The sequence below is a fragment of the Variovorax sp. genome, from assembly GCF_965279555.1.
GTDB lineage: Bacteria > Pseudomonadota > Gammaproteobacteria > Burkholderiales > Burkholderiaceae_C > Variovorax.
On record NZ_OZ257247.1, the window covers coordinates 3,975,138 to 4,089,904 of the forward strand.

The window sequence follows — 114,767 nt, forward strand, 5'->3', positions numbered from 1 at the left end:
GCGATGAGGTCGAAGTCACGCGCCAGCGTCGTCTTGAGCTCGAACTCCACGCCCTTGTTCTTCGTCGCATCGACCTGCCGGCCGTAGTTCGGGTTGGTGCTGTCGGAGACGAGGCGGTTCTTTTCCTTCAGCGAGAAGACCGACGCGGTGAAGCTCGTCGCCGAGCCGGCGGGCTGGTACTTGACGCCGGCCTCGACCTGCTCGCCGCGCAACGGCTTGAACAGGTTGCCCTCGGCGTTCGTGCCGCCCTGGGGCGTGAAGGATTCGGTGTAGCTCAGGTACGGCGACCAGCCCGAGGGCAGCGTGTACATCACGCCCAGCCGGCGCGAGGTTGCGCTGGTCGTTTCCGAGGCGCTGCCCGCGGTGCCGGCAGTGCTGCGGTCGTAGCGCAGGCCGGCCACGAAGATCCAGTTGTCCAGCTTCATCTGGTCCTGCACGTAGACACCGGCATTGCGCTGGGTGGTGCGCGGCTTGCGCGTCAGCTCGGTGACCGGCACGTAGCCGACGCCATAGACCGGCGCGTAGGCGTCGATGGTGCTGTAGACGGAGCCCTCGGTCTTGTCCTGGCGCTGGCGCGAATACTCCGCGCCCACTAGCAGCGTGTGGCGCAGCGCACCGGTATCGAAATGGCCTTCGACATGGTTGTCGATGCCGCTCATGCTGGTCCATGCCAGCGACTTGTCGTTGTAGCGGCCGAGCAGGCGCTGGCCGGCCGGGTCGAGCGACCAGCCGCCGGGCACGGAGAAAGAATCGGCGTAGTGGTAGTGCGAGTCGTTGAAGGTGCGCGATGCGCGGAAGTTCTGCCTGAAGGCCCAGCGCTCGTTGAACTTGTGCTCGAACTGCCAGCCGAAAGTCTTGCGCTCGGTGTCGTAGCCATCGCCCGGCTCGCCGATGAAGCGGCTGGACGGCAGCGGGCCGTTGACGTTCGGCAGGATGGTGCCCTGCCAGGGGAAGAACTGCGACGTGCTGCCGGTCTTGTCCTTCTGCCAGAGGGCCTGCAGCGTCAGCGAGGTCGCGGCACTGGGGCGCCAGGTGAGCGACGGCATGATGAGCGAGCGGTCGTCCGGCACGTAGTCGACCTGCGTGTCGGACTTGCGTTGCAATGCCACAAGGCGGTACGACCACTCGCCGTCGGCGGTCAGCGGACCGGTGAAATCGGCCTGGAGCTGCTTGCGTCCGAAGGAGCCGAGCTGCACGCCCACCTCGCGGTACGCCTGCTGCTGCGGCAGCTTGCTCACCATGTTGACCACGCCGCCCGCGGTACCCGCGCCGAACAGCATGCCGGCCGGCCCGCGCAGCACTTCGAGGCGCTCCAGCGTGTAGGGGTCGGGCCGCGCCGTGGCGGTGTACCAGCCGGAAGAATAGGTCTGCAGGCCGTCGAGGTAGATGGAGGGATCGCTGCCGCGTACCGAGAAGCTGTCAGAGCGCGAATCGATGCCGTAGGCGTCGGAACGCACGCCGGCGGCGTAGCCGAGCGCGTCCTGCAGATTGGTGGCGCCCTGGTCGACCATCTGGTCGCGCGTGACCACGGTCACGGACTGGGGTGTCTCGGCCAGCGGCGTGTCGGTCTTGGTGGCCGTGACCGCATTCTTTGCGCGGTAGCCGATCACGGACATCTTCGCGGTCTCGGCTTCGGCATTTGCATCCACCCTCACTTCCGGCAGGGAACCCGTATTCGCCGTCTGGGCCAGCACCTGATGCTGCGTGTAAATAGCCAGGCACCCCACCAGCACCGATGCGGCCTTGCGCCGCGCTACCAATCTCGACATTCCTTCTCCGCTCCAAGACACAATTAAGAATCATTCTTATTCTAATTGTCAAAAAGTTCCGGGGCGCCCAATTTCCAACAGGCTCGAAGGGCGTTGCGTTGCGAAATTGCGTCTTCGAAAAAGGGGCCGAAAGGCTACGATGCCGCCCGCACGCTTCCTCTCACGCGTCGGCAGGCCCCATGCTCATCAAGCTCATTGCCTTTCTGTTTCCCGCGCTGCGCGGTCCGGCTCTGTGGCTGATTGCCCTTGCACTGACCGGCTGCGCCGGCCTGCCGCCGCGCGCGCCCGAGCCGCCGGTGAAATCCATCGCGGCCTCGCCGGCCACGGAGCTCGGCCGCGCGGCCATTGCCCTGAACACGCCGCCGGACGGCCTGACGAGCATGCGCCCGCTGATCGAGGCGTCGTTCGCGCTCGATGCGCGGCTCGAGCTGATGCGGCGCGCCCAGTCCTCGCTCGACGTGCAGACCTACCAGCTCGGCAACGACAAGACCGGCCGCCTGCTGCTGCGCGAGCTGCGCAATGCCGCGCGGCGCGGCGTGCGCGTGCGGCTGCTGCTCGACGACTTCTACACCGCCGGCATGGACCGCCTGCTGCTCGGACTGGCCGCCGAACCCAATGCCGAAGTGCGCCTGTTCAATCCCTTCGTCAATGCGCGCGACCATTCTTCGGGCCGCTGGCTGGAGTTCTTCACCGACTTCCGCCGGCTCAACCACCGCATGCACAACAAGCTGTTCGTGGCCGACGGCGCGATGGCCATTGCGGGCGGGCGCAACCTCGCCGACGAATATTTCCTGCGCAGCGAGAGCGCGAACTTCATCGACTTCGAACTGCTGCTGGCCGGCCCGGTCGTGCCCGAGGCCGCGGCCATCTTCGACACCTACTGGAACAGCGACGTGGTCTACCCGCTGCAGCGCGTCGCCAGCACCAGCCGCTCGACCGAGACACTGAAAGCCGACTTCGAGGCCGCCACCTCCCCCGCCAACGCCCCGCCGCCCGGCCCGCTGCCCATCACCGACCTGCTCGGCGACCTGCCCCTGGGCGCCCAGCTCGCCAACATCGACGAAGCGAAATGGATGCGCGCCGAGGCCAGCGCCTCGGCCGACAGCCCCAACAAGGCGCTGGGCGTCATGGCGCACCCCACCGAATCGCTGGCGCAGCGCTTCCACGAGATGCTGGCCACGGCGCAGTCGAACGTGGTGGTGATCTCGCCCTACTTCATTCCGGGCGACGAGGGCATGGAGCGCATCCGAATGGGCCGCGAGCACGGCGTGAACATCACCGTCATCACCAACTCGCTGGCCGACAGCGACGAGCCGCTGGTCAACATCAACTACAACCGCTACCGCGTAGACATGCTCAAGCTGGGCGTGAACCTGTACGAGGTCAGCACCCAGCAGCTGCGGCGCAGCGGCCAGTTCCGCGACCTGCTCAAGAAGGCCCGCGGCCGCCTGCACGCCAAGCTGGCGCTGGTGGACCGCCAGTGGGTGCTGCTCGGCTCGATGAACCTCGACCCGCGCTCGGCCCGGCTGAACACCGAGTTCGGCGTGCGCGTGCGCAGCTTCGACCTCACGCAGGCCCTGCTCTTCGCCTACCAGCTCGACGACATCGAAGGCGTCTATCGCGTCACGCTCAAGCCCGACGGCCAGAACGTGCAATGGGTCGGCACCGGCGACGTCGACAACGAAGTGCTCGACAGCGAACCGGACTCCAGCATGCTGACCCGGCTGCAGCTGCTGCTGTTCTCCTGGTTCGTGCCGACCGACCAGCTTTAGGCGGGCTCAGCGCCGGTCCAGCGCCCTGAGCGTCTCGGCCAGCACCAGCGTGCCGGCCGCCACCTGCTCCTTGCTCGCCCACTCTTCCGGGCAGTGGCTGCGGCCATCGAGGCAGGGAATGAAGACCATGCCCATCGGCCCGGTGGACGCCACGTGCATCGCGTCGTGGCCGGCGCCGCTGGGCAGTCGCCGGTGCGCCAGGCCCAGGCGATCGGCGGCTTCGGCCACGGCCTGCATGACCAGGTCGGAGCACTGAACGGGCGGCGTGCGGGTCAGCGGCTCCATCGCGCAAGAGACGCGCAGCGCCTTCAGTTCGTCGCCGCACAGGGCCAGCAGCCGCTCTGGGAACTCGTCGAGCACCGACTGCGCGTTGCTGCGCACCTCGAGCACCATGTCGACGCGGCCGGGCACGGCGTTGGGCACGTTGGGGCTCATCGAGATCCGGCCGATCGTCGCCACCACGTAGTGCGGTTGCCCGTCCATGGCGCTGGCCTCGCGGTGCGCCGTGTCGATCAGCCGCGCGGCGCCGACCAGCGCGTCGCGGCGGATGTCCATCGGGGTGGTGCCGGCATGGTCGGGCTGGCCCCTGACCGTGAGCGCCACGCGGCGGATGCCCACGATGTCGGTGACCACGCCGATCGGCAGCCCCTCGCGCTCCAGCACCGGGCCCTGCTCGATGTGCAGCTCCACGAAAGCCGCGACGCCGCCGGCACCGCGGGCCGCGCCGGCCAGCGCATCGGGTTGCGCGCCGATGCGGCGCATGGCCTGCGACAGGCTCTCGCCGGCTTCGTTGCAAGAGGCCAGCATGGCCGCGTCCAGCGTGCCCGCGAAGGCCCGGCTGCCCACGCAGGAGATGCCGTAGTCGCTCGGCTCTTCGGACAGGAAGTCGATCACCTCCAGCGGATGGCGCAGCACGACGCCGCTTTCGTGCAGCGACTGCGCCACCTCGAGCCCCGCGAGCACGCCGAGGATGCCGTCGAAGCGGCCGCCGCCGACCACGGTGTCGCAATGCGAGCCAGTGACCAGCGGCGCAAGCCCGGCTTCGGAGCCTTCGCGCCGGCCGATCAGGTTGCCCGCCGCATCGGTATGGACCGCGAGCCCGGCCTGCTGGAACTGCTCGCGCAGCCACTCCCTGGCCTTGTCGAATTCAGGCGAGAAGGCGCGGCGGGTCCAGGGAACGTCGGGACGGGTGAAGGAAGAAAGAGTTTCGAGGCGATGCCAGAGGCGATCGGCCTGGATGGAAATGGATGGGGACATCCCCCGATGTTCGCCGAACGCGGCCGTGCGGCCGGCTAGTACACGTCCCGCCGATAGCGCCCCTGCGCGATGAGGTCTTCCAGCGCGGAGCGCCCCAGCACGTCCTCGAGCACGGCATCCACGCCGGCCGCCATGCCGTGCAGGCTGCCGCACACGAAGACCACGGCGCCGTCGCCGATCCAGCGCTGCAGTTCGGGCGCGGCCTCGCGCAGGCGGTCCTGCACGTAGATGCGCTCGGGCTGGTCGCGCGAGAACGCCAGGTCGATGCGTGCAAGAACACCCTGCTCGCGCCACCGCGTGACTTCGTCCATGAAGAAGGCATCGCAGGCGCTCTGGCGTTCGCCGAACAGCAGCCAGTTGCGATGGAACCCCTGTGCCACGCGCTCGCACAGGTGCCCGCGCAATCCCGCATAGCCCGAACCGTTGCCGATGAAGATGCAAGGCCGTTCATCCGCCACAGGCTCGAAACCGGGATTCGCCAGCAGGCGCAATTCCACTTGCGCCGACGGCGGCGCATGCACCGTGAGCCAGCCCGAAGCGAGCCCCAGGCCCGAATCATGGCGCGCCTGCCGAACCAGCAGCCGGATGCGCCCCTCGGCAGGCACCGAGGCAATCGAATAGCGCCGCGGCGCCAGCGGCACGAGTGCGTCGGCCAGCGCCTGGGCATCCGGCACCTGCGACAGCTCTTCCGGCGCCGGCATCGCGCTGCATGCCAGGGCCTCTAGCAGCATGACGGCACGGCCTTCGAACCGCACCTCCGCATCGCCGTCCAGCAATGCGGAGCGCAGCAGGGCGGTCACCGTTTCCGGCGCATGCCGCGGCCGCAGTTCGGCCAGCGCACCCGGCCGCCATGAAGGCAGGCCGCCCTGCACCGGAGGCAACAGTTCGATCTCGCAAAGCGGATGCCCCAGGCTGCGCGGGTTGAGCAAGCGGCGCGCCGACAGCGTCCATGCGCCGAAAGGCTGCTCCTCTGGAACGGCGGTCAACGCATCAGGCACCGAGTCGCCCCGAGCCCCGGGCATCGCCCCCAGGTGCCGCCGCCAGACGGCCAGCGCACCCGCATCGCCGTTGTCCACCTCGACCATCGGAAACAGCGACTGCGCACCGGCCGCGACCAGCGCATGGTCCAGCGTGTGCCCGAAGCCGCAGAAGCGCGTGTAGTGCCGGTCGCCCAGCGCCAGCAGGCCATAGCGCAGGTGCGACAGCGCCTCGCCTCCGATCTGCGCCAGCCGTTGCGCGAAGCGGCGCGCGGCGTCGGGCGGTCCGCCTTCGCCGAAGCTGCTGGCGACGATCAGCACATGCTGGTGATGCCGCAACTGCTCGGGATCCAGACGCGCCAGCGACGCCACGGTCACCGGCAGCCCCGCCCCTTCGAGCGCGGCGGCGCTGCGCATCGCGATGCCCTCGGCCGTGCCCGACTGGCTCGCGAAGGCCACCAGCACGCGTGCGGACGCAGGCTCCGTGCCGCCGGACGGCCGGACCGCCGCTTCCAGCGCCGCGCGCTCGGCCCGCACCGCGCGCTTCTTGCGGCGCCGGTCGAGGTACAGCAGCCAGCCGGTGATGGAAAACACCGGCAGCATCAGCGCCGCCAGCAGCATCGCGATGCGCCCCGGCATGCCGAAGTAGGTGCCCATATGAAGCGGATAGATCGCCGCCAGGAAGCGCCCGCCCGCCGTCTTGTCGGCATGGCGCTCGTCCTGCGTCACCTCGCCGCCCGGCAGCCGCACCGTCATGCGGTTGCGCGCGCGTTCGTGGGCGGGCGCCGCGTCGAGCCAGGTGAACAGCACCGACGGCGCGGCGCCCGAGGGCAAGCGCAGGATGACTTCGCTCCAGCCGCCGGTCTCGCGGGCCTTCCGCTCGAAGGTGGCCCAGGCGGGCGCGACGTCCACCGCGGCGGCATCGTCGCGCGCCATGTTGCGCATGCGCGGCGCGGTGCGTGCCTGCTGCGCGGCCACGCGAGGATGGCCGGCCATTGCATCGACACGGTCGCGCACCGCGTCGAAGGCCCAGTACAGCCCGCTGGTGGTGAACACGATGTACATCAGCAGCGCGCAGGTGCCCATCACCGAATGCAGGCCCCAGAGAAACGAGCGCCCCTTAAGCGCCGGATCGAAAGTAAGCCACGCGCGCCAGTCGAGCGGACGGCGCGGCCATCGCAGATAGAGGCCCGAGAGCGACAGCAGCAGCAGGCCCATCGCCAGCACGCCGGCCACCACGCGCCCCGGCTCGCGCGGCAGCAGCAGCCAGCGATGCAGCGACTCGACCCATTCGAAGAAGCCGGCGCCCGCCAGGGGTGGCAGTGCGGTGCCCGCGTAGGGGTCGAGGTAGACGGTCTCGCCGCGCCGCTCGCCCGGCGGCGGCGCGAAGATCACCCGCGCGGCCGCGCCCGGCTCGGAGAACAGCGCGAGCGTGCCGACCTGCCGCCCGGGCCAGGCTTGCCGCGCCGCCGCGAGCAGTTGCGGTGGCGTGAGCGCGGGCACGGCCTGCACCGGCACGTGGCGCCCGTGCGGGTTGAGTGCATCGATGATTTCCTCGCGGAACGACAGCACCGCGCCGCTCAGGCCGATGACGATCAGCACCGTGCCGGCCGTGATGCCGATCAGCCAGTGCAACTGGAACCAGAGCTGGCGCAGCGAGGGGAATTTCATCGATTCTTTGTTTTCAGCGGATTCCGGCGGTCCAGTCGATGGCCGCGTCGAACAGCATCCGGCCCGCGGGCGAAAGGTTGGTGAAGGTCTCGTTGCCGAGGAAGAACATCACGCGGCGCGCGGGCGCGAGCGACTCGTAGTCCATGGTGGCGCCCTTCTCGTAGCCGAAGATCGCCGCCTTCTCGGGCTGGCCGTACAGCGTGGCGATGGTGGTGGCACCCAGGCCCGGCTTGCCCCAGCTCATGCCGGCCTGCCTGGCGTAAACATTGGCCACGCCGGCCGGCAGGCCCGCCGACATGGGATGCGGCGCATTGACCAGCCACAGGTGGCGCTCCTTGGCGGCTTCGCCGAAGTCCGTGTCGTGCCGCTTGCCGGTCATGGCCAGGTCGTCGAGCAGGTCGTTCTCCCAGGTGAGCAGCGGCACCGGCAGTTGGCGCCACGCGCCGCTCACGTCCTTGGCGGCGACGGTGGACGAGATCACGACGAGGTCCGCGCCGGCCGCCACCGAGGGCGCGGCCGACTGGTCCTGCAGCGTCACGGCGAAGCCACGCGACTCGAGGTGCGCCTTGACCTTCTCGTCGACCGGAAGGCTGGGGCCGTCGCGCTGCACCAGCAGCACGACCTTGCGGCCCTGCCCCGGCAGTTCGGCGGACTGCGCACCTGCCGTTGCGATGCCGCACGCCATCAGAAGGAAGACAGCCGCGCGGCGGATGATTTGGCGCAGGGTCTTCATGCCGATTGCTCCACCACGCTTCGCACTGCCGGCGACGCATGCAACTGAAGCAATCTGCTCGCGAGACACCGCGGAGCCGGCTTTGCCGGGCCGCCGGAGTCGCCCCCCGCGAGGGGGAAGGAGAAGCGACACGAAGTGCGCGAAGCCTGGGGGAGTTTCATTTCAGAACTCGAAGGTCGTCAGGAACGAGACCTGACGCGCATCGCCCATCGAAATGAAATAGGTGTTCGCTGCCGACGGGTAGTAAGTCTTGTCGAACAGGTTCTTCACGTTCAACTGGAACTTGACCTTCTTGCCGTACAGGCGCGTGTCGTAGGTGGCGAAGGCATCGACCGTGGTGTAGCCCGGCAGCACGAAGCTGTTGGCCGAGTCGCCCGCGCGCTTGCCGACGTAGTGCGCGCCGGCACCCATGCGCAGCCTTCCTTCGCCGCCGAAGACCTGGCCGAAGTCGTACACGGCCGAGAGCGACGCGGTCTGCCGCGCCACGTTCCAGAGCCGGTTGCCGGCGTACAGCGGGTCTTCCGTGGTCTTGGCGTCGATGTAGGCGTAGCTCGCGATCGCGCTCCAGTTCTTGCTCAGCTGGCCCGCAACGTCCACTTCGAGGCCGCGCGAACGGGCCGCGCCCGAGGTGCGCCAGTCGGTGAGCTTGGTCACGTCGTTGAACTGCGAGACCAGCACGTTGCGCTTGTGGATGTCGAACAGCGCCACGGTGCCGGTCACGCCGCCGGGCATGTCGAACTTGGCGCCGAGCTCCCAAGACTTGGCTTCCTCGGGCTTCACCGAAGCATCGAGCACGTAGCCGCTCGACAGCGGCGCGATGGTCGAAGCCGGCTTGAGCGACTGGGTGTAGCTGCCGTAGAACGACACGGTGTCGGTCCACTTGTAGATCAGCCCCAGGCGCGGCAGCAGCTTGGAGCCGTAGGTGTCGGTGTTGACCTTGAAGGGCCGCCCGCGCCCCGCAAGCTGCGACCACGCCTGGTAACGCAGCGCGGCCACCGCGATCCAGCGGTCGCTCAGGTGAATGGAATCCTGGAAGAACAGGGACTGGTTGTGCAGCCTGTCCGTCTGGTCGCTGTCGCTCGCCGACACGGTGCTCGACGGCGCCTCGAGGCCGTACACCGGGAACAGGTAGCTGAAGGTGCTCTTGGTGGCCTGGCGCAGCAGGTCGGCGCGGTAGATCCTGCGGTATTCGGCGTCCCAGCCGAACTGCAGGTCGTGGCGCATGCCGCCCAGCTCGACGGTGCCGTCGACATATGCGGTGGCGTAGCTGTCGGTGCTCAGCGCGCCGTGGGTGGCGTCGTTGCTGCGCGCGAGCGTGCCGCGCGTGGTGTTGATGCCGTTCACCCGCAGCTGGTTGGCGTCGTAGGTTTCCTGGTTGTAGCTGAGGTTCAGGTGTCCGGCCCAGCCGCCGCCGAACTGGTGGTCGACAGAGAGCTGGCCCAGGTGCGTCTCGCCGCGCATCTCGTTGGAGGGCTCGTCGAGGCGGCGCGTCCTGGGCAAGGCCAGCGGGCGCTGGGTGCGCGGGTCGAGCGCGGTGCCGCGGTCGAACGGCGTGACGTACTTGCGGTACTCGTACCAGAGCACGGCCTGGGTGTCGTCGCCGTACCAGGCCAGCGAAGGCGCCACCAGCGTTTCGCGGTGCTTGCCGAAGTTGCGCCAGTAGTCCTCGTCCACGTGGTCGACGATCAGCCGGTAGGCCAGCCCGTTCTCGCCGATGGGGCCGGTGGTGTCCAGCGTGGCGCCGCTGCCGTCGCGCCCGCCCGCATAGCCCGAGCCCAGCAGCGACAGGCTCGTGCGCTGGCGCAGTTGCGGCTTCTTGCTCACCACGTTGATCACGCCGCCCGGGTCCATCAGGCCGTAGAGCTGCGACGACGGGCCCTTGAGTACTTCCACGCTCTCGGCCGCCGCGTTCATGCCGCGGCCCTGCACCAGCGGCATGCCGTTGTGCATGATCGAGCCGTCGCGGTTGCCGCCGAAGCCGCGCTTCATGATGGTGTCCTGCGTGCCGGCCAGGGTGTTGCCCTGGTTGATGCCGCTGACGTTGGTGAGCGCGTCGTCGATGTTGCGCGGGCGCTGGTCGCGGATGACCTGCGCGGGCACCACGTTCACCACCTGCGGAATCTCGAGCACCGGCGCGGTGGTGCGCAGAGTGGATGCATCGGGCGTGGGCTGGTAGCGATCGTCGGCGTCGGCAGGTGCCGGTGCGGCGCGGGCCACGACTCGCACCGCCGGCAGCGTGCCGTCGGCATCGCTCGAATCGCCCGCCAGTGCTTCGGGCGCCACGGCGCTCTTGCGCAGCGTGAATTCGCCCGCGCCGCCTTCCACCGCCTCGAGCCCGGTGCCCGACAGCAGCGCGGCAAAGCCCGCGCGCACGGTGTAGCTGCCTTGCAGGCCGGCGGAGTTCAGCGCCCGCGTGCCCGCGGGGTCGAAGGACAGTGCCACGCCCGACGCCGCGGCAAAGCGCCCGAGCACCGAGGCCAGCGGGCCGGCGTCGATGCGGTAGCTGCGCACCCCCTGGTTCTGCGCGCGTGCGCCCTCGGCGGGGTCCGCGGCGACGGCGGCGATCGGCAGGGCCATCGTCGCTGCGAACAGGCACAGCAGCGCCTTGCGAACAGGATGGGGTGATGAGGGGTGCGCGTGCATTCTTCGGAACTCCTTCGGCATTGATTGCGGATTCATGGCTCTCAATGGGTAGGCCGAACGAAATCGAAAAAGATGAAAGGCGGCGGCCGGAAAAATGCGCCGCGGCGCATGGCCGCATGCGGAATCAGGCGGGCACGAGCGACACCCAATAGCGCGTCAGGCCGCTCACGCGCACCGGAAACGCCCGCACGATGACAGCCAGCGCCTTGTCGGTGTCCATGACCGGGAAGGCACCCGACACCCGGATGTCCGCGACGGCAGGGTCGCAGGCCAGCCGGCCTCGGTGGTAGCGCCCAAGCTCGGCGACCACGTCGCCCAGCCGCCAGTCATTGACGACCAGGCTGCCGTGCTCCCATTCGACGAACGCCGGGTCGGCCGGCTGCGGCGCATCGATGCCCTCGCCGGTGAAAGCCACCTGCTGCCCCGCCTCCAGCCGCACCACGTTGCCGGGTGCGTGCGAGGCGCGAACTTCGACGGCGTCTTCGAGCACGCTCACGACCGTGCGCGCGCCGTCGCTGCGCACCGTGAAGCGCGTGCCCAGCGCGAGGATTCGGCCATGCGGCGTTGCGACCAGGAAGGGGCGGCTATCGGTGCGCGCCGCGCCCGGCAGGCGGCGGTGCTTTGCCGTCTCGGCCAGGATCTCGCCTTCGCGCAGGGTGATAAGCCTGTGCGTGGCATCGATGGACACGTCCACCGACGTGCGGGTATTGAGCTTCAGCAGCGAGCCGTCGGCCAGCGTGACGGATCGCTGCTCGCCGGTGCCGGTGCGGTAGTCGGCCAGCCATGCGCGCCAGCCGCCGTCGGTGCCGGTCGCCTGCCACGACAGGCAGGCCAGCGAGCCCCCGCCCGCCAAAACGGTAATGCCGCGCAGCACCCGGCGCCGGTCGGCGTGCGCAGCGCGCAGCGTGGATGCCGCCAGGTGCGCCGGCACGCGCTTCAGCGTGGCCTGCATGGCTTCGAAGCGCTGCCACGCGCGCTGGTGGTCGGGGTGGGCGCGATGCCAACGGCGCCAGTTCTCGCGGTCGGCCTCGGTGGCATCGCCGGAGCACAGCCGGGCGTACCAGGCGATGGCCTCCTTGCGGACCTCGGCTTCGCTGCGCGGGGGCGTGCCGATGTCGGCGGGCGTCAGCTCGATGCCGGACTTCATCATCACGGCGCGAGCATGTAGCAATGCTCGAGCGCCTTGAGCATGTAGTTGTTGACCGTGCGCACCGTCACGCCCAGGCGGGCGGCTATTTCCGAATAGGTCAGGCCGTCGAGCTGCGACAGCATGAAGGCCTGCCGCACCGGCGGCTTCATGCCGTCGAGCATGGCGTCGATGGCCACCAGCGCCTCGAGCACGATGGCCCGCGCCTCGAGCGACGGCAACTGGGGTTCGGGCAGCGCGGCGAGGGTGTCGAGGTAGGCACGCTCCAGTGCCCGGCGCCGGTGGAAGTCGACGACCAGCCCATGCGCGATGGTGGCCAGATAGGCGCGCGGCTCAGCCGCGGCAACGGGCTCTCTCTTGCTCAGCAGGCGCACGAAGGTGTCGTGCGCCAGGTCGGCGGCATTGTGCGAGCAGCCCAGTTTCTTGCGCAGCCAGGCGTGCAGCCATCCGTGATGGTTGCTGTAGAGCGTTTGCACCTCGTGCTGAACTAACGCGAACTCGCCGGCCGGCATGGGTGGAATCTCCGCGCAGCCACCATGACTGCGCTCGGTTATTAATACGAATAGTTCTCAATTGTACGCTTTTGCCGGATGCCTTCAAACCGACCGCGCCCACGCTGCCCTTGAAACGTCATCGATTGCCCTTATGATTAGCACTCGCTGCTGACGAGTGCTAACAAGCCTCGCTTCCAGTCGATGGGCTGCCGGCCTCCGGTCCGGCGCCCGACCACAAACCCGTTTCTTATCCATACATCCAGGAGATGCAATGAAACTTCGTCCTTTGGCCGATCGCGTGATCGTCAAGCGTGTTGACAGCGAAACCAAGACTGCCTCCGGCATCGTCATCCCCGACGCAGCCGCCGAGAAGCCCGATCAGGGCGAAGTCCTGGCCGTGGGCCCGGGCAAGCGCAACGACAAGGGCGAGCTGGCCGCACTGACCGTCAAGGTCGGCGACCGCGTCCTGTTCGGCAAGTACAGCGGCCAGACCGTCAAGGTCGGCGGCGACGAACTGCTGGTCATGAAGGAAGACGACCTGTTCGCGGTCGTCGAAGCGAAGTGATTTTGCGGGACAGACCAAGCCGACGCGAAGCGCGGATTGCTCTGTCCCCAAGTGATTAGATCTAATTTCTGGAGTAAACAAACATGGCAGCAAAAGACGTAGTCTTCGGCGGTGAAGCCCGCGCACGCATGGTCGAGGGTGTGAACATCCTGGCCAACGCAGTCAAGGTCACCCTGGGCCCCAAGGGCCGCAACGTGGTGCTCGAGCGCTCGTTCGGCGCCCCCACCGTCACCAAGGACGGTGTGTCGGTCGCCAAGGAAATCGAACTCAAGGACAAGCTGCAGAACATGGGTGCCCAGCTCGTGAAGGAAGTGGCCTCCAAGACCAGCGACAACGCTGGTGACGGCACCACGACCGCTACCGTGCTGGCTCAAGCCATCGTTCGCGAAGGCTTCAAGTACGTGGCCGCAGGCATCAACCCGATGGACCTGAAGCGCGGCATCGACAAGGCCGTGACGGCCCTGGTCGAAGAGCTGAAGAAGGCTTCGAAGCCCACCACCACGTCGAAGGAAATCGCTCAAGTCGGCTCCATCTCGGCCAACAGCGACGAAACCATCGGCAAGCTCATCGCCGACGCGATGGACAAGGTCGGCAAGGAAGGCGTGATCACTGTCGAAGACGGCAAGTCGCTCGAAAGCGAACTGGACGTCGTCGAAGGCATGCAATTCGACCGCGGCTACCTGTCGCCCTACTTCATCAACAACCCCGAGAAGCAATCGGCGCTGTTGGACAACCCCTTCGTGCTGCTGTTCGACAAGAAGATCAGCAACATCCGTGACCTGCTCCCCACGCTGGAACAAGTCGCCAAGGCTGGCCGTCCCCTGCTGATCATTGCCGAAGAAGTCGAAGGCGAAGCCCTGGCTACGCTGGTCGTGAACACGATCCGCGGCATCCTGAAGGTCGTGGCCGTCAAGGCTCCTGGCTTCGGCGACCGCCGCAAGGCCATGCTGGAAGACATCGCCATCCTGACGGGCGGCAAGGTCATCGCTGAAGAAGTGGGCCTGACGCTCGAAAAGGTGACGCTGGCCGACCTGGGCCAGGCCAAGCGCATCGAAGTGGGCAAGGAAAACACGATCATCATCGACGGCGCCGGCGCTGCTGCCGACATCGAAGCCCGCGTGAAGCAAGTGCGCGTGCAGATCGAAGAAGCCACGAGCGACTACGACCGTGAAAAGCTGCAGGAGCGCGTGGCCAAGCTGGCCGGCGGTGTTGCCGTGATCAAGGTTGGCGCCGCCACCGAAGTCGAAATGAAGGAAAAGAAGGCTCGCGTCGAAGACGCCCTGCACGCTACCCGCGCTGCAGTGGAAGAAGGCGTGGTTGCTGGCGGCGGCGTGGCTCTGCTGCGTGCCAAGCAAGCCGTGGGCGACCGCGTCAAGGGCGACAACGCCGACCAGGACGCCGGCATCAAGCTGGTGCTGAAGGCCATCGAAGCCCCCCTGCGCGAAATCGTGAACAACGCCGGCGGCGAAGCCTCGGTGGTGGTGAACGCGGTTCTGGCCGGCAAGGGCAACTACGGCTTCAATGCCGCCAACGACACGTACGGCGACATGCTCGAGCTGGGCATCCTGGACCCGACGAAGGTCACCCGCACCGCACTGCAGAACGCCGCTTCGGTGTCCTCGCTGCTGCTGACGACCGAAGCCATGGTTGCCGACGCACCCAAGGACGAAGCCGCAGCCGGCGGCGGCATGCCCGACATGGGCGGCATGGGCGGCATGGGCGGCATGGGCATGTAATTGCTCGCCCCCAGGCTGCGCGGCACTTCGTGTCCGCTGCGCCTGCCCCCTACCGGGGGCGACACCTGCGGACCGGCAGAGCCGGATCCGCGGTGTCTCGCGAAATGAAAGAAGCCCGGCTTGCGCCGGGCTTTTTTCATGGGCGGTCGTGATCGCTCTGCTACTGGAATTGCGCCTGCACCGCCTTGTAGAGCGCCTGGAAGCGCGCATGCCTCGCCCTGTGGACATCGGCTCCTTCGGTCGAGGCAACCAACTGCTGCTTCACCGGCGGCAGCGCGCAAACCTTCCCGACCTCGCCCCCGTCGGCCAGCCACGCCAGCCGGGCCGCTCCCAGCGCCCCGCCCGTCTCGCTGCCCGCATAGAGCGTGAGCGGAACCTGGAAGATGTCGGCCAGCAACTGCCCCCACCAAACGCTGCGTGCACCGCCGCCCACCAGCGCCACTTCGCGCAGCGGCATATCGGCCGGCAGCCGCAGGGTGTCGAAGCCGTCGCGCAGGCCGAAGCTCACGCCCTCGACCACGGCGTAGGCGATTTCCGCCGGTCCGTGTGCATGCGTGAGCCCGAAGAGAACGCCTTGGGCATTGGGGTCGTTGTGCGGCGAGCGTTCGCCCGACAGGTACGGCAGGAACAGCGGGCAGCGCTCGCGCTGCAGCATCGGCACCGATGCCGCCGCTTCGAGCAGCGCGGCCTCGTCGGCAAACTTGAAGGTCTTCGCGGCCCAGCTCACCGCGCTCGCGGCGGAGAGCATCACCGACATCTGGTGCCAGCGCTTCGGCAACGCATGGCAGAAGGCGTGCATCGCCTGCGCGGGGTTCGGCAAGAAGCGGTCGGTCGACACGAACACCACGCCCGAAGTACCCAGCGAGACAAAGCCCTGCCCAGGTTCGACCAGCCCCATGCCGACCGCGCTGGCGGCGTTGTCGCCCGCGCCGCCCGCGATCTTCACGCTGCCCTGCAGGCCCCAGCGTGACGCAAGTTCGGGCTTGAGCAGCGCCGAAACCTCGCTGCCTTCGACCAGCCGCGGCATGTGCGCGCGCGTCAGCCCGGTGGCGGCGAGCAGTTCGTCGGACCAGTCGCGCGCACCCACGTCGAGCCACAGCGTGCCCGCCGCGTCCGACATCTCGCTGACCGCCTCGCCGCTGAGCATGAAGCGCAGCCAGTCCTTCGGCAGCAGCACCCGCGCCACGCGTGCAAAGACTTCGGGCTCATGCTCGCGCACCCACAGCAGCTTGGGCGCGGTGAAGCCCGGCATCGCGAGGTTGCCTGCGATGTCGCCGAGCCGCGGCACCGCCCGCGCGAGCGCCTCGCACTGCGCACCGCTGCGCCCGTCGTTCCACAGGATCGCGGGCCGCAGCACCTCGCCGGCTGCGTCGAGCAGCGTGGCGCCGTGCATCTGCCCCGACAGGCCGATGGCGCGCACCGCCGACAACGCCTCGCCATGCGCCCCGCGCAGTTGCGCCATGACCTGTTCGAGCGCCTGCCACCACTGGGCCGGCGCCTGCTCCGACCACAGCGGATGCGGCCTTTGGACAGTGAGCGACGCGCGCGCCACGCCGACGATGCGGTGATCGTCGGCGAGCAGCAGCGCCTTGAGCTCGGACGTGCCGAGGTCGAGTCCCAGATACAAGATGAGCCCCTGGTTTCGTGCTTGGGAAGCTTAGGAAGAAATGCCGCCGCCGAAGCGCGTGTCGGCCTGGCGGCGGAATTCGCTGGGCGTCATGCCCTTGATCTCGAGAAAGCGCCGGTTGAAGTTGGCCACGTTGTTGAAGCCCACCTGGTAGCAGATGTCGGTCACGTAGTGGTCGGTCTGCATCAGCAGGTGGCAGGCGCTGTTGATGCGCACGCGGTTGACGAAGTCGGTGAAGCTGTTGCCAGTGGAGCGCCTGAAGAAGCGGCTGAAGCGGCTCTCGCTCATGCCCAGCTCGGCCGCCACGTCGGACATCGAGATCGGGTCGGCCATGTTGTTGGTGATGCGGTTGACGATGCCGTTGATCTGGTCGACCTGCGCGTCGCCGTCCGCGCCCTGTGCGCCCTGCATCTGCACGCTCGACAGCAGCCGGTAGTCGGTGCATTGCGAGAGATCGGCCATGAAGTCGAGGAACAGGCCCAGGCGCCGCACGCCGCGCGCGGCCTTGATGCGGTCCCAGTGCGCCTGCGCCTGCTGCGACATGCCGAAGAACTCGATGCCGTGGCGCGCGCGCTCCAGCAGCTGCATCACTTCGCGCAGCTCCGGAATGCCGGCGGCCGCGCTCTCGATGGGTTCGTGGCGGAACTGGATCACCCGGTCGCGCCCCGCCGCGCCGCCTTCGGGCACGTCCAGCGAGATCCAGTTGTGCGGCAGGCGCGGCCCGCACAGCACCAGGTGCCCCGGCTGGAACGGCCCGATCCAGTCGCCGATGAAGGCCTTGCCCGAGGTCTCGGTGATCAGGTGCAGCTCATAGTCTTCATGGAAGTGCCATCGCACCAGCGGGCTGGGGAAGCCGTGCGCCAGGCAGCGCACCAGGCCGGTTTCTTCGGGCGCCTCGTAGCCCAGCGAGGGGGAGCGCGCAAAGTCGCGCTCCAGTTCGGGCTGGCGCTGGCGGGGGACCGAGCGTTTGCGTGTGGACGTCGTCATGGCGGCACGGTTCAGGACCGGGAAGCAACAGCCGTATTTTCTTTCTTCGCCAGCGCGGCGTGAACCGCCTCCAGCGTGGGTGGATCGGCACCCTCGCGGGTGCAGTTGAGGGCGGCGGCGGTGGCGGCGAAGGCCATCACCTCGCGCCATGAGTCGTCGCCCAGTTCGCCGAGCTGCTCCGGCTTTTCGACGCCGTGCGCCAGCAGCGACACCGACAGCCCTGCCGTGAAGGTGTCACCCGCGCCGATGGTGTCGACCACCTCGACGCGCGGCGCGGCCACGGTGATCGGCGCGTGCCCGGCGCGCCAGAGCGTGGCGCCGTCGCCGCCGCGCGTGACGATCACGGCGCGCGCGCCGGCCGCCAGGCAGTCGGTGGCCAGCGCGTCGACCGGCTGGCCAGGTGCGAGCAACCCCGCATCCTCGTCGCTCAGCTTGACCAGGTCGGCCATGCCGAACCAGCCGGTCACCCGCTTGCGATAGGCGGCCATGTCGGTGATCAGGCTGGGCCGCACGTTCGGGTCGAACACGACCACGCGCTGCCCCCGGTTCGCGGCGACGAGGTCGGCGATGCGCGTGGCGGCCGGGTCTTGCAGCAATGAGATAGAGCCGAAGTGCAGGAAGCGGCACTCCGCCGGCAGCTGGGGCAGCGGCTCGGGCGCCCAGGTGGCGTCGGCGCTGCCCTGCGTGTAGAAGGCGTAGCGGTTGGTCTGGGGCGTGCGCTCGACGAAGGCCAGCGTCGACGGCGCGCCGCTGCGCAGGATGAAGCTGGTGTCCACGCCGTTGCGTTGCAGAAAGCCCATCAGCCGTTCGCCGAACAGGTCGGTCGACAGCTGCGTGAGAAAGCCGGTCGGCTGCCCGAGCCGCGCGCAGGCCACGGCGGTGTTCAGCGGCGAGCCCCCTTCATGGCCCAGGAATGCCAGGGTGCCCGCCTCTCCGGCGGTGAAATCGATCAGGGCTTCGCCCGTGAGTGCAATGCGCATGGTGTGTGGGTCGGGATTCTTGTGTCGTCGGTCAGGGCAAGGTGCGCGCATCGGCCAGGAAGCCGCGCTCGGCGGACAGTGTGGCGGAATGGTCGAGCAGTTCGGCAAACAGCCGCGGCGGAATGGTGATGGCGCCCACGCCGAGCCCCAGCAGCGAAAGATACGCCTCGCGCGACCGGATGCTGGCCACCAGCAGCCGCGTACCCGAGGCCGGCCGCCGCGCCACCAGCGACTGCATCTGCGCGATCAGCGCCAGCCCGTCGATGCCCGCGTCTTCCAGCCGCCCTAGGTACGGCGCCGCATAGGCCGCGCCCAGTTGCGCCGCGAAGTGGGCCTGCTCGGGCGCGTACACGGCGGTCCAGGTGACGGGCACGCCCTGCGCGATGAGCCGCGCGCCGGCGTCCAGGCCCTGCCGCGTGGCGGGGATCTTGATGACGAGTTGGCCGAGGTCGAAGTGCTGCAACAACGCTCGGGCGTCTTCGAGCATGCCGTCGAGGTGTTCCGAACAGACCTGCGCCTGCACCTGACGTGCGCCCAGTTCGATGCAACGCGCGAGCAGCCCCGGCACGGCGGCGCGGCCGACGCCCGCACGCTTGAGCAACGTCGGGTTGGTCGTCACGCCGTGCACCACCGGGTGGGGCAGGCAGGTCTCTATCTCCGCCAGGTCGGCGCTGTCGAGGTACAGGTGGAAGTCTTCGTTCATGGGTTGCTTCCTACTGGCGAGCCGGGCTGTTTCGGGGTGCGTGCACAGGGCACCGGGTACTCCCTCCGCGAATTTCCCCCGGCCGGCGGAGAACATTCGCGGAGCAAGGTACCCCGCCGGCGTGAGCGCCCCCCGAACAAGGCCACGGAAAAACAAGAACCGATCTCATCGACAACCCAGCTCAAGACATGACATTACCGCCATCGACATTCAAGGTCTGCGCCGTGATGTAGCGCGCCTCGTCGCTGGCGAGGAACACCGCCGCCCCCGCGATATCGTCCGGCACGCCCATGCGGCCGAGCGGCACCGCCAGCCCGACCTGCCGCTTCTTCTCTCCGGGCGGCAGGCCCTCGGCCTTGGCGAACAGGCTGTCGACATGGTCCCACATCGGCGTATCGACCACACCGGGCGCAATGCCATTGACACGTATGCCGTGCGGCGCCATCGCCAGCGCGGCGCTCTGCGTGTAGCTGATGACCGCCGCCTTGGTCGCGCAGTAGTGCGACACCAGCGCCTCGCCCCGGCGTCCGGCCTGCGAGGCCATGTTGATGACCGACGCGCCCTGCGTGCCCGCCTCCACCATGTGCCGCAGCACCGCCTGCATCACGAAGAACATGCCTTTCACATTGACCGCGAACAGCCTGTCGAAGGATGCCTCGTCGCTGTCCAGCAGCGGCGCGAGGTCGAACACCGCGGCGTTGTTGAACAGCGTGTGCACCGGCCCGAAGGCCACCTGCGCCTGCGCCAGCATGTGGACGATGGCGGCGGTGTCGGTCACGTCGGCAGCGATGTAGGCGAGCTTGCCCGGCTGGTCCTGCTGCAGCGCACGCACCGCGTCGGGCGCGGCGGTGGCGCGGTCGACGACTGTGCAGCGCGCTCCCTCGGCGATACAGGCCTGCGCCACGGCCAGGCCGATGCCGCCGCCCGCGCCGGTAAGAAGCACATGCCGGTCTTGAAGGCGGGCGCTCATGGCTTGCTCCCTGCTTCTGCTACGAAGCGCGCAACGCGCTCGCCGGCGCGGCGCACCGCTTCGACCAGCCGGGCGTCGCCCGCGATGTTGCCCCACAGCCCCGCATCGGCGCACAGCGCAGCAACCGGGTCGGCCGCATCGCAGATCGCATGCGCCACCGCTTCGTCCATGCCCTGGTCCTGGTAGGCGTAGGGCAGCGCACCCTTGTGCCAGCGCTGCAGGAAGGCCAGGAACAGCGCGGGCAGCATCGCCACGCTGTCGATGCCCTTTACGGCCGCCAGGCGCTCGCGCACCGTCGGCGCGATGAAGCCGGGGATCTTCGAGAACCCGTCCGCCGCCACGCGCTGATTGGTGTCGCGTATGGCGGGGTTGCCGAAGCGGTCGAGCACCACGTCGCGGTAGGCCGCAAGGTCGATCGGGCTCGGGCTCAGGCAGGGAATGACGTCGTCGCTCACGTAGTCGAAAGCCATCTTGCGGATGGCCGCGTCGTGCGTGCCTTCGTGGATGAAGTCCAGCCCGACCAGCGTGCCCGCCCAGGCAATGCAGCTGTGCGTGGCGTTGAGGATGCGTATCTTGGCCTCTTCATACGGCTGCACCGACTCCACCAGTTCCACGCCCACGCGGCCCCAGTCGGGGCGGCCGGCCGCGAAGTTGTCCTCGACGACCCACTGGATGAAGCTCTCGCCGGTGATGGCCGCCGTGTCGTCGCGCCCAGTGGCGGCTTTGACTCGCGCTCGCAGCTCGGGCGGCGGACGCGGCGTGATGCGGTCGACCATCGCGTTCGGGCAGCGCGTGTTCGCGTTCACCCAGGCCAACAGGCCGGCATCGCCCGCGAGTTCGATGAACTCCAGCAGCCCGGCGCGAAAGCGCTCGCCGTTGTGGCGCAGGTTGTCGCAGTTCAACAGCGTCACGGCGCCGGAATCGGCCGCCTTGCGCGCGCGCAGGATGGCGCACACCGCGCCGTAGATGGTCACGTTGTCGCCGCCGGCCTCGCCCTTGCGGGCACGCTCCACATCGGCAGCGAGGTCGCTGAACGACAGGTCCAGCTTGCCCTTGTTGTCGAGGTAGTAGCCGGCCTCGGTCACGGTGAAGGACACGATGCGGGTCGACGGCGCCGCGCCGCGCGCGACCACGTTCGCCAGCGAGCGCTCCCACGGCAGAACCTCGCGGATGGCGTCGATTTGCTCGTAGCGGTATTCGCCGGCGGGCGACACGGTCTCGAGCGTGTAGCGCCCGCCCTGCGCCTGCAGCGCCGCGACGATGTCGGCCATGTCCGGCCGGATGTTGGCGCCCGACAGCGACCAGCGGGTGTCGCCCGCCTCGATCAGCCGCTGCAGGTACACCGCCTGGTGAGCCCGATGGAACGAGCCCAGGCCGAGATGAAGCACCGTGAACTCCGTGGGAGCCGGTGGAATTTGCGCGATGGTCACGGGAATGTCCGTTGAAAAGGCGTTGAAAAAATCTGGATCGATCACGCGGCGACCGAGCGGCCTTCGCGGTTGAACAGGTGCAGCACCGACGGATCGAGCTCCACGGCCACGTCGTCGCCGGCCTGCAGCGGCGTGCGGTCGTTCTGCCGCGCGATCAGCGGCACGCCGCCCACGTCGACGTGGATGAGCGTGTCGGCGCCCAGCGCCTCGATGAGTTCGACACGGCCCTGCACATCGCTCACCGGCGCGCCCTGCTTCGGATGCACGCGCAGGCCTTCCGGCCGCACGCCCAGGAAGCCGTCGCTCGGCAGCCTGCCTCCGGTGGCGGCCGAGAAGCTGGGAATGGCATTGGCGGCCACCATGTTCATCGACGGCATGCCGATGAACTGCGCGACGAACTGGTTGGCCGGGTGGTCGTACAGCTCCAGCGGCGTGCCGACCTGCTCGATCAGCCCGTCCTTGAGCACCACCACGCGGTCGGCCAGCGTCATGGCTTCCACCTGGTCGTGCGTGACGTAGATGGTGGTCGCGCCGAGCGCGCGGTGCAGCTTGTGGATCTCGACCCGCGTGTTGCCGCGCAGCGCCGCGTCGAGGTTCGACAGCGGCTCGTCGAACAGGAACACCTTGGGCGCGCGCACGATGGCGCGGCCGATGGCCACGCGCTGGCGCTGGCCGCCCGACAGGTCCTTGGGCGTGCGGTCCAGGTACTGCGTGAGGTTGAGCGTCTTGGCCGCGTACTCGACCTTGGTCTTGATCTCTGCCTTGGACACGCCCGCCAGCTTCAGCGCGAACGACATGTTGTCGTACACGCTCATGTGCGGATAGAGCGCGTAGCTCTGGAACACCATCGCCAGGTCGCGCTTGCCCGAAGGCGTCCAGGTGATGTCCTTGCCGTCGAGCAGCAGGTTGCCGCTGGTGATGGGCTCCAGCCCGGCAATCAGCCGCAGCAGCGTCGACTTGCCGCAGCCCGAGGGCCCGACGAAGACGATGAACTCGCCCTTCTTTATCTGCAGGTCGACGCCCTTGATGATGTGGATGTCACCAAAGCTCTTCTTGATGTTCTTGAGTTCGAGGTAGGCCATGAGATGTCTCCCTTTCTTTACTTGACGGCACCGAAGGTCAGGCCTTGGACGAGCTGCTTCTGGCTGAACCAGCCGAACACGACGATGGGCGCGATGGCCATCAGCGAGGCCGCCGACAACTTGGCCCAGAACAGGCCCTCGGGGCTGGAGTACGAAGCGATCAGCGTGGCCAGCGTGCCGGCCTTGGCGGAGGTGAGGTTGAGCGCCCAGAAGGCTTCGTTCCAGCTCAGCACCAGGCACAGCAGCCCGGTGGATGCGAGCCCGCCCACCGACAGCGGCAGCACCACGTGGCGGAACTCGGTCCACAGGCTGGCGCCGTCCATGCGCGCGGCCTCCAGGATCTCGTTGGGGATGTCCTTGTAGGCGCTGTAGAGCATCCACACCATGATCGGCAGGTTCGACAGCGTGAACACGATGGTCAGCGCAGGCAGCGAGTCGAGCATGCCGGCGGTCTGCGCCAGCACGTAGATCGGCACCAGCGCGCCCACGGCCGGCATCATCTTGGTGGAGAGCATCCACATCAGGATGTCGCGCGTTCTCTTCGTGCGAAAGAAAGCCATCGAATACGCCGCCGGCGCCGCTATCAGCAGCCCGATGATGGTCGAGCCCAGGCTGGTGATGAGCGAGTTGCGCGCATACAGCAGGTAGTCGCTGCGGCGCTGCACCTCGCCGAAGTTGTCGAGCGTGGGCTCGAAGATGAAGAGCGGCGGCACGTGGATGGCCTGCAATTCCGTCTTGAAGGCCGTGAGGAACAGCCAGCCGAGCGGAAAGAACAGCACGAGCGTGACGGCCCACGCACCCACGGTGCGAATGGCCTGCGGCAGGAAGTTGCTGGGGGCTTGTTGTTGTTGCATGGCTTGCGTGCCTCAGTCGAGGTTCTTGCCGATGATCCGGATGAGGAACACGGCCACGATGTTCGCCAGTACCACCGCGAACAGCGCGCCGGCCGAGGCCACGCCCACGTCGAAGTTCATGAGCGACTGCTTGAAGATCATGTAGGTCATGTTGGTGCTCGCGTTGCCCGGGCCGCCGTTGGTGGTGATGGCAATCTCGGCGAACACGCTGAGCAGGAAGATCATCTCGATCATGATCACCACCGCCATCGGGCGGCCGAGGTGCGGAATGGTGAGATAGAAGAAGCGCTGCACCGAGCTCGCGCCGTCCATGCGCGCGGCCTCCATCTGCTCGCGGTCGAGCGACTGCAGCGAGGTGATGAAGATCAGGCAGGCGAATGGCAGCCACTGCCAGGCCACCATGATGATCACCGACAGCAGCGGGAAGTCGGTGAGCCAGTCCACCGGCTGCGCGCCGAAGAAGCGCCACAGGTCGGCAAGCACGCCGTAGATGGGGTTCATCATCATGTGCTTCCACAGCAGCGCGTTGACCGCGGGCATGACGAAGAACGGCGAGATCAGCAGCACCCGCACGATGCCGCGCCCGGGGAAGGGCTCGTTCACCAGCAGCGCCAGCAGCACGCCCAGAACCACGGTGATGATGATCACGCTGCCGATCAGCAGCAGCGTGTTCCATGTGGCCGGCCAGAAGTCGGGGTCGGTGACGAAATAGTGAAAGTTCTCGATGCCCGCGAACGTGTGTTCGCCGGGCTGCATGAGGTTGTAGTTGACGAACGAGAAGTACAACGTCATCAGCAGCGGCACGATCATCCAGAGGAAGAGCGTGAGCACCGCGGGCGCCATGAGGGCGCGGGGCAGGAGTCGTTTCATGAGGTATCCCTTCTTGTGGTCCCTGGCTCCTTCCCCCGCTGGGGGAAGGCTGGGATGGGGGCTGCCGATCAGGCGCGGCACCGAACGATGCACCGCGAGCCCCCACCCCTACCCTCCCCAGCGGGGGAGGGAGCAAGCCCGAGGACTTACTTGTAGTACCCGCCCTTTTTCATCTCGCGCTCGGCAGCCGTCTGCGAAGTCTTCAGCGCCTGGTCCACCGTGACCTTGCCCGCCAGCGCCGCGCTCATCTGCTGCCCCACCGCCACGCCGATGGCCTGGAACTCGGGAATGGCCGCGTACTGCACGCCGACGTACGGCGACTTGGGCAGCGTGCTGTCTGTCAGGTTGGCGCTGTCGATGGCCTTCTTCTCGGCCTCGGCGAACTTCGCGACCTTCTGGAACTCGGGGTTCGCGTAGATCGACTTGCGCGTGCCGGTCGGCACCGAGGCCCAGCCGGTTTCCTTGGCCACCAGGTTGATGTAGTCCTTGGAGGTGGCCCACTTGATGAACTTCTGCGCCGCGTCGTCCTTGGTCGAACTGGCGGGAATCGCGAGGTTCCACGACCACAGCCAGTTGGCGCCCTTGGGCGTGACGGCGGTCGGCGCCTGCGCGAAGGCCACCTTGTCGGCCACCTTCGACTGCTTCGGGTCGCTGATGAACGAAGCCGCAATGGTCGCGTCGACCCAGGCCGCGCACTTGCCCTCGTTGAACAGCGCCAGGTTCTCGTTGAAGCTGTTGGCCGATGCGCCCGGAGGGCCGTCCTTCTTCATCATGTCGACGTAGAAGGTGATGGCGTCCTTCCAGGGCTTGGTGTCGATCTGCGGCTTCCACTGCATGTCGAACCACTGGCCGCCGTTGGTGTTGACCAGCGTGGTCAGGAAGGCCATGTTGTCGCCCCAGCCCGGCTTGCCGCGCAGGCACATGCCGTACACGCCGTTCTTAGGGTCGTTGGCCTTGTCGGCGAACTCCTTCACCTGCGCCCAGGTCGGCTGGTCGGAGAACTTCACGCCCACCTTGTCGGCCAGGTCCTTGCGGTACATGAGCATCGAGCTTTCGCCGTAGAACGGAGCCGCGTAGAGCTTGCCCTCGTAAGACAGGCCGTTGCGGATGGCCGGCAGCAGGTCGTCGATGTCGTAGGCGGCATCGGTGGCAATGGGCTTGAGCCAGCCCTTCTTCGACCAGATCGGCGCTTCGTACAGGCCGATGGTCATCACGTCGAACTGGCCGCCCTTGGTGGCGATGTCGGTGGTCACGCGCTGTCGCAGCGTGCCTTCTTCCAGCGTGACCCACTTGAGCTTGATGTCGGGGTTGGCTTTCTCGAAGAAGGGTGTGAGCTTCTGCATCTCGATCATGTGGCCGTTGTTGACGGTCGCGATCACGAGTTCGGTGGCGGCCTGGGAAACGACGCCCGTGCCGATGAGTGCGAGGACGAAGCCCGCTTTCAGAAAACGCTTCATGTTGTCTCCTAGAGGTGAGCGACGCCCTGTTGTGCCTGTCGGGTCGCCGTGGCCGAATTCTGGAGAAACGCGCTTGCGGTTTTGGTACTTCGAATGTCGGTGCTGGTACTTTCATGCACCGGTTGACTGGGAGATTCCCTAGTCAGCGCAATACAGCATGCATGAGGGGCGGTCCAAAGGCCTCAATTACCGCCTCAGGCGCCGCCCAGCAACTGGCGCCGGAACTGCACCGCGGCCGGCGACAGCGGCCGGCCCTCGCGGGTGATGAGGCAGATGGGCGGCACGCGCACCGGCAGCTCGATCGGCACGGTGCGCAGCACGCCCAGCCGGGCGTAGTGGCTGGCCTGCGAGGCGGGCATCACGGCCGCCATGTCGGAGTTCTCCAGCAGCGCCGTGATCGCAATCGGCGATGCCGTTTCGATGATGTCCAGCCGCGCCCGGATGCCGGCCTCGCGCATGGCCGCCTCGAAGCGCCCGCGCTGCGGCGAGCCCGGCGGCTGCAGCACCCACGACCAGTGCGCCATGTCCGCCAGCGCGAGGTTGGCGCGCTCGAACACCGGATGCCCGGCGCGCACCACCACCACCTGCGACTCGCCCAGCAGCGGCACGCTCGCGTACTTCGCCTCGTCGTGCCCGTCGGTGAGCCGGCCCAGCACGAGGTCGACGTCGCCCTGCTCCAGCTGCGCCTGTATCACGTCGCTGGTCTCCACCACCACCGACACGGCCACCTGAGGATGGCGACGGTGGTATTCCACCAGCGCCGGCGCCAGCAGTTCGGGCACCGCGCCCGGCACACTGCCCACGCGCAGCGCGCCGCTCAGGCCCGAGCGCAGCGCCAGCATCTCCTCGCGGGCGGTGCCGAAGTCGCTGAGCACGCGGTGGGCATAGCGGATCAGGATCTTGCCGTAAGGAGTGGGCTCCATGCCACGCGCAAGGCGCTCGAAGAGCCGTTCGCCGAGCGAGTCTTCCAGCTGCTGCAGCAGCTTGGTGGCCGCCGGCTGGCTGATGTTCATGGCCTCCGCCGCGCGGCCGAGGTGCCGGTGGGTGTCGAGCCGGGCCAGCAGAAGCAGCTGGCGCGGGCGCACGTGGAGCATCAGCGAAGCGTCGGTCAGGCCGGAAGTCATGCACAAAAGTATATGGACTCCCGGGCTTTTTCGATTGGATCGCGAACGCGAAGCTCCGTACGCTCAACGCCATAACAAGCTGGAGACAACCCGATGAAGCTTTCTTTCCTGGCCCGCGCGGCGGGGCTGGCGGCGGCCATGCTGCTCGCGACGGCCCCGCTCACGGCCGATGCGCAGGCGCCCTACCCCGACAAGCCGATGCGCATCCTGGTCGGCGCCTCGCCCGGCGGCGGCACCGACATCCTGGCGCGCGTGCTGGCCGACAAGTTCTCGCAGGCCCTCAAGCAGACGGTGGTGGTCGAGAACCGCCCCGGCGCATCGAATACCATCGCGGGCGAACTCACGGCCCGCGCGCCGGCCGACGGCGCCACCCTGCTGCTGGCCACCAACACGGCACAGGCGGTGGCGCCCCACATCCTCAAGCTCAAGTACGACCCGCTCAAAGACCTGCAACCGATCGGGCTGGTGGCGGTGATGCCCAACGTGCTGGTGGTGTCTGCCAGCTCGCCCTACAAATCGGTGAAGGACCTCGTGGCGGCCATGGCCGCCAGGCCGGGCGGCTTCAAGTACGCGTCCTCGGGCATCGGCAGCACGCAGCACGTGGGCGGCGAGGCCTTCAACCTGGCCACCGGCATGAAGTCGATCCACGTGCCGTACAAGGGCAGCTCGCAGGCGCACGTCGACATCATGGCGGGCGAGGTGGACATGATGTTCGACAGCACCTCCTCGGCCATGGGCCAGATCAAGGCCGGCAAGTTCCGCGCGCTGGCCGTGAGCGCGCCCCAGCGCTCGCCCGAGCTGCCCGACGTGCCCACGCTGGCCGAGCAGGGCGTCAAGGGCGCCGACGTGTCCACCTGGTACGGCCTTTACGTGACTGCCGGCACGCCGCGCCCCGCGGTCGAGCGGCTGAGCGCCGAACTCGGCCACACGCTGAAGCTGGCCGACGTGCAGGCGCGCATCAAGGCGCTGGGCGGCGAACCCGGCGCCCTGACGGGCGAGCCCTTCGCGGCCATGAACCGGCAGGAGTTCGAGCACTACGGCCAGCTCGTGCGCGACGCCGACATCAAGGCCGAGTGAGCCGGCCGCTACCTTTTTTTCACAACGCATCCGACAACATGCCCACCTCATCCCCAACCCCCGGCGTGACCCTCGCCAAACCCCGCATCGTCGTGCTGCTCGGCGACCCGAGCGGCATTGGCCCCGAGATGGCCGTGAAGCTGCTGGCGCGCCAGCGAAACCTGGACGCGGCCCGTGTGCTGCTGATCGCAGACCCGGTCGTGCTCGCGGCCGGCGAGCGGGTGGCGGGCGCGAAGCTCGACGTGCTGCGGGCCGACAGCCTCGACACGCTGCGCTTCGAGGACGGCCGCCCCACCCTGCTCGCGCAGGACTGGATGCAAGGGCATGAACCTGTGCTCGGCGAATCCAACGAGCAATCGGGCCGGGCGTCGTTCGAGGCGCTGGAGCTGGCCACGCTGGCAGTGCGGCGCGGCCAGGCCGAGGCGATCCTGTTCGCGCCGCTCAACAAGCACTCGCTGCGCCTGGGCGGCCTCGTGCACGAGGACGAACTGCGCTACATGCAGGAGCGCTTTGCCGTCACCGGCTTCGTCTGCGAGTTCAACCTCACGGGCTCGCTCTGGACTTCGCGCGTGACCTCGCACATTCCGCTGAAGGACGTGGCGAGCCACATCACGGTGCAGGGCGTGAGCGACGCGGTGAAGATCATCGCCGCCGCGTTGCGCCGCTCGGGCGTGGCGCATCCGCGCATCGCGGTGACGGGGCTCAACCCGCACGCGGGCGACGGCGGCTCGATCGGCATGGAAGAGATAGAAATCATCGCGCCGGCCATCGAGCAGCTGCGCGCCGAAGGCTTCGACGCGCGCGGGCCGTTCTCGCCCGACACGGTGTTCATCGGTGCCCGGCGCGGCGATGTCGACGCGGTGGTGTCGATGTACCACGACCAGGGCCAGATCGCGATGAAGCTCATGGGCTTCGAGCAGGGCGTGACCTTGCACGGCGGCCTGCCGGTGCCGGTGGCCACGTCGGCCAGCGGCAGCGCCTTCGACATCGCGGGCCGGGGCATCGCGCAGATCGAGGGGCTGCAGCAGGCCTTCGACCTGTGCGTGCGCATGGCCAGCGGCGCGCCTGTGCGCAAGCCGGTGGGGTGAGCCAAACAAAAAGGGCCGCTTGCGCGGCCCTTTCATTTGAAAACTCAGGCGGTCGGCGGTTCGCCGTAGCTGTTGGGCTCGGGCTGGGTCGGCTGCACGTAGAAGTAGATCAGCACGAGGTTGACGAGCGGGATGAGCGCCAGCAACAGGAACCAGCCGCTCTTGCCGATGTCGTGCAGGCGGCGCGCTCCCACGGCCAGCGCGGGCAGCAGCAGGGCCAGGGCCGCGATGCCGTACAGGAACCGATGAATCAGGCTTGCCACGATGAGAACCACCAGCTGCGCAAGCACGAACCACCAGAACTCGGAGCGCGATGCGCGCCCGGTGAAGTCCACGTACTTGTTGAGACAGGTCTTGACCGCTGTTTGAAAATCCATTTACCGGCTCCTCTTGATTGACCCCAGGGGAATTTCCCTGGGCCGATCATATCGGCGCATCTTTCAACCACAAATACAGCCAAAAACAGCCATCCGTTCGCAAACAAACGGCTTATCCAGTGCATTTTTCAGCGGTTGATTCAGCTACCGAGGCGCTTGAGGAGGCCGGCCGTGGAAGCGTCGAGCCCGGTGATGTCACCCGACGCAAGGCGCGGTTCGATGTCCCTGGCGAGCACCTTGCCCAGCTCCACGCCCCACTGGTCGAAGCTGTTGATGCCCCACAGCGCGCCGCTGGTGAACACGCGGTGCTCGTACATCGCGAGGAAGGCGCCCAGCGATTCGGGCGTGAGCTTCTCGAACACGAAGAAGGTGCTCGGCCGATTGCCCGGGAAGTTCTTGTGGCCGCCCTCGTCGAGCTTGCCGACCATCAGCGCCTGTGCCTGCGCGAGCGCGTTGGCCAGCAGCTTCGGGTGATGGCCTTCGAGGTCATGCGAGGCGTCGCGCACCGCCACGAATTCGAGCGGGATCACGTCCGTGCCCTGGTGCAGCATCTGGAAGTAGGCATGCTGGCCGTTGGTGCCCGGCTCGCCCCACAGCACCGGCGAAGTGCCGAAGGCCACGGGCTTGCCGTCTGCATCGACCTGCTTGCCGTTGCTTTCCATCTCGAGCTGCTGCAGGTAGGCCGGCACGCGCTTCAGCGCGCTGTGATACGGCGCGATGCTGCGGCTCGTGAACTTGTGGAAGTTGCGATACCAGACGTCGAGCAGGCCCAGGCGCGCCGGCAGATTGCGCTCGAGCGGCGCGGTGCGGAAGTGCTCGTCCATCGCATGCGCGCCCGCCAGCAGCCGGCGGAAACCGTCGGCACCGATGGCCAGCGCAATCGGCAGGCCGATGGCCGACCACAGCGAATAGCGCCCGCCCACCCAGTCCCAGAAGCCGAAGGTGGTGTCTATGCCGAACTTCTTTGCCGCTTCCACGTTGGTGGTGAGCGCCGCGAAGTGGCCAGCGATGTCGGTGCCGCCCGATTGCTCGTACCAGCGCTTGGCCGACTGCGCGTTGGTCATCGTCTCGGCCGTGGTGAAGGTCTTCGAGGCAATGAGGAACAGCGTGTGCTCGGGCGCCAGGCCCTTCAGCACGCCCGCCAGTTCATGGCCGTCGACGTTCGACACGAAGTGGAAGCGCTTGACCGGCGCGGCGAACTCGGCCAGCGCCAGTACCGCCATCTGCGGGCCGAGGTCGGAGCCGCCGATGCCGATGTTGACCACGTCGGTGATCGTATGGTCGGCACGCACCTTCTCGGCATAGGCCAGCATCGCGTCGAGCGTGGCGTGCACTTCGCGCAGCTCGTTCGCGGTCTTCGGGCCTGTAGGCGCATCGGCCGGTGCGCGCAGCAGCGTGTGCAGCACCGCGCGGTCTTCGGTGTTGTTGATGTGCTCGCCGGCGAACATGGCGTCGCGGTGCGCCTCGAGGCCGCATTCGCGGGCCAGCGCGAGCAGAAGCTCTTCGGTGCGCGCGTCGATCAGGTTCTTCGACAGGTCGGCGAAGACGTAGGGCGCCTCCTGGCTGAAGCGATCGAATCGGCCCGCGTCGTCGACGAAGGCGTGGCGCACGTCGAACTGGCGGCCAGCGATTTCGAAGGCGGACTGCAGCTGCGCCCAGGCCGGCGCACGGTCGCAGCGAAGTTGCATGGCCATGTTTACTTGCCGCTTTCCTGCATGAGCTTTTCGAGCTTCACGGCGTCGGCCGCGAAGGCGCGGATGCCTTCGGCGAGCTTCTCGGTGGCCATGGCATCTTCATTGAGCGCGAAGCGGAAACCGGCTTCGTCGTAGCTCACCTTCGGCGCGTCACCCTTGGCCGCGGCCTTGGCGTCGAGCGCGTGTTCGAGCGGCTCGTTGCTGGCGGCCAACTCGGCCAGCAGCTCGGGGCTGATGGTCAGCAGGTCGCAGCCGGCCAGCGCCTTGATCTGCCCGACGTTGCGGAAGCTCGCGCCCATCACTTCGGTCTTGATGCCGTGCTGCTTGTAGTAGTTGAAGATTTCGCGCACCGACTTCACGCCGGGGTCGTTCGCGCCGGCGCTGGCGGCCTCGTCCCACTTGGCGCCGGCCGACTTCTTGTACCAGTCGTAGATGCGGCCCACGAAGGGCGAGATGAGCTGCACGCCGGCGGCGCCGCAGGCCACGGCCTGCGCGAACGAGAACAGCAGCGTCAGGTTGGTGCGGATGCCCTTCTGCTCGAGCGCGCGCGCGGCCTCGATGCCTTCCCACGTGGAAGCCACCTTGATGAGCAGGCGCTTCTCGGTGTCGATGCCTTCGGCCTTGTAGAGCGCCACGATGCGCTCGCCACGGGCAATGGTCGCGGCGGTGTCGAAGGACAGGCGGGCGTCGACTTCGGTCGACACGCGGCCCGGAATGATGGAGAGGATTTCGGTGCCGAAGCGCACCAGCAGGCGGTCGATGACCTCGTCGAGCGGCTTGCCAGCGTGCTTCTTCACGGTCTCGTCGAGCAGCGGGCGGTATTCGGGCTTCTGCACGGCCTTGAGGATCAGCGACGGATTGGTGGTCGCGTCCTGCGGCTTGGAAACGCTGAGTTGCTTGAAGTCACCGGTGTCGGCGACAACGGTGGTCCACTGGCGGAGGGCATCGAGTTGGTTCATGAAATCATTATCCTGTGCGGGTTATGACAAGTCCTGCACGCAGTTGCGCGTTGGCCGATGTTTTCATGCGCACCGTAGCACGGGTTCCCGCGCGGCTCCATCAGCCTGATGCCCGTGGGGTTGTCCGATTCCTCGTGCGGCGCGTCCGGCCTCCTCGCCCTACAGCGGCTGTGGTCCGCGACTGACGGCCGGGCGCCCGCTCCCCACTTACCCTGAAGCGGATGCTGAACTTTTCCATCCTTTCCAGGAGTGCCCCATGACCCAACGCCCGCGCCCCACGGCGCCCGCCGTCCGACCCTTCGACGACCGCCGCACCAGCCATGCGATCGGCGCCATGGCCACGGCCTTCGTGGTGGGCGGCGTCGCGACCTGGCTGGCGCTGGGCGCGGCGCGCACCGCCCGCGCCCAGCCCGCCGGCCCGGCCGATGGCGCTCCGTTGATGCGCGCGCCGCTGCAGGTGGTGGCGCCGGTCGATTTGCAGCGCTATGCGGGCATGTGGCATGAGCAGGCCCGCCTGCCCAACCGCTTCCAGAAACAATGCGCGGGCCCCGTCACCGCCGAATACACGCCGCAGCCCGACGGCACCGTGCAGGTGCTCAACCGCTGCGTGCGGGAGGACGGCAATTTCGACGAAGCCATCGGCACCGCGCGCGTGGTGCCCGTTGCGGGCCAGCCCGGCGCGGGCCGCCTCGAAGTGCGCTTTGCCCCGGCATGGCTCAGCTGGCTGCCGCTGGTGTGGGGCGACTACTGGATCCTGAAGCTCGACCGCGAATACCAGGTGTCGCTGGTCGGCACGCCGGACCGGCAGTACCTGTGGGTGCTGTCGCGCGCGCCACGGCTCGATGCCGCGGTGCTGGAGGCCGAGCTCGACTACGCCCGCAGCCTGGGGTTCGACACCGACAAGGTCGTGTTGACCGGCAGGTAACGCTGCAGCTGCGACGGCAGCATGGCCGGCGAGGTGCAATGGATGGCGTGCCATCCGAAGGCACGCGCCATTTCCACGTTGGCGGCGGAGTCGTCGATGAACACCGTCTGCTCGGGGTCGAGGCCGTAGCGCATGGCCAGCACCTCGTAGATCTCGCGCTCAGGCTTGAGGAATTTCACGTCGCCCGAGAACACCCCGCCGTCGAAGCGCCGCATGAAAGCATGCCGGCGCTCGATGGCCCGGGCGTAGGGCGCGGGCATGTTCGACAGGTAGTACAGGCGCAGCGGCTGGCCGGCTTCGCGGTGTTCTATGAGCTGCTCGAGCATCCCGACCGTGACGCCGATGGGCTCCAGCCGCTCGCCCAGCCCCTGCAGCATGGCGTGCAGCGGCTCCGGCGGCAGTGCCAGCCGGGCCGACATGCGGGCGATGGCGTCATCCAGCGTGCGGGTGCCGCAATCGAAGCCGGTCCAGTCGTCGTGATGGAAAAGCGCCCGCCCCATCGCGGCCGCGGCGGCCTCGGTGGGTGCATGGGACGCCAGGTGAGTCTGTACCAGGCGGGTGGGCTCCCATGCGAACAGCACGGCGCCAAGATCGAAAACCACGTTCATGGCGCCATTGTTTCATGCGCCGGGCACCACGCTCACGCCATGGGCTCGGAGGGACAGCGTCGCCTGCGCGCCGGCGGCCAGCGGCCGGGACAAGTCGCTCGACACCACGAAGACCGGCCCCAGCGTCGTGTCGAAGCCATATTCGTAGAAGCTGCCCAGGTAGGCCGACTTGCGCAGCGTGGCCGGCAGGCCGTCTGCCGCGCCACTGGCGCCGATCTGCCAGGCCTCGGGCCGCACCGCCACCTTCACCGTGCCGGGCGCCACCGCGTAGCGCGGCTGCAGGCGCAGCGGGCCCAGCGCCACGCTGCCGTCGGCCTGCGCCGTGGCGGGAAACACCATCGCCTCGCCCATGAAGGCGGCGACGAACTCGCTTTCGGGGCGGCCGTAGAGCTGCTCGGGCGTGCCGCGCTGGGCGATCACGCCGTGGTCCATGACGATGATCTGGTCGCTCACGGCCAGCGCCTCGCTCTGGTCATGCGTGACGTAGGCCACCGTGAGCTTCAGCCGCTGCTGCAGGGTGCGGATTTCCTCGCGCATCTCGCGCCGCAAGCGGGCGTCGAGGTTGGACAACGGCTCGTCGAACAGCAGCACCGCCGGCTCCAGCACCAGCGCGCGCGCCAGCGCCACGCGCTGCTGCTGGCCGCCCGAAAGCTCGCTGGGCAGGCGCTCGTCGAAACCGACCAGGCCCACGCCGCGCAGCGCCTCGCGCGCCCGCGACGTGGCCTCGTCCTTCTTCACGCCGCTCATGCGCAGGCCGTAGCCCACGTTCTCGATCACGTTCATGTGCGGGAACAGCGCATAGCTCTGGAACATCATGCTGACGTTGCGCTCTGCCGGGCCCAGCGTGGTCACGTCGCGCCCGCCCATGAAGATCGAGCCCGAGGTGGGCGATTCGAGCCCCGCGATCATGCGCAGCGTGGTCGTCTTGCCGCAGCCCGAGGGGCCGAGGATGGTGGTGAGCGTGCCCACGGGCACCTCGAAGCTGATGCCCTTGACGGCCAGCGGCGCGTTCTTGTCGGTGCCGTAGCGCTTGGTGACGTTGCGGAATTCGATGCCGTTCATGGTGCCAAGCTTTCCATTTTGTGATGCCCCTGGTGTCCGGGCGTCGCCCCGCGTCTGCCCAGCTTGCGCTCCCCCACCACCCACTGCACCAGCGCAATCGCCAGCGACATCAGGATCATGAGCACCGTGCAGTAAGCCAGCGCAATGCCGTAGTCGCCGTTGCCGACGCGGCCGATGATGTAGGTGGTGGCCAGTTCGTTCTCGGCCGTGACCAGGAAGATCACCGCGCTCACCGTGGTCATGGCGCGCACGAAGCTGTAGACCAGCGCGGCCACCAGGGCAGGCTTGAGCAGCGGCAGCACTACCTTGAAGAGCGTCTGCGAGGTCGATGCGCGCAGCATCAGCGAGGCTTCGTCGAGCGAGCGGTCGAGCTGCTTGAATGCCGCCGTGCCGGCGCGCACGCCCACCGGCAAATTGCGGAACATGAAGCACAGCACGATGATCAGCCCCGTGCCCGTGAGCTCGAAGGGCGGCACGTTGAAGGCCAGGATGTAGCTCACGCCCAGCACCGTGCCCGGAATCGCGAAGGCCAGCAGCGCGCCAAACTCGAAGAGCCCCTGCCCCTTGAACTCGTTGCGCGCCAGCAGCCAGGCGATGAGCAGGCCCAGCGCGGCGGTGATCGGCGCCGAGATGCCCGCGAGCTTGAGCGTGGTGATCAGCGAGTTCCACGCCGTGCCCGCCCACACCAGCCCGAACTGCCCCCACTCCAGCGCGAAGGCGCTCTTGAAGTGGTTCAGCGTGAAGCTGTAGTCGCGCCCCCAGGTCTGCACGAAGCCGCCCGCGAAGGCGAACAGGTAGACCACCGCGGTGAACGCGATCCACGGCATGGCGATGCAGTAGATGGTGCGGCGCACGCCGTCGGGCAGCGCCATCGCGATGCCGGCGTCGCCCTTGCCGCTCACGGTGGTGTAGTTCTGCTTGCCCAGCAGGCCGCGCTGCAGCGCGAACACGCCGAGCGCGAACAGCGTGAGCACCCAGGCCAGCGACGCGGCGCGGCCTTGGTCGTACTGCGCGCCGACGATGGCAAAGAAGATGTCGGTCGACAGCACCGAGAACTGCCCGCCCACCACCACCGGGTTGCCGAAGTCGGCAATGCTCTCGATGAAACCCACGAGGAATGCATTGGCCAGCCCGGGCTTCAGCAGCGGCAGCGTGATGGTGAAGAAGGTGCGGCGGCGGTCGGCGCGCAGCATCTGCGCCGCCTCTTCCAGGCTGGGCGCGATGCCCTGCACCACGCCGCGCATGATCATGAAGGCGATGGGCGTGAAGGCGAACAGCTGCGCCACCAGCACGCCCGGCATGCCGTAGAACCAGCGCGTGGGCTCGATGCCGAACACGCTCTCCAGCACCTGGTTGACGATGCCGGCGCGGCCGAACAGCAGGATGAGCCCGAGCCCCACCACGAACGGCGGCGTGATGATCGGCAGCAGCGCCAGCACCCGCAGCGCGCCCTGCCCGCGCTTGCTGCCGCGCTCGGCCATCAGCGCCATCAGCGTGCCCAGGAAGGTGGTGCCGGCGGCCGTGAGCAGCGCCAGCACCAGCGTGTTCCAGGCCACGCCGCAGCGCACGCCGCCGCTCAGGCACCCCAGGCCCCAGATGCGCTCGGTGAACACGCGGGCGACGAAGGCCGTGATCGACCACTGCCCGTCTTCATTGAAGAAAGCACCCGACAGCGCCTTGCTCACCGGGTAGGCGATGAACAACGCCATCAGCACGCCGCAGCCGACGACGGCAGCGGACACGAACAGGTCTCCCTTGAACAGGCCCAGCCGCGCGATGCCGAAGGCCATCAGCAGCACCAGCGCGGTGAGCGCCACGAAGCCGCCCGCGCCGATGCCGAACTGGTTGACCGCCAGCTCGCCGAACTGCGCATTGAGCGCGGCAAAGCTCCAGCCGCGCGCACCGATGGTGAAGCCCGCCACCGCCAGCCCGAGCGCGCCTGTCAGCCCGCCCGCCAGCAGCCAGCGCCCTTGTGCCTTGCCGGCCGGCAGCCATGCACCCACGGCGCACAGCAGCAGCCCCGCCAGACCGATGAAGAGCCAGCCGCGCCCCTGCGTGGCCGCCTGCATCAGTCCGTTGGCGCCCTCCGCCTGGCTGAACACCTGCGGAACGGCTTCGTACCAGGTCGAATCCTGGATCGCATACCAGGGCAGCAGCAAATAGGCCGCCAGGCCCAGCGCGACCCAAACCCGGATCCAGCGCTGCGAACGCCGGGCGGCGGCCAGGGACGCCGGGTTGACCGGCGCGCCTTCGATAGCGCGCGCTTCCACTTAGCGGGGCAGCGAATTGACGTCTTTTTCCCAGCGCGCGATCAGGCGGCGGCGCTCGGCGCTGGCACCGTACTTGGCGTAGTCGTAGTTGATGAACTTGATCTTCTTGAAGTCGGGAATGCGCGGGTCGAGCTTGGCGTTCACGTTGCTCGGCAGCTGGAACTGCTTGTTGGCGGCGCCCAGTTCCTGCGCGGCGGGCGTCAGCGCCCATTCGTAGAACTTCTTGGCGGCGTCGAGGTTGCGCGCGCCCTTGATGATGCTCATGGAGCCGATCTCGGCGCCGGTGCCGTCGCTCGGCGTGATGGTCTCGACCGGGAAGCCCTGCATCTTCTCGCCCGGGCCGTCATGCACGAAGCTGACGGAGATGGCGGTTTCGCCGCGCGCAACCGCCTTGATCGGGCCGGTGCCCGAGCGGGTGTACTGGCCCACGTTCCTGTGCAGCGTCTTCAGATAGTCGAAGGCCTTGTCCTCGCCCATCATCTGCACCAGCGTGGCGATCATGGTGTAGGCGGTGCCGCTCGACGCGGGGTTGGCCACCTGGATGTCGCCCTTGTACTCGGGCTTGAGCAGGTCGGCCCAGGTCTTGGGCACGGGCAGCTTCTTCTTGGCCAGCAGCTCGGGGTTGTAGCCGAAGCCCAGCGGGCCCGAGTAGATGCCCACGGTCTTGTAGCCCGACTGCCTGGCCTGCTGCTGGGCCCAGGGGTGCAGCTGCGACAGCGTGGGCGACTTGTATTCGAGCGTCAGGCCCTGTTCGGCCGCCTGCAGGTGCGGGTCGCCGGTGCCGCCGAACCAGACGTCGGTCTTGGGGTTGTCCTTCTCGGCGATCAGCTGGGCCAGCGCCTCGCCGGAGCCCTTGAGCGCCATGTTGATGCGCACGCCGGTGGTACGCGCGTAGACGGTGGAAATCACGTTGCACCACTCGGCCTGCACCGAGCAGATGACGTTGACGGTCTGGGCCGACGCGGCGGCCGACAGACCCAGCAGCGCGGCTGCGGTAAAAAGCTTGTTCTTCATTCGGAATCTCCACCTCGGCATAAAAAAATGGCCTTGCGGCCATCGTGCAGCGTAGCTTTAGTACAGGTCTCGTGAATCGGTACAAGTACCATCGCGACTGGCACATCGGCCTGCTCGGCACTCAGACAAAGGAAAGTTTTCTCATGAGCTTCGATCTCGTTCTGTTCGGCGGTACTGGCGATCTCGCGTGGCGCAAGCTCATGCCCGCGCTGTTCCAGGCATTCCGGCACGGCAGCCTGCCGCAAGACGGGCGAATCATCGGGGTGGCTCGGGACGATCACTCCGACGACCAGTACCGCGAGCTCATCCAGTCGCGCTTCAATGCGGTCGAAGGCGCCAAGCGGCCCTCGCCGGACGAGTTCAAGAAGTTCGCGTCGATGCTGCACTACCTGCGCATGGACCTGTCCAGGACGGAAGACTACGCGCGCCTCTCGGAACTGCTCAAGCAACGCGACGCCGACACGGTGGTGATGTACGTGGCCACCGCGCCCGCGCTCTTCACGCAGGTGGTCGAGCAGATCGCCGCCGCCGGCATGAACGGCCCCAGGACGCGCATCGTGCTGGAAAAGCCGCTGGGCCACGACCTCGCGTCCAACCGCGCCATCAACGCGGCCGTGGGCAAGGTGCTCCAGGAAAATCAGGTCTTCCGCATCGACCACTACCTGGGCAAGCCCTCGGTGCAGAACCTGTTTGCCATGCGCTTCGGCAACGCGCTGTTCGAGCCCATCTGGCGCCGCGAGCACATCGCCAACATCCAGATCACCATCGCCGAGGACCTGGGCGTGGAAAAGCGCGGCGCCTTCTACGACCAGACCGGCGCGCTGCGCGACATGGTGCAGAACCACGCGCTGCAGCTGCTGTGCGCCATCGGCATGGAGCCGCCGATCAACTCGCACGCCGACGCCATTCGCGACGAAAAGCTCAAGGTGCTGCGCGCGCTCAAGCCCTGGACGCCCGAAAGCCTGAGCCTGCACGCGGTGCGCGGCCAGTACACGGCCGGCACGGCCTACGGCGAGCGGGTGCAAGGCTACCGCGACGAGCCGGGCGTGAACCCCGACAGCCGCACCGAGACCTTCGTGGCGCTGCGCACCGAAATCGCCAACTGGCGCTGGGCCGGCGTGCCCTTCTACATCCGCACCGGCAAGCGGCTGGCCTCGCGCGACGCGCGCATCGAGGTCAACTTCCGGCCCACGCCGCACGCCATCTATCGCGCGCCGGCCGGCAACGTGAACAAGTTCGTCATCAACCTGCAGCCCAAGGACGGGCTGGAGCTGCACATGCTCGCGCAGGCCCAGGACAACCGCCAGCGCACCAACGGCAACCAGAGCTCGGCCAACCAGCTGGCGCCGGTACAGCTCGACCTGGATTTCGACAAGCGCTTCGGCGCCGAGCGCGTGGGTGCCTACGAGCGCCTGTTGCTCGACGTGATCGACGGCCGGCTCAACCTGTTCGTGCGCAGCGACGAGCAGGAAGAGGCGTGGCGCTGGGTCGAGCCGCTGATCGACAGTTGGGAATCGGACGGCGGCCCGCGCCCCTATGCGGCCGGCACCTGGGGCCCGAGCGCGTCGAGCGCGATGATCGCGCGCGACGGCTTTGCCTGGGGCGAGGAGCAGTAACGCCCGCTCGGGCCGCGCTCAACCGAACTGCAGGCAACGCATGCTGAGCGTGCCCGACTGGAACCCCTCGTAGACCGTCTTCGCGCGCTCGCCGCTGCCGGCGGCGCCGAGGGCGTAAAGGAAGGGGTAGTAATGGTCGGGCGTGGCCACCGCGGTCGACGCGCCTTCCAGCTTCGCGTAGTCGACCAGCGCGCGGTCGTCGCGGCCGGCCAGCGCGGACTTCACCGCATCGTCGAAAGACTGCGCCCAGGGGCGGCTGGCGCTGTGGCCGTCCGGCGTTCCGCGATCGGTGGCGCGCAGGTTGTGCACCACGTTGCCGCTGCCCATCACCAGCACGCCCTTGTCGCGCAGCGCGGCCAGGTCCCGCCCCACCGCGTAGTGGAAGGCTGCCGGCTTGTCGTAGTCGATGCTGAGCTGGAACACGGGCACGTCGGCCTTCGGGTACAGATGCTTCAGCACTGTCCAGGTGCCGTGGTCCAGGCCCCACTGGTCGGTGCCGATCACCGGCGCCTGCTTCACCGCGCCTACGGTTTCCCGCGCGAGCGCCGGGTGGCCGGGCGCGGGGTATTCGACATCGAACAGCGCCTGCGGGAAGCCGCCGAAGTCGTGGATGGTCTTTGGCCGCTCCTGCATGCCGACGCCTGTGGCGCCCCGGCTCAGCCAGTGCGCCGACACGCTGAGGATGGCCGACGGCCGCGGCAGCTCCCGCCCCCATGCCGACAGGCGCCGCGTGAAGGCGTTGTCGGTGATCGCATTCATGGGTGAGCCATGGCCGATGAAGACGACCGGCATGCGCCGCGTGGCTGCGCCGGCGGCCTGCACGCTGCAGGCCAGGGAAGCCAGTACCGCGGTTGCACCGAGGGCGGTGCCCATGAGGAAGCCGCGGCGACCCAGTTCGGAGGTTGCAAGAGTGGTCGTCATTGGCATGGGGGCACTCTGCAACGGTTTTCGGCGCAAGGCGGTGCCTTTGCGCACACTTTTCGAAGATCGGCGGGCGCCGCGCTAGATGCGCCCCTCTTCTACCGCGTGGCACGCCACCTGCACGCCCTTGATGCCCAGCAGCTTCGGCCGTTCCGCCGAGCAGCGCGCATTGGCATGCGGGCAGCGCGGATGGAAGGCGCAGCCCGTGGGCGGGTTCAGCGGGTTCGGCACTTCGCCCTGCACCGGCGTGCGCGAGCGGCCGGTGTGCTTCATCTGCGGAATGGCGTCGAGCAGCATGCGCGTGTACGGATGCTGCGGCGCGGCAAACAACTTCTGCTTGTCGGCCACCTCGACCAGCCGGCCCAGGTACATCACGCCGACCTGGTCTGCCACGTGGCGCACCACCGCGAGGTTGTGCGAGATGAAGAGGTAGGTCAGGCCCTGCTCGCGCTGCAGGTCCTTCATGATGTTGAGCACCTGCGCCTGCACGCTCACGTCGAGCGCCGAGGTGGGCTCGTCGCACACCAGGAACTCGGGCTGCGTGGCGAGCGCGCGGGCAATGGAAATGCGCTGGCGCTGGCCGCCCGAGAACTGGTGCGGGTACTTGCTCATGTCCAGCGGCGAGAGGCCGACCGACTTGAGCAGTTCGCCCACGCGCTCCCGCAGCGCGGCCTTGTCGCTGATGATGCCGTGCTCGCGCAGCGGCTCGCCGATGATGTCTTCCACGATCCAGCGCGGGTTCAGGCTCGCGTAGGGGTCCTGGAAGATCATCTGGATGCGGCGGCGCAGCTTGCGGCCTTCGGGAGTCTTGAACGCGGCATGCGCGTCCTGCCCGTCGAACTGCAGGCCGCCGCGCGTGGGTGCATAGAGGCCCACCAGCAGGCGCGCAACCGTGCTCTTGCCGCAGCCCGACTCGCCCACCAGCGCCAGCGTCTTGCCGCGCTCGATGGAGAAGCTCACGCCGTCCACCGCATGCAGCAGCACGCGCGGCTTGCGTTCGAGCACGCGGTTGAGCCAGGGCGGCGAAACGTCGAAGGTGCGGGCCAGGTCGTGCGCCACCACCAGCGGTTCGCCGGCTGCGGCGGGTGCGTTGCCGCGGGGTTCGATCACTGCTGCGCTCATCGCGTCACCTCGCTCAGGGGTTCGGCCGCCTCGGGCGTGGCGCGTTCGCCGGCCGCCAGTGCGTCGTGGTGCTTGGCGGCCAGTTCGGCCTGGCCGGTGTGCGGGTCGGTGGCGTCGTGCAGCCAGCAGGCCGCGCGGGTGGCGCCGGCATGCATGAGTTCCGGCCGCTCGGTCAGGCAACGGGCAAAGGTGCGCGGGCAGCGCGGGTTGTAGGCGCAGCCCGTCGGAATGGCATTGAGCCGGGGCATGGCGCCGTCGATCTGGTTGAGCCGCTCGCGGTCGCTCGTCATGTCGGGAATCGAGGCCATCAGGCCCGAGGTGTAGGGGTGCGCGGGCTGGTGGATCACCTCGTGCACCGGGCCGATCTCGGCGATGCGCCCGGCATACATCACGGCCACGCGGTCGCAGGTCTCGGCGATCACGCCCATGTCGTGCGTAATCAGCATCACGGCCGCGCCGCGCTCCTTGCAGATGCGCTTGAGCAGCTGAATGATCTGCGCCTGGATCGACACGTCCAGCGCGGTGGTCGGCTCGTCTGCCACGATGAGCTTGGGCTCGGCGGCCAGCGCCAGCGCGATCACCACGCGCTGCCGCATGCCGCCTGAAAACTGGTGCGGAAAGTGGTCGATGCGCTGCTCGGCGGCGGGAATGCCGGTGTCCTGCAGCAGGCCGATGGCGCGCTTGCGGGCCTCGGCGTCGGTCACCGGCAAGTGCGCGCGGATGGTCTCGACCAGCTGCCGGCCCACGGTGTAGAGCGGATTCAGCGAGGTCAGCGGGTCCTGGAAGATCGCGCCGATCTTGCGCCCGCGAATGGGCCGCATCGCATCGAAACCGAGGTTGTCGATGCGCTGGCCCTCAAGGCGGATTTCACCGCCGGCCACGCGGCCCGGCGCCTCGAGCAGGCCGATGATGGCCGCGCCCGTGAGCGACTTGCCGGCGCCCGATTCGCCCACCACGCCGAGGATTTCCCCGGGCGCGATGTCGAAGGAAATCCGGTCGAGCGCGCGCAGCGTGCCTCGGCGGTGCGGAAACTCGACGACGAGGTCTTTGACCTGGAGCAGCGTCATGGTGGCGTTCTCCTACTTGTCTTCAGCGCAGGCGTGGATTGAGCGCATCGCGCAGCCAGTCGCCCAGCAGGTTCACGCTGAGCGCGATCAGCACCAGCATCAGGCCCGGAAACACCGTGATCCACCATTCGCCCGAGAACAGGTACTGGTTGCCGATGCTGATGAGCGTGCCCAGCGACGGCGAGGTGGGCGGCACGCCGACACCCAGGAACGACAGCGTGGCCTCGGTGATGATGGCCGTGGCCACCTGGATCGTGGCCAGCACCATCACCGGCCCCATCACGTTGGGCAGCACGTGGCGCAGCATGATGCGCAGCGGCGCCACGCCGGTGACGCGCGCGGCCTGCACGTATTCCTTGTTGCGCTCCACCAGCGTGGAGCCGCGCACCGTGCGCGCGTACTGCACCCAGCCGGTCAGCGAGATGGAAATGATCAACACGCCGAAGGCCAGCGACTCCTGCGCGTTGGGAAAGAGCGCACGGCCGACACCGGCAATGAGCAGCGCCACCAGGATGGGCGGAAACGACAGCATCACGTCGCATACGCGCATGAGGAACGAATCGAGCCAGCCGCCGAAGAATCCGGCAGCCAGGCCCAGCACCACGCCCACCACGACCGACAGCACCACCGACACGAGGCCGACGATCAGCGAGATGCGCGCGCCATAGATGACGGCCGAGAGAATGTCGCGCCCCTGGTCGTCGGTGCCCAGCAGGTACTTGGACGAGCCTTCGGCGCTCCAGGCGGGCGGCAGCCGCGCGTCACCGAGTTCGAGGGCGGCCAGGTCGAAGGGGTTGTGCGGCGACACCCAGCCGGCGAACACCGCGCAAACGACGCAGACCAGCGCGATGATCGCCGCGGCGATGGCCACCGGCGATGTGCGAAAGCTGTAGCCGACATCGCTGTCGAGCCAACGGGCAAGTGTTTTTTTCATCGTGAAGCAAATCCGCGTAAGGCCGCCGCCGGGCCGCCCCTGGGCGGCCGTGCCACCCCCTGGGGGGGTGGCGAATTACACGCAGCGCAGCGGAGTGAAAAGCCGGGGGACAGGCATCCTTACGGCTTGATGCTCATCCACTTGAAGTACATGAAGTTGTCGGCCAGCTGCACCAGCTCTACCTTCTTGCTCACGCCCCAGGCCAGCGACTGCTGGTGCAGCGGCAGATGGCCGATGTCGTCGGAGTGGATCTTGAAGGCTTCCTTGATCAGCTCGTTGCGCTTGGCCTTGTCGGTCTCCGACTGGATCTGCTTGGTCAGCTCGTCCAGCTTGGGATTGCAGTAGGCGCCCAGGTTGAACTGGCCGGTGCCCTTGTCGTCGGGGCAGGAGGTGAGCGAGCTCAGCGCGTTGTGCGAGTCGTAGGTGGTCGGGGTCCAGCCCAGCATGTAGAAGCTGGTGTCGCGGCGCAGCACCTTCGGGAAGTAGGTGCCCTTGGTCTCGGCCACGAGGTTGATCTTGACGCCGATCTTCGCGAGGTTGGACGCCACGCTCTGGCAGATCTGGCCGTCGTTCACGTAGCGGTCGTTCGGGCAGTTGAGCGACACCTCGAAGCCGTTCGGGTAGCCGGCTTCGGTCAGCAGCTTCTTGGCGGCCTCCACGTCGTAGGGCAGGCGCTTGTCCTGCTCGGCAGTCCAGCCGTTGATGCCGGGGCCGACCAGCAGGCCGGTGGGCCTGGAGGCGCCGCGCATAACGGTGCGCTGGATGCCGACGATGTCGATGGCCTGGTAGAAAGCCTGGCGAACGCGCTTGTCCTTGAACGGGTTCTTGCCCTTGATGTTCGAGTACTGCAGTTCGTCGCGCTTCTGGTCCATGCCCAGGAAGATGGTGCGCATCTCGGGGCCGGTGATGACACGGGCGTTGGGCGCCGCGTTGATGCGGGCGATGTCCTGCACGGGCACCGGCTCCATCACGTCGACTTCGCCGGAGACCAGCGCGGCCACGCGGGTGGCGGGGTTGGCGATGGGCGTGAAGATGATCTCCTGCGCGTTGCCGTCGATCTTGCCCCAGTAGGTGCCGTTGCGCGTGAACACGGTGCGCACGTTGGGCTGGCGTTCGCGCACGCGGAACGGGCCGGTGCCGTTGGCCTTGAACGAGGCGGTGTTCTCGATGCCCTTGCGGCGGTCGACCGGCTTGGTGGCCTGGTTTTCCTCGCACCATTTCTTGCTCATGATCATCGTCAGCGAGATCACGTCGGGCAGGATGGGGAACGGCCCGTTGGTCTCGATCTCGACCGCGAGGTCGCCGACCTTGCGCACGGCCTTGATGTCGCTCAGCGTGGCGCGCATGTCGGAGCCGTCGCCCTGGGCGCGCGCGAAGCTGAACACCACGTCGTCGGCGGTGAACGGCGTGCCGTCGTGGAACACCACGCCCTTGCGCAGTTCGAAGCGCCAGACGTTCGGCGAAGTCTGCTTCCAGCTGGTGGCCAGCAGCGGTGCAAGGCTCAGGTCCTTGTTGCGGCCCACGAGGGTTTCATAGACGTTGGCGGTGACGCTCAACTGCAGCGATTCGTTGAGCGAGTGCGGGTCCAGCGATAGCGCGTCCCCCTGGTTCGCGATGCGGATGGTCTGCGCGCCGGCGACCATGCTGACGGCGCTCAGGGCGCACAAAACGGCGGCCGCGGCCACATTCTTCTTGAAACTCATGGGAACACTCCTCGGGTTGGAATCAAACACATCACGACGCCGCGGTGGCGGCGGCTTTCCCTGGCTGCGCGCCGCGGGTGGCGGCAAGCGGCATGCCCTGCTCGACCAGGCCCGCGTGCAACGCGGCGCCCAGCGGCAGGATCTCGTCATTGAAGTCGTAGCGGCTGTTGTGCAGGAAGGCGCCGTCGCGCACGTCCTGGCCGATGCGCAGATAGGCGCCGGCCTTCTTCTGCAGCATGAAGGAGAAGTCTTCGGCGCCCATGCTGGGCTCCATGCTGCGGTCGACGTTCTTCGCGCCGACCAGCGACTCGGCCACGTCGGCCGCGAACATGGCCTCGGGCGCGGTGTTGATGGTGGCGGGGTAGATGCGCTCGTACTTGATGGTGGCGGTGGCGCCGAAGCCCGACGCGATGGCCGCGCACAGCTCGTTCAGCCGCTGCTCCACCTGCGCCTGCACCCGCGCGCTGAAGGTGCGCACGGTGCCGACCAGCGTGGCCTCGCCGGGCACCACGCTCATCGCGCCGAGATCGCCGGCCTGCATCGCGCAGATGCTGATGACGGCAGCGTCGATCGGGCGTACGTTGCGCGAGACGATGGTCTGGGCGGCGGTGATGATGTGCGCCGCGACCACGACCGGGTCGACCGTCAGGTAGGCATGCGCGCCGTGGCCGCCCTTGCCCTTGATGCTGATCGTGATGCGGTCGGCCGCGGCCATCATCGCGCCGCGGTTGATGCCGACGGTGCCGGCCGGCATGGCGGGCCAGTTGTGCATCGCATACACGGCGTTCACGGGGAAGCGCTCGAACAGGCCGTCCTCGATCATCACGCGCGCGCCGGCGAAGCCCTCTTCGCCCGGCTGGAAAATCAGCACGGCGGTGCCGTCGAAGTCGCGCGTCTCGGCAAGGTAGCGCGCGGCGCCGACCAGCATGGCGGTGTGGCCGTCGTGGCCGCAGCCGTGCATCAGGCCGTCGCTGGCGGAGCGCCAGCCGAAGTCGTTGTCCTCGCGCATGGGCAGCGCGTCCATGTCGGCGCGCAGGCCGATCATCCGGCCGCTGGCCGTCGAGCGCCCGCGAATGACGCCGACCACGCCGGTCTTGCCGATGCCCTCGTGGATCTCGTCGACGCCGCAGGCACGCAGGGCCTCGCGCACGCGGCCGGAGGTGTAGACCTCTTCGAAGCCGAGCTCGGGGTGAGCGTGCAGGTCGCGGCGGAAGGCCGTGATCTCGGGGTAGAAGCTGGCGATGTGCGCGAATGCGCGGCCGGATGCCTTCAGGCGCGGCGCCTCTGCTGTCGCTGCCGTCATGTCAGTGCCCTCCCGCCTTGCCGACGCGCAACCGCGGATCGACCACGAAATACAGCAGGTCGACCACGAGGTTGATCACCACGAAAATCAAGGCAATGAGGCACAGGTAGGCGGCCATCACCGGAATGTCGGCGAAGGTCACGGCCTGGATGAAGAGCAGGCCCATGCCGGGCCACTGGAACACCGACTCGGTGATGATCGCGAAGGCGATGAGCCCGCCCAGCTGCAGGCCGGTGATGGTCATCACGGGCACCAGCGTGTTCTTGAGCGCATGGCCGAAATGGATCGCGCGGTTCGACAGGCCGCGTGCGCGCGCGAACTTGATGTAGTCGGTGCGCAGCACCTCGAGCATTTCGGCGCGCACCAACCGCATGATGAGCGTGAGCTGGAAGATCGCCAGCGTCACCGCCGGCAGCACGATGTGCTGCCAGCCGTCGACGCTGAAGAGACCGCTGCTCCACCAGCCGAACTTGACGGTCTCGCCGCGGCCGAAGCTCGGGAACCAGCCCAGCGTCACGGCAAAGACGAGGATCAGCAGGATGCCGATCAGGAAGGTGGGCAGCGACACGCCGAGCAGCGACACCGTCATGAAGAACTGGCTCAGAAAGGTGCCCCGGCGCAGTGCGGTGTAGACGCCCATCGGAATGCCGATGAACAGCGCCAGCACGGCAGCCACGAGCGCCAGTTCGAGCGTGGCCGGAAAGCGCTCGCCAATCAGGCGCGACACCTTCGCGCCCTGGCGCAGGCTCAACCCGAACTCGCCTTGCGCGGCATTGACGAGGAAGTGCCAGAACTGCACGAAGAAGGGCTGGTCGAGCCCCAATGCGGCGCGCAATTCACGGATCTGGTCAGGTTTCGCGTCCTGCCCCAGAAGGAACACGACGGGGTCCCCGACATATTGGAATAAGAGGAAGGCGATGAACGCGACCGCGATCATCACGATCACGGCCTGGATCAGGCGGCGCAGTACAAAGGCAATCATTCATCAAGCAAAGTGAACGGGCATGCTAGCAGTGCAAGGTGCGTGCCCGCACGGTGGTTCCCCGGGGGTGCGGGGCGTGATTTCTCGAGGACCGGATAAAAATCACAGACGAAAAAAAGCCACTCGACTTTCGCCGAGTGGCTTCTGGCTTTTCATTCGAAGCTGGCTTACGCCAGCGTCAAATTAGAAAGCGTGACGGATACCGAAGTCGTAGCCGGTGGAGCTCTTCGGGGTGAAGGTCGTGCCAGCAGCGTAGAAAGCGGGGCCGCCAACGGTCAGGCTAGAACCGTTCTTGTTGCTGATGCGAGCGATCGTTGCGTACAGAGCCGTGCGCTTCGACAGGTTGTGCACGTAGCCGATTGCCAGCTTGTTAGCCTTCGGGTCCAGATTGTTAGCCGGGTTGAAGTAGTCGAACGGCTGGTTGGTGTCGTACTTGACATGCGAGTACGCGGCACGGATCAGGCCAGCGCCGACCGGCACGGTCACGCCGAGCAGGTAGCCGGTCAGATCGATGTCAGGACGGCCGCCCAGCAGAGGCGTGACTTCGTAGTCGTTCTTGTTCTTGATCTTCGACACTTCACCGAAGAGCTTCACGGGACCGAAGTCGTACGAAGCGCCGAGGTTCAGCGTGTTGACCTTGGTGGTAACGCCAGCGAAGTACTGGTCACCCACGGTGCTGCTGCCATAAGCCAGCGCCACGTCCAGAGGACCGTTGGCGTAGCCGAAGCGACCGCCGACGTAACGGCCAGCGCGCGAGTTGTTAGCCGCGTTAGGCGTGAAGACGCCGTTGTCGTACTTGGTTTGCTCGCTGAAACCGTACATCACTTGGCCGTAGAAACCACCCAGGTTCGGCGGCAGGAAGTAGCCGACGGTGTTGCTGGCGCGGGTCGTGTTGTTGCCAGACACGTTCGGGATGCGGGCCACGCCAGGCGTTGCCGCTGCGGTCGGCGCGAAATTGCCGAACGCGTTAGCAGCCGTGAAGATCAGGTTCGTGCCAACGCCGTTGGTGCCGAACGGATCGAACACGGTGTCGTTCCAGAACGTGGGGGTGTAGTCACGACCCAGACGCAGTTCACCGAAACCACCCGACAGGCTCACGGTCGAACGACGAGCGAACGTCGAAACACCGGTTTGGCCGTCGTCATTGGTGATCGGAGCTTCGAGCCAGAAGCTGGCTGCCAGGCCACCGCCGAGGTCTTCCGTACCACGGAAGCCGATACGGCTGGAGTTGTAGCCCGAGTTAGCCAGTTGCGTGCTGCTGGTCTTGACCGAACCTTGGTTCAGGTACGTCGGAATGCCGAATTGGTTGGGGAACACGGTCGCACGGTTGTCGCGCGCGGTGGCCGAATAGCCGCTGATCGACGCGTCGACCACACCGAACAGGGTGACAGACGACTGGGCCGAGGCAACACCGGCAACAGCCAGGGCAGCCAGAGCAACTAGAGATTTTTTCATTGCAAGTTTCTCCAAGGTTAAACATAGGGCTCCGGTGCGAAGGGCTCACCGTGACTGGCACATTTGTGCTCCCACCGGACCCCGGGCCAACCTCCTTTTGGGAAGTTGATGCTATTGCACCAGAGCCGCTGCGGCAGGGCAAAACAAATCGCCCGAAATGTTGGCTGGTCCGCGCGTTTCGTTGCAGTCCTGCAACAAAGGTCTTAGGGCGGCTTCACTCCACTATATGAAATGCAACGCCCGTTCGATCCGGGGTTTCCCGTGTGCGGTCAAATAGGGGTATGACTGCTCTGTTTGACCCCGTTCTGACCGCGGCGGACGCGGCATTGCGCACCCTGTTTGCCCGTCCCCACGCAACCCGGGTGCTGCCTGCGCCCTCCCAGGCACCGGGCGAAATGAGCGAGACGGAGCGCCGCGAAGCCGGCGCCTTGATGCGCGTGAACCATGTCGGTGAAGTCTGCGCGCAGGCGCTTTACACGGCCCAGGCCGCCGTGGCACGTGATCCCGCCCTGCGCGCGCACTTCATTGAAGCCGCGCATGAGGAAACGGATCACCTGGCCTGGACACGGCAGCGCCTCGATGACCTGGGGGCACGGCCTTCCCTGCTGAATCCGATCTGGTATGCCGGGGCGTTCAGCCTCGGCCTTGTCGCGGGGCGCCTTGGCGACCCATTGAGCCTTGGCTTTGTCGCGGAGACGGAGCGCCAGGTGGAAGCCCACCTGGACAGCCACCTGGACCGACTTCCGCCCGCGGACAGCGCTTCCAGGGCCGTGGTCGAGCAGATGAAGCTGGACGAAGCGCGCCACGCCGCGCAAGCCGTCGATGCCGGTGCCGCAGAGTTGCCCGCCCCTGCCAAGGCGTTGATGCGCATGGCATCGCGCGTGATGACCACGCTGGCGCACCGCATCTGAAGGCGACCGCCCCGCTTCAGGTCTCGATCAGGTCGAAGCTGGTCGTGATTTCAGCGGTCTTCGCCAGCATGATGCTGGCCGAGCAGTAGGTTTCGTGGCTCAGCGCGATCGCACGCTCCACGGCAGAGGCCGGGATGCCCTTGCCGGCCACGGTGAAGTGCATGTGGATCTTGGTGAAGACCTTGGGATCTTTTTCAGCACGCTCGCTGGTGAGCTTGACGCTGCAGCGCTCGACGCGATGACGCCCGCGCTTGAGGATCAACACCACGTCGTAGGCGGTGCAGCCGCCCGTGCCGGCCAGCACGGTTTCCATGGGCCTGGCTGCCAGGTTCTGGCCACCGTTCTCGGGTTTTGCGGCGTCAGGGGCGCCATCCATCATCAGAACGTGGCCGCTGCCTGTCTCGGCCACGAAGCCCATGGCCGACCTGGTACCCGAGTCGCCGGTCCAACTTACTGTGCATTCCATGAATTTTTGGGTTTCCAGTGAGGGATGTCGGGCAAAAATGCACGGCGACACCCGTTTATGTGTGGGAAAAGCATCACCCGCTTGTTGCATCGCAACAAAGAGCCGATATACTTTATTTCATTGCGCAAACGTATGCGCACCCAGTTGTCTCCTCCACCCTTCCAATTGGTGGATTTAGCCCCGAGCTGCAAAGCTCGGGGCTTTTTTCTTTCCGGGCCACCCCAGCGCCCCCTGAGGCCACTCTAGTTTTCGCGCCGAAAGGGCAGTTGCTCTGGCTGCCCTGGCTGTCGCCGGTGTTGCCTCGGCCCAGTCGTCCGTCACCCTGTTCGGTGTGGTCGACGCGTCTATCAGCGGCTATTCGAACAGTTCGCGTGACCTGAAGCCCACCGTTCTGAACAACAACTTCGGCGCTCCCACCTACACGAATCGGGGCAGCGTCAAGGTCAGCCGCACGGCTCTGGCCAACTCTGGCTACAACACCAGTCGCCTCGGCTTCCGTGGTACGGAAGACCTCGGTGGTGGCCTGGCTGCCAGCTTCTGGCTCGAAGCTCCGATCTCCAACGACGACGGCGCCACTGGCGTTTCGACTTTCTCGCGTCGCTCGACCGCGAGCCTGTCGGGCGGTTTCGGCGAAATCCGCCTGGGTCGTGACTACACCCCCACGTTCTGGAACGACAACGTGTTCGACCCGTTCGGCAACAACGGCGTGGGCTCCAATCTGATCAACACGGCCAACGGCTACAACGTCACCACGGGCGGCGCCAAGGACACTGGCGGCTTCGGCGGCAACCAGAACTACTCTCGCGCCAGCAACTCGATCGGCTACTTCCTCCCGCCTAACCTCGGTGGTTTCTACGGCCAAGTGATGTACGCGTTCCACGAGAACGACAAGTACAGCGGCGGCCAATTCACCCCGGCGGACAGCGCCACCTCGAAGAGCCGCGCCGGCCGTTACATCGGTGGTCGCATCGGCTACGCCAACGGCCCTCTGGACGTGGCAATGGCCTATGGCAACAGCACGGTCGGCGATCAGTTCTACGCCGGCACCACCGACTCGGTGAAGACCTTCAACCTGGGCGCCTCGTACGACTTCGGCCCGGCGAAGCTGTTCGGCGAGCTGTCACGTGCCAAGAACTCGCGCGATTACGCAATCACGCCAATCACAGGTGCGCGTCCCGACGTCGACCTGACCGGCTACATGATCGGCGTGACCGTGCCCGTCGGCGCCGGCCTGATCCGCGCGTCCTACTCGGCCGTCAAGTACGACCGCAACCTGCCGTTCGATTACTTCAACCCCGCCAACAACCTCGACCCGAAGGCGAACAAGCTGGCGATCGGCTACGTGCACAACCTGTCGAAGCGCACCGCCCTATACGCAACGGTCGCTCGCGTGAGCAACAAGAACGGTGCCGCCCTGACCGTTGGCGGCCCTGGCTTCTACAAGGTTACGGATCGCGTGTTCACGCCGAAGACCTCGACGGGCTACGACTTCGGCATCCGTCACGCTTTCTGATCTTCTCGGTCTGATCCCGATGCTGGCTCCTGCCAGTTCGAGTCAACAGCAAAGCCTCAAGTCGCCCGGCTCACGCCGGGCGGCTTTTTGTCCTGTCTCTCCCGCTTCTTCAGCTGCCCCGGCTACGCCGGCTTTGCAGCAGCCCCACATTCATTTCTCCGCTCAATACCGATGCGTAGAAACGCTCGACCATGTTGACGCTCGTGCGTGCGTTGCGCGCCAAGGTCAGCATGTCGATCCCTTGCCCGTACAAGAGCCGCAACGTGATCGCGGTGTGGCGCAAGCAGTACAGCGTCCTCGACTGACCCAACGGCCCCTTCTCGAGGCCGGCCTTTTCGAGCACCCAGTGAAAGAAGAAGTTGAGTACCGCCAGCGCATGCTCGCGGTTCTTCAACTGCGGCATGAAGATGTAGTCTTCCGCGCCGCCGTATCCATGCTCGCCGCGATAGGCGAGCAAGCATTCATACACGCGCACCGCAGGACGCAGGCTCACGATGGGCTGGCTGTGCCGCTTGGTCTCCGGCAAGTTCATCCGCAGATAGACATGCTTGCCGCGCACGACCTCGATGTGCTTGTGCTTCATGAGCTTGATGTCGCTCGGACGCACGAAGGTGTTGACCATCCAGCGAATCAGCCAAGGCAACTCGTCCGGCATCGCAAGCAACTCGCGCGCAATCCAGAAACGTTCGCCGGCTGCAAGCTGCTCGAGCACCGGATGCGAGTGCCCGCGCAAGCTGCGCGCGGTTTCGATGATCGTCCGGTACTCCGCCACGCTGAAGCTCCCGCGTGGCTGGCTGCGCACCTTGACCTTCGGAAAAGGAGGCGCGTCGCGAAGCACGCCGATGTGCACGCCGTGCATGACCACCTTGCGCAGCAATACGAGGTACTGGGCGATCGTCGTACTGGTGAAGCCCTGCTCTCCGAGGTGATCGATCAAACGTTGCGCGTCCGCAGTTGCAAACGACTGCGCAGATACATCACCCAGCAGCGGAACGATGTGCGCGCGCAATCTGTTGCCCATCACCTGCCATGTGGCACGCCCAATTTCTTTTCGTTGAACGCGTGCGGCCTCCGCCTGCATCAGCCCTTTTGAAAGATCACTGACAGAAATTGATAACAGATTTTGCTCAATCGTAAATTGATTGGCGGTGGTATGAATCGCGGGATAGGTGCGTCCAAAAAATCCCGAATCATTTGCGGCAGGGGCTTTGTTGAAGAGGTTTATGACATTTGTGTCCATGTCATATCCCGCATGCAATCCCGATGCCTCTTATCATCAACAGTTAACAACCGAAAACTCCCTTGGAAAAAATCGTGCGCAATGCACCTGTTACTCCGGCGCTGACGCCCGCCGACTATCTCAGAAAAATACTTAACGCCCGGGTCTACGACGTCGCAGTCGAGTCCGCGCTAGAGAAGGCACGTGCGCTCAGCGAGCGACTCGGCAACACAGTGCTGCTCAAGCGCGAAGACCAGCAGCCGGTCTTCAGCTTCAAGCTGCGCGGCGCCTATAACAAGATGGCGCATCTGAGCGCGGCGCAATTGGCGAGCGGCGTGATTTGCGCATCGGCCGGCAATCACGCACAAGGCGTCGCATTGGGCGCGCGCAAGCTCGGTACGCGCGCCGTCATCGTCATGCCGGTGACGACACCCAAATTGAAGATCGATGCAGTGCGCGGTTTCGGCGGTGAAATCGTCTTGCATGGCGACAGCTATTCGGACGCGTATCTGCACGCGCTCGAACTGCAGGCTCAACAAAACCTCACCTTCGTTCATCCGTTCGACGACCCCGACGTCATTGCAGGCCAGGGCACGATCGCAATGGAAATCCTGCGCCAGCACCAGGGGCCGCTCGATGCGGTGTTCGTCGCGATCGGCGGTGGCGGACTGATCTCGGGCGTGGCCAACTACATCAAGGCCGTGCGCCCCGAGATCAAGGTGATCGGCGTGCAGATGAACGACTCCGACGCGATGATGCAATCGGTCGCGGCACACCGGCGCGTGAATCTGCCGGACGTCGGCCTGTTCTCCGACGGCACGGCCGTCAAGCTCGTTGGCGAGGAGACCTTCCGCATCGCCAACGAACTCGTCGACGACTACATCGCCGTCGATACCGACGCAGTGTGCGCAGCCATCAAGGACATCTTCGTCGACACGCGCAGCATCGTCGAACCCGCGGGCGCGCTCGCGGTGGCCGCGATCAAGGAATACGCGGCCAAACACGGGCGCCAGGGCGAGACCTACGCGGCCATCCTCTGCGGCGCCAACATGAACTTCGACCGGCTGCGCTTCGTGGCCGAGCGTGCCGAGGTCGGCGAAGAACGCGAGGCGCTTTTCGCCGTCACGATCCCCGAAGAGCGCGGCAGCTTCCGCCGCTTCTGCGAGCTGATCAGCGAAATACCAGCCAGCGATGCCGAAGGCGGCGGCGCGCCGCGCAACGTGACGGAGTTCAACTACCGCATCAGCGATGCCGCCAAGGCGCATGTGTTCGTCGGCCTCACTACCTCGGCGCGCGGCGAGTCGGCCACCATCGCACAAACCTTCAATGACCACGGCTTCGACTCGCTCGATCTCACGCACGACGAACTCGCGAAAGAGCATCTGCGGCACCTGGTCGGCGGACGCACGGGCCTCGCGCACGACGAGCGCCTGCTGCGCTTCGTGTTCCCGGAACGGCCCGGCGCGCTGCTCAAGTTCCTGAGCCTGATGCGGCCGAACTGGAACATCAGCCTGTTCCACTACCGCAACCAGGGCGCCGACTACGGCCGCATCCTCGTCGGGCTGCAAGTGCCGGCTGGCGAGTCCACGGAGTTCACGGCTTTCCTCGAAACGCTGGGCTATCCCTACGTCGAGGAAACGGCAAACCCCGCATACCGGCTCTTCCTGCAAGCCTGAGCGGAAGACGGAAAAACGAAAGCCGGCGCAAGACCGGCTTGATTCGTCGTTCGCGTGGTGCGCGTTACTGCGCTTGCGCTGGCATCGGCGACGGCGCCATCGCCGCGGGCGGGGCGGCCTGCGGCAGTCCGACAGGCGTCACGACGACCGGCGTGGGCGAAGTCACTGTCGGAAGCACCGGCGACGCACTCACGCTGATAGGCGCGCGCACCGGCAGTTGCAGGGTGAACGCCGCCGGCCCGTCGACCTGTGCACCTAGCGTTGCCGAACGCAGGCCCACCGACTGCAGCACGTAGTTGTCACCCACCTTGGAGCCGACGCGGAACGGCCGCGGCGCCTTGCCGTCGATGGCAATCAGTGCCGCCCCCTGCTTCGACGGGTCCGCGACCACGCCGGACAGCGCGAAGCGGCTCGCGGCTTCCGGCGCTACCGGCGCCGTGCTCGACGTGGGCAGCACGCCCAGCAGGCGGGCCACCGCATCGGAATCGGCCGCCACCGAAGCGCGCGGCATCGATGCCGCCGCGGCGATGGGATCCGCAGGCGAAGCCAGCCGGAGTGCCCAGAACACCGCGGCACCAGCGGCCAGCGCCCAAACTCCGGTGGTTGCAAGTGGGGCATGCCAGCGGGCGGCGGAGTAAGGACTTGTCATGGCCGCGGATTATCATGCAGCGCGCTTTCCGAATCATGTCGTCCAACCTATGAACAAATTCCTTCGTGCCGCTACCCGCACCGCCCAACGCGGCTTCACGCTGATCGAACTGATGGTGGTGCTGGTCATCATCGGCGTGCTGGCCGCGCTGATCGTGCCGAACGTGATCGAGCGCGCCGACGACGCCCGCGTGACCGCAGCGCGTACCGACATCAACAATCTCATGCAGGCGCTCAAGCTCTACCGCCTGGACAACCAGCGCTACCCCACCGCCGAGCAGGGCCTGCAGGCGCTGCTCACGCGCCCGACCACCGGGCCGGCCGCACCCAACTGGAAGCCCTACGTGGAGAAGCTGCCCAACGACCCGTGGGGCCACCCCTACCAGTACATGAACCCGGGCATCAAGGGCGAGGTCGATGTGCTTTCGTTCGGCGCCGACGGCCAGAGCGGCGGCGAAGGCAAGAATGCCGACATCGGCAGCTGGCAGTAGCGGCACAGGCGCGCGGCGCCGCAACCAGCCTCCCCGCCAATCCTCCGGCTTCACGCTGCTGGAGCTGATCGTCGTGATCGCGATCATCGCGATCGCCACCGCCGCCGTGAGCTTCGCGATGCGCGACACCAACGCCGCCAAGCTCGACCGCGAAGCCGACCGGCTCGCCGCCCTGCTCGAATCGGCCCGCGCGCAGTCGCGGGCCAGCGGCGTCGCTGTGCGCTGGCGCCCGGTGGAAGGCAGCTTCGTGTTCGACGGCCTGCCGCCCGACGCGCTGCCTGGTGGCTGGGCCGCCGAAGGCATCACGGCCCAGCCCGCGCTCGCCAACGGCACGCCGGTGCCCGTGTTGCAGCTCGGCCCTGATCCGATCATTCCGGCGCAGCAGGTCACGCTCTATTCCGCCGGCCCGCCCGCTCGCACGCTGCGCATCGCCACCGACGGGCTGCGCCCGTTCACCGTCTTTGCCGACGCACCATGACCCGCAGCAGGCTTGCCCCACCCGCTTCGCGCAAGGCACACAACCGCGGCTTCACGCTGATCGAAGTGCTGATCGCGCTCGGCATCGTCGCTATTGCCCTTGCCGCCGGCTCGCAGGCCACGATGTCGCTCACGCGCAACGCGCAGCGCCAGTCCGACCTGGTGCTGGCCGACCTGTGCGCCGAGAACGAACTCGCCAAGGCCCGCCTCGCGCGACAGATGCCGGCCGTGGGTGATTCGGGCTCCATCTGCGCGCAGGCCGGCCTGTCGTTCAACGTGACGACGACAACCACGCCCACGCTCAACCCGAATTTCCGCCGCGTCGACGTGCAGGTGCGCGACGAGGCCAATGCGCCGATCCTGCGCATCTCCACCGTTGTCGGACGCTACTGATGCACGACGCCCGCCAGGCCCGTTCGGGCGCATCCTCACGCGGCTTCACGCTGATCGAGCTGCTGGTGGCCATCGCGGTGATGGCGCTGCTTTCGCTCGTGAGCTGGCGCGGGCTCGACAGCATGTCGCGCGCCACCACCCAGAACAAGCAGCGCGCCGACGCTGTCCTTACCCTGCAAGCCACCCTCGCGCAATGGGGCTCCGACCTCGATGCCATGACCACGCTAGCGCAGACCCGCCCGATCGACTGGGACGGCCGCGTGCTGCGGCTCACCCGCCGCGGCAGCGACACCACGTCGCCTTCGGTGCTGGTGGTGGCCTGGGCGCTGCGGGCCGGCCCTGACGGCATGCGCTGGAGGCGCTGGCAGTCGCTGCCCTTCACCACGCGCGGCGAATGGCAGCAGGCCTGGAACCTCGCCGCCGCCTGGTCGCAGGACGGCGGCACGCAGACCGGTGGCGCCTCAGACACCGCGCTGGTGCCCGTCGACAGATGGCAACTCTTCTATTTCCGTGACAACAGCTGGGTGCCCGCCAGCCAGCTGTCCAGCGTCGCGCCCAACCCCAACAACCCGGCGGGCCCCGTCATCGCGATGCCTGACGGCGTGCGCCTGGTGCTGAGCCTGCCTCCGGGCGACGGCCTCTCGGGCACGCTCACGCGCGACTGGGTCCGGCCGACCGTGGGATCGCCCAAATCATGAGCACGACGACCCAACGCAACCAGTCGGGCGCCGCGCTGCTGGCGGCAATGCTCACCGTCATGCTCGTCGCGACCTTCGCGGCCGCCGCGCTGTGGCAGCAGTGGCGCGCTTCCGAGGTCGAAGGCGCCGAGCGCGCGCGCGTGCAGGCGGCGTGGGTGCTGATCGGCGCACTCGACTGGTCGCGCCTGATCCTGTCCGAAGACGGGCGCGCCGGCGGCCCCGACCACCTGGGCGAACCGTGGGCCGTGCCGCTCGAGGAAGCCCGGCTGACCAGCTTCCTGTCGGCCGAGAAGAACGTGGCCAGCGACAACCTCGAGGGCCTGCCCGACGCGTTCCTGTCGGGACGCATCGTCGACGCGCAGTCCAAGCTCAATGTGCTGTCGCTGGTCGACGGCGGCAAGCCGGTGCCGGCCAGCGTGGCCACCTTCACCCGCCTGTTCAACCTGCTGGGCCTGCCGCTGTCGGAGCTCAACCGCATGACGGCGGGGCTCGTGGGCGCGCTGTCCAGCGACGGCGATGCAGACGGCAGCGGCGCCCCGCTGATGCCGCAGGAGGTCTCGCAACTGGTGTGGCTCGGCCTCTCGCCTTCCACCGCCGCGGCACTGGAGCCCTACGTGACGATCCTGCCGGTACGCACCACGCTCAATATCAACACGGCAAGCGCCGAAGCCATCAGCGCGAGCATGGAGTCGCTCAGCATCGCCAACGCGCGCCAGCTCGTCGAGCGCCGCACGCGCGCCTTCTTCAAGGACCTGGCCGCAGCCAATGCCGCGCTGCCCAGCGGCGGCACGCCCTTCAATGCCGCGCAGCATGGCGTGGGAACGCAGTTCTTCGAGGTCTACGGCAAGCTGAGGCTCGACCGCACCTGGGTCGAGGAGCACTCGCTCCTACAACGCAACGGTGTCACGGTGACGACGGTCTGGCGCACACGGGGCGCCGGCGCAACGAACTCTCCGGTCAAACCCTGATTTGGAAGGCATTTTTCTGAACGAAAAGCCTTACAACGCCCGTCATATCAACACGTTACGCTATCGAAATTAGAGCGTCAGCCTGTAAGACGCCCACCTACAATCATCGGCTTTTCCAAGATCGACATGACTCCCCTGCTGCTCATTGCCCCCCTCCCTCCGGCCGATGCCGCGAGCGAGTACGACTGGGCCCAGGCAGGCGACGACGGCATTGCATTGCGCAACCAAGGCCGCGCGCTGCTGGCGCTCCTGCCATCGAGCACTGAAGTCATGCTCGGCATTCCCTCCGCGGCGCTGTCGTGGCACCGCGTCACCCTGCCCAAGGGCAGCATGGGCAGCGCCTCGAAGCTGCGCGCCGTGCTGGACGGCCTGCTAGAAGAACACCTGCTCGACGAACCCGAAGCCCTGCACTTCGCGCTCGAACCCGACGCCAAGGCTGGCGCGCCCGTGTGGGTCGCGGCCTGCAACCGAATCTGGCTGCGCAGCGTGGTGCAGGGGCTCGAAGCGGCCGGGCGGCGCGTGGTGCGCATCGTCCCCGAGTTCGCACCGCAGCCGGCCGACGGTCCGCCGCTGCTGCAGATCACAGGCGAACCCGAATCACCGCAGCTCACGGTGTGCGACGCCGACGGCGTGGTCTCGCTGCCGCTGGCCGGCGCGGGGCTGGCCTTGTCGGACGGCCTGCCGCTCGACACCGCAGTCATCACCACCGAGCCCGCCGTGGCCGAGGCCGCCGAGCACCTGCTGGAGCGACGCGTGCCGATCGTGCAGACGCCGCAGCGCTGGCTGCAGGCCGCGCGCACGCCCTGGGAACTCGCGCAGTTCGACCTTGCCGCGACCGGCCGCGCGCGCGCCGGCAAGAAATTCGCGTCGGTGCTGCAGACGCTGCGCTACGCCCCCGAATGGCGCGCCGCGCGCTGGGGCGTGGCCGTGCTGCTGCTGACGCAGCTGATCGGCCTGAACGCCTGGGCCTGGAAGGAGCGCAATGCGCTCGATTCCAAGCGCCAGGCCGCCAGGGCCATGCTGACCCAGACATTCCCCTCGGTGAAGATCGTGGTCGACGCCCCGCTGCAGATGCAGCGCGAAGTGGCGGCGCTGCAGCAGGCCGTGGGCGACGTGGTCGGCAGCGACTTCGAACCCATGGTCGGCGCGCTCGCCACCAACCTCCCGCCCGGCAAGACCCCGACCGCCGTCGACTACAGCGCCGGCCAGTTGCGCCTGCGCGGGCTCGGCCTGCAGCCTTCCGAGGTCTCGCAGATCACCAACGCACTGACGCCGCGCGGCTACAACGTGCGCACCGAAGGCGACCTGCTGCTGGTCCAGGCCGAGGCCACCCGATGAACTTCAGCGAACAGCTCAAGGCCCGCTGGGCCACCCTGGAAACGCGCGAGCGGCGCATGGTCGCCATCGCCGTCACGCTCGTGGCGCTGGCCCTGCTCTGGTGGATCGCGCTCGCGCCCGCCCTGCGCACGCTGGCCGCGGCACCGGCCGAACACGCGCAGCTCGATGCCCAGCTTCAGCAGATGGCCACCCTGCAGAACCGCGCCAAGGCGCTGCAGTCGCAGCCGCGGCTGAACCGCGACGACGCGATGCGCGCTCTCGAAACATCCGTGCGCGACGGCCTGGGCAACGGCAACGCCCAACTCATGACGACCGGCGGCGACGGCGCCGCCACCGTCACGCTGCGTTCGGTGCCCGCGAACACCGTCGCCCAGTGGCTCGGGCAGGCACGCGGCAACGCCCATGCCGTGCCGCGCGAGGCGCACCTGACCCGCGCCCCCGTTGCCACCACGCCCGCCGCCGGCCAAAAAGACGCCTCGTCGACGCCGCAGGTCCGCTGGGACGGCACCGTCGTCATGGCGCTGCCCGCCGCACGATGAGCCATCCCGCATGCTGACCCGACCTCTCTCCTCCGGTCCCGCGCCGCGTCGCGGCTGGCGCTGGGCGCTGCTTGGCATCGCGATCGGCGTGGTGCTGACGGTGCTGATGTTCGCGCCGGCGCGCTGGCTGTCGGCGGCGCTGTCGGGCTGGAGCCAGGGCCGGCTGGTGCTGGCCAATCCGCGCGGCACCGTCTGGAACGGCACGGCCGCCGTGGTGTTCGCCAGCGGTGCCGGCGGCGCCGAGGCGGTGTCGCTGCCCGGCCTGCTGCACTGGCGCATGCGTCCGGGCTGGGGCGGCATCTCCGCCAGCCTCGACCTGCCCTGCTGCGCGGCCCAGCCGCTGCAGCTGCGCGCCAGCCCGCGCGCCGGCGGCATGCAACTCGAGTGGCAGGACAGCCGCTCGCGCTGGCCCGCAAGCATGCTCACCGGCCTGGGCGCGCCCTGGAACACGCTCAAGCTCGACGGTGCGCTCGACCTCACCACCAAGGCCTTCGCAATGCAATGGGACGGCCCCGCGCTGCGCATCGCGGGCCAGGCCACGCTCGATGCCACCGACGTTTCCTCCAGCCTGTCGACCTTGCGTCCGATGGGCAGCTACCGGCTCACGCTCGAAGGCGGCAACCGGCCCACGCTGCTGCTCAGCACGCGCGAAGGCAGCCTCGAACTGAACGGCAGCGGCAGCTGGAACGGCACCACCTTCCGCTTCAACGGCGAAGCCAATGCCGCGCCCGGCCGCGAAGACGCACTTTCCAATTTGTTGAACATCATCGGACGGCGCGACAACGCGCGTTCGATCATCACCCTGGGTTGATCCTCATGATGAAGCCACTGTTTTCGACCGGCACCGTCGCGCTCGCCGTGCGTGTGCTGATCGCGGCCACGTTCCTGCAGGCCGCGCCCGCGGCCTTCGCGCAGACCGGCGACGCGCCGCGCCGCGGAGAGCCGATCACGCTCAACTTCGCCAATGCCGACATCGAGGCCGTGGCCCGCACCATGGCCGTGGTCACGGGCCGCGACGTGGTGGTCGATCCGCGCGTCAAGGGCACCATGAACCTCGTCACCGACCGCGCCATCCAGCCGGCGGCCGCGTTCAACCAGTTCGCCTCGGCGCTGCGCCTGCAGGGCTTCGCGGTGGTGGAGGCCGACGGCCTCTACAAGGTGGTGCCCGAAGCCGACGCCAAGCTGCAGAGCAGCGCCGTCAACACCTCCATCGGCGCCGTCTCGTCCAGCGGCAGCAACCAGATCGTCACGCAGATCTTCCGGCTCAATTACGAGTCGCCGAACAGCCTGCTGCCGGTGCTGCGCCCGCTGATTCCGCCGAACAACACCATCAACGTGAACCCGGGCAACAACTCGCTCGTGATCACCGACTACGCCGACAACATGCGCCGGCTGGCCCGCATCATCGCGTCGCTCGACGTGCCGAATGCGTCCGACGTCGAGGTCATCCAGCTCAAGCACTCGGTCGCCACCGACATGGTGCCGCTGCTCACGCGGCTGGTCGACGGCAGCGGCTCGGGCGCACCGGGCGCCGCCGCCGCGCCGGGCGGCACCGATGCATCGTTCCGCACAACGCTGCTGGCCGATCCGCGCAGCAACTCGCTGATCCTTCGCGCCGCCAACCCGGCGCGCGTGCAGCTGGTGCGCACGCTGGTCGAGAAGCTCGACCGCCCCGCCGCGGAAAGCAGCAACGGCGCGGCCGGCAACATCTACGTGGTGTATCTGAAGAACGCCGACGCGGTGCGCCTTGCGGCCACGCTGCGCGCGGCCATGGCCGCCAACCAGCAGTCCGGCACCCCGGGGCAGCCCGGCGCGGCGGGCGGCGGCTCGGTGCCGCAGCAGAGCGCGCCGCAGGCCATGCAGGTGAACCTGAACAGCGGCGGCGGCCAGAGCGGCAGCTCGCCCGCCGCCAGCGCACCGCTCAACAACGCCAACCAGCCCTCGACCGGCGGCCAGATCCAGGCCGATCCGTCGACCAATTCGCTCATCATCACCGCGCCCGAGCCGCAGTACCGCCAGATGCGCGCCGTGATCGACCGGCTCGACGGCCGCCGCGCGCAGGTCATGATCGAGGCGCTGATCGTCGAAGTGGGCGACACCGCCGCCGCGAAGTTCGGCGTGCAGTGGCAAAGCGCGCTGGGCAACAACGCCGTGCTCGGCACCAATTCCTCGGTGGCGGGCGCCAACCTGCTGACGCTGACGCAGGCGCTGGCCACCAAGAACCCGGCCAACCTCAACCTGACCTCGGGCCTGAACCTGGGCATTGCCGGCAAGATCGGCGGCCAGTACATCCTGGGCGCGATTGCCAGCTTCTTCGACAGCGACAAGGACTCCAACGTGCTGTCCAAGCCCAACCTGCTGACGCTGGACAACGAAGAGGCCAAGATCGTGATCGGCCAGAACGTGCCCTTCGTCACCGGCCAGTACGCCAGCACCTCGGGCTCCGTGGGCGTCAATCCGTTCACCACCGTCGAGCGCAAGGACGTCGGCCTGACGCTGCGCGTGCGCCCGACCATCAACGAGAACGGCACCGTGAAGCTGACGATCTTCCAGGAGACCTCCACGGTCGACCCGAACACCGTCAACAACCCGAACGGTCCCACCACCAGCAAGCGCTCCATCGAATCGAGCGTGCTGGTGGAAGACGGCGGCCTCGTCATGCTCGGCGGCCTGCTGTCGGACACCTACAACAACACGGTCGAGAAGGTGCCGGTGGCCGGCGACATTCCCGTGCTCGGCAACCTGTTCAAGAGCCAGGCCCGCACGCGCGAGAAGCTCAACCTCATGATGTTCCTGCGCCCGGCGGTGATGCGCGATGCCGTTTCCACCGAGGCCTTTGCCTACGACCGCTACGACGAGATCCGCGGCATGCAGCAGCGCTCGCAGCCGGACACGTCCAACGTGATGCTGCGCGGCGTCGACGGCGCGAACGTGCTGCCCGAGCTGGCCCCGCCGGCGCGCAGCGCAGAGCCGCCCCGGCGCGTCGAGTCGCGCATCGAAGGCACCCAGCTCATTCCGCCGCCGCGCCCGGCTTCGGACAACCGCCGGCTGGCGCCGAGCCCGCTGCGCGGCACGCTGCCGCCCACGGCCGACCCCGCCACCGCGCGCGAACTGCCCTGATGCCCCTACCATTCCTCTTCGCCAAGCCACGCACCACGCACACGCCCCGCTGATCCCGCCCATGCGCTATCCCCTGCCCTACGCGTTCGCACGCAGCCAGCAACTCCTGCTCGAGGAGACCGACGACGGCAGCTATACGCTGTGGATGTCGAGCCATCCGGCGCGCAGCGCGGTCGGCGAGGTGTCGCGCAAGTACGGCGTGCAGGCCTTCGAGGTGCTGGCTGACGGCCCGCTGGCGCAGCGCATCAGCGCGGCCTATGCGCAGGGCGAATCGAGCGCCGCCGCGGTGGTGAGCGAGGTGCAGAACGAAGCCGACCTGTCCCGCATGATGCAGGAGCTGCCGGCGGTCGAAGACCTGCTGGCCAGCGCCGGCGACGCGCCCATCATCCGCATGCTGAACGCGCTGCTCACGCAGGCCGCGCGCGACGGCGCCAGCGACATCCACATCGAGCCCTACGAGCGCACCTCGTCCGTGCGCTTTCGCATCGACGGCACGCTGCGCGAGGTGGTGCAGCCCAACCGCGCACTGCACGCCGCGCTGATCTCGCGCCTGAAGATCATGGCCGACCTCGACATCTCCGAGAAGCGGCTGCCGCAGGACGGGCGCATCTCTTTGCGCATCGGCACGCGCGCGGTCGACGTGCGGGTGTCGACGCTGCCCAGCGCGCACGGTGAACGCGCGGTGCTGCGCCTGCTGGACAAGAGCGAATCCAAGCTCACGCTCGAATCGGTGGGCATGCAGGGCGACACGCTGGAGCGCTTCGAGAAGCTCATCGCGCAGCCGCACGGCATCATCCTGGTGACCGGGCCCACGGGCTCGGGCAAGACCACCACGCTGTACGCCGCGCTGGCCCGGCTCGACGCCAGCCGCAGCAACATCATGACGGTGGAAGACCCCATCGAGTACGAGCTGCCGGGCGTGGGCCAGACGCAGATCAACGCCAAGATCGAACTCACCTTCGCCAAGGCCCTGCGCGCCATCCTGCGGCAGGACCCCGACGTCATCATGATCGGCGAAATCCGCGACTTCGAGACCGCGCAGATCGCCATCCAGGCCTCGCTGACCGGCCACCTGGTGCTGGCCACGCTGCACACGAATGATTCCGTCAGCGCCGTCACCCGCCTCACCGACATGGGCGTGGAGCCCTTCCTGCTGAGTTCGTCGCTGCTGGGCGTGCTCGCGCAGCGCCTCGTGCGCAAGGTCTGCACGGCGTGCGCCGGCGCCGGCTGCGAGGTCTGCGGCCAGACCGGCTACCAGGGTCGCACCGGCATCTTCGAGCTGCTGGTGGCCGACGAGACCGTGCAAGGGCTGATCCACAGCAAGGCCGCCGAAAGCGAGCTGCTGCAGGCCGGCGCGCGCGGCGGACTGCGCCTGATGCGCGAAGACGGCGAGCGGCTGGTGCAGGCCGGCATCACATCGCGCGCCGAACTGCTGCGCGTCACGCGCGACTGACCAGCGCCCCGGCCGCCCCATGCCCGCCTATTCCTTCGAAGCCATCGATGCCAGCGGCCAGTCGCGCGAAGGCGTGCTGGAAGCCGACACCGCTCGCAGCGCGCGCAGCCTGCTTCGGGCGCAGGCGCTCATTCCGCTGTCGGTCAAGCCTGTCGGCAGCGACCACGTCAACGGCACCGGCCAGCGCAGCGGCATGTCGCGCTGGCTCGGCGGCGGCAAGCGGGTCTTCAACTCCACCGGCCTGGCCGTGTGGACGCGGCAGCTCGCGGGCCTCGTGTCGTCCGGCCTGCCGCTGGAACGCGCGCTCACTGCCCTCACCGACGAGGCCGAATCGGAGCCGCAACGCAACCTCGTCGCCTCGCTGCGCGCCGAAGTCAACGCGGGCTCGCCCTTCGCGCGGGCGCTGTCGGCGCATTCGCGCGAGTTCTCGCCCATCTACACGGCGGTGATCGGCGCCGGCGAGCAAAGCGGCAACCTCGGCCTGGTGCTCGACCGCCTGGCCGACGACCTCGAAGAGCGCCAGGCGCTGCAGCAGAAGCTCATTGGCGCCGCGCTTTATCCGGCCATCGTCACGCTGGTGGCGATCGTCATCGTCATCTTCCTCGTAAGTTATGTGGTGCCGCAGGTGGCGCAGGTGTTCGCGGGCACCAAGCGCTCGCTGCCCTTCCTCACCACGGTGATGCTGTCGCTGAGCGCGGGCGTACGCAACTACGGCTGGTGGATGCTCTGCGCCGTCGTGCTGGGCGCGGTCGGCATGCGACTGGCGCTGGCGCAGGAAGCCTTCCGCCTCAAGTTCGACGCGGCCTGGCTCAGGCTGCCGCTGGTGGGCAAGCTCGCGCGCGGCTACAACGCGGCCCGCTTCGCGAGCACGCTGGCCATGCTGGCCACGGCCGGCGTGCCCATTCTTCGCGCGCTGCAGGCGGCCTCCGAAACGCTGGGCAACCGCGCGATGCGGGCGGACGCGCTCGACGCGCTGGTGCTGGTGCGCGAAGGCGCGCCGCTGGCATCGGCGCTGGCGCAGAAGAAGCGCTTTCCCGGCCTCGTGTCGATGTTCGCGCGCCTGGGCGAGCAGACCGGCACCCTGCCGCTGATGCTGCAGCGCGCGGCCAACCAACTGGGTGCCGAAGTACAGCGCCGCGCGATGCACCTGGCCACCATCCTCGAGCCGCTCTTGATCGTGGCGATGGGCGGCGTGGTCATGCTGATCGTGCTGGCGGTGATGCTGCCGATCATCCAGTTGAACCAGTTCGTGAAATGAGGCAAACCCCCAGGCTTGCCCACTTCGTGTGGCCTCCAACCCCCTTGCAGGGGGCGGTGCGGCCGCTTCGGGCGGCCGTGCGCGGCGCACCTGCCGGAAGAAGACAGATCCACGGAGGCGCGCCATGCCGGTAACTCTGGAAGACAAGCTCGTGGTCGCGATCTCCTCGCGGGCCCTGTTCAACCTCGAAGAAGAAAACACGCTCTTCGAATCGGGGGACAACGAGGGCTACATGAAGCTGCAGCTCGACCGCATCGACGTGCCGGCCGCGCCAGGCATCGCGTATTCGCTGATCCGCAAGCTGCTGCGCTTCAACGACGACGGCGTGCAGCGCGTCGAGGTGGTGATCCTCTCGCGCAACGACCCGGTCTCGGGCATGCGCATCTTCAGGTCGAGCGCGGCCGCCGACATCAAGCTGCAGCGCGGCGTTTTCACGCAGGGCCGCCCGCCCTTCGGCTACCTGCGCCCGCTGCGCGCCCACCTGTTCCTGTCGGTCAATGCGCAGGACGTGCGCGAGGCGCTCAACGCCGGCTTCCCGGCCGCGCGCGTGCTGGTCGAATCGGTCAAGGCAAGCGACGCCTGGCCGAACGAAGTGCGCATCGCCTTCGACGGCGACGCCGTGCTGTTCTCCGACGAGGCCGAGCGTGTGTTCCAGGCCGAGGGCCTCGACGCCTTCCAGGCGCACGAACTCAGCAAGGCCGACCTGCCGCTGCCCGAGGGCCCGTTCAAGCCGCTGTTGATGGCGCTGCATCGCCTGCAGATGGCCGGCAATGCGCAGATGCGCATCCGCACCGCGCTGGTCACCGCGCGCAGCGCGCCGGCGCACGAGCGCGCCATCCGCACGCTGATGAAGTGGAACATCCGCGTCGACGAGGCCATGTTCCTCGGTGGCCTGCCCAAGGGCGAGTTCCTGCGCGAGTTCGAGCCCGACTTCTTCTTCGACGACCAGACGGGGCATGTGGATGCGGCTTCGCGGCATGTCCCCGCGGGGCATGTGAGCAGCGGCATCAGCAACGAGCCCTGAACCTCGGCCGGCCTTGTGCTTGCTCCCGCTCCTGACCGGGGCAAGAATGCCGCCATGCTGATCCTCCGACACGCCGACATCCTGGTCACCATGGATGCCGCGCGGCGCGAAATCGCCGACGGCGCCGTGGTGTGCGACGGCCCCGCTATAGCCTGGGCAGGCCCCACCGCCGAACTGCCCATCGCGTATCACGAAGCCCTGCGCAGCGGCCAGGCCGAGGCCATCGACATTCGCGGCCACGTGGTGATGCCGGGCCTGGTCAACACGCACCACCACATGTACCAGAGCCTCACGCGCGCGGTGCCAGAGGCGCAGGACGCCGAGCTGTTCGGCTGGCTCACCAACCTCTACCTGCTGTGGGCGCGCCTCACGCCCGAGATGATCCGCGTGTCGACGCAGACCGCGATGGCCGAGCTGATGCTCTCGGGCTGCACCACCACCAGCGACCATCTCTACCTGTTCCCCAACGGCTCGCGGCTCGACGATTCGATCGAGGCGGCCGACGCGATGGGCATGCGCTTCCACGCGGCGCGCGGCAGCATGAGCGTGGGCCGCAGCGCCGGCGGCCTTCCGCCCGACGAAGTGGTGGAGACCGAGGAAGCCGTCCTGCGCGACAGCGAACGCCTCATCGGCCGCTGGCACGACGCCTCGCGCCATTCGATGCGCCGCATCGTGCTGGCGCCCTGCTCGCCGTTCTCTGTGTCGCGCGACCTGATGCGCCTGTCGGCCGAGTTGGCGCGCGAGCGCGGCGTGTCGCTGCACACGCACCTGGCCGAGAACGACAACGACGTCGCCTACTCGCGCGAGAAGTTCGGCATGACGCCGGCCGAGTACGCGGAAGACCTGGGCTGGGTCGGCCGCGACGTGTGGCACGCGCACTGCGTGAAGCTGGACGAAGCCGGCATCGCGCTGTTCGGCCGCACCGGCACCGGCGTGGCGCACTGCCCGTGCTCCAACATGCGGCTGGCCTCGGGCATTGCGCCCATCGGCGCCATGCGGCGCGCGGGCGTGCCGGTGGGGCTGGGCGTGGACGGCAGCGCGTCGAACGACGGTGCGCACATGCTGGGCGAGGCGCGGCAGGCCATGCTGCTGCAGCGCGTGGGCCATGGCCCGGCGGCGATGACGGCACGCGAGGCGCTGGAGATCGCCACGCTGGGCGGCGCACGCGTGCTGGGGCGCGACGACATAGGCGCGCTAGCGCCGGGCATGTCGGCGGACATCGTGGCCTTCGACATGCGCGGCGTCGCGCATGCGGGCGCAGGACACGACCCGGTGGCGGCGCTGGTGTTCTGCACGCCGGCATCGGTGTCGCTGAGCGTGATCGGCGGCGCGGTGCGCATCCGTGGGGGCGAGTTCACCGGGCTCGAGCTTGCGCCCCTGCTGGCAAGGCACCGCGACCTCGCCCGCACGCTGTACGAAGCCGCGCGGCACCCGCACACCGCCTGAGCCGCGCGGCGTTCAGCGCCGCATCGTGTCGAGCTGCGTGACGGGGGCGCTGTCGTTGCCCCATGAGCCCCGGATGTAGGTGAGCACCGCCGCCACTTCAGCCGCGTCGAGCGTCTGGCCGAACGGAGGCATGCCGTAGGGGCGCGGGTTGCCCGCCGTGGTGGGCAGGAAGCCGCCGTGCGCGATGACCTGCACCAGGTTGGTCGACCGCGCCATGTTGACGGCACGATTGCCAGCGAGCGGCGGATAGGCGCCGATTGCGCCCTGGCCCTGGTCGCCGTGGCAGTAGGCGCAACGCTGGTCGTAGATCTTCGCGCCGCGCGCCATCGTGCCGGCATCGCGGCGGATCGGGGTCTTGGCGCTGGCGGGCTCTTCGCTCTTCGGCACGTCGGGCAGGTCCTTCAGGTAGCTCGCCATCGCCGTCAGGTCCGCATCGCTCAGGTACTGCGTGCTGCGGAACACCACATCGGCCATCGGGCCCATGACCGAGCCGCGCGGGGCAACGCCGGTCTTGAGGAGCGCGACGACATCGGCGCTCGGCCAGTCGGCCACGCCGGCCTCGTGCGGATCGGCGAGCGACGGCGCGTACCAGTTCTCCACCGCGATCAGCCCGCCCGACAGGCCGCGACTGGTTTCGGTGGCGCCCAGCGAATTGCGGCTGCCGTGGCAAGCGATGCAATGGCCCAGCCCGTCGACCAGGTAGGCACCACGGTTCCACTCGGCCGGCTTGCCCGCGTTGGCAACGAAGGCCTCGGGCTTGAACGAGAGCGCACGCCACACGGCCAGCGCGGCCTGCGTGTCGTACGGAAAGCGCAGCCGGTGCTCACGGTTCTGCTCCGATGCGGGCGCCACGCTGCGCAGGTAGGCGTAGATCGCGTCCGAATCCTCGCGCGTCACCTTGGTGAAGTTGGGATACGGAAATGCCGGGTACAGCAGGCGCCCGTCCTTGCTGCGCCCGTTGTGCATCGCGCGCCAGAAATGCGCACTGCTCCAGCTGCCGATGCCGGTCTGCGCATCGGGCGTCAGGTTGCTCGAATAGATGGTGCCGAAGGGCGTCTCGATGGGCAGGCCGCCCGCATAGGGCCGGCCGCCGCGCGTGGTGTGGCAGCCCGCGCAATTGCCGGCCAATGCAAGGTAGCGGCCGCGCTCGACCAGCTGCGGCGTGGCATTGAAGCTCTCGGCCTGCCCGGGCAGCGCGTCCTCGCCGCGCAGGTTCATCGCCACCAGGACGCCGGAGACCAGCGCCAGCAGCACGATCAGCACCAGCGCCACCCATCCGGTGCGTCGCAGCAGGCTCATGGGTGCTTCTTTCGTCACTTCGCGGTACCGCCGCAGGCGATCGGCATCGGCGCCGGCAGCGACGCAACCGCTTTCGTGTTGGCCGGCATCGGCTGCGTTGCCAGCCAGCTCGCCACGGCGTTGACGTCCGAGGTCCACATGCGGCGGCCGACTTCGGCCATGCAGTCGGGCGCGGTCGCATGCCGCTCGTTGGTGAGCCAGGCGCCGAGCTGCGACGCCACATAGAGCCGCGGCAGGCCCAGCAAGCCCGGGGTGGCGGGCTGCACGCCGGTCAGGGCCGCGCCGTGGCACTGCACGCAGGCCGGGAGCCGGCGCTCCGCATCGCCTTGCAGCGCGAGCACTCGGCCGCGCTCCAGCACTTCGGGCTTGGCGTCGCTGAGCGGCGAGATCGGCGGATAGGGCAGGTCGAGCCCCGCGAAGTACTCGGCAATCTCGCGCAGGTAGGCGTCGGACATGTGCTGCACCATGTACGCCATGTCGCTGTTGGAGCGGCGCCCGTCGCGAAAGCTCACGAGCTGGTTGAAGAGATAGCCGGCCGGCTTGCCCGCGAGACGCGGAAAGTAGCCGGCATTGGTGGTCGCGCCTTCGCGGCCGTGGCAGGCAATGCATGCGGCCACGCGCTGCTCGATGGTGTCGGGCACGGCTGCGGGCGTTGCGGCACCTGCAATGCCCGCCAGGCCGGACAACAGAAGCAGCAGCGCGGTCGCGGCGAGTCGAAGGCGGGCCTTCATGTGCTGGCTGCGAAGTGCGCCAGGGCCAGCAGCCCGGCGATCAACAGCAGCACCAGGACCAGCGCCACGCCGATCAGCGGCAGGATGCCGACCTGCGCGGTCCGCTTGTCGGCATCGGCACGGCGTCCGCCCAGCCCGATGAAACTCCAGAGAACGGCGCGCACTGCGCCCAACAGATTCGACATGGGGACTAGTGTGGACCCGCCGGGCAAAAAAGAACAGATGCAGATTCACATCAATTGACCGGTGCAGATAAAGTGCTGCCGAATGAACGCAACCCCGCGATGAAGCAGAAGCGCTACGAAGCCCTGGCCGCCGGCATCGAGGCCTCGATCCGCAACGGCACCCTGAAGACCGGCGACCGCCTGCCCTCGGTGCGCCACACCGGCCAAAGCCAGGGCGTGAGCGCATCCACCGTGTTCCAGGCGTACTACCTGCTGGAGGCGCGCGGCCTGGTGCGGGCACGCGACCGCTCCGGCTACTACGTCACCGGCGGCGGCCTGCGCGACGCGCCGCCCGAATCCACGCTCACCTCGCGCCCGGCGGATGGCCCGCTGTCGCTCGACGTGAGCGACCAGGTGTTCGACATCCTCGAAGCGAGCATGTCGCGCAGGGTCGTGCCCTTCGGCTCGGCCTTTCCGAGCCCGCTGCTGTTTCCGCTGGCACGGCTCGGGCAGTTCATGGCGGCCAGCGCCAAGTCGCTCGACCCGTGGAGCACGGTGGACGACCTCACGCCGGGCAGCGCGGCGCTGCGCCGGCAGATCGCGCTGCGCTACCTGGCCGACGGCATGCCGGTGCCGGCAGACGAGATCGTGGTGACCAACGGCGCGCTGGAAGCGCTCAACCTCTGCCTCGCGGCGGTCACGCGGCCCGGGGACGCGGTGATCGTCGAATCGCCCACCTTCTACGCCGCGCTGCAGGCGCTGCAGCGCATGGGCCTGCGCGCCATCGAGGTGCCGACGCATCCGGGCGAGGGCATCGACCTCGATGCGCTGGAGCTGGCCATCGCGGCCCACAAGCCCAGCGCCTGCTGGCTCATGACCAACTTCCAGAACCCGCTGGGCAGCCTGATGCCCGACGCGAAGAAGAAGGCGCTGGTGGCGCTGCTCGCGCGGCATGCGCTGCCGCTGATCGAGGACGACGTGTACGCCGAGCTGTACTTCGGCGAGCGCCGGCCCGCGCCCGCCAAGGCCTTCGACACACGGGGGCTGGTGCTGCACTGCTCGTCGTTCTCCAAGTGCCTGGCGCCGGGCTACCGCATCGGCTGGGCCTCGGCCGGGCGCTTCGCGCGGCAGGTCGCGCGGCAGAAGCTCACGACCACGCTCAGCACCTCGGCACCCGCGCAGCAGGCACTGGCGGCCTATCTGGAGAAAGGCGGGCTCGACAAGCACCTGCGCAAGCTGCGCCAGACGCTGGCGCTGCAGCAGGCCACCTTCGCGCAGGCCGTGGGCCATTACTTTCCGGCGGGCACGCGAGCGACGCGGCCGCTGGGCGGCTACTTCCTGTGGGTGGAATTGCCGGCAGGCGCGAACGCGCTGGAGATCCATCGCAAGGCGCTGGAACAGGGCATCAGCGTCGCGCCCGGGCCGATCTTCTCGGCCACGCGCGCCTTCGGCAACTGCCTGCGGCTGAACTACGGCCACCCGTGGGATGCGCTCAGCGAGCGGGCAATGCAAACACTCGGCCGCCTGATCGCCGAAGCGTCCTGAACAGCAGGAAGGACGCGATGCTCACGTTCAACAGGTTCCAGCCGATGCCGTTCAGGAAGGCCGCGTGGTAGCTGCCCGTGAGGTCGAACACCTTGCCCGACATCCAGCCGCCCAGCGCCATGCCGAACAGCGTGAACATCAGCACCGTGCCCACGCGCGCGCCTGCTTCGGCCGGCGGAAAGTGCTCGCGCACGATGATCGCGTAGGAAGGCACGATGCCGCCCTGGAACAGCCCGAACAGCGCAGAGATCACATAAAGCGGCACCAGCCCGTCGAAGGGCAGGAACAGCAGCAGCGCCACGCACTGCAGCACGCCGCCCAGCAGCAAGGTGCGCAGCCCGCCGATGCGGTCGCAGATGAGGCCCGACACCAGCCGGCTCACGATGCCGAAGCCCAGCATCAGCGACAGCATCATCGCGCCCTGCGCGGGGCCATAGCCGAGGTCGCCGCAGTAGGCCACGATGTGCACCTGCGGCATCGCCATCGCCACGCAGCAGGCCACGCCGGCCACGCACAGCAGGCCTTGCGCCGTGCCCAAGCTCAGGCCGAAGGGCCGCGCCAGGTCTCGCGGGAGGACCGTTCTCGATGCATTGACCTCGGCAGGCGCCTGCGCAAGGGCCGGCGGCCGCGCACGGAAGCACAGGGCCAGCAGCGCCATCGTGATTCCGCAGAAGACGCCCATGCCGATGTAGGTCTGGCGCCAGCCCACCAGCTCGACGAAGTGCTGTGCGATGGGCGGCCACACCGCGCCCGCCAGGTAGTTGCCGCTCGCGCACACCGCGACCGCGATGCCGCGCCGCTTGACGAACCACAGCGAGGTATCGGCCACCAGCGGCGCAAAGGCCACCGAACTGCCCAGCAGCCCCACCAGCAGTGCCTGCGCGATGGTGAACGACACGATGCCGCCCGACATGCCGGTGGCGATGTACCCCGCGCCAAGAAACACCGAACCGAACAGCAGCGGCCACATCACGCCGACGCGGTCGGCCAGCTTGCCCATCAGCACGCCGCCAAGGCCGAAACCCAGCATCAGCAATGTGTAGGGCAGCGAAGCATCGGCGCGCGCGATGCCGAATTCGGCCTGCACCGCGGGCAGCATGACCGACACCACGTACATGCCGCTGCTGCCGATCGTCATGATCGCCAGCGTGAGGCCCAGGCGCAGCATGGCGTAGCGTGAATCCGCCTGGTGGGCGGTTGTCTCTTGAGTCGTTGTCATTGTTTTTTCCGCGCCGGGAAGGGCCGGTGCATGTCGTGTGGCATTCTCGCGGAAGACAGCCGCAGGCACGGTGCCGCCGTCGAATGTCGAAACATCCTGCACTGCGGCTGCGCCGAAAGCGCCGCAACCACCGACTCGATCAGCCCTCGGCCAACACAGGCACCGCGACACTCACCGAAGCCTTCGGCACCGGCACACCGGGCTTCGGCTTGTCGTCGCAGGCGCCCACGAGCAGGCCAAGACAGAACAGAAGAACAAAGGATGCGCTTCGCATGCGAGCCATGCTATGCCTGCCTCGCGGCGCGTCAAGTCGGACGCCGCCGCGTGCCGAGGCGGCGCGGCTTCCGTCAGGCCTTGGGGCGCTCGCCGCGCTGCAGCCGTTGCTCGATGTCCTCGAGCACCTTCGGCAGGTCGGCCACGCTGTCGATCACATAGTGCGCACCGGCGGTTTCGAGTTCGGCGGTGGCGCGCGCACGGCGCTCCTGCTGCTGCCCTTCGTCGAGCGCCTGCCATTCGGCCAGCGTGAGGCCGTTCACGTTACCGCTCACGGCCACGCCCACGGCCCAGGTGCCCGCGTTCAGGCCTTCCTGCAGGCCGACGCCGGTGTCGTCGACCTTCACCACCGTGTGCGGCGGCCACACGCCGAGGTCGGCGAAGCAGCGGTACATCATGAGCGGCGACGGGCGGCCTTCGGCGAGGTCGCCGCCGCACACGAGGTTGTCGGGCGAATAGCCGCCGGCCGCCGCAATGGGCAACACCACTTCCATGATCGGGCGGTTGTAGCCGGTGGTGGAGCCGATCTTCAGGCCGCGCTGGCGCAGCACTCCGACGGCTTCGAGCGCACCCGGAATGAAGTCGGCGTGATCGCGCACGCTGGCCGCGTTCATCGGCGTGAACACCTCGTACAGCTTGTCGGCATCGGCGTCGCTGAACGCATGGCCGTGCTTCGCTTCCCATTGGGCGGCGATGCGCGGCAGCGTGCCGAGCGCCTTGATGTGGTCCCACTTGGCCACGCCCATCGGGCCGCGCGCCTCGGCGATGGTGATGTCGACGCCGAACTGCTCGAACAGCTTCACGAAGGCGCCCATGGGCGCGCAGGAACCGAAGTCGAGGATGGTGCCGGCCAAGTCGAAGACGACGGCCTGGAGCTGGGAATGGTTGTGGGCGTTCATGGCTGCATGAATGAAAAGATGGGGGGGCGAAGGCGAGCGCGCCGTGCGCTTCACCATTTCTCGAAGACGTCGTGCGCAATGCCGAAGCCGGTGCTCGCGCCGCTGCCGCTGGTGACGATTACCACGCGCGTGGCGTCGTCGGGCGCATCGATCACGCAGGGCGTGGTCTTCGACGACGGGTACACGCCGGTCCAGCGTTCGGTGACCCGCGCGGCCTCGAGGTTGAGCGTGCTGCGCAGGTGCCGCAGGATGAGCTGGTCGACCTCTTCCATCGCGAAGGGCTCGGGTGCGTCGCCGTAGTGATGCGAGTCGCCGACCACCAGCGAGCCGTCGGCGCTCTGCACCACGATCAGGTGGATGCCGTGCTCGAGCGAGGCGGCCTCCTCCTGCTGCAGGCGTGCGCGCAGCGCGGCGGCCTCGGGCAGCGTGCTGTAGCCCTCGTAGCGCACCAGGCTCAGGTCCATCATCACCGAGCCCGGCAACTGGAAGCCCGCTTCGGGCTTCACGCGCAGCATCTGCAGGCAGCACAGCGTGAGCTCGTGAGCCGCAATGCGGTCGGCAAAGAGGCCGTGCAAGTCGGTGTTGGTGCAGACAGCCACGCGTTCGGCATGCAGCGTGCCGCGCGAGGTGCGCACGCGCGGCGTCTCCACCTCGAGCACCGCCTCGCCGAAACGGAATGTCACGCCGTGCGCTTCGGCCAGCCAGCGGGCGAGCAGGCCGATGGCGGTGCGCGACTCGACACGCAGCTCGTGCGGGCTGTACAGCACCGAGCACGCGTCCGACAGGTTCAGCGCCGGTGCCTTGGCTTGCGCATCGGCGGCGTCGAGCAGCTCGCAAGCCTCGCCCATCGGCGTGCGCATGAAGGCCTCGAGCACGTCGTGCGCCTCGGGGCGGTAGGCCGCGAGCCAGAGATTGCGATGCACGATGTCGATGCCCGCATAGGGTGCGATGCGCTGCCATACGTCGCGCGAGTGCATTGCGCGGCGCCAGGTGTCGCCGGGCGCCTGCCCGGTGATGGTGATGAAGCCGAAGTTGCGGATCGAGGCGCCGATGCAGGCCGCGTCGCGCTCCACGACGCAGACCTTGAGGCCGCGCTGCGCGGCGGTGTAGGCATGGGCCAGGCCGACGATGCCGGCGCCGACCACGATGAGGTCGAAATGATCGGGATGATGGGCTTGGGTACCGGGCATTACCGGTGTCTCCAGTTCTGGGTGCGCTTGAGCACCCAATGCCCCGCCAGCGCGAACACCCCGCGGCCGATGGCGGCCGTGAGCATGATCAGCGAGGCCATGGCCGCGGCGGGCGCGACGTCGCCGGCATCGTCCATGTTGAGCACGGCAATGGCGGCGAGCGAGGTCTGCGGCGAATAGAGGAACACGACGGCCGAAACGGTCGTCATCGCGTTGACGAAGAAATAGCCGCCCACGTTGAGCACGGTAGGCAGCGCCACCGGCAGGTGCACGCGCCACAGCGTGCGCCAGAACGGCACGCCCATCGACTCGGACACCAGTTCGTATTCGCGGTCGAGCTGGCGCAGCGCGGTGAGCGAGGTCAGGTGCGCCACCGAGAAGAAGTGCGCCACGGTGCACACCACCAGGATGGTCATGCTGCCGTAGATGGCGCGCAGCGGGTTGGACGGCGAGATGAAGAAGAAGATGTAGCCCACGCCCAGCACCAGCCCGGGCACCGCCAGCGGCAGGTTGGCCAGCAGGTTGAGCAGCTCGCGCAGCAGGCCGAAGTGGCGCGGCTTCTCGACCAGGTAGGCCGAGACGAAGGTGATGAACGCACCCGCCACGGCGGCGCACACGGCCAGCCGCAGCGAATTGAAGTAGCTGCCCCAGCCGCCACCGTCCATGTTGCTGAAGTCGTAGTTCTTGAACGACGGCGCAAGGTTGTAGGGCCAGTAGGTGGCCAGCGACGCGAACACCGCCATGCCGATGATCACGAGGATGGCGCAGCCCGTGAGGGCGCAGAACACCAGCAGCGCACGGTCGCGCGACTTCACCGGTTCGGGCTGGTAGGGCGTGGCGCGTGCCGACAGCGCCGAGGCCTGCTTGCCGCGCACGTGCCGCTCCACCAGGAACGACAGCACCGCCGGAATCAGCAGCACCAGGCCGACCACCGCGCCCATCTGGAAATTCTGCTGCCCGACCACCTGCTTGTAGATGTCGGTCGCGAGCACGCCGGTCTGGCCGCCAACCACCTTCGGCACGCCGAAGTCGGTGATGACCAGCACGAACACCACCATCGCGGCCACGATCAAACCGTAGCGCGAGGACGGCAGCGTCACCGTGCGGAAGATGCGCCAGCGCGAGGCCCCCAGTGTCTGCGCGGCTTCATAGAGCCGTCCGTCGGAGGTGGCCATGGCCGTGGTGAGGATCAGCAGCGCATGCGGCAGCGTCCAGAACACCGAGCCCAGCACGATGCCCAGCGGCCCGTAGATCGACACGTCGCCCATCAGCCCCTTGAACAGGCCCTGGTTGCCGAACAGGTAGACCAGGCTGATGGCCGGCAGCAGCGACGGCGCGAGCAACGGCACCAGCGCCACCGCGCGCAGCAGGCCCTTGGCCGGCATGCACGACAGCGTGAGACCGTAGGCATAGACGTAGGCGATGGCGGTGCAGATCACCGCGCTCAGGGCCGCGAGCCCCAGGCTGTTGAAAGCCGACTGCACCAGCGCCGGGTTGTCGAGATACCGCGCAAAGTTGGCCAGGCCGACGAAGGCTCCCGCACGGTCGAAGAAGCTCTGGCCGACCAGCGCGCCGACCGGCAGCGCGACGATCACGACCAGAAGCAGCACGACCAGCAGAACGGCCGCACCCGTGATCCAGCGTTCGCGATCGAACGCGCTGCTGCGCGCCATCGCCACCGGCGGGACGGCGACGGCGCCGGGAAGACTGCTCATGCTCAATGCGCCAGAACGGACAGTGCGTTCAGGGGAAGCTGGATGTGCACCATGCTGCTGGGCACCAGCGGCTCGCCACCACCGCCGCGCGCGTCGGCGGGCAGCTCGGCTTCGATCTCGATACCCAGCGGCTCGCAGGCCAGGCGGGCCGAGGTGCGGTTGCCGAAGAATTCGGTGTCGAGCAGGCGCGCCGCGAAGCTGTTGGCGCCGAGTTCGGTGCCGTAGCGCTTCACGACCACGTGCTCGGGGCGAATGCCCACGGTGGCCTGCGAGCCGACGCTCAGGTTGCCGGGGGCGCAGAAAAGTTCGCTGTCGCGCACGCGCACCTTGCCGTCGGCCAGCACCGTGGCGGGCAGCATGTTCATGCGGCCCACGAAGCCGGCCACGAAGCGGGTGCGCGGCTGGCGATAGAGCTCGTCGGGCGTGCCGGCCTGCTCGATGCGGCCGTTGTGCATCAACACTACGCGGTCGGCCATCGACAGGGCCTCTTCCTGGTCGTGCGTGACCATGATGGTGACGATGCCCAGGCGCCTCTGCAGCGCGCGGATTTCGCTGCGCAAGCTGGCGCGCACCTGTGCGTCGAGCGCGGAAAGCGGCTCGTCGAGCAACAGCAGGCGCGGATTGGGCGCAAGCGCGCGTGCCAGTGCAACACGCTGCTGCTGGCCGCCCGATAGCTGCACCGGATATTTGTCGGCATGCGCGGCCAGCCCGACGAGGTCGAGCATCTCGCGCGAGCGCTTGGCCATCTCGCGGGCCAGCGCGCCGGTGGGATGCAGGCCGTATGCAATGTTCTGCGCGGCCGTGAGGTTGGGGAACAGCGCATACGACTGGAACACCACCCCGAAGCCGCGCGCCGCGGGCGGCAGGCCCGCGATATCCTGCCCGCCCAGAAGGATCTGGCCGCTGTCGGCACGCTCGATGCCGCAGACGATGCGCAGCAGCGTGGTCTTGCCGCAGCCCGAGGGGCCGAGCAGGCACACGAACTCGCCGGGCTCGATGTCGAGGTCGATGCCGTCGAGCACGCGGGTGGCGCCAAAGGACTTGCCGATGCCGCGAAGGGAAAGAAAGCTGCTGCTCGTCATGGCCGGATACCGCTTGGGCGTGGGGATCAGAGGGGCTTCTTTTCCGACTTGGACTCGTAGCGCTTGGACCACTCCGTCAGGATGCGGTCGCGGTTGGCGGCAGCCCAGGTGAAGTCGTTCTTGGCCAGCAGCTTCTCGACGTCGCCCGGCACGAACTCGAGCTTTTCCTGCACGCCCGGCAGCGCCAGCACCGCGAAGTTCTTGGCATACAGCTCGTTGGCCTGCCTGGTGACGGCCCAGTCGGCCAGCGCCTTGGCGGCTTCCTGCTTCTTGCTGGTCTTGATGATGCCGGTGGCTTCCATGTCCCAGCCGAGGCCTTCCTTCGGCAGCACGATGTCGATGGGCGCGCCTTCGCGCTTGGTCTTGTTGGCGCGGTATTCGAAGGACATGCCGAGCGCGAACTCGCCGGCGCCGGCCTGGCGGCAGGGCTTGCTGCCCGACTGGCTGTAGATGCCGATGTTCTGGTGCAGCGCGTCCATGTACTTCCACGCCTTTTCTTCACCCATCATCTGGATCCAGCCCGAGACCATCAGGTAGCCCGTGCCCGACGCGGCGGGGTTGGGCATGGTGATCTGGCCCTTGTAGACCGGGTTGGTCAGGTCCGCCCAGCTGGTGGGCTTGGGCAGGTTCTTCTTCGCGGCTTCGGCGGTGTTGAAGCAGATGGCCGACGACCACACGTCCATGCCGACCCACTTGGGCGGGTTGGCCGGGTCGCGCATGTTGGCCTTGATGGCGTCCAGGCCCTTGGGCGCGTAGGGCTGGAGCATGCCTTCCTTGTCGAGCAGCATCAGCGAGGTGGCGGCCAGGCCCCACACCACGTCGGCCTGCGGGTTGGCCTTTTCGGCCAGCAGCTTGGCGGTGACGATGCCGGTGGAGTCGCGCACGAACTTCAGTTCGATGCTCGGGTTCTCCTTTTCGAATGCGGCCTTGTAGGCCTGCACCTGGTCGGCTTCGAGCGCGGTGTAGACCAGCAGTTCGGTGCGGCCCTGGGCCGATGCGGCGAAGGCCAGCGAGAACAGGACGGCCGGCACGAAGGCGCGGCGGAGTTGACGGTGCAGCATGGTGGAGATCCCCAGGTGGAAAAGAAAGAACGCGATGCGGGACATGCGGACAGGCAAGCGAAAGTACGCAAAACCTGTACGGCGACGAATGCGAGGATGCTGGCAGCGGCATGTGACAGGGATTTGTCAGACGCCTCAAAAACACACAAATCCCCAAAATAGCGCCCAAGGCCGACGGGCTTCGTCGCGGCTTCGTCATCCGCGTGTCACCGCCCCGCGGCAGACTCCGCGCGCTGTCACCCGCGCTTTCGCTCCTGCTCCCGCCCGCTCCGTTTCACTTCCATGACACTCGACCTCGCCGAGATCGCCCGCCTGTTCGCCGAACGGGGCGGGGTCGCATATGCGGGCGAGCCCGTCACGCAACTCGAACACGCGCTGCAATGCGCCTGGCTCGCGGAACAGGCCGGCGCGAGCGACTCCCTGGTGACCGCGGCATTGCTGCACGACCTGGGCCACCTGCTGATCGCCGAGCACCAGACCCTATCGCACTCTCCCACCGAACTCGGCATCGACGACCGCCATCAATACATCGCCCTGCCGCTGCTGCGCGGCGCTTTCGATATCGAGGTGCGCGAGCCCATCCGGCTGCACGTGGACGCCAAGCGCTACCTGTGCGCCACGCGGCCCGGCTATTTTTCGAAGCTCTCGCCGGACTCGGTGCGCAGCCTCGCGCTGCAGGGCGGCGTGATGGACGACGAGGCGGCCCGGCGCTTTGCCGAACACCGCTGGGCCGACGACGCGGTGCGGCTGCGGCTCTGGGACGAAGCAGCGAAAGCGGAGGGCCTGAAGACGCCACCGCTGGCGCACTTCCTGGCGATTGCGGCGCGGGTGATGCTGAACTGAGCACCTTTTGAGGCAGCGGGCACGATTCAGCCCCATCTAAGAAACATATGTTTTCCTCATGACGAGCGGCGCACGGGCGCCTGAGAGGAAAACCGAATGTCTTCACCCCCCTCCATCACCGCGCGCGCGGGCACGCTGGTCCAGGTCCTGCGCCGGGTATTCAAGCTTGCGGCGCCCTACTTCAGCTCCGAGGAAAAATGGCGCGCCCGCGCGATGCTGCTGACCATCGTCGCGCTCAACCTGTTCTACGTGTATGTGGCCGTGCTCGGCAACGAGTGGTACGGGCGCTTCTATGACGCGCTGCAGAACAAGAACGCGGTGGTCTTCTGGCACGAGGTGGGCGTGTTCGGCTGGATCGCCTTCGCCAACATCGCTGTACAGGTGCTCAAGTTCTATGTGACCCAGCTGCTGCAGCTGCGCTGGCGCACCTGGATGACGCGCAGCTACCTGTCGCGCTGGATGTCCAACCGCACGTTCTATCACCTGGAGCTGGCGCGCTATGCCGGCAAGGACGGCCAGACGCCGGACAACCCGGACCAGCGCATCCAGGAAGACATGCAGATCTTCACCAGCGCCACGATGTCTCTCTCCATGGGGCTGCTGAACGCCGTGGTCACGCTCATGAGCTTCATCGGGCTGCTGTGGGGGCTGTCAGGCAATTTCTCGTTCACGTTCAACGGCACCACCCACCAGATCGTCGGTGCGATGGTCTGGGTGGCGCTGGGATATTCCGTGCTGGGCACCGTCATCACGCATTTCATCGGCCGTCCGCTGATCGGCCTGAATTTCAGGCAGCAGCGCTTCGAGGCCGACTTCCGGCACCACCTGGTGCGAGTGCGCGAATACAGCGAGGCCATTGCGCTGGATCACGGCGAGAAGGTCGAGCGAGACCAGCTCGACCTGCGCTTCAGCAACGTGCTGCGCAACTACCTGCTGCTGATCAAGCAGCAGAAGAACCTTGTCACCTTCACCTCGTTCTTCGGGCAGGCGGCCGTGATCTTTCCGTTCCTGGTGGCGGGGCAGCAGTACTTTGGCGGCGCGTTCCAGCTGGGCCACCTGATGCAGATCGGCTCGGCCTTCGGCAAGGTGCAGGAGTCGCTCAGCTGGTTCGTCGACAACTACGACAGCGTGGCCGTGTGGCGCGCCACCACCGACCGTCTCACCAGCTTCGACGACAGCATGGCCGCCCATGCCGCGCAGGACGATGGCCTGCAGCGCGCGCACGCCGCGCTGCTGCACACCGATGACCTCGGGGTCGCGCTGCCCGACGGCACGCCGCTGCTCACCGGTGCCGCGCTGGCGGTGAAGCCCGGCGACAGCGTGCTGCTGCAGGGCCCGTCGGGCAGCGGCAAGTCGACGCTGTTCCGCTCGTTCGCGGGGATCTGGCCGTTCTCGAAAGGCCGTCTGCAGGTGCCCGACAACGTCGCCTTCATGCCGCAGCGGCCCTATGTGCCCGACGGCAAGCTGCGCGACGCGCTGACCTACCCCAACCCGGCCACGAACTTCAGCGACGACCAGCTTCGCCAGGCACTGAACGACGCCCTGCTGCCCGACTTGGTGAACCGCCTCGACGAGAGCGACGCCTGGAGCCAGAAACTCTCCGGCGGCGAGCAGCAGCGCCTGGCCATTGCGCGCGTGCTGCTGAAGAAACCGGCGTGGCTGTTCGCCGACGAGATCACCAGTGCCCTGGACGCGCAGGCCGAGGGCGTGCTGTACAAGCGCCTCGCGGCCACGGTGCAGGCGGCCGGCGGCGCGATGGTGTCGATCGCGCACCGCGCGGCCGTGGGCGACTTCCACAACCAGCGCTGGATGATGGTGCCGCAGGCAGAAGGCGCGGCCGGCGGCGGGCCGCGCTACCGGCTGAACACCGCGGCCGTTCAGCCGGCGGCGGCGTAGCGCTCCCAGCCCTTCTTGCGCAGGTCGCAGGCGGGGCATTCGCCGCAGCCATAGCCCCAGGCCTGGCGGTGCGTGCGGTCGCCGAGGTAGCAGGTGTGCGTTTCCTCGACGATCAGGTCGACCAGCGGCTCGCCGCCCAGGCGGTGGGCCATCTGCCAGGTCTCGGCCTTGTCGATCCACATGAGCGGCGTCTCGATGACGAGGCGGCGCTCCAGCCCGAGCGACAGGGCGAGCTGCATGGCCTTCATGGTGTCGTCGCGGCAGTCGGGGTAGCCGGAGAAGTCGGTCTCGCACACGCCGGTGACGATCACCTGCAGCCCGCGCCGGTACGCCAGCGCGCCGGCCAGCGTGAGGAACAGCAGGTTGCGCCCCGGCACGAATGTGTTGGGCAGGCCGTCGGCCTGCATCGCGAAGGCGACCTCCTCGGTCAGCGAGGAGCCGCCCAACTGCGCCAGCGCCGCCAGCGTGAGCACGTGGTCTTCGCCCAGGCGGGGCGCCCACTCGGGAAAGCGCTCGCGCATCTTCGCGAGGATGGTGCCGCGCACGTCGAGTTCGACGCGGTGGCGCTGCCCGTAGTCGAAGCCCAGGGTTTCGACGCGCTGGTACTTCGAGAGCGCATCGGCGAGGCAGGTGGTCGAGTCCTGGCCGCCGGAGAAAAGAACGAGGGCGGTGGTGTGCAGGGGCATATCCGTCAACGGCGGGCCGTTGTAGTCCAAAAGCGCAATTTTCGCAGGCCGCATCGGCTGCGCGGATACCATGCCGCGAATGAGCACTAAACACTTGGTTGCATGGACAGTCACCTTCGTGGTGCTGTTGGTGATCGACATGATCTGGCTGGGCGTCGTCGCCAAGGGCATGTACCAGGAGGGCATGGGCGACCTGATGTCGCCGAACCCGCGGCTGGCCTTCGCGGCTGTCTTCTACCTGATCTACCCGATAGGCCTGCTGCTGTTCGCGATCGTGCCCGGCGTCGAGGCACAGAGCGTGGTTCGCGCGGCCGTGCTGGGCGCGCTTTTCGGCATGTTCTGCTACGCCACCTACGACCTGACCAACCTGGCGGTGATCCGCAATTGGCCGCTGGCCCTTTCGTTCATCGACATCGCCTGGGGCACGGTGGTGAGCGGCGTGGCGGCGGCGGCTGGCGCGGTGGCCTGGCGCTGGATGGCGACACGCTGAGCGGCTGCAGTGCTCGCTAGCAGGTTCAGCTTGAAAAGAATAAGACGACTCGCTACGTATCCGTTTTCACAAAGATGTCGAGCGACTCGAAGTAGCCGTCGCCCAAGAACTCGCGAACGGTCAGGCTGACCTTCTTCCGTTAGTCAAAGGACGACGCGCGCGTAATCGAAAGCTGTTAGATCGGAGAGCTGGTACTAGGTCGCCCCATACCATTCACCGTCCCTATAGGCCTCACAAGCCTCAACGCCAGCGTCTTCGGGGAAACCCCGTCGCTTCTTCAATGACCCTATTTCTGCAACGTTGGGGACGTCGGCGATGAATCTGTAGACGCCAGACCAACTGTCAAACTCCGGGTCGCAATCGACCGACGCTCAGGCTCCCTGGACATCTGGCGCTCGGAAACGTCATAATCGTGGCCCCCATCAGGACACCACCTGTTGGAAGCGTGATCCTTTGGCGACCGGTTTGCCGGTGCCACTCGAATGACCGGGCCGCCGGCCTCGGTTCAGTTCGCCCCTCATCTGGAGCGCTGTCACCTTGCAAAGCAAGCTCGCGCGCGACGATCTGTTCCGGGTCGTGCAGATTTTTGTCGTGTTCATCCATTTGGGTTTCTTGTTCCTCACGGCTGGCTTTCGCAGTGGCGACGGTTCTGATTTTGTCGGCAAGCTCAACAAGCCTGCCCCTTATAGCGCGCAGACTTTCCTTCAAGAATACTCACCCAAATGGGATTCGCACACCGCGTCACACCGCTCATCGCATGGTCGTACGCATCGTGAGGTAGAGGGGGCACTCCGGCAATTGGAGCAGCTCGTGTTAGCGCCAGTGCAATCGTGACCAGCAGATCAAAATTGCATCGGCACTAGCAACTAAGTCAATCAATGCCAGTTTGCAGCAATCACTGGGGCTAGGCTGCTTTGATAGTTCGGCGGCAGTGTCGTCTGCCCGGGCGTGGGTGGTGCGAAGCTCGCCATCGCCTGCACAAGATTCTGCACCTGGGTGTCCAGCAGGATCTTGCCGTCACCGGTCTTGAACTTTTCTACGTGGTACTGGTTTCCGCGATACCAGTCCTTAATGGTGACTTGATCATCGCCGCCGATCACGTTGATCGCCAGATGGTCCCCCACCCGACGGAACCAAAGTTGATCCGCTGAGATGTCTGCCCCGAAGGCCGCGATATCGGTGTTGCCCGCGGTTGCGTCATCTTCGATGATCGTGTCGCGACCATCGCCCCTCTCGAAGCGGTATGTGTCGTTTCCTGTGCCACCGGTAAGAACATCATTTCCCTTCCCGCCTTCAATGATGTTGTCGTCGGGGCGCCCCGAGATGTCGTCGTTGTAGTTGCTTCCTATGAAGTTCTGTACGTTCTGGATTTTGCTTCCGAAGTTGTCCGTTCCGGTAATCACTTGGTAGGAGACGAAATCGTCGCCGACCCGCGTTTCTTGATAGGTCACGACATGGCTTAGGTTGACCCCAGCGGAGAGCTGAGCGTAGGACACAGTGTTCCGCCCAGACCAACCATCGATCTCGTAGTCCCTGCCAGTCACAACGAAACGGTCGTCTCCGCCTCGTCCACGGAGCACGCTGCCTCGGTCACTGCCAATCAATGTGGCCCCTTCCTCAGGAGCATACAGAGTGGTTACGTGACGTTGGCCGTCATAGACTTCATTTCCTTCGAGACTCCACGTAGTTCCTGTTCCTACGCCTATGAATGACATGCTAGGAGCACCAATCACGTTGGCGAAGATATCGAGACTGGTGGGTGACACGCCGAGCAGGGTGATTTTGCGATTGTTGGAGGTCAGAACGGCATTGCCATCACCATCGCGGGAGATCGCAACACCTCCCCCGGTCATGAATGCGAGCCTATCGCCATTGGCACCTGTCTGAAATCCGGTGACTGTGGTGTTTCCGAGGGCGTACGCGCCGACGAAAGAGATTTGATCAACGCCCGAGCTAAGAATCACGTTCTGAGTTCCACCGTTATCTATGAACAGGTTATTGCCGTTCTCCAAAACGGTCGTCTTCCCGTTTTCTCCAACGTAGGCCTTGGTGTATCCACGCGACTGAGCAATTGAGCTGAGGAGTTGATCTCCTGCAACTTTTACAGCGCTGGTCGCCTCTACTGCCGCGGCGTAGGCACGGAACGCCTCAGCGGCGAGTGTGGCATCCGTTCGCGTGAGAAATGTTCCTCCGCTCGACAAGTGCCCTGTCAGGGATGAGTTGACTGGGACCAACTCGTTAAGGTCCGTGCGTATGCTGTCCAGCCATTGAGCAGCCGCGGCTACATCGCTTCGAGTTTCCAAGTACTTGGATATCGCCTCATCCCATGCGAATGTCATGGTCGCGGCTGCATATACCGCAGCCTTTCGAGCCGCATCCGTCTGCACCGCGTTTGCCACCTGTGCTTTGCTCTGGCTGTCGATTGACATCGCCGCCGCGTTGTCGATTTTTTCTGCCGTTCTCAGTACCCCGTAGCGAGCGGCTTCCACACCGTAGTTATTCGCAAAGTAGTTGCTTAGACTCCAAGGTGCGTAGTTGATCCTGCGCCATTCAGTAGGGATCGATGCGCGATTCCCATCCGGGCCGTAAAAGTAGGTGATGGTTCCATTTAATCCATTGGCCCCCAATCCTGCCTGGACCGCCCAGCTTTGCTTGGCTTTCGCTTCAAGCGCCTCCGGGCTTAGAGGCCCCGCACCCGATGGCAGCCCGTACTTCTGCTGCAGAGCAGCCACAATGTGGTCGTACGTTGGGAGGCTTTGTACCGTTGCAATAATCGCCCTTGCTTGGCCAGCCGACATGGCGGCATATCCGCTGGCGACGTATTCTGTGAACGCCAGCGCCGCAGCGGAGACTGGAACTACTTTGCCGCCGTAAATCGGTTGACTGGTAGAAAAACCCACATCGCTGATCTCGTGTCGCTTGCCATCTGCGGTCGTGTATCCTGCATTGGCAACGACGAGGTTACCGTTCACCTGGCTATTGACGGCTTTCGAAACAAGGTCAATTGATTGGATCCCAAGACTCGCCAATGTGCGCAGTTCGCCAGCATCGGTCCTTCCATCTTGGTCCGCATCGATCCAAACTTGCAATTCGTCGAAATAGAGCTTACCTGTTGCCGCGTTGACCAGCGAGGTTTGGGCTGAAAGAGACGTTGAACCTGGCTTGCTTAAAAGTGCCAACGCCTTGAAGCCATCCTGATTCGCTGCAGCGGCTCCAGAGATTGCAAATTTCTGGCCGAACCACTCGCTCGCGTTATCCACGGCACCGTTGCCATTCTTGTCGAGGACAAGAATCCCGTTCTTGCGTCCAACCCAGCCCACAGCCTGAGCGATGCCGGTGACGTTGACATCGAAGAGTGCCTTGCTCTTGTCCATGGACACGAGATCAAGTCCTCGATCGTCCAAGTCAAGCACCAAGGGCAAAGAGAAGCCGGAACCGATGCCGTTGACCGTCACCGAGAAGATTGAGGACTGCTGTCGCAGCGTATTTATGCGGCTCTCCGCGTGAAAGCCCAGCGCTTGGGAGACAGCCCCAGCCATACCGCTGGAGAGCAGGAGCGCAGTCGGCACCTCGCCTCCCAGCAATGCTGGAATCCACCTGTCGGAAGTTCCTGGCATTCCAAGCCGTCGTGCGAGGAAGTCCAGCGAATCCGCTGTTCCCTTGGCCAAGTTCATCGCACCTGCTCTTTCTTGGCTGGCATTTGCCGTCAGTTGATTCAAGCGCCCCTGCATTGCGCCCTGTTCTGCCGAAGCCTTGCCGGCCTGAAAGGCGCTGTCGGTGTTTGTGATGAAGGCGCCGAGATCTCCTCCGCTGAAACTCCGGCCCTCCTGGCTCCAAGACACTGGCACCCAGTTGCCGTTGGCGTTCTGGGTGTAAGTCGTGCTGATGCCTCCGCTGGTCGTGGAAGTGAAAGTGGCGACATCCGCATCCGAGACGGTAATGATTTCGGTAACGCCGGCTAAGAACACTGTTTCGCGCACAGCATAGTCAGCGTTGTCCCTCGCTCCGTCGGTCTCCCGGGAGCGAACAACCCGACCGTCGAAGTCGTACACCCTGTCGATCTGGTCGCCGTAACTACCATCGGGGTTGTACGACTTCACTTCGGTGGTTTCTGTCTTTTTGTAGCTCCCGTTGGCTTGCAGGACCTCATGCAGTTCGATGTGGCCACCTTTGTAGCCGTCGAACGTTGTTGTGACTCGCTGGCCGTTGTTGTAGTCGGCCCGCGATATGTAGGTCCCATCCGGACCGACTTCTTCCGAAAAACTCTTCAACCCGTTGGGATCGTTCAGCGCGTACCCCATCGCATCGCGCACGGCCGCAGAATCGGAATTCGGAAGCCCAAACTTGCGAATGTAGTCCGGCACGTAGTTGGAGGGCAGGTATAGTTTGCCCTCGTCCATGATGTAGTTTGTCAACGCCATCCCCGTCAGCCCGCGCTTCTGTCCCTCGCTTTCCAATTCCGCAAGCCTGCCAATAACGGTCGGTGGCAACTGCGCAGGCGAAGTCCGGGCAATGAATTCGCCCTGCGAGACTCGCCCAGCCGCCAACTCCGCGCGCAGCGCGTTCAGATCCGCATACCAGCCTCGCACCTCGGCCCGCATCACCAGATCCACGATGGCGGCGGTACGCTGCGCTCCGACGAGATTGGGCTGATAGGACTGTGGTGTGCTATTCCTCAGGCGATACGCCTCGTCATACATGTCCTGAGTGGCATTGTGCTCAACCTCGTGCGTCACGATGCCCATGGCCGCCCTGGCGTTGCGAGGATCGGCAAAGAACGCAGGCTTTTCACCATTCGTCTTGAACCAGTCCTCGTCGAGTTGGATGGCGAATTTATTGCCTCTACTTATGTATTCGTTCGACCCTCGATCATTGCTGTACATAGCGCCGGCTCTATTTTCTTTGAGTCGCTCAGCCGTCACCAACTCAAAAACAACCGTTCCGCGCAACACGGCCTCTGTCACCATCGCATTAGAATAGGTATTCTGATTGATGGCATTGACGAAGTTTTGCAGTGCTGCTTGATTCACGCCAGCGGACTCATTCAGAACCTTGAAGATAGGGTCACTCGTGGTAAATACGGTCATCGCTGTACTCCTTGAATTTAAAAAGATTGCTCGCAGAAAGGCCAAGTAAACAAACACTTGACCCCAAATTGACGCTCACATTGGCTCGATCGGGGTGCGGATTTCGGAAATCTGCGTCATACGGCTTCCCGTCGTGCGGCCCAGTAGGCGGCATGCCCACGGGGCGTATCATTTCGCGAAGTTGTTCGTGAGTTCCCAGGGGCCGGTAAACAAAGGCTCTTCCCCAATAGGCCTCCACCAGACGCGACGAATAGCACTTGTCGCTTTTGCTGACGTCAAACCTGACCCGGATGGACCAGGAGTTCGACTCCAGAAATTCGGAGTAAGAGAGCTCGATTTGCCAACGTGGGTCTTCGTGAGGCTTGTTGGGTACGAGGATCTCATTCAACGAGCGTGCGCCCTGCGTATCCCTGAATGTACGTGTGTTGAAAGGGTGCGCATCGACGGCCTTGTAGATGGCTTGCCGATCGAGAATCAGCCCGGGTGTTTCGTACAGCTGCCGGGCTGCATCGATCATCTGCTTGATCTCCGGCGAAAGCTCCTCAGCCATCGTTCGCCCGGAAAGGCTGAATTGGGGAGAAGGTAGCGCGGTTGACTCATTCGCCTGAGCCCAGGCACCCATGGTTGTCGCACTCAGCCACAGGAGTGCAGGATATCTTTTCACGTGATAGCACCAAATTCGGTATCCCATTGATTTTTCCTTTGCTCTTTAAAAATCGACGCCCTTACAGTTCGCAAAGTTCGAGGTGCGCAATTCACCGCTCCCTCAGGCTTTCGCCGGTCGCCCGCTGAACCGGGCTGAGCAAGAACTCGATGATTCGCCGCTTGCCCGTCTTGATCTCCGCTGTGAGATTCATCCCAGGGGAGAGCTTGATCGGCCTGCCATCCACATCGATGGTTGTGCTGTTGAGGTTGAGCGTCACTGGGAAGATCGCCCCGCGCTTCTCGTCATTCACCGCATCCGCCGTCATCGTCTTCACGGTCGCATTCACCGTGCCGTAGCGCGTGTACGGGAACGTCTCCAGCTTGATCTCCGCTTCCTGCCTCGGGCTCACGAAGCCGATATCCTTGTTCTCCAGCGTCACCTCGGCCGTCACCTGCGCCCCGTCGGGCACGATCACCATCAGGGGCTGCGCTTCCGTGACCACCCCACCTTCGGTGTGCACGGCGAGTTGCTGCACCGTACCCGTCACGGGGGCCTTGAGCGTGGTCAGCTGCTCGCGCTGACCGGCCTTGGCCAGGTCCTGCGTGCCTTGCTGCCGCTTGAGTTCGCCTGCCGCTTCTCGCGCCCTCAGGCTGTGCTTGGTCTCGGCGATGTAGGCCGCCTTCGTCTTCTCGCTCTCCCTCAGCGTGGCGTTGGCCTCCGCCAATCTCGCCAGCTGCGTCGCTAGATCCCGCTCCATCTCGATGCGCTCGCGCGTGCGATCCTGGTTCGCGTGGCTGGACATAAAGCCCTGATCCGCCAATTGACGGAAGTCAGCCTCCCGCTGTCTTGCGATGGGGAGCGTTGTCTCCAGCTTGGTGACTACTTCGCGCGCGGTCGCTATCTCGGCCTGGCGTCGATTGATCTCCGCGGCTGCCTTGGACAGCTTGGCCGTGATGTCGCTCCATTCGTCACTCAACTCCGCGCGGGCCGAGCTCAGGTCTTCATCGGTCCACCCCGAAGGAATGGCATTGCCTAGGTCTGGAGCGCGCAGCTCGGAGGCGGTGGAAGTATTCATGGCCTTCAGCAGCGCCCGGGTACGCATGACCTCGGACTGCGCGGACTTCAACAGTTCATTGATGTTCGTCCTGTCGGCCGTGGCCACCGTGGGATCGAGTTCGACTAGCGCTTGCCCTGCTTCGACATGGTCGCCATCCCTGACCAGCACCCGCTTGACCACGCTGACCTCCAGCGGCTGGATGATCTTGGTGCGCTCGCTCACGATGATCTTGCCGGGTGCCACGGCCACGATGTCGATCTGCCCGAAGATGGACCAGGCCAGCGCAATGAGGAACAGCGCGATCAGCGCATAGGCCAGTCGCCGAGGTGCGGGGTGTACAGGGGTGTCTTGCAAGCTGAGTGCCGCCGGCAGGAAGGCGGCCTCATCGGCCAGGCGCCTGGGCCCGGCCAGTTCGTGGCGGTGCTTCCAGGCAGCCTTGAAGATGGCCTTGTAGCGCCCCAGCAGCTCGAAGGCCGGGTGCCGCATGTCGCGCGCATGAGGCGCATTGGCTGCTGGCGCCGTTGTAGAAACCTCCGGCGTCATGCTGGTGCTCCCGATCCAGCCCCGTCATTCATCTCTGTCGGATGCCCGCCACCCTGCATGTTCCACAGGTGCGCATAGATGCCCTTGGGCCGATTGAGCAGGCTCTCGTGCGTGCCGCCTTCGACAATCTTGCCCTTGTCCATCACGATGATGCGGTTGGCGTGCCGCACGGCACTCAGCCGGTGCGCAATGATGAAGACAGTGCGCCCCTTGCAGATGTGCGCCATGTTGCGCTGCACGATGGCCTCGCTCTCGTAGTCCAGCGCGCTGGTGGCCTCGTCGAAGATCAGGATGCGCGGATGGGTAAACAGCGCCCGGGCAATGGCGATGCGCTGGCGCTGGCCACCGGAGAGGCTGGCTCCTTGTTCGCCCACCATGGTGTCGTAGCCCTCGGGCAGCTCGCTGATGAACTCATGGGCGCCGGCCAACTGGGCCGCATGGATGATGGCTTCGAGCGGCACTGCCGGATCGACGATGGCGATGTTCTCGCGCACGCTGCGGTTGAAGAGGGTGTTCTCCTGCAAGACCACGCCCACTTGCCTTCTCAGTTGTGCCGCGTCGATGAGGCTGATGTCGATGCCGTCGACCAGCAAGCGTCCCTGCTCGGGGGCATACAGGCGCTGGATGAGCTTGGTCAGCGTGCTCTTGCCGGAGCCTGAGCGCCCGACGATGCCGATGACTTCGCCGGGGCGCACATCGAGGCTGACGCCGTTGAGAACCGGAGCCGCTTCGGGACGGTAGCGGAAGGTCAGGTTGTCCAGGGTCACACGGCCCTTCAGGGCTGGGAGCTGGGCTGCGGTGCTCGGCGGGACTTCGGTGCGGGTGTTGAGGATGTCGCCCAGGCGCGCCATGGAGATGCCGGTCTGCTGGAAGTCGGTCCACAGCTGAGCCATGCGCATGATCGGCTGTGACACCCGCTGCGCGAACATGTTGAAGGCGACGAACTGGCCGACCGTGAGGTCGTTGTTCATCACCAGGTGCGCGCCGTACCAGAGGGTGGCGGCATTGACGAGCTTGCCGATGAGGTTGACACCTTCATGCGCCCAGCTCGCAAGGTTCTGGGTGCGGAAGCTGGCCGAGATGTAGGCAGCGAGCTGGTTGTCCCAGCGGCGCCCGAAGGCCGGCTCGAGCGCAGTGGCCTTGACGGTCTGGATGGCGCTGACGGTCTCCACCAGCATGGCCTGGTTCTCGGCGCCGCGCGCGAACTTCTCGTCCAGGCGGCTGCGCAGGATGGGCACGACCGCCAGGCTCAGGCCGAAGTACAGCGGCATGCTCGCGAGCACGATCAGGGTCAGGGGCACGCTGTAGAACAGCATGACGGCCACGAAGACGATGGAGAAGACGACGTCCAGCAGCACTGTCAGGGCATTGCCGGTCAGGAAGCTGCGGATGTTCTCGAGTTCGCGTACGCGGGCGACGGAATCGCCGACCCGCCTGGCCTGGAAGTAGGCCATGGGCAATTGCACGAGGTGGCGGAACAGGCGTGCACCAAGTTCGACGTCGATACGGTTCGTGGTGTGGCTGAAGACGTAGCTGCGAAGACCATTGAGCAACGATTCGAAGATGACCACGACCACCAAGCCGATGACCAACACGTCCAGCGTGGTCAGGCCGCGGTGCACGAGCACCTTGTCCATGACGACCTGGAAGAACAGCGGGCTGACCAGCGCGAACAGCTGCAGGATGAAGGAGATGAAGAGCACTTCACCCAGCAGCTTCCTGTGCTTGACGAGGCTGGGGATGAACCAGGAGAAGTCGAACTTGGCAAGCTCGCCCGCGAGGCTGGCGCGGCTGGTGATGAGGATGAGTTCGCCCGTCCAGTGCGCAGCGAAGACTTCCAGGGGTTCGATGACGGGGCGGCCGTTCGAGGAAGAAGGGTCCTGCAGCAGGACGCGTTGAGCGTCGCACTGGGCCAGGATGACGAAACGCTCACCGCCGCCTTCGCCTCGAAGCACCGCGAGGGCCGGTAGCGGCGTCAGGGACAGGCGGTCAAGCGAGGTACGGGAGGACTTGGCTTTAAGGCCCAAGTGCTGGGCTGCGCCCAGCAGCGTGGCGGTGTCGATGGGCTCGGAAGGCGTCAGGCCCAGTTGATGCGCGAGAAGCGCAGCATCGGCTGCGATCTGGTGGAATCGTGCAACTGTGCACAACGCGGCAAGGGACGGATGCGCAACGACTCCCGCTTCAGGGACCCTTTGCGGCGGCGCGCCATCCTCCCCGTGCTGCTGCACGACCACCCCTATTCCCATTTGAAATCCCTCGAATGTTCTTCTGAAACATCAAGATACGCAGAAAAAATGAACAAATTATGTCGATGGCGCGACTGGAATGCTGCGAACCAATGACTGCCGAGTGACAGTCGTAACTCAATCATCGGAAGAGTAAGGTCGCAAACGATTAGCAACGCGGTTGTGAGAGGTTTCCGCACAACGCCCCAGGAATCGGTCGATTAGGACTTGGCCGTCGACACGACGGCTCACATCATCGTGGCCACCGAGGCGGTCAACTGTGCCTCGTATGCGCGCAAGTTGCCTGCAATGCTGGCAACGGTACATCAGACGTCGGCAAAGCTACCCCGGCAGACCCTGGCCGATGCGAGCTATCGCACGAGGCGGTGTTCGCTTGCCTTGAGAGCCTGATAGGCTTGGTTAGTTGTAGCCTTGGGCCGAGAGGGCCAGAAGCACCCGGCAATCAACGAGGCCTCGCTGCCGTTGACTGGAACGATGGCGCAGAAGATGAGGACCCCAGGCCCAGCAGGCTTACCCACGACGCAAATGGCTTGTCGAGCCGCCCAATGGCTAGATCAAGTACGTGCTGGGGTTTTCTGGCAGTTACGCATGCGTGGCCTGCAGAAAGTGCAAGCCGAGTGGAGACTCGTTTGCATGGCGCTGAATCTGCGACGGATAGCAGTGATGCTGCCGGCCTGAGATCCTAGTGTGATGGCCTGCGGGCCCATCAAACCACGCACTCGCTAAGTCGTCACGGCCTGTATGCGGCTGCCATCCACCGCAGCATACAAGGGCTTGTAGCCAATTGCTTCTGCACTTCAACTGTCGCGGTCATCCTTCTGCCGCCCAGACTCCAACAAGCTGGGTATGACACGCCGAAGTCTTCCGATGTGTTTTTCTCCTGAGATGCGCTGAACTTTTTCGGCAGATATGCATCGTCATGGCCGAGTCACGTGACGTCTTTAGATTTCACCTCCGGAACACCTGCGCATCAAGCGCACTACTCAAACAAACCCTCCGGAGGGAGTCGCATGACCCAACGCTTCATTGCCCCAGCGCTGCTGGGCGCTTCGCTATTGCTGTCCGCCTGCGGCGGCAGCAACCACGGCCCTCAACTGCTGCCGATTCTTCCGCAGCAACCCGCCGCCGCACAGCCCCAGAAAAACATTCTGTTCTTCCTGGGCGACGGCATGGGCATCACCACCATGACCGCCGCGCGCATCTACAAGGTCGGCGAAGACGGCGACCTGACGATGGACACGCTGCCCGAGACGGCCTTCGTCCACACCTATTCGAACGACGCCCAAGTGACCGACAGCGCGCCGTCGATGTCGGCCTACATGACCGGCGTGAAGATGAACAACGAAGTCATCTCGATGAGCCCCGAAACCAAGGCCACCGACGCCTCGGGCAAGGCCTACCACACCAACTTCGACAGCACCTGCCCCTCGGGCAACGGCCAGGCCGTGGAAACGCTGCTCGAGCAGAGCAAGGCCAAGGGCTACGCCACCGGCGTGGTGACCACCACGCGCATCACGCACGCCACGCCCGCCGCCACGTATTCGCACGTGTGCCACCGCGACGCCGAAAACACCATCGCCGCTGCGCTGGTGCCCGGCGGCGCCGGCTACAACGCGAAGCTGGGCGACGGCATCGACGTGTTCTTCGGCGGTGGTACGGATTACTTCCTGCCCAAGGTCAACAAGACCGACAAGGACAAGATCGGCAAGCGAAACGACGACCGCGACCTGACCGCCGAACTGAAAGTGGCCAAGTACAGCTACGCCGCCAACAAGAGCGAGTTCGACAAGCTGCCCGTCGACGGCACCACCAAGATCGCAGGCCTCTTCACCAAGAGCCACATGGCCTACGATCTCGACCGCGACGCCACCGAGGAGCCGAGCCTCGCCGAAATGACCGGCAAGGCCATCGACGCCCTGGCCGCGCGCAAGAAGGGCTTCTTCCTGATGGTGGAAGGCGGGCGCATCGACCATGCGCTGCACGCCACCAACGCACGCCGCGCGCTGCAGGACACGAGCGCCTTCGATGACGCCATCAAGCTCGCGCTCGACAAGATGCAAGCCATCGACCCGGGCCTGAAGAACACGCTGGTGGTGGTCACGGCCGACCATGACCACACGCTGCAGCTCAATGGCTATGCCGCGCGTACCGGCAAGACCGAGCCGGGCAAGCCGGGCGTGCTCGGGCTGGTGAAGAACTACGCAGATGCCAGCAAGAACAGCACGGACGTGAACGGAAAACCGTACACCATCATCGGCTTCGGTAACGGCCCACACCGCACTGCACGCGACTTGGCAATCGACGAATTCGATCTGAACAAGCCCGACTATCAGCAGGAAGCCGTGGTCCCGACGCAGGCGAACAGCGACTCCGAAACCCACGGCGGTGCCGACGTGTTCCTCGGCGCACAAGGCCTGGGCGCCGACAACTTCTCCGGCGTCATCACCAACACCGACGTGTTCGGCCTGATCAAGAAGGCGGTCGGCCTGTGAGGGGCAACCAGCGCTCATCGACGAACACCAACATGAACACGACCATGAACCGCATCACCCGCAAAACCCGCCTGGCCGCCGCCCTCTTCTGCGCCGCCGCCGGCACCCTGGCCGGCAGCGCGCACGCCGCCGGCGAAGCCAAGAACGTCATCTTCTTCCTCGGCGACGGCATGGGCCCGGTCACCGTGACCGCCGCGCGCATCTACAAGGGCGAAAAGCAACTGGCAGCCAAGCCCGGCTCGCTGGTGAGCCCGGAGCGCGCCAACCTCGTCATGCAGTCGCTGCCCTATGCGGCACGCGTGAAGACCTATTCGCTCGACGGCCAGACCACAGACAGCGCCCCTTCGATGGCCGCCTACATGACCGGCGTCAAGATGCGCAACGAGGTGATCTCGATGTCGAGCGACACCATGGCCTACGACAGCACCGGCAAGCAGTACTACAACGGCGAGAACACCACCTGCCCGCCGACCAACGGCAAGGCCGCCGACACGCTGCTCGAGCTGGCCAAGGCCAAGGGCCGCGCCGTGGGTGCGGTGTCGACCACGCGCGTCGGCCATGCCACGCCGGCCACCACCTATGCCCACATCTGCAATCGCAACGGCTACAACACCATTGCCGAGCAGAGCGTGCCGGGCCATGCCAACTACAACCCGAAGCTGCTCGACGGTGTCGACGTGCTGATGGGTGGCGGCCAGCGCAACTACCTGCCGACGGGAAGCACCAAGCGCACCGACGGCGTCGATCTCGTGGCCGCGATGACGGCCAAGGGCTACACCTATGTCGACTCCGGCACCAAGCTCAAGGCTGTCGACACGGCCGCCACGGGCAAGCTGCTGGGACTTTTCTCCTCGAGCGAAATGGCCTACGAGCTGGACCGCGTCAAGCAGAACCTCGACCAGCCCAGCCTGTCGGACATGACGGAGAAGGCGCTCGGCGTGCTCAGCAAGAACGACAAGGGCTTCTTCCTGATGGTGGAAGGCGGCCGCATCGACCACGCACTGCACGGCACCAATGCCAAGCGCGCGCTGGAAGACACGCTGGCCTTCGACGCAGCCATCCAGACCGCGCTCGACTTCATGAACAAGAAAGACCCGGGCCTGAAGAACACGCTGGTGGTGGTCACCGCCGACCATGACCATGCGATCGCCTTCAACGGCTATCCGAAGATCGGCAACCCGATCCTCGGCCTGGTCAACGGCTACGCCGACGGCAAGCCCACGAAGGCGGCGGATGGAAAGCCGTACACCACGCTGGTGTTCGGCAACGGCGGACGGCCCAACGCGACCGCCGGCAGCGATGTCAACGCGGAAGACAGCAACAAGAAGTGGATCGCGCCCGCGCGCGCCGCTTCGCGCGACGACCAGACCGCCATGGACACCACCGACGACAACTTCCTGCAGGAAGTCGGCATCAACCTGGGTTCGCCCGGCGCTGAAACCCACGGCGGCGGCGACGTGATGCTGTTCGCCGGCGGCGCCGGCTCGAAGATCTTCAAGGGCACCATGGAGAACATCAAGGTGTTCAACAAGGTCAAGGAAGCGGCCGGCCTGTGACCGCATCCGTGACGCTCAAGACGCTGCTGGCGGCAACGGCCCTCGTGGCCTTCCCGCTGGCGGCCAGCGCCGCGGGCGATGCCGAGGCGCCGGACCAGAACCTGCGCATCCAGCACCACATGATGTCGATCGGCAAGGACGGCGTGCAACGCGAAAGCCGCTACGCCGACCTGATGTTCCGCCGTGCCGGCTCGGTGTGGGTCGAGCGCGAATTGCCGCCCGCGCTGCGCGAAGACCACGACCACGAAGCCCGCGAGGGCAAGGTGCACATCGGCCACGCGCATGCGGACAACACGGCCGCCCCGCTGTGGGTGCGCCGCGACGCCGCAGGCAAGGTGCAGGTGGGCATGGTGCTGCGCGAGCAGCGCAAGCTGATCGACATCGACGCGGCCAACTACGGCAACGTCGGCTACAGCGGCTCGTGGGCCAACTCCTACTGGCTGGTCGATCCCGCGAGCTTCGCCCGCATGAAGGACCTGGGCGCGGCCGGCAAGGGCGTGCAACGCTACGAACTGCAGCAGGGCGAGGGCACGCTGCGGATCGAATGGGACACGGCCGGCCGGTATGCACGCAAGATCGAGCAGCGCAACGCGCGCGGTACCTCGATCAATGTGATGACCGCCTCGGCCATCCCGGCGCCGAAGACCTTGCCGTGGAAGGCCATCGAGGCCTACGAGCGCGGCGACTACTCGGACTTGCTGGACTGACCGGGTTCAGCCCAGCTTGCGCGGTGCTCCACGCATGGCCCCGAGCCCCTGAAAAGGCTGCGGGGCTTTTTCTTTGGGCTCAGAGAAAGCGCTCGAGCAGCTTGCGCGAGGCCCGGTCGAGCGTCTTCACATCGGGAATGCGGAACTGCACGCCGTGCGCGCTCGCAATGAGCAGCGCACCGCCTTCGAGCCGGCGGATGTCTTCCTCTGCCTTCAGAACGAAGGTGGTGTCGCCACGGTCGGTGCTGATGGTCCAGGTGCTGGGCACGCCGAAGCTCGACACACCATGCAGGCGCAGCAGCGTGGGCGCGAAATCGCGCACCGCGAGTTCTTCTTCTAGCAGCGCCTTGGCCTGTGCCGGCAGTTGATCGACGCTGTCGATCCAGACCAGCTCGCGCCCTTCGCTGCCGACAAGCGATACGCCGTGGCCCGGCGCGCTCAGCGGAAATGCCCGCACCGGCACGACGCCGACGTGGCGTTCGCCTTGCGCGTCGGTCAGTACGAGGCGCCCGAACGCGTCGCGCTCAAGCTGGAAGTCGTTGCTGCTGTTGGTATTCATGCGTCCCCCGCCGGATGGGCTGCGTGGGCAATGGGCAAAGGTGCCTGCGCGCTGGCGCGCTCGTCGGCGGCCCCTTCGCTCGCATCGTCGTCGGCCTGGCGCAGTTGCGCCTGGTAGAGCCGCCAGTAGGCGCCCTGCTTCGCCATCAGGGCATCGTGCGGCCCGACCTCGACCACTTCGCCGCGGTCCATGACCACGAGCCGGTCGGCCTTGCGCAGCGTCGACAGGCGGTGCGCGATGGCGATGGTGGTGCGGCCCTGCACGAGGTTGTCCAGCGCCTTCTGGATTTCCTTCTCGGTCTCGGTGTCCACCGCCGAGGTGGCCTCGTCGAGGATCAGGATGCGCGGGTCGATCAGCAGCGCGCGTGCAATGCTGATGCGCTGGCGCTCGCCGCCCGACAGGCCCTGCCCGCGCTCGCCCACCAGCGAGTCGTAGCCATGCTGCAGCCGCAGGATGAAGTCGTGCGCGTGCGCGGCGCGCGCGGCGGCCACGATTTCCTCGCGCGTGGCGTCGGGCTTGCCGTAGGCGATGTTCTGCGCAATAGTGCCGAAGAACAGGAACGGCTCTTGCAGCACCAGCCCCACGTGGCGCCGATAGTCGGCCACGGCGAAGCGGCGGATGTCGGTGCCGTCGACCTTGATGGCGCCGTCGGTCACGTCGTAGAAGCGGCAGATCAGGTTGACCAGCGTGCTCTTGCCCGAGCCGCTGTGGCCCACGAGGCCGATCATCTCGCCGGGCTCGATGACAAGGTCCAGGTCGTGGATGACGGCGCGCGAGCCGTAGCGAAAGCCCAGCCCGCTCATCTCGATGCGGCCCTGCACGCGCTCCACCTTCACCGGATTGGCCGGCTCGGGCACGTTGCTCACGTGGTCGAGGATGTCGAAGATGCGCTTGGCACCGGCCGCCGCTTTCTGCGTGACCGAGACGATGCGGCTCATGGAGTCGAGCCGCGTATAGAAGCGGCCGATGTACGCGATGAAGGCGGTGAGCACACCCACCGTGATGCTGCCGCGCGCCACCTGCCAGATGCCGAAGGCCCAGACCACGAGCAGGCCGATTTCGGTGAGCAGCGACACGGTCGGCGTGAACAGCGACCAGGTGCGGTTGAGCTTGTCGTTGACCTGCAGGTTGTAGGCGTTGGCGATGCGGAAGCGCTCGGCTTCGCGGCGCTCCTGGGCGAAGGCCTTGACCACGCGGATGCCGGGAATGGTGTCGGCCAGCACGTTGGTCACCTCAGACCAGACGCGGTCGATTTTCTCGAAGCCGGTGCGCAGGCGGTCGCGCACGACGTGGATCATCCAGGCGATGAAGGGCAGCGGCACCAGCGTGACCACCGCCAGCAGCGGGTTGATGGAGATCAGGATGGCCGCGGTCATCACGATCATCAGCACGTCGTTGGCGAAATCCAGCGCATGCAACGAGAGGAAAACGTTGATGCGGTCGGTTTCCGAGCCGATGCGCGCCATCAGGTCGCCGGTGCGCTTGCCGCCGAAATAGTCGAGCGGCAGGGTCAGCAGGTGCTCGTAGGTGGTGGTGCGCAGGTCGGCGCCGATGCGCTCGGAAACCAGCGCCAGCAGATAGGTGCGCGCCCAGCCCAGCCCCCAGCCCAGCAATGCAGCGCCGAGCAGGCCGCTCAGGTAGAGGCCCACGCGCCCCGAGTCGATCTTCTGCCCGTTCTGGAACGGGATCAGGATGTCGTCCATCAGCGGGATGGTCAGGTACGGCGGCACCAGGGTGGCGGCGGTGGAAATCAGGGTCAGGACAAACCCCAGGATCAGCTGCTTGCGATACGGCTTGGCAAAACGGCCCAGTCGCAGCAGCACCCAGGTCGAGGGTGGGGTCTGGAGTTCGGTGTCGGCAACGGCCGTGTCGTCGCCGTCCGCGGCCTCGACCACCTCGGGTGTCGCCTTGGCGACATCGGACATGCGCTGGCCAAAAAGCTTGAGCAGGCGCAGTGCCGCCACCTGGTTGGCCAGGGTGTAGCGCCAGCGGCCCAATCGGCCCGCGGAGCCCGTCAAATCAAGGGTTCCGACGCCGGAATGGTCTGAAAGACGCAGCGCCAGGGAGGCATCCGTCAGTGGCCACTCACGCCATTCGCCACCCGCCTCGAGCGCGATCAGGCGCCGGTCAGTGAGGGCGACTAGGCCGGAAGCGAAGCGAAGTTGGTCGTCGAGGTCAACCGACAGTATTACCAGAACGTTTTCCGCGACTGCGAGCCGGTTTTTCAGCGCGTCTGAAGCCGCCTCTGTTTCGCCCTCCCGGGTGCCGACTGGATCGTGATGTTGCATTGTGTTTCTTTGACTCTTGCCCGTCGCGGGCCGCATGGACCGCGTCATGGCGCCCTTGGTCGGGCGCCGATTCTGACCGATCGCCATGGGCGCGCTTGAAGGCGCCACAGTGCTCGGCCAAAGCACATCGAACGTTTGCATGACCCGTTTCGACGACATCCAATTGCTGCGCATCAATTATTTGCGCGGTCCCAATCTCTGGACCTACCGTCCGGTGCTCGAAGTCTGGCTCGATCTGGGTCAACTGGAAGACTACCCCTCCAACAAGATAGACGGCTTCACCGACCGCCTGACCGGGCTGCTGCCGGCGCTCATCGAGCACCACTGCGGCGTCGGCGAGCGCGGGGGCTTCATCCAGCGCCTGACCGAAGGCACCTGGTCGGGCCACGTGCTCGAACACGTGGTCATCGAACTGCTGAACCTGGCCGGCATGCCGACCGGCTTCGGGCAAACCCGCAGTACTTCCGAACACGGCGTGTACCGCATGGTGTTCCGGGCGCGCGACGAGCAGGTCGCCCGCGTGGCGCTCGCCGAAGGCCACCGCCTGCTCATGGCTGCCATCAACAACGACCCCTTCACCGCCGCCGACGTGCAGAAGGCCGTCGACGCGGTCAAGGCCAAGGTCGAAGACTGCTACCTCGGCCCGAGCACCGCCGCCATCGTGGCAGCCGCCACCGACCGCGGCATTCCCCACATGCGCCTGAACAGCGGCAATCTGGTGCAACTGGGCTACGGCGCCAACCAGCAGCGCATCTGGACCGCCGAAACCGACTACACCAGCGCCATCGGCGAATCGATCGCCAGCGACAAGGAACTGACCAAGTCCCTGCTCGCGAGCTGCGGCGTGCCCGTGCCCGAAGGCCAGGTGGTCGCCAACGCCGAAGAAGCCTGGGAAGCCGCCGAGGACATCGGCCTGCCGGTGGTCGTGAAGCCATCTGACGCCAACCACGGCCGGGGCGTCTCGCTCGAGCTGACGACCCGCGAGGAAGTCATTGCCGCCTTCGCGGTCGCCGAGCCCGAGGGCAGCGACGTGATGGTCGAGCGCTTCATCCGCGGCCACGAACATCGCCTGCTGGTGGTGGGTGGCGAAGTGGTGGCGGCCGCGCGCGGCGAGATCATCACCGTGACCGGCGACGGCCAGGCCACGGTGCGCGAACTGATCGAAAAACAGCTCAACAGCGATCCGCGCCGCGGCGCCGAGGAAGAGTTCCCGCTCGACGTGATCGTCATCGACACCGACGCCAAGCTGCAGCTCGAACTCAAGCGCCAGGAGCTGGACGCCGACGCCGTGCCGGCCGCCGGCCGCGTGGTCACGATCCAGCGCAACGGCAACATGGCCAACGACTGCACCGACCAGGTCCACCCCGAAGTCGCGCACGCCGCCGTTCTGGCCGCGCGCGTGGTGGGCCTCGACATTGCCGGCATCGACCTCGTGGCGCTGGATATTTCCAAGCCACTGGGCCCGCAGCGCGGCGCCATCGTCGAAGTCAACGCCGGCCCCGGCCTGCTGATGCACCTGAAGCCGGCCGTCGGTTCGCCGCGCCCGGTGGGCCGCGCCATCTGCGACCACCTGTTCCCCAACGACGCGCCCGGCCGCATCCCCGTGGTCGGCGTGGCCGGCTCACGCAACACCGCCGTGCTGGCGCGCCTTGTGGCGTGGCTGGTCGGCCTTGGCGGGCGCCACACCGGCCTGGCCTGCCGCGACGGCCTGTTCCTGGAGCGCCGCCGCGTCGACGCGCGCGACAGCGCCAACTGGGACGCCGGCCACCGGCTGCTCGTGAACCGCGCCGTGCAGGCCGTGGTGATCGAGAACGGCGCCGAGACCATCCTGCGCGACGGTCTGTCCTACGACCGCTGCGAAGTCGGCATCGTCACCGACCTCGACGGCTGCGAAGCGCTGGCCGACTACGACATCACCGAGAGCGACCAGATGGTCAAGGTGTTGCGCACTCAGGTCGACGTGGTGCTGTCCGAAGGCACCGCCGTGCTCAATGCCGCCGACGCCCGCGTGGCCGGCCTCGCGCCGCTGTGCGACGGCGCCGTCATCCTTTATGCGGCCGACCCGCAGGCCGCCGCGCTCACCGCGCACCAGGCCGCCGGCGGCAAGGCTGTGCTGGTGCGGCAGGACCGCGTGGTGCTGGCCAACGGCAGCAGCGAGTCTTTCCTGCCCGGCCTCGGCCGGCTGACCGTGTGGCGCGCCACCCATGCCGGCGTGAGCCTCGAGAGCCTGCTGGCCGCAGTGGCCGCGGCCTGGGCCATGGGCATTCCGCTGAACCTGATCGGCGCCGGCGTGGAGGCCTTCGAGGCCGACCTGCAGGCCGCGCTGGCCTCGCTTCAGCTGTCGCAGACCCAGCCCCTTCAACCCCAGCTGGCCTGAGCCACCGCGCCAGTCCGCAAGCAGTCCCACGCCGCCCATGAAAGTCACCCGCATCCGAGCCCTCCGCGGGCCCAACCTCTGGAGCCGCCACACCGCCATCGAGGCAGTCGTGGCCTGCCACGGCGACGAGAACGCCGTCAGCCGGCTCGCCGGCTTCGAGGACCGCCTGCGCGCCCGCTTCCCCACCATCGGCGAGCTGCACCCGATGGTGCTGGGCCAGCCGCTGGCGCTGGCCCACGTGCTCGAGAACGCCGCCGTCGCGCTGCAGGCCCAGGCCGGCTGCGCCGTCAACTTCGGCCACACCTCGCCCACGGTGGAAGAAGGCGTCTACCAGGTCGTGTTCCAGTACACCGAGGAGGCCGTGGGCCGCCGCGCCGCAGAACTGGCCGAGCAGCTGATCGCCGCCGCCCAGGCCGACACCCCCTTCGACGCCGAAGCCGCCATCACCGAACTGCGCGACCTCGACGAATCCGAGCGCCTGGGCCCTAGCACCGGCTCCATCGTCGACGCCGCCGTGGCGCGCGGCATTCCATACCGCCGCCTCACGAGCGGCAGCCTGGTGCAGTTCGGCTGGGGCTCCAAGCAGCGCCGCATCCAGGCCGCCGAGGTCGACAGCACCAGCGGCGTGGCCGAATCGATCGCGCAGGACAAGGAACTGACCAAGCAGCTGCTCAACGCCGCCGGCGTGCCGGTGCCGCTGGGCCGCCCCGTGCGCGACGCCGAAGACGGCTGGGCCGCCGCGCTCGAAATCGGCCTGCCCGTGGTGGTGAAGCCGCAGGACGGCAACCAGGGCAAGGGCGTCACGGTCAACATCAACTCGCGCGAAGAATTGTTCGCGGCCTACGACTCGGCCGCCGGCTACGGCGAGGTGATGGTCGAGAAGTTTCTTCCCGGCTTCGACTTCCGCCTGCTGGTGGTGGGCGACCGCCTTGTGGCCGCCGCGCGCCGCGATCCGCCGCAAGTCATCGGCGACGGCGTGCTCACCGTGCGCCAGCTGGTCGACACCGTGAACCTCGACCCGCGCCGCGGCGAGGGCCATGCCACCTCGCTCACCAAGATCCGCCTGGACGACATCGCCATCGGCCGGCTCGAATCGCAGGGCCTCACGCCCGACAGCGTGCCCGCGCGCGGCCAGCGCGTGGTGCTGCGCAACAACGCCAACCTCTCCACCGGCGGCACCGCCACCGACGTGACCGACACCGTGCACCCCGAAGTCGCGGCGCGCGCCGTCGACGCGGCGCAGATGGTCGGCCTGCACATCTGCGGCGTCGACATGGTCTGCGAGAACGTGCTGCGCCCGCTCGAAGAGCAGCACGGCGGCGTGGTCGAAGTGAACGCCGCGCCCGGCCTTCGCATGCACATCTCGCCTTCGTTCGGCCGCGGCCGCGCGGTGGGCGAAGCGGTGATGGACACCCTTTTCGCCCACGGCGACGACGGCCGCATCCCCGTGGTCGCCGTCACCGGCACCAACGGCAAGACCACCACCGCGCGCCTCATCAACCACTTGCTGGCTTCCAGCGGCCTGCGCACCGGCATGACCAACACCGACGGCGTGTACGTCGACGGCCGCCAGACCGACAGCGGCGACTGCAGCGGCCCCAAGAGTGCGCGCAACGTGCTGATGCATCCCGACGTCGATGCGGCGGTGTTCGAAGTGGCCCGCGGCGGCGTGCTGCGCGAAGGCCTCGGCTTCGACCGCTGCCAGGTGGCCGTGGTCACCAACATCGGCAGCGGCGACCACCTGGGCCTGAACTACATCACCACCGTCGAAGACCTCGCGGTGCTCAAGCGCGTGATCGTGCGCAACGTTGCTGCAGACGGCTACGCCGTGCTCAACGCCGCCGACCCGAACGTCGCGGCCATGGCGGCGGGCTGCCCCGGCCACGTGATCTTCTTCACCGCCGACCGCATGCACCCGGTCATGGCCACGCACCGCGCGCAGGGCAAGCGCACCGTGTACGTCGACCAGGACACGCTGGTGGCCGCCGAAGGCTCGTGGCGCGAACGCATCGCACTGCGCGACGTGCCCATCACCCGCGGCGGCACCATCGGCTTCCAGGTCGACAACGTGATGGCCTCGGTGGCCGCGGCCTGGGCCGTGGGCCTGGACTGGGACACCATCCGCAGCGGCCTCGCGAGCTTCATGAACGACGCCGCCGGCGTGCCCGGGCGCTTCAACGTCATGGACTACCGCGGCGCCACCGTGATCGCCGACTACGGCCACAACACCGATGCCATGCGCGCGCTGGTGTCGGCCGTGGACACCATGCCCGCGAAGAAGCGCTCGGTGGTCATCAGCGGCGCGGGCGACCGGCGCGATTCCGACATCCGCGACCAGACCGCCATCCTCGGCGAAGCCTTCGACGACGTGATCCTCTACCAGGACGCGGCGCAGCGCGGCCGTGCCGACGGCGAAGTCATGGCGCTGCTGCGCCAGGGCCTGCAGGGCGCGGCGCGCACGCGCTACGTCGACGAGATCCGCGGCGAGTTCGTCGCCATCGACACCGCGCTGGCCCGCCTGCAGCCCGGCGATCTCTCGCTGATCCTCGTCGACCAGGTCGAGGAAGCACTCGCTCACCTCGCACAGCGCATCGCAGCGGGCTGACGCCCGCCTTGCCGGACACGTCCCACACCGATGGGCGCGTCCGGCCCGGCCGCCGGGTGCGGCCTGTCCCACAGACGCGCACCCCACGCCGACACCACACTGTGGCTCCGGTCACGCACCTCCTTTCGCGGAGGGCGTGGCCCAACCAAGGAGCCCGCATGACAAAAACAGTTCGTTCCCTTCTCTCCGCCACGGCACTCTTCGCTGCCAGCGGCTTCATCGTTTTCGGCGCCCAGACGGCCAACGCACAGGCACCGGGCTCCGATGCACGGATGCAGAAGGAACGCGCCACCTGCGACGGCGTGCAGCAAGACCGCGCCGCCTGCCTGCGCGAAGCCGGCGCGGCACGCCAGGAGGCCAAGCGCAACGGCCTGACCACGCCCAGCGCCCCGCGCGAGCAGGTCAACTCCCTTGCCCGCTGCAGCGAGCAGCCCGGCCCCGACCAGCCCGAATGCGAAGCCCGCATCAAGGGTGGCGCGCGCACCACCACCGAAGGCAGCGTGATGGGCGGCGGCGTGATCCGCGAGACCGTGACGCCGCTGCCGGCACAGCCCGCACGTTGAACCCGGCACATTTCCGCCGGTCCAATATTTCCCGGTTTTTCTTTTAGCTCACTCCAAGGAGCCGTCCATGAAAAGCAATACGCGTTCGATCATCCTGGCCCTGTTCGCCGTAGGTGGGCTGACCGCCACCACGATCGCCTCGGCCGCAGGCGAATCCTCCCGCACCTATCAGCAGGAACTGGCGGTCTGCGGCCACAACCAGCAGGACCGTGCCGCCTGCATCCGCGAAGCCGGTGCGGCACGCCAGGCGGCCGCCCGCGGCGGCCTGACCAGCGCCCCCGACTACCGCGGCAATGCCCTCGCGCGCTGCAGCCTGCAGCCGCCGACCGAACGCTCGGCCTGTGAAGCCCGCGTGCTCGGCAGCATGGGCAACACCCGCACCATGGTCGACGGCAGCGTGATGGGCGGCGGCGTGATCCGCGAATCGGTCACCACAACCATGGTGCCGGTCGCGCCGGCGCCTGAACCGATGCCCATGCCGATGCCGATGCGGCCCATGCGCTGATCGGCTTTCCGGGCTGGTCCTCCGCAAAAGCAGGACCAGCCCGGTGTGCAATCGAGGGGAAACCCCAATGGATACCCTCCGTTGTCACAAGACTGTCATAAAAGGCAAAGGGGTGCTAGCTATAGTTCTCGGTCCCTGCCTACCGAGGAACCATCTCCCATGAATGCCATCAAGGTCGCTCGCCGATTCATAGAAACGGACCCGGCCAACGAATCGGCCAAGATTCTGGCCCAGCTCGTGTTGGCGCTCGAGTCCGAACGCAGCTTCGAGCTGATCACGCTCTACAACCTCGACTACAAGAGCTTCCAGCTTGCCATGGACATCCTGAAGGAATGGCGGCTCGACCGCTATTACGCCAGCAAGTCCAAGCTGTTCGACCTGTCCCTTCAGGTCAGCGAACTCGAAAAGACCAGCACCACGCCCGAAGCCTGAACCGGAACGGCCCCAGCGGCCGTTCTAGTTTTTTCGCGCTTCTTCCCGCTTCTTCATTTCCCCCAGCGCAGCACCATCGGATCGAGCCGCCTAGCGGTCTCGATCAGTCCGGCGCGCGTGTCGGGGTGCATCGGCGGCAACGGGTGACGCGGCGCTTCGCATGCGATCACGCCGCCTTCCTTCATGAGCGACTTGCAGGCCAGCAGGCCTGCTTGCCGGTTTTCGTAGTTGATCAACGGCAGCCACTGCTGATAGAGCGCGAAAGCCTTGTCGCGGTCGCCTGAACGGTGCGCCTCGATGATCGGCCTGATGCCGTCCGGATAGCCGCCACCGGTCATCGAACCGGTCGCTCCCGCATCGAGGTCGGGCATCAGCGTGATGGCCTCTTCTCCGTCCCACGGCCCTTCGATGGCGTCGCCGCCAAGGCGGATCAGCTCGCGCAGCTTCGACGCGGCGCCGGCCGTCTCGATCTTGAAGTACGCGACATGCTCGATCTCCCTGGCCATGCGCGCGAGGAACGGCGCCGACAGCACCGTGCCGCTGGCCGGCGCGTCCTGGATCATGATCGGAATGCCCACTGCGTCCGACAGCCGCGCATAGAACTCGAAGATCTGCGGCTCGGGCACGCGGAAGGTCGCGCCGTGGTACGGCGGCATCACCATCAGCATTGCCGCGCCCATGTCCTGCGCGCGGCGGCTGCGCTCGGCGCATACCTTGGTGCTGTAGTGCGTGGTGGTCACGATGACCGGCACCCGCCCCTTCACATGCTCGAGGATCGTGCGCGTGAGCACCTCGCGCTCCTCGTCGGACAGCACGAACTGCTCCGAGAAATTCGCGAGGATGCACAGCCCGTCCGAGCCCGCGTCGATCATGAAGTCGACGCAGCGCTTCTGGCTCTCGATGTCGAGCGCGCCCTGTTCGGTGAAGGTGGTGGGCACCACCGGAAAAATGCCGCGGTATCTGGGGGTCATGCTGGTGATTCAGTGTGAATGGCGGGGAACGGCGGCGCCGCGGCAGCCGACAAGAAAATCGAAGTCGCAGCCCTCGTCGGCCTGCAGCACGTGGTTGACGTAGAGCTTCTGGTAGCCGCCGCCGCGCGTGCTCATCGGCTGCGCGTCCGAAGCCGACAACGAAGCCAGGCGAGACGCCAGTTCCTCGTCACTGATGTCCAGATGCAGCCGCCCCGCATCGCAGTCGAGCTCGATCCAGTCGCCGTCGCGCACTGCCGCCAGCGGGCCGCCATCGGCCGCTTCCGGCGCCACATGCAGCACCACCGTGCCATACGCCGTGCCGCTCATGCGCGCATCCGAGATACGCACCATGTCTTTCACGCCCTGGCGCAGCAGCTTCGGCGGCAGCCCCATGTTGCCCACCTCGGCCATGCCGGGGTAGCCCTTGGGGCCGCAGTTCTTCAGCACCATCACCGAGCTCGCGTCTATGTCGAGGTCTTCGTCGACGATGCGCGCCTTGTAGTGCTCCAGGTTCTCGAACACCACGGCCTTGCCGCGATGCTTCAACAGCTCAGGCGTGGCAGCCGAGGGCTTGAGCACCGCGCCGCGCGGCGAGAGATTGCCGCGCAATATGCGGATGCCGCCATCGGCGATCAACGGCTTGTCGAGCGGCCGGATCACTTCGTCGTCGAGGCTCGGCGCCTCGCGCACGTTGTCCCAGATCGACTGGCCGTTGACGGTGAGCGCACCGGGATGCGGAAGCAGGCCGGCTTCGCCCAGCCTGCGCAGCACGGCGGGCAGCCCGCCGGCGTAATAGAACTCCTCCATCAGGAAACGCCCCGAGGGCATCAGGTCGACGATGGTCGGCGTGTGGCTGCCGATGCGCGTCCAGTCTTCCAGCTCCAGTTCGACGCCGATGCGCCCGGCAATCGCCTTCAGGTGGATCACCGCATTGGTCGATCCGCCGATGGCCGCGTTCACGCGGATGGCGTTCTCGAAAGCCTCGCGCGTGAGGATCTTCGACAGCGTGAGCCCCTCTTTCGCCATCTCGACCGCGCGCATGCCCGACATCTGCGCCAGCACATAGCGCCGCGCATCCACCGCCGGGATGGCCGCGTTGTGCGGCAGCGAGGTGCCCAGCGCCTCGGCCATGCAGGCCATGGTCGAGGCCGTGCCCATGGTGTTGCAGGTGCCTGCCGAGCGCGACATGCCGCCCTCGGCCGAGAGGAACTGGTGCAGGTTGATCTCGCCCGCCTTCAGCGATTCGTGCAGCTGCCAAACCGCAGTGCCCGAGCCGATGTTCTTGCCGTCGAGCTTGCCGTTGAGCATCGGCCCGCCGGTGACCACGATGGCCGGTATGTCGCAGCTCGCCGCGCCCATCAGCAGCGCGGGCGTGGTCTTGTCGCATCCGGTGAGCAGCACCACCGCATCGACCGGGTTGCCGCGAATGGCCTCTTCCACGTCCATGCTCGCGAGGTTGCGCGTGAGCATGGCGGTGGGCCGCAGGTTGGATTCGCCGTTGGAGAACACCGGGAATTCCACCGGAAAACCACCAGCCTCGGAGATGCCGCGCTTCACATGCTCCGCGATCTTGCGGAAGTGCGCGTTGCACGGCGTGAGCTCCGACCAGGTGTTGCAGATGCCGATGATCGGCCGGCCGTCGAACTCGTGGTCGGGAATGCCCTGGTTCTTCATCCAGCTTCGGTACATGAAGCCGTTCTTGTCGGCCGAGCCGAACCATTCGGTCGAACGAAGTTTCTTTGTCATGGGTTGAATCAGCGCCGTGGAGAGCGCGAGGTAAAGAAGCGTTGCAGCAAACAGAAGACGAACAGCAGCGCGCCGACCACGATGCGGGTCCACCACGAGCTCAGCGTGCCGTCGAATGAAATCAGCGTCTGGATGATCCCGAGCATCAGCACGCCGAACAGCGTGCCCGCCACATAGCCCACGCCGCCCGTGAGCAGCGTGCCGCCGATCACCACCGCCGCGATGGCGTCGAGCTCCAGCCCCACCGCATGCAGGCCGTAGCCCGAGAGCATGTAGAAAGTGAAGATCACGCCCGCCAGCGCCGAGCAGAAACCCGAGAGCGTGTACACGCCGATGAGCGTGCGGCGCACCGGCAGGCCCATCAGCATGGCCGAATGCTCGCTGCCGCCAATGGCATAAACCGCGCGTCCGAAGGGCGTGCAATGCGCGATGAAAATTGCCGCAAGCAGCACCGCCACCGCAATCACCGCGCTGATGGACACCGAGGCCTCGCCCCAGACCGGAATGCGGATCTGCGAGACCTCCGAATAGAACTCGTTGGTGATGCTGATCGAGTCGATGCTGATGAGGTAGCACAGCCCGCGCGCCAGGAACATGCCAGCCAGCGTGACGATGAAGGGCTGCAGCCGGTAGCGTTCGATCAGCAGCCCCATGAATGCGCCAAAGGCCGTGCCCATCACCAGCACCAGCGGAATGACCAAGCCGGGGCTCCAGCCGTGCTTTTCGACCAGCGAAGCCGACACCATGGTGGTCAGCGCGATCACCGAGCCCACCGACAGGTCGATGCCACCCGAGAGAATCACGAAGGTCATGCCCACGGCCACGACGATGAGGAAGGCGTTGTCGATCAGCAGGTTGAGGAACACCTGCGCCGAGAAGAAGCCGTCGTAGAAAACGGAGCCGAGCGTGGCCACCAGCACGAACAGCGAGATGGTCGCCGCCAGCGGCAGGTACTTGGGGTTGAGCCCCCTCTTGCGTCCTCTCCCGCGCGCGGGAGAGGGTTGGGGTGAGGGTGTCACGTCGATCACCGCGCTCATGACCGCGCTCCTTCATGCGCAGGCCGCTGCACCAGCGCCCGCACTTGCGCCCTGAACTCCGGCGACTGCAGCAGCATCACCGCGAACACCACGCCCGCCTTCACCACCAGGTTGATCTCGGGCGGCACGCCCAGCGAATAGATCGCATAAGTCAGCGTCTGGATGATCAGCGCGCCGATCACGCTGCCCACGAGGCTGAAGCGCCCGCCGGTCAGCGCCGTGCCGCCCAGCGTGACCGCCAGGATCGCATCGAGCTCGATCAGCTGACCCGCGTTGTTGCCGTCCGCGCTTTTCACGTTCGAGCTGATCAGCAGCCCCGCCACGCCGGCACAGGCACCGCAGAATGCATAGGCCCCGACGATCAGCCGCCGCGCCTGCACGCCCGCCACCCGCGCCGCCGTCGGGTTGATGCCCACCGCCTGGATGAACAGCCCCAGCGCGGTGCGCGTGATGGCCAGGTACAGCAGCACGAACACCGCCGCCGAGATGAACAGCGAGAACGGCAGCCCCAGCAGATAACCGCTGCCAAGGAAGAAGAAGGGCTTGTAGTAGATCGTGATGATCTGACCGTCGGCTATGAGCTGCGCGATGCCGCGCCCCGCCACCATCAGGATCAGCGTCGCGATGATCGGCTGCATGCCGACCTTGGCGACCAGCAGGCCGTTCCACAGCCCGCACAACAGCGCGATGCCGATCGCCGCGACGATGGCGAGCGACATGGGAAAGCGGCTCACGTCGCTGGCCACGGAGCCGCCGATCATCCAGGCCGCGAGCGCCGCCGCGATGGCCACCACCGCGCCCACGGAGATGTCGATGCCGCGCGTGGCGATGACCAGCGTCATGCCGAGCGACACGAGCACGAGCGGTGCGGCGCGGTTGAGGATGTCGATCAGGCTGCCGTAGAGATGGCCGTCGCGCCATTCGAGGTGGAGGAAGCTGGCGTTGAAGGCTGTGTTCACTGCGAGCAGGAGCACGAGGGTGATGATGGGCCAGGCGAGGCGATGGCTCATGAGAGATGAAAGGCGGTTCATGTGTTCTGCCTTGCTCCTTCCCCTTCCGGGGGAAGGCTGGGATGGGGGCATGCGGCGTCGAACGCCGCGCGAAGGTGACGGCCGCCTGCCCCCACCCCTGCCCTCCCCCGGAAGGGGAGGGAGAAAGAAAGGAGATGCATCATGCTGCCGCAATCATTTCGTAGACCTCGTCCTCGGTCGCCCCGCCAGGCAGCTCCCCCACCTTCTTCCGGTCCCGCAGCACCACGATGCGATGCGCCACGCGCACCACTTCGCTCATCTCCGAAGAGATGAAGATCACCGCCATGCCCGCCTTCGCGAGCCGCAGGATCTCTTCCATGATCTCCTGCTTGGCCGCCACGTCGATGCCGCGTGTCGGCTCGTCGAGGATCAGCAAACGCGGCTCTGTCGCGAGCCAGCGCGCGATCATGGCCTTCTGCTGGTTGCCGCCCGAGAGCAGCCCGATGGGCGTCTCGACGCTCGCCGTCTTGATGCCCAGCGACTTGACGAAACGCTGCGCCATCTCGGTCTGCTCCGCATGCGACAGGAAGCGCCGCGCGCCCAGCCGCGCCTGCAGGGCGAGCGCAATGTTCTCGCGCACCGACAGTTCCGCAACGATGCCGTCGGTCTTGCGCTCCTCGGGGCACAGCGCCAGGCCTTCGCGGATCGCATCGGCCGGATTCGAGAAACTGATGCAGCGGCCATCGACCTTCAGCACGCCACGGTCGGGCGACTCCAGCCCGAACAGCAGCCGCGCAAGCTCCGTGCGGCCCGCGCCCAGCAGGCCGGCAATGCCGACGACCTCGCCTGCACGCACGCGCAAGTCCGTCGCCTGCAGTTGCCCGGCTTGGCCCAGCCCCTCGGCCTGCAATAGCGCCGGTGCGGCTTCATCGAACGCAGGCAACGCCGCAGGCCGTGCCGACTGCGCCGCCAGCTCACGCCCCAGCATCGCGGCAATCAACGCCTGCGGACCCAGGTCGGCCGCCTTCCATTCGCCGATCCAGCTGCCATTGCGCAGCACCGTGATGCGGTCGGACACCGCGTACATCTGGTTGAGAAAGTGCGTGACGAAGACGATCGCCAAGCCCTCGCCGCGCAAACGCCGCAGCACCTCGAACAGCTTCTCGACCTCGTCGTCGTCCAGGCTCGAGGTCGGCTCGTCGAGGATCAGCACCTTCGACGACACACCCAGCGCCCTCGCAATTGCCACCATCTGCTGCACCGCCACCGAATAGCTCGACAGCAGCCGCGTCACGTCGATGTCCAGCCCGATACGCGCCAGCAGTTCTTCGGCGCGCCGGTTCACGCAAGCCCAGTCGATGCGAAAGCCCTGCGCCACACCGCAGCGCGGATAGCGCCCCGCGAACACGTTCTCCGCCACCGACAGGTTCGGGCACAGGTTCACTTCCTGGTAGACCGTGCTGATGCCCAGCTTCTGCGCCTCCAGCGGCGAATGCGGGTGAATCGGCTGGCCGTCGAGGAATATCTCGCCGCCGCTCGAGGGCAGCACGCCCGTCAGCACCTTGATCAGCGTCGACTTGCCCGCGCCGTTCTGTCCCATCAGCGCATGGATCTCGCCCGGATACAAGCGCAGTTGCACGTCGCGCAGCACCGGAATGCCGCCGAACTGCTTGTGGATGCCCTTGAGTTCCAGCACGGGCGAGGAAGTGTCGTCGTCAGCCATGTGCAGCCGTCACTTGTTCTTGTTGTAGACGTCGATGAACACCGCCGCCAGCAGCACAAGGCCCTTGATGACCTGCTGGTAGTCGATGCCGATGCCCAGGATCGACATGCCGTTGTTCATCACGCCCATGATGAAGGCGCCGATCACCGCGCCCATCACCCGGCCCACGCCGCCCGAAGCCGAGGCGCCGCCGATGAAGCAGGCCGCGATCACGTCCAGCTCGAAGCCCAGGCCCGCCTTGGGCGTGGCCGTGTTGAGCCGCGCCGCGAAAACCAGGCCCGCCAGCGCCGCCAGCGCGCCCATGTTCACGAAGGTGAGGAACGCCAGCCGCTGAGTCTTCACGCCCGACAGCCGCGCCGCCTTCTCGTTGCCGCCCAGCGCATAGATGCGCCGGCCGATGGTGGTGCGGTTGGTGACGAAGTCGTACACCACGATCAGCACCGCCATCACGATCAGCACGTTGGGCAGGCCCTTGTAGGTGGAGAGCAGGTAGCTGAAGAACAGGATGATGGCCGCGAAGAACAGGTTCTTCACCAGGAAGAAGGCATACGGCTCCTGCTCCATGCCGTGCGCCGCCAGCCTGGCGCGACCGCGCAGCTTGAAGAACACCAGCGCGACGGCGGCCAGCGCGCCGACGATCAGCGATGTGAGGCGCAGTGTGTCTCCGCCCAGCGGATCGGGAATGAAGCCCGAGCTGAGCCGCTGGAACTCCACCGGAAACGGCCCCACCGACTGCCCCGCCAGCAAGGCCAGCGTGAGCCCCTTGAACACCAGCATGCCCGCCAGCGTGACGATGAACGAGGGGATCTTGCGGAACGCCACGAACCAGCCCTGCGCAGCGCCGATGATGGCGCCCGCAAGAATGCTCACGATGGCCGTCGGCACGAAGTGCCACTCGTA

At 66.9% G+C, this 114,767-nt stretch carries 94 protein-coding genes (2 of these 94 cut by a window edge); 36 read left to right on the forward strand and 58 right to left on the reverse strand.

Annotated elements, in window-relative coordinates:
• Positions 1 to 1,769, reverse strand: the 5' portion of a protein-coding gene (locus ACQY8B_RS18820) for a TonB-dependent siderophore receptor (protein ID WP_422088092.1). Its footprint begins 352 nt before the window's first position; only the first 1,769 of its 2,121 coding nucleotides appear in the window; the start codon lies at positions 1,767 to 1,769; its stop codon lies off the left edge, out of view.
• A 179-nt stretch (positions 1,770 to 1,948) separates the two neighbouring features.
• Between ACQY8B_RS18820 and ACQY8B_RS18825 the strand changes: the two genes are divergently transcribed.
• The gene (locus ACQY8B_RS18825; protein WP_422088093.1) at positions 1,949 to 3,541 is read left to right on the forward strand and encodes a phospholipase D family protein; all 1,593 of its coding nucleotides are present in this window, start codon (positions 1,949 to 1,951) and stop codon (positions 3,539 to 3,541) included.
• Positions 3,542 to 3,547: 6 nt separating this feature from the next.
• Here the strand turns inward: ACQY8B_RS18825 and ACQY8B_RS18830 are convergent, their stop codons facing one another.
• The 6 genes from ACQY8B_RS18830 to ACQY8B_RS18855 form a co-directional block, all read right to left on the reverse strand.
• Complete coding sequence (locus ACQY8B_RS18830; RefSeq protein WP_422088094.1) at positions 3,548 to 4,798, reverse strand: Zn-dependent hydrolase; 1,251 nt, start codon at positions 4,796 to 4,798, stop codon at positions 3,548 to 3,550.
• A gap of 35 nt (positions 4,799 to 4,833) precedes the next feature.
• Positions 4,834 to 7,446 (reverse strand): PepSY domain-containing protein, encoded by a 2,613-nt coding sequence (locus ACQY8B_RS18835; RefSeq protein WP_422088095.1) that lies wholly within the window; start codon positions 7,444 to 7,446, stop codon positions 4,834 to 4,836.
• Between the two features lie 13 nt (positions 7,447 to 7,459).
• Complete coding sequence (locus tag ACQY8B_RS18840) at positions 7,460 to 8,179, reverse strand: hypothetical protein (protein ID WP_422088096.1); 720 nt, start codon at positions 8,177 to 8,179, stop codon at positions 7,460 to 7,462.
• A 162-nt stretch (positions 8,180 to 8,341) separates the two neighbouring features.
• Positions 8,342 to 10,822, reverse strand: a complete 2,481-nt coding sequence (locus tag ACQY8B_RS18845) for a TonB-dependent siderophore receptor (protein ID WP_422088097.1) — start codon at positions 10,820 to 10,822, stop codon at positions 8,342 to 8,344.
• Positions 10,823 to 10,946: 124 nt separating this feature from the next.
• Positions 10,947 to 11,972 carry a FecR domain-containing protein gene (locus ACQY8B_RS18850; RefSeq protein ID WP_422089076.1) on the reverse strand — a complete coding sequence of 342 codons (1,026 nt, stop codon included), beginning with the start codon at positions 11,970 to 11,972 and terminating at the stop codon, positions 10,947 to 10,949.
• Positions 11,972 to 12,481 (reverse strand): sigma-70 family RNA polymerase sigma factor, encoded by a 510-nt coding sequence (locus ACQY8B_RS18855; protein WP_422088098.1) that lies wholly within the window; start codon positions 12,479 to 12,481, stop codon positions 11,972 to 11,974. The genes ACQY8B_RS18850 and ACQY8B_RS18855 overlap by 1 nt, the downstream gene beginning before the upstream one ends.
• A gap of 253 nt (positions 12,482 to 12,734) precedes the next feature.
• Between ACQY8B_RS18855 and ACQY8B_RS18860 the strand changes: the two genes are divergently transcribed.
• Positions 12,735 to 13,028, forward strand: a complete 294-nt coding sequence (locus ACQY8B_RS18860; RefSeq protein ID WP_108135612.1) for a co-chaperone GroES — start codon at positions 12,735 to 12,737, stop codon at positions 13,026 to 13,028.
• A gap of 83 nt (positions 13,029 to 13,111) precedes the next feature.
• Positions 13,112 to 14,764, forward strand: a complete 1,653-nt coding sequence (gene groL / locus ACQY8B_RS18865; protein WP_422088099.1) for a chaperonin GroEL — start codon at positions 13,112 to 13,114, stop codon at positions 14,762 to 14,764.
• Positions 14,765 to 14,924: 160 nt separating this feature from the next.
• On the opposite strand, the gene xylB is transcribed toward groL, so the two are convergent.
• The 11 genes from xylB to ACQY8B_RS18920 all read right to left on the reverse strand — a co-directional run bounded on the left by xylB (position 14,925) and on the right by ACQY8B_RS18920 (position 26,848).
• Complete coding sequence (gene xylB / locus ACQY8B_RS18870; protein ID WP_422088100.1) at positions 14,925 to 16,391, reverse strand: xylulokinase; 1,467 nt, start codon at positions 16,389 to 16,391, stop codon at positions 14,925 to 14,927.
• 30 nt (positions 16,392 to 16,421) lie between these two features.
• Positions 16,422 to 17,378, reverse strand: coding sequence for an AraC family transcriptional regulator (locus ACQY8B_RS18875; protein ID WP_081268082.1), 957 nt, complete (start codon positions 17,376 to 17,378; stop codon positions 16,422 to 16,424).
• A gap of 11 nt (positions 17,379 to 17,389) precedes the next feature.
• Positions 17,390 to 18,358, reverse strand: a complete 969-nt coding sequence (locus ACQY8B_RS18880; RefSeq protein WP_422088101.1) for a carbohydrate kinase family protein — start codon at positions 18,356 to 18,358, stop codon at positions 17,390 to 17,392.
• 31 nt (positions 18,359 to 18,389) lie between these two features.
• Positions 18,390 to 19,061 carry a transaldolase family protein gene (locus ACQY8B_RS18885; protein ID WP_422088102.1) on the reverse strand — a complete coding sequence of 224 codons (672 nt, stop codon included), beginning with the start codon at positions 19,059 to 19,061 and terminating at the stop codon, positions 18,390 to 18,392.
• Between the two features lie 181 nt (positions 19,062 to 19,242).
• Entirely contained in the window at positions 19,243 to 20,031 is a 789-nt protein-coding gene (locus tag ACQY8B_RS18890; protein ID WP_422088103.1) for an L-iditol 2-dehydrogenase, read from the reverse strand.
• Positions 20,028 to 21,419 carry a D-arabinitol 4-dehydrogenase gene (gene dalD / locus ACQY8B_RS18895; RefSeq protein WP_422089077.1) on the reverse strand — a complete coding sequence of 464 codons (1,392 nt, stop codon included), beginning with the start codon at positions 21,417 to 21,419 and terminating at the stop codon, positions 20,028 to 20,030. Before dalD ends, ACQY8B_RS18890 begins: the two co-directional genes overlap by 4 nt.
• Before the next feature lie 83 nt (positions 21,420 to 21,502).
• Positions 21,503 to 22,543: an ABC transporter ATP-binding protein gene (locus tag ACQY8B_RS18900; RefSeq protein ID WP_422088104.1), complete on the reverse strand. Its 1,041-nt coding sequence runs from the start codon at positions 22,541 to 22,543 to the stop codon at positions 21,503 to 21,505.
• A 17-nt stretch (positions 22,544 to 22,560) separates the two neighbouring features.
• Complete coding sequence (locus ACQY8B_RS18905; RefSeq protein WP_422088105.1) at positions 22,561 to 23,397, reverse strand: carbohydrate ABC transporter permease; 837 nt, start codon at positions 23,395 to 23,397, stop codon at positions 22,561 to 22,563.
• Positions 23,398 to 23,409: 12 nt separating this feature from the next.
• Positions 23,410 to 24,267, reverse strand: a complete 858-nt coding sequence (locus tag ACQY8B_RS18910; protein ID WP_422088106.1) for a carbohydrate ABC transporter permease — start codon at positions 24,265 to 24,267, stop codon at positions 23,410 to 23,412.
• Positions 24,268 to 24,413: 146 nt separating this feature from the next.
• A complete protein-coding gene (locus ACQY8B_RS18915; RefSeq protein ID WP_422088107.1) occupies positions 24,414 to 25,724 on the reverse strand; it encodes an ABC transporter substrate-binding protein in 1,311 nt (436 codons plus the stop codon).
• A 194-nt stretch (positions 25,725 to 25,918) separates the two neighbouring features.
• Positions 25,919 to 26,848, reverse strand: a complete 930-nt coding sequence (locus tag ACQY8B_RS18920) for a LysR family transcriptional regulator (protein ID WP_422088108.1) — start codon at positions 26,846 to 26,848, stop codon at positions 25,919 to 25,921.
• A gap of 93 nt (positions 26,849 to 26,941) precedes the next feature.
• Between ACQY8B_RS18920 and ACQY8B_RS18925 the strand changes: the two genes are divergently transcribed.
• Together ACQY8B_RS18925 and ACQY8B_RS18930 are read left to right on the forward strand one after the other, a co-directional pair.
• Positions 26,942 to 27,925, forward strand: a complete 984-nt coding sequence (locus tag ACQY8B_RS18925) for a Bug family tripartite tricarboxylate transporter substrate binding protein (protein WP_422088109.1) — start codon at positions 26,942 to 26,944, stop codon at positions 27,923 to 27,925.
• Positions 27,926 to 27,963: 38 nt separating this feature from the next.
• The gene (locus tag ACQY8B_RS18930) at positions 27,964 to 29,013 is read left to right on the forward strand and encodes a 4-hydroxythreonine-4-phosphate dehydrogenase PdxA (protein ID WP_422088110.1); all 1,050 of its coding nucleotides are present in this window, start codon (positions 27,964 to 27,966) and stop codon (positions 29,011 to 29,013) included.
• 44 nt (positions 29,014 to 29,057) lie between these two features.
• Here the strand turns inward: ACQY8B_RS18930 and ACQY8B_RS18935 are convergent, their stop codons facing one another.
• From ACQY8B_RS18935 to tal, 3 genes are all read right to left on the reverse strand, one after another.
• Positions 29,058 to 29,390, reverse strand: a complete 333-nt coding sequence (locus ACQY8B_RS18935; RefSeq protein WP_422088111.1) for a DUF805 domain-containing protein — start codon at positions 29,388 to 29,390, stop codon at positions 29,058 to 29,060.
• A gap of 140 nt (positions 29,391 to 29,530) precedes the next feature.
• A complete protein-coding gene (gene pgi, locus ACQY8B_RS18940; RefSeq protein WP_422088112.1) occupies positions 29,531 to 31,084 on the reverse strand; it encodes a glucose-6-phosphate isomerase in 1,554 nt (517 codons plus the stop codon).
• A 2-nt stretch (positions 31,085 to 31,086) separates the two neighbouring features.
• Positions 31,087 to 32,043: a transaldolase gene (tal, locus tag ACQY8B_RS18945; RefSeq protein ID WP_422088113.1), complete on the reverse strand. Its 957-nt coding sequence runs from the start codon at positions 32,041 to 32,043 to the stop codon at positions 31,087 to 31,089.
• Between the two features lie 256 nt (positions 32,044 to 32,299).
• Here tal and ACQY8B_RS18950 point away from each other — a divergent pair, with 256 nt between their 5' ends.
• Positions 32,300 to 32,968 (forward strand): lipocalin family protein, encoded by a 669-nt coding sequence (locus tag ACQY8B_RS18950; protein WP_422088114.1) that lies wholly within the window; start codon positions 32,300 to 32,302, stop codon positions 32,966 to 32,968.
• Here ACQY8B_RS18950 and ACQY8B_RS18955 read toward each other — a convergent pair.
• From ACQY8B_RS18955 to ACQY8B_RS18970, 4 genes are read right to left on the reverse strand one after another with little or no spacing between them, the layout of a single operon-like run.
• Complete coding sequence (locus ACQY8B_RS18955) at positions 32,914 to 33,576, reverse strand: HAD family hydrolase (protein WP_422088115.1); 663 nt, start codon at positions 33,574 to 33,576, stop codon at positions 32,914 to 32,916. The genes ACQY8B_RS18950 and ACQY8B_RS18955 overlap by 55 nt on opposite strands.
• 12 nt (positions 33,577 to 33,588) lie before the next feature.
• Positions 33,589 to 34,638, reverse strand: a complete 1,050-nt coding sequence (locus ACQY8B_RS18960; RefSeq protein ID WP_422088116.1) for an ABC transporter ATP-binding protein — start codon at positions 34,636 to 34,638, stop codon at positions 33,589 to 33,591.
• Positions 34,635 to 36,908: an ABC transporter permease gene (locus ACQY8B_RS18965; protein ID WP_422088117.1), complete on the reverse strand. Its 2,274-nt coding sequence runs from the start codon at positions 36,906 to 36,908 to the stop codon at positions 34,635 to 34,637. The genes ACQY8B_RS18960 and ACQY8B_RS18965 overlap by 4 nt, the downstream gene beginning before the upstream one ends.
• Positions 36,909 to 37,922 (reverse strand): ABC transporter substrate-binding protein, encoded by a 1,014-nt coding sequence (locus ACQY8B_RS18970; protein WP_422088118.1) that lies wholly within the window; start codon positions 37,920 to 37,922, stop codon positions 36,909 to 36,911.
• Positions 37,923 to 38,065: 143 nt separating this feature from the next.
• Here ACQY8B_RS18970 and zwf point away from each other — a divergent pair, with 143 nt between their 5' ends.
• Positions 38,066 to 39,538: a glucose-6-phosphate dehydrogenase gene (gene zwf / locus ACQY8B_RS18975; RefSeq protein ID WP_422088119.1), complete on the forward strand. Its 1,473-nt coding sequence runs from the start codon at positions 38,066 to 38,068 to the stop codon at positions 39,536 to 39,538.
• 18 nt (positions 39,539 to 39,556) lie between these two features.
• Here zwf and ygiD read toward each other — a convergent pair whose 3' ends face one another.
• The 8 genes from ygiD to ACQY8B_RS19015 form a co-directional block, all read right to left on the reverse strand.
• A complete protein-coding gene (gene ygiD, locus ACQY8B_RS18980; protein WP_422088120.1) occupies positions 39,557 to 40,465 on the reverse strand; it encodes a 4,5-DOPA dioxygenase extradiol in 909 nt (302 codons plus the stop codon).
• Positions 40,466 to 40,540: 75 nt separating this feature from the next.
• On the reverse strand, positions 40,541 to 41,581 hold the full coding sequence (locus tag ACQY8B_RS18985; RefSeq protein WP_422088121.1) for an ABC transporter ATP-binding protein: 1,041 nt from the start codon (positions 41,579 to 41,581) through the stop codon (positions 40,541 to 40,543).
• A complete protein-coding gene (locus ACQY8B_RS18990; protein WP_422088122.1) occupies positions 41,578 to 42,648 on the reverse strand; it encodes an ABC transporter ATP-binding protein in 1,071 nt (356 codons plus the stop codon). Before ACQY8B_RS18990 ends, ACQY8B_RS18985 begins: the two co-directional genes overlap by 4 nt.
• A gap of 22 nt (positions 42,649 to 42,670) precedes the next feature.
• Entirely contained in the window at positions 42,671 to 43,582 is a 912-nt protein-coding gene (locus ACQY8B_RS18995) for an ABC transporter permease (protein WP_422088123.1), read from the reverse strand.
• Between the two features lie 119 nt (positions 43,583 to 43,701).
• Complete coding sequence (locus ACQY8B_RS19000; protein ID WP_422088124.1) at positions 43,702 to 45,285, reverse strand: ABC transporter substrate-binding protein; 1,584 nt, start codon at positions 45,283 to 45,285, stop codon at positions 43,702 to 43,704.
• A gap of 31 nt (positions 45,286 to 45,316) precedes the next feature.
• Positions 45,317 to 46,588, reverse strand: a complete 1,272-nt coding sequence (locus ACQY8B_RS19005) for a M20 aminoacylase family protein (RefSeq protein ID WP_422088125.1) — start codon at positions 46,586 to 46,588, stop codon at positions 45,317 to 45,319.
• A gap of 1 nt (position 46,589) precedes the next feature.
• Positions 46,590 to 47,570, reverse strand: coding sequence for an ABC transporter permease (locus ACQY8B_RS19010; protein ID WP_422088126.1), 981 nt, complete (start codon positions 47,568 to 47,570; stop codon positions 46,590 to 46,592).
• Between the two features lie 183 nt (positions 47,571 to 47,753).
• Positions 47,754 to 49,025 carry a porin gene (locus tag ACQY8B_RS19015; protein WP_422088127.1) on the reverse strand — a complete coding sequence of 424 codons (1,272 nt, stop codon included), beginning with the start codon at positions 49,023 to 49,025 and terminating at the stop codon, positions 47,754 to 47,756.
• Between the two features lie 281 nt (positions 49,026 to 49,306).
• On the opposite strand from ACQY8B_RS19015, the gene coq7 reads away from it, so the two are divergent.
• The gene (coq7, locus tag ACQY8B_RS19020) at positions 49,307 to 49,936 is read left to right on the forward strand and encodes a 2-polyprenyl-3-methyl-6-methoxy-1,4-benzoquinone monooxygenase (RefSeq protein ID WP_422088128.1); all 630 of its coding nucleotides are present in this window, start codon (positions 49,307 to 49,309) and stop codon (positions 49,934 to 49,936) included.
• A gap of 16 nt (positions 49,937 to 49,952) precedes the next feature.
• Here the strand turns inward: coq7 and ACQY8B_RS19025 are convergent, their stop codons facing one another.
• Entirely contained in the window at positions 49,953 to 50,402 is a 450-nt protein-coding gene (locus ACQY8B_RS19025; protein ID WP_422088129.1) for an OsmC family protein, read from the reverse strand.
• 271 nt (positions 50,403 to 50,673) lie between these two features.
• Here ACQY8B_RS19025 and ACQY8B_RS19030 point away from each other — a divergent pair, with 271 nt between their 5' ends.
• Positions 50,674 to 51,915 (forward strand): porin, encoded by a 1,242-nt coding sequence (locus ACQY8B_RS19030; protein WP_422089078.1) that lies wholly within the window; start codon positions 50,674 to 50,676, stop codon positions 51,913 to 51,915.
• 109 nt (positions 51,916 to 52,024) lie between these two features.
• Here the strand turns inward: ACQY8B_RS19030 and ACQY8B_RS19035 are convergent, their stop codons facing one another.
• Positions 52,025 to 53,155 carry a hypothetical protein gene (locus ACQY8B_RS19035; protein ID WP_422088130.1) on the reverse strand — a complete coding sequence of 377 codons (1,131 nt, stop codon included), beginning with the start codon at positions 53,153 to 53,155 and terminating at the stop codon, positions 52,025 to 52,027.
• Between the two features lie 62 nt (positions 53,156 to 53,217).
• Between ACQY8B_RS19035 and ilvA the strand changes: the two genes are divergently transcribed.
• The gene (gene ilvA / locus ACQY8B_RS19040) at positions 53,218 to 54,810 is read left to right on the forward strand and encodes a threonine ammonia-lyase, biosynthetic (RefSeq protein ID WP_422088131.1); all 1,593 of its coding nucleotides are present in this window, start codon (positions 53,218 to 53,220) and stop codon (positions 54,808 to 54,810) included.
• A gap of 64 nt (positions 54,811 to 54,874) precedes the next feature.
• Here the strand turns inward: ilvA and ACQY8B_RS19045 are convergent, their stop codons facing one another.
• Positions 54,875 to 55,459, reverse strand: a complete 585-nt coding sequence (locus ACQY8B_RS19045) for a type II secretion system protein N (RefSeq protein WP_422088132.1) — start codon at positions 55,457 to 55,459, stop codon at positions 54,875 to 54,877.
• Positions 55,460 to 55,508: 49 nt separating this feature from the next.
• On the opposite strand from ACQY8B_RS19045, the gene gspG reads away from it, so the two are divergent.
• From gspG to ACQY8B_RS19110, 13 genes are all read left to right on the forward strand, one after another.
• Entirely contained in the window at positions 55,509 to 55,949 is a 441-nt protein-coding gene (gspG, locus tag ACQY8B_RS19050; protein WP_081268515.1) for a type II secretion system major pseudopilin GspG, read from the forward strand.
• Positions 55,924 to 56,427 (forward strand): GspH/FimT family pseudopilin, encoded by a 504-nt coding sequence (locus ACQY8B_RS19055; RefSeq protein ID WP_422088133.1) that lies wholly within the window; start codon positions 55,924 to 55,926, stop codon positions 56,425 to 56,427. The genes gspG and ACQY8B_RS19055 overlap by 26 nt, the downstream gene beginning before the upstream one ends.
• The gene (gene gspI, locus ACQY8B_RS19060; protein WP_422088134.1) at positions 56,424 to 56,819 is read left to right on the forward strand and encodes a type II secretion system minor pseudopilin GspI; all 396 of its coding nucleotides are present in this window, start codon (positions 56,424 to 56,426) and stop codon (positions 56,817 to 56,819) included. The genes ACQY8B_RS19055 and gspI overlap by 4 nt, the downstream gene beginning before the upstream one ends.
• Positions 56,819 to 57,517: a PulJ/GspJ family protein gene (locus tag ACQY8B_RS19065; protein ID WP_422088135.1), complete on the forward strand. Its 699-nt coding sequence runs from the start codon at positions 56,819 to 56,821 to the stop codon at positions 57,515 to 57,517. The genes gspI and ACQY8B_RS19065 overlap by 1 nt, the downstream gene beginning before the upstream one ends.
• Positions 57,514 to 58,485 carry a type II secretion system minor pseudopilin GspK gene (gene gspK / locus ACQY8B_RS19070; RefSeq protein ID WP_422088136.1) on the forward strand — a complete coding sequence of 324 codons (972 nt, stop codon included), beginning with the start codon at positions 57,514 to 57,516 and terminating at the stop codon, positions 58,483 to 58,485. The genes ACQY8B_RS19065 and gspK overlap by 4 nt, the downstream gene beginning before the upstream one ends.
• 126 nt (positions 58,486 to 58,611) lie before the next feature.
• Positions 58,612 to 59,823, forward strand: a complete 1,212-nt coding sequence (gspL, locus tag ACQY8B_RS19075; RefSeq protein WP_422088137.1) for a type II secretion system protein GspL — start codon at positions 58,612 to 58,614, stop codon at positions 59,821 to 59,823.
• Positions 59,820 to 60,362 carry a type II secretion system protein GspM gene (gene gspM / locus ACQY8B_RS19080; RefSeq protein ID WP_422088138.1) on the forward strand — a complete coding sequence of 181 codons (543 nt, stop codon included), beginning with the start codon at positions 59,820 to 59,822 and terminating at the stop codon, positions 60,360 to 60,362. The genes gspL and gspM overlap by 4 nt, the downstream gene beginning before the upstream one ends.
• A gap of 10 nt (positions 60,363 to 60,372) precedes the next feature.
• Positions 60,373 to 61,173: a type II secretion system protein N gene (gene gspN / locus ACQY8B_RS19085; RefSeq protein ID WP_422088139.1), complete on the forward strand. Its 801-nt coding sequence runs from the start codon at positions 60,373 to 60,375 to the stop codon at positions 61,171 to 61,173.
• Between the two features lie 5 nt (positions 61,174 to 61,178).
• On the forward strand, positions 61,179 to 63,482 hold the full coding sequence (gspD, locus tag ACQY8B_RS19090; RefSeq protein WP_422088140.1) for a type II secretion system secretin GspD: 2,304 nt from the start codon (positions 61,179 to 61,181) through the stop codon (positions 63,480 to 63,482).
• 61 nt (positions 63,483 to 63,543) lie between these two features.
• Positions 63,544 to 64,935, forward strand: a complete 1,392-nt coding sequence (locus ACQY8B_RS19095) for a GspE/PulE family protein (RefSeq protein WP_422088141.1) — start codon at positions 63,544 to 63,546, stop codon at positions 64,933 to 64,935.
• 19 nt (positions 64,936 to 64,954) lie between these two features.
• Complete coding sequence (gene gspF / locus ACQY8B_RS19100) at positions 64,955 to 66,193, forward strand: type II secretion system inner membrane protein GspF (RefSeq protein ID WP_422088142.1); 1,239 nt, start codon at positions 64,955 to 64,957, stop codon at positions 66,191 to 66,193.
• Positions 66,194 to 66,317: 124 nt separating this feature from the next.
• Entirely contained in the window at positions 66,318 to 67,217 is a 900-nt protein-coding gene (locus ACQY8B_RS19105; protein ID WP_422088143.1) for a 5'-nucleotidase, read from the forward strand.
• A 54-nt stretch (positions 67,218 to 67,271) separates the two neighbouring features.
• The gene (locus ACQY8B_RS19110) at positions 67,272 to 68,663 is read left to right on the forward strand and encodes an 8-oxoguanine deaminase (protein ID WP_422088144.1); all 1,392 of its coding nucleotides are present in this window, start codon (positions 67,272 to 67,274) and stop codon (positions 68,661 to 68,663) included.
• Between the two features lie 12 nt (positions 68,664 to 68,675).
• Here the strand turns inward: ACQY8B_RS19110 and ACQY8B_RS19115 are convergent, their stop codons facing one another.
• The 3 genes from ACQY8B_RS19115 to ACQY8B_RS19125 are packed head-to-tail and all read right to left on the reverse strand — an operon-like array spanning position 68,676 to position 70,878.
• On the reverse strand, positions 68,676 to 69,962 hold the full coding sequence (locus tag ACQY8B_RS19115; protein WP_422088145.1) for a c-type cytochrome: 1,287 nt from the start codon (positions 69,960 to 69,962) through the stop codon (positions 68,676 to 68,678).
• 14 nt (positions 69,963 to 69,976) lie between these two features.
• On the reverse strand, positions 69,977 to 70,693 hold the full coding sequence (locus tag ACQY8B_RS19120; protein ID WP_422088146.1) for a c-type cytochrome: 717 nt from the start codon (positions 70,691 to 70,693) through the stop codon (positions 69,977 to 69,979).
• Positions 70,690 to 70,878, reverse strand: a complete 189-nt coding sequence (locus ACQY8B_RS19125; protein WP_422088147.1) for a DUF2970 domain-containing protein — start codon at positions 70,876 to 70,878, stop codon at positions 70,690 to 70,692. Before ACQY8B_RS19125 ends, ACQY8B_RS19120 begins: the two co-directional genes overlap by 4 nt.
• A 99-nt stretch (positions 70,879 to 70,977) precedes the next feature.
• Here ACQY8B_RS19125 and ACQY8B_RS19130 point away from each other — a divergent pair, with 99 nt between their 5' ends.
• Positions 70,978 to 72,402, forward strand: a complete 1,425-nt coding sequence (locus ACQY8B_RS19130) for a PLP-dependent aminotransferase family protein (RefSeq protein WP_422088148.1) — start codon at positions 70,978 to 70,980, stop codon at positions 72,400 to 72,402.
• Here ACQY8B_RS19130 and ACQY8B_RS19135 read toward each other — a convergent pair.
• From ACQY8B_RS19135 to ACQY8B_RS19160, 6 genes are all read right to left on the reverse strand, one after another.
• Complete coding sequence (locus ACQY8B_RS19135; RefSeq protein WP_422088149.1) at positions 72,350 to 73,621, reverse strand: MFS transporter; 1,272 nt, start codon at positions 73,619 to 73,621, stop codon at positions 72,350 to 72,352. The genes ACQY8B_RS19130 and ACQY8B_RS19135 overlap by 53 nt on opposite strands.
• 347 nt (positions 73,622 to 73,968) lie before the next feature.
• Positions 73,969 to 74,793, reverse strand: a complete 825-nt coding sequence (phnX, locus tag ACQY8B_RS19140; protein ID WP_422088150.1) for a phosphonoacetaldehyde hydrolase — start codon at positions 74,791 to 74,793, stop codon at positions 73,969 to 73,971.
• A 50-nt stretch (positions 74,794 to 74,843) separates the two neighbouring features.
• Entirely contained in the window at positions 74,844 to 75,983 is a 1,140-nt protein-coding gene (locus ACQY8B_RS19145) for a TIGR03364 family FAD-dependent oxidoreductase (protein WP_422088151.1), read from the reverse strand.
• Complete coding sequence (locus ACQY8B_RS19150) at positions 75,983 to 77,698, reverse strand: putative 2-aminoethylphosphonate ABC transporter permease subunit (RefSeq protein WP_422088152.1); 1,716 nt, start codon at positions 77,696 to 77,698, stop codon at positions 75,983 to 75,985. The genes ACQY8B_RS19145 and ACQY8B_RS19150 overlap by 1 nt, the downstream gene beginning before the upstream one ends.
• Positions 77,699 to 77,700: 2 nt before the next feature.
• On the reverse strand, positions 77,701 to 78,780 hold the full coding sequence (locus ACQY8B_RS19155) for an ABC transporter ATP-binding protein (RefSeq protein WP_422088153.1): 1,080 nt from the start codon (positions 78,778 to 78,780) through the stop codon (positions 77,701 to 77,703).
• Between the two features lie 26 nt (positions 78,781 to 78,806).
• Positions 78,807 to 79,841 carry a putative 2-aminoethylphosphonate ABC transporter substrate-binding protein gene (locus ACQY8B_RS19160; RefSeq protein ID WP_422088154.1) on the reverse strand — a complete coding sequence of 345 codons (1,035 nt, stop codon included), beginning with the start codon at positions 79,839 to 79,841 and terminating at the stop codon, positions 78,807 to 78,809.
• A gap of 282 nt (positions 79,842 to 80,123) precedes the next feature.
• Between ACQY8B_RS19160 and ACQY8B_RS19165 the strand changes: the two genes are divergently transcribed.
• Positions 80,124 to 80,684: a phosphonate degradation HD-domain oxygenase gene (locus ACQY8B_RS19165; RefSeq protein ID WP_422088155.1), complete on the forward strand. Its 561-nt coding sequence runs from the start codon at positions 80,124 to 80,126 to the stop codon at positions 80,682 to 80,684.
• Positions 80,685 to 80,780: 96 nt separating this feature from the next.
• Positions 80,781 to 82,580, forward strand: coding sequence for an ABC transporter ATP-binding protein/permease (locus ACQY8B_RS19170; protein ID WP_422088156.1), 1,800 nt, complete (start codon positions 80,781 to 80,783; stop codon positions 82,578 to 82,580).
• Here ACQY8B_RS19170 and queC read toward each other — a convergent pair.
• Complete coding sequence (queC, locus tag ACQY8B_RS19175; protein ID WP_081268538.1) at positions 82,562 to 83,266, reverse strand: 7-cyano-7-deazaguanine synthase QueC; 705 nt, start codon at positions 83,264 to 83,266, stop codon at positions 82,562 to 82,564. The two genes, ACQY8B_RS19170 and queC, sit on opposite strands and share 19 nt — an antisense overlap.
• A gap of 79 nt (positions 83,267 to 83,345) precedes the next feature.
• On the opposite strand from queC, the gene ACQY8B_RS19180 reads away from it, so the two are divergent.
• Positions 83,346 to 83,756: a DUF2177 family protein gene (locus tag ACQY8B_RS19180; RefSeq protein ID WP_422088157.1), complete on the forward strand. Its 411-nt coding sequence runs from the start codon at positions 83,346 to 83,348 to the stop codon at positions 83,754 to 83,756.
• A gap of 537 nt (positions 83,757 to 84,293) precedes the next feature.
• On the forward strand, positions 84,294 to 84,590 hold the full coding sequence (locus ACQY8B_RS19185; RefSeq protein ID WP_422088158.1) for a hypothetical protein: 297 nt from the start codon (positions 84,294 to 84,296) through the stop codon (positions 84,588 to 84,590).
• Positions 84,591 to 84,631: 41 nt separating this feature from the next.
• On the opposite strand, the gene ACQY8B_RS19190 is transcribed toward ACQY8B_RS19185, so the two are convergent.
• The 4 genes from ACQY8B_RS19190 to ACQY8B_RS19205 all read right to left on the reverse strand — a co-directional run bounded on the left by ACQY8B_RS19190 (position 84,632) and on the right by ACQY8B_RS19205 (position 93,335).
• Entirely contained in the window at positions 84,632 to 88,843 is a 4,212-nt protein-coding gene (locus tag ACQY8B_RS19190) for a calcium-binding protein (RefSeq protein ID WP_422088159.1), read from the reverse strand.
• Positions 88,821 to 89,393, reverse strand: a complete 573-nt coding sequence (locus ACQY8B_RS19195) for a hypothetical protein (RefSeq protein ID WP_422088160.1) — start codon at positions 89,391 to 89,393, stop codon at positions 88,821 to 88,823. The genes ACQY8B_RS19190 and ACQY8B_RS19195 overlap by 23 nt, the downstream gene beginning before the upstream one ends.
• Before the next feature lie 205 nt (positions 89,394 to 89,598).
• The gene (locus tag ACQY8B_RS19200) at positions 89,599 to 91,089 is read right to left on the reverse strand and encodes an HlyD family type I secretion periplasmic adaptor subunit (RefSeq protein ID WP_422088161.1); all 1,491 of its coding nucleotides are present in this window, start codon (positions 91,087 to 91,089) and stop codon (positions 89,599 to 89,601) included.
• Positions 91,086 to 93,335, reverse strand: coding sequence for a type I secretion system permease/ATPase (locus ACQY8B_RS19205; protein ID WP_422088162.1), 2,250 nt, complete (start codon positions 93,333 to 93,335; stop codon positions 91,086 to 91,088). The genes ACQY8B_RS19200 and ACQY8B_RS19205 overlap by 4 nt, the downstream gene beginning before the upstream one ends.
• A gap of 1,010 nt (positions 93,336 to 94,345) precedes the next feature.
• On the opposite strand from ACQY8B_RS19205, the gene ACQY8B_RS19210 reads away from it, so the two are divergent.
• The 3 genes from ACQY8B_RS19210 to ACQY8B_RS19220 are packed head-to-tail and all read left to right on the forward strand — an operon-like array spanning position 94,346 to position 98,090.
• The gene (locus ACQY8B_RS19210) at positions 94,346 to 95,827 is read left to right on the forward strand and encodes an alkaline phosphatase (protein ID WP_422088163.1); all 1,482 of its coding nucleotides are present in this window, start codon (positions 94,346 to 94,348) and stop codon (positions 95,825 to 95,827) included.
• A 32-nt stretch (positions 95,828 to 95,859) separates the two neighbouring features.
• Complete coding sequence (locus ACQY8B_RS19215; RefSeq protein ID WP_422088164.1) at positions 95,860 to 97,383, forward strand: alkaline phosphatase; 1,524 nt, start codon at positions 95,860 to 95,862, stop codon at positions 97,381 to 97,383.
• Positions 97,380 to 98,090, forward strand: coding sequence for a hypothetical protein (locus ACQY8B_RS19220; protein WP_422088165.1), 711 nt, complete (start codon positions 97,380 to 97,382; stop codon positions 98,088 to 98,090). Before ACQY8B_RS19215 ends, ACQY8B_RS19220 begins: the two co-directional genes overlap by 4 nt.
• A 79-nt stretch (positions 98,091 to 98,169) precedes the next feature.
• On the opposite strand, the gene ACQY8B_RS19225 is transcribed toward ACQY8B_RS19220, so the two are convergent.
• Positions 98,170 to 98,649, reverse strand: coding sequence for a DUF1854 domain-containing protein (locus ACQY8B_RS19225; RefSeq protein ID WP_422088166.1), 480 nt, complete (start codon positions 98,647 to 98,649; stop codon positions 98,170 to 98,172).
• Positions 98,646 to 100,937, reverse strand: a complete 2,292-nt coding sequence (locus ACQY8B_RS19230) for an ABC transporter ATP-binding protein (RefSeq protein WP_422088167.1) — start codon at positions 100,935 to 100,937, stop codon at positions 98,646 to 98,648. Before ACQY8B_RS19230 ends, ACQY8B_RS19225 begins: the two co-directional genes overlap by 4 nt.
• A 139-nt stretch (positions 100,938 to 101,076) precedes the next feature.
• On the opposite strand from ACQY8B_RS19230, the gene cphA (ACQY8B_RS19235) reads away from it, so the two are divergent.
• From cphA (ACQY8B_RS19235) to ACQY8B_RS19255, 5 genes are all read left to right on the forward strand, one after another.
• Positions 101,077 to 103,314: a cyanophycin synthetase gene (cphA, locus tag ACQY8B_RS19235; RefSeq protein ID WP_422088168.1), complete on the forward strand. Its 2,238-nt coding sequence runs from the start codon at positions 101,077 to 101,079 to the stop codon at positions 103,312 to 103,314.
• Between the two features lie 37 nt (positions 103,315 to 103,351).
• A complete protein-coding gene (cphA, locus tag ACQY8B_RS19240; RefSeq protein WP_422088169.1) occupies positions 103,352 to 105,919 on the forward strand; it encodes a cyanophycin synthetase in 2,568 nt (855 codons plus the stop codon).
• Positions 105,920 to 106,077: 158 nt separating this feature from the next.
• Entirely contained in the window at positions 106,078 to 106,482 is a 405-nt protein-coding gene (locus tag ACQY8B_RS19245; RefSeq protein ID WP_422088170.1) for a hypothetical protein, read from the forward strand.
• Between the two features lie 67 nt (positions 106,483 to 106,549).
• Positions 106,550 to 106,987, forward strand: coding sequence for a hypothetical protein (locus ACQY8B_RS19250; RefSeq protein WP_422088171.1), 438 nt, complete (start codon positions 106,550 to 106,552; stop codon positions 106,985 to 106,987).
• Positions 106,988 to 107,146: 159 nt separating this feature from the next.
• Positions 107,147 to 107,419 (forward strand): hypothetical protein, encoded by a 273-nt coding sequence (locus ACQY8B_RS19255; protein ID WP_422088172.1) that lies wholly within the window; start codon positions 107,147 to 107,149, stop codon positions 107,417 to 107,419.
• Between the two features lie 53 nt (positions 107,420 to 107,472).
• Here the strand turns inward: ACQY8B_RS19255 and ACQY8B_RS19260 are convergent, their stop codons facing one another.
• From ACQY8B_RS19260 to mmsB, 6 genes are all read right to left on the reverse strand, one after another.
• Complete coding sequence (locus tag ACQY8B_RS19260; protein ID WP_422088173.1) at positions 107,473 to 108,390, reverse strand: dihydrodipicolinate synthase family protein; 918 nt, start codon at positions 108,388 to 108,390, stop codon at positions 107,473 to 107,475.
• A 9-nt stretch (positions 108,391 to 108,399) separates the two neighbouring features.
• A complete protein-coding gene (locus ACQY8B_RS19265; RefSeq protein WP_422088174.1) occupies positions 108,400 to 110,136 on the reverse strand; it encodes an IlvD/Edd family dehydratase in 1,737 nt (578 codons plus the stop codon).
• An 8-nt stretch (positions 110,137 to 110,144) separates the two neighbouring features.
• Positions 110,145 to 111,173, reverse strand: coding sequence for a galactofuranose ABC transporter, permease protein YjfF (gene yjfF, locus ACQY8B_RS19270; RefSeq protein WP_422088175.1), 1,029 nt, complete (start codon positions 111,171 to 111,173; stop codon positions 110,145 to 110,147).
• The gene (locus ACQY8B_RS19275; RefSeq protein WP_422088176.1) at positions 111,170 to 112,204 is read right to left on the reverse strand and encodes an ABC transporter permease; all 1,035 of its coding nucleotides are present in this window, start codon (positions 112,202 to 112,204) and stop codon (positions 111,170 to 111,172) included. The genes yjfF and ACQY8B_RS19275 overlap by 4 nt, the downstream gene beginning before the upstream one ends.
• A 139-nt stretch (positions 112,205 to 112,343) precedes the next feature.
• A complete protein-coding gene (locus ACQY8B_RS19280) occupies positions 112,344 to 113,867 on the reverse strand; it encodes a sugar ABC transporter ATP-binding protein (RefSeq protein ID WP_422088177.1) in 1,524 nt (507 codons plus the stop codon).
• A gap of 9 nt (positions 113,868 to 113,876) precedes the next feature.
• On the reverse strand, positions 113,877 to 114,767 hold the 3' portion of the coding sequence (mmsB, locus tag ACQY8B_RS19285; protein WP_428744979.1) for a multiple monosaccharide ABC transporter permease. It continues 324 nt past the right edge of the window; only the last 891 of its 1,215 coding nucleotides appear in the window; the start codon falls outside the window, past its right edge; its stop codon occupies positions 113,877 to 113,879.

Bases quoted from the DNA above. Each gene is read 5' to 3' on its own strand.
- ACQY8B_RS19250 (WP_422088171.1), top strand. From the start codon at position 106,550: ATGAAAAGCAATACGCGTTCGATCATCCTGGCCCTGTTCGCCGTAGGT.
- ACQY8B_RS18930 (WP_422088110.1), top strand. From the start codon at position 27,964: ATGCCCACCTCATCCCCAACCCCCGGCGTGACCCTCGCCAAACCCCGC.
- ACQY8B_RS19210 (WP_422088163.1), top strand. From the start codon at position 94,346: ATGACCCAACGCTTCATTGCCCCAGCGCTGCTGGGCGCTTCGCTATTG.
- ACQY8B_RS19095 (WP_422088141.1), top strand. From the start codon at position 63,544: ATGCGCTATCCCCTGCCCTACGCGTTCGCACGCAGCCAGCAACTCCTG.
- ACQY8B_RS18905 (WP_422088105.1), bottom strand. From the start codon at position 23,397: ATGCAACAACAACAAGCCCCCAGCAACTTCCTGCCGCAGGCCATTCGC.
- gspG (WP_081268515.1), top strand. From the start codon at position 55,509: ATGAACAAATTCCTTCGTGCCGCTACCCGCACCGCCCAACGCGGCTTC.
- pgi (WP_422088112.1), bottom strand. From the start codon at position 31,084: ATGGCCATGCAACTTCGCTGCGACCGTGCGCCGGCCTGGGCGCAGCTG.
- ACQY8B_RS19225 (WP_422088166.1), bottom strand. From the start codon at position 98,649: ATGAATACCAACAGCAGCAACGACTTCCAGCTTGAGCGCGACGCGTTC.
- ACQY8B_RS18985 (WP_422088121.1), bottom strand. From the start codon at position 41,581: ATGAGCGCAGCAGTGATCGAACCCCGCGGCAACGCACCCGCCGCAGCC.
- ACQY8B_RS19190 (WP_422088159.1), bottom strand. From the start codon at position 88,843: ATGACCGTATTTACCACGAGTGACCCTATCTTCAAGGTTCTGAATGAG.
- ACQY8B_RS18835 (WP_422088095.1), bottom strand. From the start codon at position 7,446: ATGAAATTCCCCTCGCTGCGCCAGCTCTGGTTCCAGTTGCACTGGCTG.
- ACQY8B_RS18915 (WP_422088107.1), bottom strand. From the start codon at position 25,724: ATGAAGCGTTTTCTGAAAGCGGGCTTCGTCCTCGCACTCATCGGCACG.
- ACQY8B_RS19120 (WP_422088146.1), bottom strand. From the start codon at position 70,693: ATGAAGGCCCGCCTTCGACTCGCCGCGACCGCGCTGCTGCTTCTGTTG.
- ACQY8B_RS19255 (WP_422088172.1), top strand. From the start codon at position 107,147: ATGAATGCCATCAAGGTCGCTCGCCGATTCATAGAAACGGACCCGGCC.
- ACQY8B_RS19015 (WP_422088127.1), bottom strand. From the start codon at position 49,025: ATGAAAAAATCTCTAGTTGCTCTGGCTGCCCTGGCTGTTGCCGGTGTT.
- ACQY8B_RS19280 (WP_422088177.1), bottom strand. From the start codon at position 113,867: ATGGCTGACGACGACACTTCCTCGCCCGTGCTGGAACTCAAGGGCATC.
- gspM (WP_422088138.1), top strand. From the start codon at position 59,820: ATGAACTTCAGCGAACAGCTCAAGGCCCGCTGGGCCACCCTGGAAACG.
- gspF (WP_422088142.1), top strand. From the start codon at position 64,955: ATGCCCGCCTATTCCTTCGAAGCCATCGATGCCAGCGGCCAGTCGCGC.
- tal (WP_422088113.1), bottom strand. From the start codon at position 32,043: ATGAACCAACTCGATGCCCTCCGCCAGTGGACCACCGTTGTCGCCGAC.
- ACQY8B_RS18955 (WP_422088115.1), bottom strand. From the start codon at position 33,576: ATGAACGTGGTTTTCGATCTTGGCGCCGTGCTGTTCGCATGGGAGCCC.
- ACQY8B_RS19010 (WP_422088126.1), bottom strand. From the start codon at position 47,570: ATGATTGCCTTTGTACTGCGCCGCCTGATCCAGGCCGTGATCGTGATG.
- ACQY8B_RS18925 (WP_422088109.1), top strand. From the start codon at position 26,942: ATGAAGCTTTCTTTCCTGGCCCGCGCGGCGGGGCTGGCGGCGGCCATG.
- ACQY8B_RS19110 (WP_422088144.1), top strand. From the start codon at position 67,272: ATGCTGATCCTCCGACACGCCGACATCCTGGTCACCATGGATGCCGCG.
- gspK (WP_422088136.1), top strand. From the start codon at position 57,514: ATGAGCACGACGACCCAACGCAACCAGTCGGGCGCCGCGCTGCTGGCG.
- ACQY8B_RS19160 (WP_422088154.1), bottom strand. From the start codon at position 79,841: ATGCTGCACCGTCAACTCCGCCGCGCCTTCGTGCCGGCCGTCCTGTTC.
- ACQY8B_RS18880 (WP_422088101.1), bottom strand. From the start codon at position 18,358: ATGCGCATTGCACTCACGGGCGAAGCCCTGATCGATTTCACCGCCGGA.
- ACQY8B_RS19275 (WP_422088176.1), bottom strand. From the start codon at position 112,204: ATGAACCGCCTTTCATCTCTCATGAGCCATCGCCTCGCCTGGCCCATC.
- ACQY8B_RS19035 (WP_422088130.1), bottom strand. From the start codon at position 53,155: ATGGACACAAATGTCATAAACCTCTTCAACAAAGCCCCTGCCGCAAAT.
- ACQY8B_RS18970 (WP_422088118.1), bottom strand. From the start codon at position 37,922: ATGAAGAACAAGCTTTTTACCGCAGCCGCGCTGCTGGGTCTGTCGGCC.
- ACQY8B_RS19135 (WP_422088149.1), bottom strand. From the start codon at position 73,621: ATGACAACGACTCAAGAGACAACCGCCCACCAGGCGGATTCACGCTAC.
- cphA (WP_422088168.1), top strand. From the start codon at position 101,077: ATGACCCGTTTCGACGACATCCAATTGCTGCGCATCAATTATTTGCGC.
- ACQY8B_RS19115 (WP_422088145.1), bottom strand. From the start codon at position 69,962: ATGAGCCTGCTGCGACGCACCGGATGGGTGGCGCTGGTGCTGATCGTG.
- ACQY8B_RS18825 (WP_422088093.1), top strand. From the start codon at position 1,949: ATGCTCATCAAGCTCATTGCCTTTCTGTTTCCCGCGCTGCGCGGTCCG.
- ACQY8B_RS18850 (WP_422089076.1), bottom strand. From the start codon at position 11,972: ATGATGAAGTCCGGCATCGAGCTGACGCCCGCCGACATCGGCACGCCC.
- ACQY8B_RS19180 (WP_422088157.1), top strand. From the start codon at position 83,346: ATGAGCACTAAACACTTGGTTGCATGGACAGTCACCTTCGTGGTGCTG.
- ACQY8B_RS19195 (WP_422088160.1), bottom strand. From the start codon at position 89,393: ATGGCTGAGGAGCTTTCGCCGGAGATCAAGCAGATGATCGATGCAGCC.
- ACQY8B_RS19005 (WP_422088125.1), bottom strand. From the start codon at position 46,588: ATGACGGCAGCGACAGCAGAGGCGCCGCGCCTGAAGGCATCCGGCCGC.
- ACQY8B_RS18935 (WP_422088111.1), bottom strand. From the start codon at position 29,390: ATGGATTTTCAAACAGCGGTCAAGACCTGTCTCAACAAGTACGTGGAC.
- ACQY8B_RS18840 (WP_422088096.1), bottom strand. From the start codon at position 8,179: ATGAAGACCCTGCGCCAAATCATCCGCCGCGCGGCTGTCTTCCTTCTG.
- ACQY8B_RS18845 (WP_422088097.1), bottom strand. From the start codon at position 10,822: ATGCACGCGCACCCCTCATCACCCCATCCTGTTCGCAAGGCGCTGCTG.
- ACQY8B_RS19150 (WP_422088152.1), bottom strand. From the start codon at position 77,698: ATGAGCAGTCTTCCCGGCGCCGTCGCCGTCCCGCCGGTGGCGATGGCG.
- ACQY8B_RS19155 (WP_422088153.1), bottom strand. From the start codon at position 78,780: ATGACGAGCAGCAGCTTTCTTTCCCTTCGCGGCATCGGCAAGTCCTTT.
- ACQY8B_RS19165 (WP_422088155.1), top strand. From the start codon at position 80,124: ATGACACTCGACCTCGCCGAGATCGCCCGCCTGTTCGCCGAACGGGGC.
- ACQY8B_RS19230 (WP_422088167.1), bottom strand. From the start codon at position 100,937: ATGCAACATCACGATCCAGTCGGCACCCGGGAGGGCGAAACAGAGGCG.
- ACQY8B_RS18855 (WP_422088098.1), bottom strand. From the start codon at position 12,481: ATGCCGGCCGGCGAGTTCGCGTTAGTTCAGCACGAGGTGCAAACGCTC.
- cphA (WP_422088169.1), top strand. From the start codon at position 103,352: ATGAAAGTCACCCGCATCCGAGCCCTCCGCGGGCCCAACCTCTGGAGC.
- ACQY8B_RS18885 (WP_422088102.1), bottom strand. From the start codon at position 19,061: ATGAACGAAGACTTCCACCTGTACCTCGACAGCGCCGACCTGGCGGAG.
- ACQY8B_RS18990 (WP_422088122.1), bottom strand. From the start codon at position 42,648: ATGACGCTGCTCCAGGTCAAAGACCTCGTCGTCGAGTTTCCGCACCGC.
- ACQY8B_RS18890 (WP_422088103.1), bottom strand. From the start codon at position 20,031: ATGAGCGCCCGCCTTCAAGACCGGCATGTGCTTCTTACCGGCGCGGGC.
- queC (WP_081268538.1), bottom strand. From the start codon at position 83,266: ATGCCCCTGCACACCACCGCCCTCGTTCTTTTCTCCGGCGGCCAGGAC.
- groL (WP_422088099.1), top strand. From the start codon at position 13,112: ATGGCAGCAAAAGACGTAGTCTTCGGCGGTGAAGCCCGCGCACGCATG.
- gspD (WP_422088140.1), top strand. From the start codon at position 61,179: ATGATGAAGCCACTGTTTTCGACCGGCACCGTCGCGCTCGCCGTGCGT.
- gspI (WP_422088134.1), top strand. From the start codon at position 56,424: ATGACCCGCAGCAGGCTTGCCCCACCCGCTTCGCGCAAGGCACACAAC.
- ACQY8B_RS18920 (WP_422088108.1), bottom strand. From the start codon at position 26,848: ATGACTTCCGGCCTGACCGACGCTTCGCTGATGCTCCACGTGCGCCCG.
- ACQY8B_RS19000 (WP_422088124.1), bottom strand. From the start codon at position 45,285: ATGAGTTTCAAGAAGAATGTGGCCGCGGCCGCCGTTTTGTGCGCCCTG.
- ACQY8B_RS19215 (WP_422088164.1), top strand. From the start codon at position 95,860: ATGAACACGACCATGAACCGCATCACCCGCAAAACCCGCCTGGCCGCC.
- ACQY8B_RS19065 (WP_422088135.1), top strand. From the start codon at position 56,819: ATGCACGACGCCCGCCAGGCCCGTTCGGGCGCATCCTCACGCGGCTTC.
- ACQY8B_RS19125 (WP_422088147.1), bottom strand. From the start codon at position 70,878: ATGTCGAATCTGTTGGGCGCAGTGCGCGCCGTTCTCTGGAGTTTCATC.
- ACQY8B_RS18830 (WP_422088094.1), bottom strand. From the start codon at position 4,798: ATGTCCCCATCCATTTCCATCCAGGCCGATCGCCTCTGGCATCGCCTC.
- coq7 (WP_422088128.1), top strand. From the start codon at position 49,307: ATGACTGCTCTGTTTGACCCCGTTCTGACCGCGGCGGACGCGGCATTG.
- ACQY8B_RS19055 (WP_422088133.1), top strand. From the start codon at position 55,924: ATGCCGACATCGGCAGCTGGCAGTAGCGGCACAGGCGCGCGGCGCCGC.
- gspL (WP_422088137.1), top strand. From the start codon at position 58,612: ATGACTCCCCTGCTGCTCATTGCCCCCCTCCCTCCGGCCGATGCCGCG.
- ACQY8B_RS19260 (WP_422088173.1), bottom strand. From the start codon at position 108,390: ATGACCCCCAGATACCGCGGCATTTTTCCGGTGGTGCCCACCACCTTC.
- ACQY8B_RS19205 (WP_422088162.1), bottom strand. From the start codon at position 93,335: ATGGGAATAGGGGTGGTCGTGCAGCAGCACGGGGAGGATGGCGCGCCG.
- ACQY8B_RS18900 (WP_422088104.1), bottom strand. From the start codon at position 22,543: ATGGCCTACCTCGAACTCAAGAACATCAAGAAGAGCTTTGGTGACATC.
- ACQY8B_RS19045 (WP_422088132.1), bottom strand. From the start codon at position 55,459: ATGACAAGTCCTTACTCCGCCGCCCGCTGGCATGCCCCACTTGCAACC.
- ACQY8B_RS19025 (WP_422088129.1), bottom strand. From the start codon at position 50,402: ATGGAATGCACAGTAAGTTGGACCGGCGACTCGGGTACCAGGTCGGCC.
- ACQY8B_RS18995 (WP_422088123.1), bottom strand. From the start codon at position 43,582: ATGAAAAAAACACTTGCCCGTTGGCTCGACAGCGATGTCGGCTACAGC.
- ACQY8B_RS18910 (WP_422088106.1), bottom strand. From the start codon at position 24,267: ATGAAACGACTCCTGCCCCGCGCCCTCATGGCGCCCGCGGTGCTCACG.
- yjfF (WP_422088175.1), bottom strand. From the start codon at position 111,173: ATGAGCGCGGTGATCGACGTGACACCCTCACCCCAACCCTCTCCCGCG.
- ACQY8B_RS18950 (WP_422088114.1), top strand. From the start codon at position 32,300: ATGACCCAACGCCCGCGCCCCACGGCGCCCGCCGTCCGACCCTTCGAC.
- phnX (WP_422088150.1), bottom strand. From the start codon at position 74,793: ATGAACGCCCACAACCATTCCCAGCTCCAGGCCGTCGTCTTCGACTTG.
- ygiD (WP_422088120.1), bottom strand. From the start codon at position 40,465: ATGCCAATGACGACCACTCTTGCAACCTCCGAACTGGGTCGCCGCGGC.
- zwf (WP_422088119.1), top strand. From the start codon at position 38,066: ATGAGCTTCGATCTCGTTCTGTTCGGCGGTACTGGCGATCTCGCGTGG.
- ACQY8B_RS19105 (WP_422088143.1), top strand. From the start codon at position 66,318: ATGCCGGTAACTCTGGAAGACAAGCTCGTGGTCGCGATCTCCTCGCGG.
- ACQY8B_RS19245 (WP_422088170.1), top strand. From the start codon at position 106,078: ATGACAAAAACAGTTCGTTCCCTTCTCTCCGCCACGGCACTCTTCGCT.
- gspN (WP_422088139.1), top strand. From the start codon at position 60,373: ATGCTGACCCGACCTCTCTCCTCCGGTCCCGCGCCGCGTCGCGGCTGG.
- ACQY8B_RS19265 (WP_422088174.1), bottom strand. From the start codon at position 110,136: ATGACAAAGAAACTTCGTTCGACCGAATGGTTCGGCTCGGCCGACAAG.
- ACQY8B_RS19130 (WP_422088148.1), top strand. From the start codon at position 70,978: ATGAAGCAGAAGCGCTACGAAGCCCTGGCCGCCGGCATCGAGGCCTCG.
- ACQY8B_RS18875 (WP_081268082.1), bottom strand. From the start codon at position 17,378: ATGACGACGTCCACACGCAAACGCTCGGTCCCCCGCCAGCGCCAGCCC.
- ACQY8B_RS19200 (WP_422088161.1), bottom strand. From the start codon at position 91,089: ATGACGCCGGAGGTTTCTACAACGGCGCCAGCAGCCAATGCGCCTCAT.
- ACQY8B_RS19170 (WP_422088156.1), top strand. From the start codon at position 80,781: ATGTCTTCACCCCCCTCCATCACCGCGCGCGCGGGCACGCTGGTCCAG.
- ACQY8B_RS18860 (WP_108135612.1), top strand. From the start codon at position 12,735: ATGAAACTTCGTCCTTTGGCCGATCGCGTGATCGTCAAGCGTGTTGAC.
- ACQY8B_RS18960 (WP_422088116.1), bottom strand. From the start codon at position 34,638: ATGAACGGCATCGAATTCCGCAACGTCACCAAGCGCTACGGCACCGAC.
- ACQY8B_RS19145 (WP_422088151.1), bottom strand. From the start codon at position 75,983: ATGCCCGGTACCCAAGCCCATCATCCCGATCATTTCGACCTCATCGTG.